The organism is Paraburkholderia flava (assembly GCF_004359985.1).
Lineage (GTDB): Bacteria > Pseudomonadota > Gammaproteobacteria > Burkholderiales > Burkholderiaceae > Paraburkholderia > Paraburkholderia flava.
The window spans coordinates 1094113-1209455 of the sequence record NZ_SMRO01000001.1 but is presented as its reverse complement, the minus strand read 5'-3'; the positions used below and the strand labels follow the sequence as shown (position 1 = coordinate 1209455).

Below are 115343 nucleotides of genomic sequence, written 5' to 3'. Positions count from 1 at the left end.
TCGCGACGCATCAACAGCAGACCGAACACGATCGTCACCGCCGCCGCGATCAACACCACATGAGCCGGCGCCTGCTGCGCCGCTTCGCCGAGCGCGAAGATCAGCGCGGCGAAGGTGATCACGTTGAGGATCGCGGCGACGCGATCGAACTGATGCGCGCCGCGCTTCGTGTGCGGCAGCGCGGGCCATGCAAACGCGAGCGCGATCACACCGAGCGGCACGTTCACCGCGAACAGCCACGGCCACGTTCCGAGCGACAGGATCAGCGATGCGATCGTCGGTCCGATCGCGAACGACACGCCGACGATCAGCGCATTCATCCCGAGCCCGCGTCCAAGCCGATGCGGCGGATAGAGGAAGCGGATCAGCGCGGTGTTGACGCTCATCAGCGCGCTCGCGCCGAGGCCTTGCAACACGCGCGCGGCGGTGAGCAGCGGCAGCGTGTCCGCGAGCGAGCACGCGAGCGACGCAAGCGTGAACAGCGCGATACCGGTGATGTAAATCCGCCGATGCCCGACGATGTCGCCGAGCGCCGCGAGCGGCAGCAGCGTCGCGACCATCGCGAGTTGATACGCGTTGATGATCCACACCGATGCGGCCGGTGCCGCATGCAGATCGGTGGCGATCGCGGGCAGCGCGGTGTTCGCGATCGCGGTGTCGAGTGTCGCGAGCGCGACGGCGAGCATGATCGCGCCCATCGCGCGACGATTGCTCGCGGACATCGGTTCGTCGATGGGGCGAAGGGCGCCGGGAGAGGTCGGGTCGGACAAGGTGGGGCTCGTCGGGTTGCGTGTCGGTCACGCGGCGTGCCGCCCGCTTTCGGACGGCTGACAGTCGCGACTCACCGCGTGGCGAGTGCGTCGATTGTTGCAGACGCGGAAGAATCCTGCAGCCGGACCCGCAATGCAACGCGGGTCTGTGGAGTGGCTTGTCTATTGAATCGCAACTAACGGTCCGCCCCGCCCGGCGTCTCAAAACGGGTTGCGCCTGCTGCACCGCTTACCGTTAGCGCGAGAAGACCCCGTCAGCAGAGAAGGTCGCCGAGCGTCCCACATGACGAGCCGCGTGTGTGCACGAGCGAACGCGATCTGCCTGATAAAAATCGCACGCCGCCTGGCGTAGCAATTGCTCAACTTCAACTACACGTCGCAAGCAGGATCGACAGTTTGCGAATGTGCGCCTTGAACGCGTCCGCTGTTTCGCGGTCATGACCTGTACCGAGGTGCGGCGCTTCGGCGAGTTCGACCTGATCCTGAAATTCGTCGGAGATGCGGCGGCGCGTCTCGGGCGGCAACGCGCGGACGATCGATACCATCAGCAATTCCTGGGCGTGCATCATTCCGAGCATGGATTGTGCGTTCATATCGATCTCCGTCGGCGCAATGAAACGGCGCATCGTGCAGTTTCGTCACCGTGCTCTCACATACTAGTGCACGCACACGCAGATGGAACGATGCACCGAAGGCGCGCGTCTGATTCGAATCCGGTTCGCGATCGCACGGGTTCGCAGCAGGACTGTGCGGTACAGTCGTTGCTTCACGCTACGCGATCCGGATGTGCGGAACACCGCGAACCACCGCGCCGCAAAATGTCCTAACCTGCTTATTTGTCCGCGATCATCGGTAGCACGATGCATCGCCCAACCCGGAGGCTTCGATGACAACGGTGGACCTGGAATTCGACCAGCTCAACAGTACCGTCGACGCGCTACGGCGCTCCATTTCCAACCGCATGATGTACGGCGTCGGCAAGGACGCGGTGACCGCGCATCCGCACGACTGGATGCATGCGGCCGCGCTCGCGGTGCGCGACCGGCTCGTCGCGCGCTGGATGAAAACCACGCGACTGCAATACGAGCAGGACGTGAAGCGCGTGTACTACCTGTCGATGGAATTTCTGATCGGCCGCACCTTCACGAATGCGCTGCTCGCGCTCGGCATTCACGATCAGATGAAGGAAGCGCTCGCGAGCCTCGGCGTCGACATGGACATGCTGACCGAACTCGAGCCCGATGCCGCGCTCGGCAATGGCGGCCTCGGCCGGCTGGCCGCATGCTTTCTCGATTCGATGGCGACGCTCGGCATTCCGGGCTTCGGCTACGGCATCCGCTACGAGTACGGGATGTTCCGTCAGCAGATCGTCGACGGCGAACAGGTCGAGACGCCGGACTACTGGCTGCGCACCGGCAATGCGTGGGAATTTCCGCGACCCGAGGTCCAGTATCTCGTGCACTTCGGCGGACGCACCGTGCAACGCGATGACCACGTCGAGTGGATCGACACCGAGCACGTCAACGCGATGGCCTACGACACCGTGATCCCCGGCTTCGCGACGGACGCGACGAACACGCTGCGCCTGTGGTCCGCGCGCGCGACCGAAGAACTCGATCTGACCGCGTTCAACCAGGGCGACTATCGCCGCGCGGTCGACGCGAAGAATATGTCCGAGAACGTCTCGCGGCTGCTGTATCCCGACGACTCGACACCGGCCGGCCGCGAACTGCGGCTGCGCCAGGAATACTTCTTCGTCTCCGCGACGATGCAGGATCTGATCCGCCGCTACATGCGCACGCACAGCACGTTCGGCCGCTTCTCGGAGAAAGTGGCCGTGCATCTGAACGACACGCACCCGGTGCTCGCGATTCCCGAACTGATGCGCTTGCTCGTCGACGTGCATCGTGTGCCGTGGGACACCGCGTGGAAATCGATCGAGCAGATGTTCTCGTACACGAACCACACGCTGATGCCCGAGGCGCTCGAAACGTGGGACGTCGAGACGCTCGCGCGACTGCTGCCGCGGCATCTCGAGATCATCTTCGAGATCAATGCTCAATTTCTGAAGCGCGTGAGCGAGCATTCGGGCCACGACACCGACATGATTCGCCGCATCTCGCTGATCGACGAATACGGGCAACGACGCGTGCGGATGGCGCACCTCGCGATCGTCGCGAGCCAGAAGGTGAACGGCGTGTCGAAGCTGCATTCGCAGCTGATGACGCGCGACATCTTCGCCGACTTCGCGCGCATGTTCCCCGAGCGCTTCACCAACGTGACGAACGGCATCACGCCGCGACGCTGGTTGTCGCAGGCGAGCCGGCCGCTGTCCACGCTGATCGACGAACGCATCGGCACGCACTGGCGCCGCGATCTGTTCGAACTGTCGAAGCTGCGCGAATTCGCCGACGATCCTACGTTCGCCGACGCATTCCGCGAAGCGAAGCGGCAGAACAAGCTGCGTCTCACGCAACACCTCGCGCAGCATCTGAAAGTGAATGTCGATCCGAACGCGCTGTTCGATCTACAGGTCAAGCGCATTCACGAGTACAAGCGGCAATTGCTGAACGTGCTGCACGTGATCGTCCGCTACAACCAGATCCGCGCGAACCCCGAGCGTGACTGGGTGCCGCGCGTCGTGATGTTCGCGGGCAAGGCCGCGTCCGCGTACCGGATGGCGAAGACGATCATCCGGTTGATCGGCGACGTCGGCAAGACGGTGAACGACGATCCGCTCGTCGGCGACCGGTTGAAGGTCGTGTTCGTGCCGAACTACGGCGTGAGCGTCGCCGAGCTGATCATTCCGGCGGCTGACCTGTCGGAACAGATCTCGACGGCGGGCACCGAAGCGTCGGGCACCGGCAACATGAAGCTCGCGCTGAACGGCGCGCTGACGATCGGCACGCTCGACGGCGCGAACATCGAGATCTGCGATGCGGTGGGCCGCGAGAACATGTTCATCTTCGGCCACACCGCCGACGAAGTGGACGAACTGCGCGCCGCCGGCTACAGGCCGCGTCAGTTATACGAAGAGAACCCCGAACTGCGCGTCGCGCTCGACCAGATCCGCACAGGTGTCTTTTCTCCGGACGATCCGTTGAGGTTCGCGGACATTTTCCATACGCTCGTCGACTGGGGCGATCACTACATGGTGCTCGCCGATTTCGCGGCGTTCGCGAAAGCGCAGGAGGAAGTCGATGCGCGCTTTCGCGATACGGCCGCGTGGACGCGTAGCGCGATCGCGAACGTTGCCGGGATGGGGCAGTTTTCGTCGGATCGCACGATCGGCGAGTACGCGAGCGGCATCTGGCATGTGAAGCCGCTCGATATCGGCTGAGTTTGTTTGCCGTTGTGCTGTTTTTTTAGCTGGTGCGGGCAACGGGGCGGCGGATGGCGCTGGCTGCTGCGCGGCCTAGCGTCGCGTTGCCGAGTGTGCGGGTGAGGGCGGCGATGACATCGTCGAGCGAGCGGCCGGTGACTTCGATGCGGAAGGTCGTGTATTCGTGGCGCTTGTCGATGGTGACGATGTAGAGGCGCAGGTCATCGCCGAGCGCGGTGTGGAGCGCGTGCCGCGCTTCTGAGGATGAGGTACCGGGGATGGTGACGTCGAGCGTCACGAACGAAACGGTAGCGGGCTGCGGTCGCGGCTTGTACTGGATACGCGGCAGCGCGGTTTCTCTCGCAAGAAGGACAGATTGAAGCATCTTGGTGGCGCCGGCACGGGGGGGTGACGGTGCGTTGTTGAGGTGGATTTACTTTAGTCTTCGAGAGGTTAACGGGGGGTTAAAGGTGGGGGTGGGGGTGTTAAGGCGGTGTTAACGGAGAGTCCTCTGCGGTGCGATGGCGTGTCCACGTCGTGTTCTGGATGGATTGGTTGGTGCTGGGTTGGTCGGGAGGCAGTGATTTTTTCGAGAATGCGTTGGACCGCTATCGGAGAGGAAGGGACACATCGACGATGTCGCCTACATGGTCGACCATCGGCGCTTGTTGGCGCGTCGGCCCCATCTTTAACGGACTCTGAAAAACAGAACAGCATGGAAGCTACGCATTCGATAAGAACAGCCAGACCGGAAGACGCAGCGAGTATCGCGGTACTTGGCGCACATGTGTGGGTGCATACCTATGCAGCGGCGGGCGTGTCCGACGTTGTCGCGCAATATGTCCTGATGACATTTACGCGAGAGAGGATCTTGGCTCTAGTGAACGATCCGGGCATCCTTCTATTGGTCGCCGAGGTAGAAGGAAACCTTGCCGGGTATATTGCCATGCGCTTTGGCTCATACCACGCGGACCTTCCCATCGAGATTGAAACGCTCTACATTCAAGACTCTTTTTCCGGTCGTGGAATCGGATCGGCACTGCTAACTCACGCCAGAAGCATTGCTGAGGAAAGAACTGGAAATCGTTCAATCTGGCTCACCGTTAATTCGCAAAACGAAAAAGCAATCTCTTTCTATCATTCACGTGGGATGAGGCAAGAAGGAGTAGCGTACTTTGAGCTTGACGGTATCAAACACGAGAACAGGGTGATGGTCGCGAGGGATTGACGCGTGTCTTGTAGGTGCTAAACGAGGTTGAATATCGTTAAATAGATGGCCAGCAACTCACGATGAAATGCACGCAAGGATGCAGATGCACAGGCGAAAGAGGTTGACCTTTTGGGGCGCTGATGAAAACGATGACAGTTTGCCGCGCGCCGTCATGGATGGTCGGAAGACAGTCACGGCCGATACCGCCGCAGAGTATTACAAACCGTACGGCGAATACGGGGACGGCAGCTATGCACCGGGTGACATCATCGAGGCCTACGATCTAAAGCAAAGGCTTCGCTGCATCATCAAAGCGACCAAAGTGTATACGATCGAATTCGGCAACATTCCAGAGGAGGTCTGGCTTGGTGAAACATTTTCCAGTGCCGAGGAATTCCGGGAGGTCCATATTCGGTGCATGCCACACGAAGACCTGCACGACCATTTTGAGCTAGTGACTCTGCATTTTGAATTGATAGAGGTTGTAGCGTGTAAAGTCCCTGACTGATACCGAGAAAGCAACGCCATAAAGCTAGTCGGTGCTTCCAAATGACGCCGTGGGTTCCGGCTTCTGAGCGTCCGTTTTCCGTGTCTTTGAAGGTCCGTAGAGGGTCGTGAACGGACGCTCGTCGATCCAATCGGAGCAGCAGCAAGTACGGGTTGCCGCGAGATCCCGACGACACACGTTCTTTGATCGTTCGCCAGGTAACGACAGTCCACAACCAGTACATGCGAGAATCGGCACCTCGAATCAGTGGATCGCATCGTCCCGCTCGACGCACTTCTTCCGTTCCCCATCCCATGCCCCGCCCCCCAACCTCCCGCACCTACGCCATGCCCGAGCGTAGCGACCACCTCGACTTCTACATCCGCGACCAAACCGCCCGCTCGCCGATCACCGAATCGCACAAGCACGACTACTTCCAGATCCAGATCAACCTCGGCGGCGACACGCACCAGGAAATCGGCGACACGGTGCGTCCATTTCCGCACAAGGCGATCGCGTTCGTGCTGCCGCATCGTGTGCATCGCATTCCGCATCCGGCGCAGTCGCGCTTTCTGGTGCTCAACTTCTCGCTGGACTTCCTGCTCGGACGCCGCCCATCCGGCGACACAAGCAAAGCATCGATAGCAGAGACAGCAAACGAGCCGATGCTCGCGCCATTCCTGCTCCAGGAGCAGATGGACTTCCTGCTGAACGACGCACAGATCGCCGAAGTCGAGACCCTCGCGCAGCGAATGATCGAACTCGACCAGCACCGCCAGTTCGGCGACACGGTACTGCTACGAGGTTACCTGCTGCAACTGATCGGGATGATCTGCCGCAGCCATCGCGAAGCCATCGAGGCGCAGTCCGCAACCGGCGCATTACGCGTAGCACGACCCGATTCAGCGTTCGCGCGCGTGTCCGATCATCTGCGCGCGACGCTGTCCGATCCGGCGCTGTCGGGTGCGTCGATTGCGGCGCACATGTCGCTGCCCGCGCGCTACGTCGCCGATCTTGTGAAGCGCGAGACCGGCAAGACAGTCGTGCAGTGGATCACGCAGACCCGCATCGACACCGCAAAGAAACTGCTCGACGAACCGGGCCGGCAGATCAAGGACATCGCGTTCCAGGTCGGCTACCGCGACGAAACCTATTTCACGCGACGCTTCCGCCAGGTGACCGGACAGTCGCCATCTGAGTATCGAGTCGCAACAGCGACAATAAAAACAGCCACGACAAAGACAGCCACGACAAAGACAGCCACGACAAAGACAGCCCGCAAATCCCGCGTTGCCCGCTGAGGAAGCAACGGCGACAGCAACGAACCCCGCGCGCCCAGCCGTACACGCAAAATAGTCCAGGCGCTCACGCCATTCTGTCCAGGCCGACCACCCACGCGAGCGATATCGTCCAGCTCTGTCGATCACACACTTCGCATGGAGTCCCGCATGGTTCAGTTCGCTATTCCCGCGCCCGCCGTCACGTCCGTCGCCATCGCCGGATCGGACGAGCGTTTCCCGGTTCGCCGGGTGTTCTGCGTCGGCCGCAATTACGCGGATCACGCGCTCGAGATGGGCGGCAATCCCGACCGCGAGCCGCCGTTCTTTTTCCAGAAGCCGACCGATGCAGTGGTGCCCGCCGCCGGCACGATTCCGTACCCGCCGCTGACGCGCGATCTGCATCACGAGATCGAGATGGTCATCGCGATCGGCAAGGAAGGTACGAACGTCGCAGCTGGCGACGCGCTCGATCTGGTGTGGGGTTACGGTCTGGGCGTCGATCTGACGCGTCGCGACCTGCAGGGCGAGGCGAAGAAAACGGGTCGTCCGTGGGATTGGGGCAAGGGCTTCGATGCGTCCGCGCCGGTGACGCCGCTGCATCCGGTATCGGCCGTCGGACATCTCGGCGCGGGCCGGATCTGGCTGTCGGTGAACGGCACGCTGCGTCAGCAGGGCGATTTGAATCAACTGATCTGGCCGGTCGCGGACATCATCCGCTACGTGTCGGAGTCGGTGACGCTGAAGCCGGGCGATCTGATTTTCAGCGGCACGCCCGCCGGCGTCGCCGCGCTGCAACCGGGCGATACGGTGCAGGGCGGCCTCGAAGGCATCGGCGAATTTGAGTTCAAGATCGGCGCTGCGGCTAACACGTAGCGCGCGATGCACTGCGCGCCGCCGCTAACCGCGGCGGCGCGCGTCAATCCTGTGTGACAGGTGCCGGCGACTGCGCCGCGCGCACGGCCTGCTCGACGCGTTCGACGAAGGCAAGCTCAAGACTCGACAGCGCTTCCCGCTCGCTGTCGCCGCTTTCGATCATCAACCGGTGCGTGACGTCCTGAGTCGTCCACGCAAGGTAGCCGACAACAATCAGCATCACGCCGCACACCAATCCCGCACCCGAACCCAGCACCCCGCCGACGATCGCCCCGACGAGTCCCACGCCCGAGATGACGAAGGGCACGACCTTGTTCTTCTGGATGGTGACGACGCGCACCGCGCGAATCTCGCGCAGCGGGAACACCTGGCCGGCGGCGGACAGCGCATTGCGCGTAACCGACACGCCTCGCTCGTTGAACGGAATTTCCATTGCTTCGCAGACTGGCTGTGTGAGTGTGTAAAGGCCGCAGGGTAACAGATGCGGCCCTTACGCCGGAAGCGGCGGGCCGCCGCACACATTTGCACAGTCCCACGCGCGAAGCACACGAATCGATCACCCCAAAAGAAAAACGCCCCGAAGGGCGTTTTTCCACTCCCACAGCAAGCCCCCCACAAACGGAAAGCCCACCGTAGCGAGTAGCAATACTTAGAACTTGTGGCGGATACCGATACGCGCAGCAACCTGGTTGTCCGCGCCCGGGCCCGACGTACCGAAGTACGACGACGGGCTCGAACCGATCTGCGCTTGCAGATCGACACCAGCGTTGCGGCCCGACGCGCCTTGATAGATACCAAGGACGTAGACGTCGGTACGCTTGCTCAGCGCGTAGTCGACGCTTGCATCGACCTGGTTGAAGTGGCCGCTGTTCGCACCCGACAGGCGCATGTACGTGTAGCCGAGGCCACCCGTCAGTGCCGGCGTGACTGCGTACTTGACGCCTGCTTCATACGCGTTGAACGTCGTCGCGCCGCCCGTGATCGGGGCAAAGCGCGTGTTCGTCCACAGGGCCCACAGCGTGGCCGGTCCGAACAGGTAGCGGCCGCCGAGGCCGAACGTGCGCAGATCGCGGATCGTTGCGCCAGTATTGACGTTCGACACCGTAGCCGAGAACGACGGAGCAGCCAGGCCCGGGAAGCGGATGTCGGTGTACGCAGCGCCAACGCCGATCGGGCCGTTCGCGTAGTTCACGCCGAAGCTGTAAGCGCGCGACGAACCCGTCGTCGTGCCAACCGTCGGCGAGCCTGCGAATGCGCCAGCCTGGTTCGAGAAGCCGTACAACGCGCCGAACGTCAGGCCCGAGAAGTTCGCGCTCGTGAACTTGACAGCGTTGTTGATACGGCTCGACGTCAACTGGTCGACGTCGTTGATGTGGTACGCGTAGTTACCCGCGACGGTGTTGCCGCCGGTCGAGTAGTTCGAGCCGAGGAAGTCGGTCGAGAACGAGTACTGACGACCGAACGTGAACGAGCCGACGCCGTCCTTCGCCAGACCGACGTATGCCTGGCGGCCGAACATCGCGCCACCCTGGCCAGCCGTGCCGTTGCCGATGTTGAAGCCGTTTTCGAGCACGAAGACAGCCTTCAGGCCGCCACCGAGATCTTCGGTGCCGCGGATGCCCCAGCGGCTACCTTGGGCGACGCCGTCGTCGAACTTGACGAGCTTGTCGTGCGTGTTGCCGCTCTTTGCGTTGTTCACATAGCTGATACCGGCATCGATGAGGCCGTACAGCGTGACGCTGCTTTGTGCGTGTGCGGTTCCCGCGATGGTTGCGAGTAGGGCGGTGGTCAAAACTTTCTTGTTCAAGGCACTCTCCGTTAGAAAAGAAGCAATCGCTAAGCCGCGCTCTAGGGCTTGGTCTTACGATTGGCCGCAAATGTAAGGGATAAGGAGCGAAAGGAATGTGACAGGAAGGTTATTCTCACTAGTTGTCGCGCGGGCGCGACAGGGGCTGGCGCAAAGGCACGGGCTGTTGCACGCGCGCGCCGCATATGCTGCGCAGGCCGCGCCCCATATGGGTATCAGAAACGATTGGTTATCGCGCCACCCGACGCATGCGACGATGCGCGTCCATTCCTGACCGCATCGACGGAGATCCGCATGCAACGTAGAAACCTCCTTGCTGCATTGACGGCATTAACGGCATTGACCGCCGTCGCGGCATTCGCCGTTTCGCCCGCGCGTGCCGACGACACCACGCTGAAGATCGGCACGATGAGCGGGCCGGACGCGCAGATCTGGTCGGTCGTGACGAAGGTCGCAGCGCGCGAAGGGCTCAACGTGAAGGTGATCGAGTTCAACGATTACGTGCAGCCGAACGCCGCACTCGATGCCGGCGATCTCGACGCAAACGGTTTTCAGCATCAGCCGTTTCTCGATAGCCAGATCAGGCAGCGCGGCTACAAGATCGTCAACGTCGGGCTGACCTATACGTCGCCGATGGGCTTCTACTCGAAGAAGTACCATTCGCTCAAGGACTTGCCGGAAGGCGCGAAGGTGGGCATCCAGAACGATCCGTCGAACGGCAATCGCGCGTTGTTGCTGTTGCAGAAGTACGGCGTGATCAAGCTGAAGGCGGGGGTGGGCACGAACGGCGTCAACGCGACGCCGCTCGACGTCGCATCGAATCCGAAGAAGATCAAGCTGGTCGAACTGGACGCCGCGCAGTTGCCGCGCGCGCTCGACGATCTCGACGCCGCGTCGATCAACACCGACTACGCAGTGAAGGCCGGCCTGCAACCGACCCACGACGCGATCGCCATCGAAGATCTGAAGGGCCCGTATGCGAACCTGATCGCGGTGCGCGCGGTCGATCGCGACAAGCCGTGGGTGAAGAAACTCGTCGCGGCGTACGAGTCGGATGAGGTGCGCAAGTACATCAACACGCAGTTCAACGGCGCGATCGTGCCGGCGTTCTGATCGTTAGAGCAAAAAAAGCCGCGCTGAGATTTCGCGCGGCTTTTCTTCATTTCAACGCAGATCTACTGCGACAGCAGCGACCCCGTCCGGAACGCCTTCTCACCCGCAATCCGCGCGACTTCCATACCCGCCGTCGCGAAACGCGTGATATGCCGCGCGTACATCACACCGGCCACGGTGCTTTTCAGCGTGGTGACGGTATCGGTCAGCGGATCGACGATGTCGGCGATCGGCGTACCCGCCTCGACATGGCGACCGACTTCCGCGCGAAATACCAGCACACCGCTCGACGGCGCGACGATCGGCTCGGTGCCTGCAAGCGGCGTCGCCGGGAATTCGAGCGGCGGCTGCGGCGCGGCCGTGCCGTCGATCACACCGCGATGCGTCAGGTACTCGATGATCGCCTGCGCGTCGTGCTCGGCCAGCGGGTACGACACGTCGTGCTGGCTGCGCAGTTCGATCGTCACGGAGATCGAGCCGTTCGGAATCGGGAAGCGGCTGCCGAAGCGCTCGCGCAGATCCGACCAGCAGAAGCTGTGAATCTCGTCGAACGGATTGCCGACCGAATTCAACGCAAGCAGCGATGCCTTCGCTTCGAGGTAGCGCGACAGCGGCTCGACCTCGGGCCACAGTTCGGGATTCGTGTAGACATGCATCGCCGCGTCCCAGTCGCAATGCAGATCGAGCACGACGTCCGCATCGTACGACAGGCGCTGCAACGCGAGGCGTTGCGATTCGATTTCGGTGACGGGCTTCTGCTCGTCGAGCGCTTCGCGCATCGCGGCGCGGATCGCTTTGCGGTTCGCGTCGATGTCGCCGGTCAAACGTCCTTCGATCACCGGCTGCACGAGCGCCGACAGATCGTAGAAGTTGCGGTTGAAGTTCTGCGCGGTATTCGATTCGAAGCGGCCCGTCAGATGGCCGAGAAAGTGCTGATTCAGACCGATCGGATTCGAGACCGGCACGATGATCACTTCGCCGCGCAGTTTGCCTGCTGCTTCAAGCGCAGCGAGCTTGCGACGCAGTGCCCACGACACCAGCATGCCCGGCAGTTCGTCCGCATGCAGCGACGACTGGATATAGATCTTCTGGCCGCCGCCGGGGCCGTAGTGGAAACTCGTCAGTTGGCGTGCGGTGCCGAGCGTCGGGGAAATCAGCGGATGGTGGTGGGTTTGCATGGTATCGGGTGAGTTGCGCGGCGCCTGAACGACGGGCCGCGAATCAGCAGTGAAATAGCGGTAAACAAGCGAGAGGCGCAGGGCATTGAAGCCACGCTGCCGGAAACATAACGGGTCGATCTTAGCCGATCCTTCAAGGCTTCGTATGCAGCAGCACGTCAAAAACACAGCCCAAAACAAAACGGGCCCCGCGTGTGGCGGAGCCCGTGATTCGTGCCTGCGCGGCGCGGGAGACCGCTGCCGCGCGAAGGCTTCAACTGCTTTTAGCCGCCGTACACGTCGAAGTCGAAGTACTTCTTCTCGATCTTCTTGTACGTGCCGTCCTTGATCATGCCGGCGATCGCCTTGTCGATGCCCGCCTTCAGATCCGTGTCTTCCTTGCGCATGCCGACGCCTGCGCCTTCGCCGAGCGTCTTCGGATCGTCGAGATCCTTGCCGACGAAGTCAAAGCCGGCGCCGCGCGGGGTCTTCAGGAAGCCGATTTCGGCTTGCACCGCATCCTGCAGCGTCGCGTCGAGACGACCCGACAGCAAGTCGGCATACACCTGATCCTGGTTCTGATACGGGACGACCTTCGCGCCCTTCGGTTCCCAGTACGCCTTCGCGTAGGTTTCCTGGATCGTGCCCTGTTCGACGCCAACCGACTTGCCCTTCAGCGAATCGGCGGTCGGCAGGATGCCCGAGCCCTTCTTCGCGACGAGGCGCGTCGGCGTGTTGAACAGCTTCGACGAGAAGGCGATCTGTTCGGCGCGTTGCGGCGTCATCGACATCGACGACAGCACGCCGTCGAACTTCTTCGCCTTCAGCGCGGGGATCATGCCGTCGAAGTCGTTCTCGACCCACACGCACTTCGCCTTCATGCGCTTGCAGATTTCATTGCCGAGGTCGATATCGAAGCCCACGAGTTTGCCGTCGGAACCCTTCGATTCGAACGGCGGGTAGCTGGCGTCGACGCCGAAACGGATGGTGGTCCAGTCTTTTGCGTGCGCACCGATCGAGACGGTGGCGAGCAGGGCAACCGTCAAAGCTGCTAGCAGTTTTTTCACTGTTTTTACTCCTCGAGTGGTTCGTGTAGTCGCGCCGGCGGTTGTGCCGCCCCGCGACATGGCCCGGCATATTAGCCGGACCTGATCTAGGTTGCTAGCCGACGGCCAGCAACGCGCGCCAAAGCTTACCAGTTCAAAAAGATCCCGGAGTCAGTGAAACACCGGATGGCCGAGGAGAAGCGCTTCTAAACCGCATGGTGCGGCGCAGCGATTGGGCATCGCGTAAGGGCGTCGTAACCCATGCGGGTTACGACGTTGAGGGCGTGCAAAGACCCGCGTCAGACGATCCGCAACCCCGCGCGGTACGTCGCGCGCGGCACCGGCAATGCGTCGAGCATCGTGACGCGCACGAAGTCCGCACGCAGCCCCGGCTCGATCGCGCCGCGATCGTGCAGGCCCGCGCTGCGAGCCGGTTCGGCGGACACCGTTGCGATCCCCTGCGGCAGCGTCCAGCCGGCCTTGTCGACGAGTTCGAACGCGGCGGTGAGCAGGCTCGACGGCACGTAGTCCGACGACAGGATGTCGAGCAGGCCGGCCTCCGCGAGCTCGAGTGCGGACACGTTGCCCGAATGCGAACCGCCACGCACGATGTTCGGCGCACCCATCACGGTCGACAGGCCGTGCGCGTGTGCCGCTTCGGCGGCGATGCGGGTGGTCGGGAATTCGGCGAGCACGATGCCTTCGGCGGCGGCCTGCTCGACGTGCTCGATCAGCGTGTCGTCATGGCTTGCGACCGGCACGCCGAGCGTTGCGCAACGCGCGACGATCTCGCGACGATGTGCATCGGCAAAGCGCTGCTGTTCGCTTTCGAGTTCGGTGAGCATCAGGCTCGCCTGCTCGTCGGTCCACTTGCCGTGACGTTCCTGGAAGCGGCGCCATTGCTCGCGGTCGTGCCACTGACGCTGCCCCGGCGTGTGATCCATCACCGACGCGAGTCGCAGCAGCGGATGACCGCACAGCGAATCGAACACTTCGACGACGTCGGCGGTCGCGATCTCGCAGCGCAGATGCAGGAAGTGTTCGGCACGCAGCAACCCGCGCGCGGAGAAACGTTCGAGTGCTTCCGCGCATTTCGTCTGGATCTCGCGGCCGCGAATGCCGACCGTCGCGCGCGTACCGATCGCGAGCGCGTCGAACACGGTCGTGATGCCGGCCGCCGCGACCTGCGCGTCGTGGATCACGAACGCGGCGTCGGTGTTCCAGAACACGCCGGGCCGGGGTGCGAGATGCTTCTCGAGGTTGTCGGTATGCAACTCGATCAGGCCGGGCAGCAGATAGTCGCCGTCCCAGTCCTCGGCGTCGCGTGCGGACGTGTTGCCGCGTTCGACGTCGCGGATCACGCCGTCCTCGATGCGCACCGCGCCGGTGAAAACTTCGTCTCGCGTCACGACGCGAGCGTTTTTGATCAACATCGACAGGCTCCGTAATCAGGCAAACTCAGCAGGCAAACTCAGCAGGCAAATTCAGCAGTCAGATTCAATGCAGCACGACGTCGCGTTGCGGCGGCGCGAGTTCGAAGCGTCGCGTCGCGACCTGCGCACGCGTGTCCTCGTCGTGGAAGATGCCGACGATCGCCGCGCCGCGTTCGCGTGCATCGACGATCAACCCGGCCACGATAGCGCGGTTTTCGGCGTCGAGCGAGGCGGTTGGTTCGTCGAGCAGCAGCAGCGGGTGGCCGGCGATCAATCCACGCGCGATGTTCACGCGCTGCTGTTCGCCGCCGGAAAACGTCGCCGGCGCCAGCGACCATAAGCGGCGCGGGATGTTCAGCCGCGCGAGCAGCGCTTCTGCGCGCGCGTCGGCTTCGTCCTGCGCGACGCCGCGCGAAACCAGCGGCTCGGCGACGAGCGCGAGCGTCGTCACGCGCGGAATCACGCGCAGGAACTGGCTCACGTAACCGACTACCGAGCGGCGCAGATGCAGCACGTCGTGCGGTTGCGCGGACGTGATCGCGATATGTTGCGCGGTCTGTGTGTCATCGCGGATCGCGATCGAGCCGCGACTCGCCAGATAGTTGCCGTACAGGCAGCGCAGCAGCGTGCTCTTGCCCGCGCCTGACGGGCCGACCAGCACGACGCATTCGCCGCGCGCGACGTCGAGCGACACGCCGGAGAGCGCGTCGATCCGCACGCCGCCCTGGCCGTGCAGCGTGAACGTCTTCGCGACGTCGACCGCGCGCAGCATCAGCGCGGCGTTGTCGGCAAAAGCGCGCGCATGGTTGCGCAATTCGATGGATGACATGGCTTTATTCCTGGCTCAACACGTTTCGTTCGCGGCGCATCAGACCGGCAGGACCGACGACACCAGCGTTTGCGTATACGGATGCTGCGGATCGTCGAGTACCTGGTCGGTGAGACCGGCCTCGACTACTTCGCCGCCCTGCATCACCATCAGCCGATGCGCGAGCAGCCGCGCGACGCCGATATCGTGCGTGACGATCAGCACCGACAGATGCAGCGTTGCAGTCAGCGTGCGCAGCAGATCGAGCAGACGCGCCTGCACCGAGACGTCGAGCCCGGCGGTGGGTTCGTCCATGAAGACGAGCCGCGGACCGGTGACCAGATTGCGCGCGATCTGCAGACGCTGCTGCATGCCGCCAGAAAACGCGGCGGGCAGTTCGTCGATGCGCGTGGCGTCGAGTTCGACGCGCTGCATCCACTGCGTCGCCGTATCGCGGATGCGGCCGTAGTGACGCGCACCGACCGCCATCAACGGCTCGCCGATATTCGCGCCCGCCGATACACCGGTGCGCAATCCGTCGCGCGGATTCTGCTGCACGAAGCCCCACTCGGTGCGCATCAGCAGACGACGGCGCGGTTCGGACAGCGCGAACAGATCGATGTCGTCGCCATGCGCGGCGGTGTAGTGCAGCGTGCCTGCATCGACCGGCGTGCGCAGTGCGAGCGTGTTCAGCAACGTCGTCTTGCCCGAACCCGATTCGCCGACGATGCACAGCACCTCGCCGGGGTACAGGTCGAAGCTGACGTTCGCGCATGCAGTGCGGTTGCCGTAGCGTTTGGTGATGCCGCGGGCACTCAGCAGCGGGGTCATGCGTCGGCTCCTTCGTTTTGCACGTTATCCGTTTCTTCGCGACGTTCACGGCAGTAGTCGCTATCCGAGCAGACGAACATCCTGCTGCCTGCGTCGTCGACGATCATCTCGTCGAGAAAGCTTTCCTTCGATCCGCACAGCGCACAAGCGTGGTGCCAGTGCTGCACTTCGAACGGATGGTCGTCGAAGTCGAGGCTGCGCACCGGCGTGTACGGCGGAATCGCGTGAATGCGCCGTTCGCGGCCCGCGCCGAACAGTTGCAGCGCAGGGTTCATGTGCATCTTCGGGTTGTCGAATTTCGGAATCGGCGACGGCGACGCGAGGTAGCGGCCGTTGACGATCACCGGGTAATCGTAGGTCGTCGCGATGCTGCCGTGATGCACGATGTCTTCGTAGAGCTTCACGCTGATGAGCCCGTAATCGGCGAGCGCATGCAGCTTGCGGCACTCGGAGACGCGCGGTTCCAGCCGATACAGCGGCTCGGGCATCGGCACCTGATAGACGAGAATCTGCTGCTCGGTGAGCGGCATCTCGGGGATGCGGTGACGCGTCTGGATGATCGTCGCTTCTGCGGTGCGCTGTGTTGTCGCGACACCGGTCGTGCGCGCGAAAAAGCGGCGAATGTTCACCGCGTTGGTGGTTTCGTCGGAGCCCTGATCGATGACCTTCAGCGTGTCGTTGCGACCGATGATCGCGGACGTCACCTGAATGCCGCCGGTGCCCCAGCCGAACGGCAGCGGCATTTCACGCGACGCGAACGGCACCTGATAGCCCGGCACCGCGACCGCTTTCAACAACGCGCGACGCAGCATGCGCTTGGTCTGTTCGTCGAGGTATGCGAAGTTGTAGCCCTCGGCGGAGCGGTCGTGTGAGCTGGTTGACGCCGCCGTGTGCGTATCGACGCTCGTTGGGGAGAGGTTGATCGTGCTCATGCGGCTTGTTCCTCGTCGAGCGGGTCGTTGCTGTCCGTGCTGGCCGACTGCGCAGCATGCTTCGCGCGCAGGCGACGCACCAGTTCGAGTTCGGACTGGAAGTCGACGTAGTGCGGCAACTTCAGATGCTGAACGAAGCCCGATGCCTCGACGTTATCGCTGTGCGACAACATGAACTCGACGCTCTGCGTCGGCGATGCGATCGTTTCGCCGAGTTCTTCGGCGCGTAACGCGCGATCCACCAAAGCCATTGCCATCGCCTTGCGTTCCGAATGGCCGAACGCGAGGCCGTAGCCCTGCGTGAACGTCGGCGGTACCTCGGTGCTGCCGGCGAACTGGTTGATCATCTGGCATTCGGTGATGTCGATGTCGCCGATCTCGACCGCCTCGCCGAGTTCGTCTAGTTCCATTTCGACCGCGACGGTACCGAAGCGGATTTCGCCTGCGAACGGATGCGAATGCGCGTAGCCGCGCTGCGTCGCGTAACCCATCGCGAGCAGGAAGCCTTCGTCGCCGCGTGCGAGATTCTGCAGTCGCGTCGCGCGGCTCGCGGGAAATGCGAGCGGTTCGCGTGAGAGATCGCCGGGTTCCGCTGCGTCGGGCGTGGGCGCTTCCTGTTCAATCAGTCCTTCGCGATCGAGCAATGCGACGACGCGGGGCATCGTTTCTTGCGGTGCGTGCGGCGTTTGTGTTGGGCTTGTGTTGGGTGCTTCGTCAGATACATCGCTTTCCGCGAGCAACGCGAAATCGAGCAGACGCTGCGTGTAATCGTAAGTCGCGCCGAGCAGTTGACCGCCGGGCAGATCCTTGAAGGTCGCCGAGATGCGCCGCTCGATGTGCATCCGCTCCGATTCGAGCGCACACGTATAGCCAAAACGCGGCAACGTCGTGCGATAGGCGCGCAGCAGAAAGATCGCTTCGACGAGATCGCCGGCGGCCTGCTTGATCGCGAGCGCGGCGAGATCTTCGTCGTACACCGACCCTTCGGTCATCACGCGCGCGACCGCGAGGCGCAACTGTTCGCGAATCTGCGCGACGCTCAGTTCGGCGAGCTGCGTATCGCCGCGGCGTTCCTTGTCGAGCAAACGCCACGATGCTTCGATCGCGCGTTCGCCTCCTTTGACGGCTACGTACATCAGTTCGTCTCCACACGGGTCGTGCGCGGCAGACCGACCACAGCGTCGCCACACACCAGATAGCAATCGATACCGCACGGAAAGAGCGGCGCGAGCGCAGCGCGCTCTTCCCAGAAATGCGCGGGCAGACCGAGCGGTGCAATCGTCTGCGTCGTCTTGATGCCGGGGCCGCTCAGCACGACGGGCGTGCCACCGGTAAGCGCTTCGACGCGCACCAGCAGCGTCACCGCATGCTCCGGTTCTTCCGGTTCTCCGAGCGGAAAGCTCGCGAGCGCGGGCAAGGTCTGTGCATCATGCACATACGCGAACGACGCTTCATGCGGCTCGTCGACGATCGGTGCACCCGTATGAAAACGCAACGCGGATGCGAGCGCGGTGTCCGGCTGCGCGAGCCACACGGGCGTCGTGTAGTCACACAGCGCGAGCAGCGCGGCGAACGCAGCGAGATCGGCGCGCGCGCGATGCGTGCCCGATGCGCGCGCGGCCGGCAGCACGTTCTCGATCGTGCCGACCGTGCCCGGACGCGACAGCACATCGAGCAGCGTGCGAAACACCGCCTGTGTGTCGTGCACTGGATCGACGAAGCCGGGTGTCAGCGTGGAGAGCGCGATCTGCGCATCGTTCTGCGCGTCGTTTTGCATGAAGGTCATCAGTCGCCCCGAACCATCGTGAAGAATTCGACGCGCGTGGACGCGACGTCGTCGTGTCGTGCGGCACGCGCGGCGGCGATCTGCGCGGCGAGCGGTTCGACCAGTTGCGTGTGCAGTCGCGCGTGATGCTCGGGCAGTTGCAGCAGCGCGTCGGCGAGTGCGGCCAGTTCGGCACGGCGGCGATCGCGGCCCAGATGGCACGCAACACCGACCGGCGCATGGTCTTGTGGTTCGCGCAGCCGCAACGTGGCGCGCGTGACCGTCGCCTCACCGAGATTGAACGGATCGCCGCTGCCGCCGACCCGGCCGCGCACCATCGCGAGCCCGATTTCCGGCGGACGCAGCCAGTCGAACTCCGGTGCCGCGATGTCGCCGAGCGCGCGTTGCAGCGCCGCTTCGAGATCGGCGCGTGGCGTGCGGGCAAACACGGCCATCCAGGCACGCCGTTCAGCAGAAGAGGGAGGAGACGCGGAAGAGGAGAGGCTCATCGAAGATTCCTGTCGAATCAGAAACTGCGCGGTGATGGTGCGTTGACGTTGCGGTGGGTGTCGAAAAAGCCCAGTCATTTGACCATCTATTCATCTAAACGTCTAGACGTTTTCGGATAAAATGCCGACGTGTGCCTCGTATGTGTCGTTTCATCATTTCATCACGGCGCGCGCACTACAATGCGTTCAACGATATTGGAACCGAAGGGAATGACAACACCATGACATCGAACGACGGCGCAACCCCTGGCACGACGGTCGAACGAGGCGGCGGCGTAGCCGTGTGGCGGCAGATCGAACAGATCCTCGCAGCGGAGATCGCAGCCAGCGGATTCGGCGAAGACGGCCGGCTGCCGAGCGAAGGGGAACTCGCCAAACGTTTCGACGTAAACCGGCACACCGTGCGTCGCGCGATGCTCGGACTCGCGGCACTCGGGCTCGTCAGTGTCGAGCAGGGACGCGGCACGTTCGTGCAGCCCGGCGCGATCGATTACACGATCGGACGCCGTACGCGCTTCACCGAGAACCTGCGTCAGCAGCATCACGCGGCGGCCGGGATGATGCTGTCGTCGTCGCGCGTGAAGGCGGAGCCGGGCGTCGCGAAGGCGCTCGGGTTGCGCGCGGGCGCGCCGGTATTTCGCATCGAGACGCTGCACGAATCGGACGGCGTGCCGCTCACGTATGCACGCAACTGGTACCCGGCTGCGCGCTTTGCGAATCTGCCGGAAGTGCTCGAACGTACCGGCGGCATCACGAAGGCGATGGCCGAACTCGGCGTCGCGGATTATCTGCGCAAGTGGAGTCGCATCGGTAGCGTGCTGCCCGACGCGGAAGTTGCGCGCCGTCTGAACATCAACCGTCAGCAGCCGGTGTTGTGGGTCGAGAACGTCGACGTCGATCTCGAAGGCACGCCGATCAAATACGGTTTCACGCATTTTGCCGCGGACCGCGTGCAGTTGATGGTGGAACACGACGTATGAGCGTAGTCGAAACGGATTGGCCCGCGACTGCGCGTTTTGCGCTGTACTACGCGCCGCCGGCTGCGTCTGCATGGTGGCACGCAGGTAGCGAATGGCTCGGTCGCGATGCGGAGCGTGACGACGTTTGTACCGCGCCGCAGCCTGAAGGTCTCGCACGTCCGCTCGCGGAACTGACGCATGCACCGCGTCGCTACGGCTGGCATGGCACGCTGGTCGCACCGTTCCGTCTCGCCGACGGCGTGACGCAGCACGACGTGCTTGGGGTTGCGCAACGCTGGGCACGCAGCCGCGATGCGTTCGCGCTGCCGGTCGATGCAGCGCAGCTCGGCAAGTTCATTGCACTGCGACCCGCGACATCGGAAGGCGAGGCGTCGATGCGCGAACTCGCGTCGAGTGCGTTGCAGGCGGTATCCGCGCTGCGTGCTGCGCCTTCTGCCGCCGATCTCGCGCGACGCCTCGAAGCGCCGCTCACGGATCGGCAACGCGCGTTGCTCATCGAATGGGGCTACCCATACGTGTTCGATGAATTCCGTTTTCACATGACGCTGTCGAATTCGCTCGACGATGCACACGAGCGCGACGTGCTGCTCGCGTGGTGGCATGCTCGCGTGCCGACGCTCGGGGCGCTGCCGATAAGTTACGCCGCGCTGTTCGTCGAACCCGAGCCCGGTGCGTCGTTCGTGTTGTGGCAACGGCTGGCGTTCGCCGCAGCGGACATGGAACACTGATCGATGAAAGGTCGTCTGATTTACGTCATGGGGCCGTCCGGCGCGGGCAAGGATGCGCTGCTCGGTTTCGCGCGCGAACGTCTCGCCGACGATGCGGTGCTGTTCGCGCATCGATACATCACGCGGCCGGTGGGCAGCGGAGAAAATCACATCGCGTTGTCGGTGGCCGAGTTCGACGTGCGTGCGTCGCTCGGGCTCTTTGCAATCGAATGGTCGAGTCACGCGCTGCGTTACGGGATCGGCATCGAACTCGATGCGTGGCTCGCGCGGGGTTGTGCGGTTGTCGTCAATGGGTCGCGGCAGCATCTGCCGCATGTGCTGGCTCGCTATCCGGATACCGAGGTCGTGCATGTGACTGCGGCGGCAGCGGTTCTCGCAGTACGGCTCGGCGCGCGCGGGCGCGAGACAGCCGATGAAATCGCCGCGCGTCTCGCGCGCGAAGCGCCGTTCGCATTGCCCGACGGCGTGCGGCTGACGACGATCGATAACTCCGGCACGCTCGAAGCGGCTGGGGATGTGTTTGTCGACACGCTGCGTGGGGCGCTGGAAAACGCGGCGCAGTGAGGTTCGTTGCAGCAAGCGGTAACGTGGGCCTTCAATTCGTAGCGCAGACTCCTCCCGCGCCGCAGTCTGCGGACGCGTCAGAACTACATCGGCAAATGGCTGGGCTCCCCGCCGGGGCGAAGAAACCATCGCGAAAGAAAGCCCGCGTGGGAACGCCGCATTTATTTTGAATAAAATGGCGTAAATACAGGGGCTCGACGATCGCTAGCCCATTGATGGCAATGACCCAGTCGAGCCCATCCATCGCCCCATCACCCGGAGTTCCCATGAGCGAAGCACCCGTCGCAGGTTCCTCATCCCATGCCGCAACACTGACCGCCGTCGCCGATCTGGAAAGCGCAACCGGCAGCCTGCGCGAAATCCGCCACCACATCCATCGGCATCCGGAACTCGCCTACGAGGAAGTCGCGACCGCGACGCTCGTCGCGGAGCGGCTCGAGCAATGGGGCTGGCAGGTCACGCGCGGCGTGGGCCGCACGGGTGTCGTCGGCACATTGAAGGCGGGCGACGGCACGCGCAGCATCGGTATCCGCGCGGACATGGACGCGCTGCCGATCATCGAGCAGACCGCTCTGCCGTACGCGAGCGAGACGCACGGCAAGATGCACGCATGCGGCCACGACGGCCACACGACGATGCTGCTGGGCGCCGCGCAGCACCTCGCCGCGACGCGTCGTTTTTCCGGCACTGTCCATCTGTATTTCCAGCCGGCCGAAGAAAGCGGCGTCGACAGCGGCGCGAAAAAGATGATCGACGACGGCCTGTTCGAACGCTTTCCGTGCGACGCGGTGTTCGGCCTGCACAATCATCCGGGCGCGGAGCCGGGCACGCTGCTGTTCCACAAGGGACCGTTTATGGCGGCGGGGGACAAGGCGGTGATTACCGTCGAGGGCGTCGGCGGGCATGCCGCGCGTCCGCATCTGACGGTGGACCCGGTCGTGATCGCCGCGAGCATCGTGATGGCGCTGCAGACCATCGTCGCGCGCAACATCGACCCGTCGCAGCCAGCGGTCGTGACGGTCGGCTCGATGCATGCGGGCACCGCGAACAACGTGATCGCGAGCACCGCGAAGCTCGAACTGAGCGTGCGCTCGTTCAGCCCCGAAGTACGCGCGCTGCTGAAGCAGCGCATCACCGAACTCGCGCAGAGCCAGGCTGCGAGCTACGGCGGCAAGGCGACGGTCGACTATATCGACGGCTATCCGGTGGTCGTGAATTCGGATGAAGAGACGCAGTTCGCGATCGACGTCGCACGCGAACTGGTCGGCGACGACCGCGTCGTCGCGCAGACCGACATGCTGATGGGCAGCGAGGACTTCGCGTTCATGCTGCAGCAGCGGCCCGGCACGTTCCTGCGGATCGGCAACGGCGTCGGCGAGGACGGCTGCATGGTGCACAACCCGCACTACGACTTCAACGATTTCAATCTGCCGATCGGTGCGGCGTTCTGGGCACGGCTCGTCGAGCGCTGGCTCGGCCGCTGAACTGCGCGGAGTAAGCCAGGTAAACAAAAACGGCGGCACGCGTAACGCGTCCGCCGCTTTGTTTTCAGCATTGCTGCAATCGATCCGCTACCGGTAGGTGGTACGAACCGTGCCGGCGAGGATCAGAATCCGCCTCCGATGCCGCCAGGACCGATCGTGAGATTACCCATGGTCGCTCCGATGCCGCCGGGACCGACCGTGTAGTTAACCCCGCCTCCCTGTTGTGCCGGTGCCGACGTGCAGGTATTTTTTCCCATCGGCGACAAACACGGATCGGGTCTCCCGCCGCCGAACGAACTGGCGATCGCATTATTCCTGGCTATTTCCTTTGCTGCGAACTTTTGCGTGGCCTTATTTCTCGCTTCCATAATGGAATTCATTTTCTTCGACCAGACGCGTGCCTTTGCCTTGTCGTGAGCAGCTAGAATCTGCTGACCTTCCGGAATCATCTTTCCTATTTCAAGATCGTATCGAATCACTTCGGGCGGCATCTGCTTCGCACGCACCGACGCGCGGTCCTGTTCGACGACCTTGTCCCAGTCGGCAGTAGAAAGCGAATTGTCCGATCCTGCTGCGGCGGTGCTCCGGTTCTGCACCGGAGCGATTCCGGCTGCGCCCTGGTTTTGCGGGGGAACCATGCACCCAGCCAGAACCGTTGTGACGAAAAGCGCCGAGATACATTGACTCGTTATGGCTCTCATAGTGTCTCCCCAAGAGATTGTGCCGTTTGTCCAGACCGTGGATCCGGATTTATAAGTTAAACGGCGATAGTCATCATGCTTTCGATTTAATCGCTGCCAGTGTCGCGAAGTATGCCCCACTCGCGCAATACGGAGTACTCAATCCTGGGGAATATTCAACGGCGGAAACCGGGTGGTTTCCCGCTCGGGCCACGCAGGCCCCGAGGGTCGTCGACCGACCTCGAAATGAGTAGCCCAGGGGCCGCGTGCAATAATGCGCACGCTCGCGGTAACCCATGGCGCTGCCCTTTGGGCATCTACCTATGTCCCGCCTGCTCTCCGCGGCGATTGCGCCGCCCAGACCTCGAAACCTGATCTGGAGACTGAGATCCTCCGTCACGCGACGCATCGCTTCAATCCGGCGCGTCAGCACAACGGCGTGTTTCTGCACCTCGCTTTAAAGGTCGTTCGCTGTCCGCGAACCTTGGCACTCCCACATGGCGCAGTCGGCCATTGCACGCAGGAACAACGGTGGAACAACTCGGTCATGCTCTTCTTGTCATACTGCTGCGCACGTTCTCGGTTCTTCCCTATCCGCTGGTCGCGAGGTTCGGCAGCGTTCTCGGCGTAGCGCTGTACGCGTTTCCGAGCCGTCGAAAGCACGTGGTGCTGGTGAATCTGCGGCTGTGTTTTCCGGACAAGACCGCGCGCGAACACGACGACCTCGCGAGGGCGCATTTCCGGCAGGTTGTCCGCAGCTATCTCGAACGGGGCATTCAATGGTTCGGTAGCGAGAAGACGATCAGGAACATCGTCGAGATCGACAGCAAGCTCGATCTCGACGACACGAATGCGCCGCCGACGATCTTCATGGGGTTTCACTTCGTCGGCATCGAGGTTGGATGCATGCTGTACTCGACGCAACTGCCGGTCGCCGCGCTGTACACACGGATGTCGAACACGCGGATGTGCGACCTTGCCAAACAGCAGCGCGGCAGATTCGGCGCGGAGATGATCGAACGCTCGACGAGCGCCAGAAAAATCGTCGGCATACTGCGTTCCGGCAAACCCGTGATGCTCGCCGCGGACATGGATCACGGCGTCGAGAATTCGGTTTTTGTGCCGTTCTTCGGCGTGGAGACCTGCACGCTGACCTCCGTCTCACGACTCGCAAGACTGGGCCGTGCGCGCGTCGTGCCGTTCGTGACGGAAGTGCTGCCGGATTTCAAAGGGTACAAACTGACGATCTTCGAGCCGCTCGACGGCTTCCCGTCCGCAAGCGATACGGACGACGCGTCGAGAATGAACGCGTTTCTCGAGACCCAGATCCTGCGCTTTCCCGAACAGTATTACTGGGTGCATCGGCGGTTCAAACATCGGCCGCCCGGCGTGCCGGGCGTGTATTGACCGCCGCGCTCAACTCCGCCGCGCCACCATTTCCGAAACCGTCTGCGCTGCATTCTGCAGCGGTTCGAGAAACGTCTTCACCATCTGCTTCGCCGAATTGCGCTGCGCGTTGCCGCTGATGTTCATCGCGGCGATCACGCGGCCCTGGCGGTTGCGGATCGGCGCCGATAGCGAGATCAATCCCACCTCCAGTTCCTGATCGACGATCGCCCAACCCTGGCGACGCACGAGTGCGATGGCTTTCTTCAGCTCGTCGCGATCGGTGATCGTGCGCTGCGTGTGCGCGTAGAGCGGGGCGAGGCCGAGGGTCGCGTCGAGCGCGTCGTCGTCGAGTGCGGCGAGCAGCACGCGGCCCATCGACGTGCAGTACGCGGGCAGCCGGCTGCCGATCGACAGATTGATTGTCATGATCTTGTGCGTCGGCACGCGCAGCACGTAGACGATCTCGCTGCGGTCGAGCACCGCGGCCGAACAGCTCTCGTGCACCTGCGCGGACAGATCTTCCATCACCGGTTCGGCGAGATTCCAGAACGGCATCGACGTCAGGTACGCGAAGCCGAGATCGAGAATTCTCGGTGTCAGGCGAAACAGACGGCCTTCGGCTTCGACGTAGCCGAGCGTCTGCAGCGTTAGCAGGATGCGGCGTGCGCCGGCGCGCGTGAGGCCGGTTGCGGCGGCGACGTCGGTGAGCGTCTGCTCGGGGCGCTCCGCGTTGAACGCGCGGATCACCCCGAGGCCGCGCGCGAACGACTGCACATAGGAGTCGCCGGGTTTTTCCGGGACGGGCTCGGCGGAAGACGACGGCAGGACTTTGCTCATGGGCCTGTAGGAATGAGGGCGCTTGCGGGCGGCGCGTCGGCGAGATTCCGGCTGAATCCACACCGATGGCCACAGCACGGCAGAAAGCCGTGACGATAGCTCAAGCGTTGTCTTTCGCCAACCTCCAAGGTTTTTGCCGGAGCGCTAGGGTTTTCATGGATGCCTGCGCGATTGTCGCGAGTTCGGCGCAATCGGCTTTACGGTGACCACTTCATTTGCGGACAATACGGCGATGTCGATTGCATTTCGATCGACACGCCGAATACACCAATGCACGACCCCACGTTTCATAGGAGCAGTCGCCATGCCTCGCTTCGCAGCGAATCTCTCGATGATGTACACCGAGCACGGTTTCCTCGACCGGTTCGGCGCGGCCGCGCAGGACGGCTTCAAGGCCGCCGAGTTTCTGTTTCCGTACGATTTCCCCGCCGCCGAACTGAAGGCCCGGCTCGATGCGCATGGCCTCACGCAGGCGCTGTTCAATGCGCCGCCCGGCGACTGGGCGAACGGTGAACGCGGCATCGCGTCGCTGCCGGGACGCGAGGACGAGTTCCGCCGCAGCGTCGACACCGCGCTTGAGTACGCGCGTGCGCTCGGCAACCGCAAGCTGCACGTGATGGCGGGTTTGATCGGCGCGGACCAGTCGCGCGAACGTCATCGCGAGGTCTATCTGCGCAATCTCGCGCATGCCGCCGAGGCCGCACTCGCCGACGGCATCACGGTCGTCATCGAGCCGATCAACACGCGCGACATCCCGGGCTTCTTCCTGAACCGCCAGGACGACGCGCAGGCGATCTGCGCGGAAGTCGGCGCGGCGAACCTGAAGGTGCAGTTCGACTGCTATCACTGCCAGATCGTCGAGGGCGATCTCGCGGTGAAGCTCAAGCGCGACATGGCCGGCATCGGCCACATCCAGATAGCAGGCGTACCCGAGCGGCACGAACCGGACCTCGGCGAACTGAACTACCCGTACCTGTTCGATCTGATCGATGCGCTCGGCTACGACGGCTACATCGGCTGCGAGTACCGGCCGCGCGCGGGCACATCGGCGGGACTCGGCTGGCTCAAACCGTACCTGCGCAATGCAGGCTGATCGGGTCGATCGAAGCAAAGGACGAACATCATCATGAAAGTACTGATTACCGGCGGCGCCGGTTTTCTCGGTCAGCGTCTCGCGCGCGAACTGCTGGCGCGCGGCGCGTTGAAGGACGCCGACGGCGTGATGCGGCCGCTGTCCGAACTCGTGCTGCTCGACGTCGCGCAGCCAGTCGGTTTCGATGACCGCCGCGTGCGCACGCAGGTCGGCGATATCGAGGACGCGTGCGTGCTGGCGAAAGCAATCGACGGCGATACCGCGGCGATCTTTCATCTGGCCGCGATCGTCAGCGGCCAGGCGGAAGCGGACTTCGATCTCGGGATGCGGATCAACCTCGACGCGTCGCGTCTGCTGCTGGAGGCTTGCCGGCAGCGCGGGAACCGGCCGCGTGTCGTGTTCACGAGTTCGGTGGCGGTGTACGGCGGCGATCTGCCCGACGTCGTGCAAAACGATACGGCGCTGAACCCGCAGTCGTCGTACGGCACGCAGAAGGCAATCGCCGAGCTGCTGCTGAACGACTACTCGCGACGCGGTTTCATCGACGGCCGCGTGCTGCGTCTGCCGACCATCAGCGTGCGGCCGGGCAAGCCGAATGCGGCGGCTTCGTCGTTCGCGAGCGGGATCATCCGCGAGCCGCTGAACGGCGAAGCGGCGGTGTGTCCGGTCGCGGGCAGCACGCGGCTGTGGCTGCTGTCGCCGCGCAAGGCGATCGACAGTCTGATCGCGGGGCTCGAGATCGATGCCGCCGCACTGGGCAATCAGCGTGTGCTGAATCTGCCGGGCATTTCGGTGAGCGTCGACGAGATGGTCGCGGCGCTACGCGACGTAGCCGGCGACGAGGTCGTGAAGCGGATCGTGTGGCAGCCGGATGCGCGTGTCGAGAAGATCGTCGGCAGCTGGCCGGGGCAGTGGGACACGTCGCGTGCGGAAGGGCTCGGACTGTCCAGCGATCGCTCGTTTGCCGATGTGATTCGCGGTTATATCGAGGACGAGCGGATCGAGGTTCGTTGACGCGGCGTTGTGCTCCCGTAGCCCGGCTTGACACGCTTTCCGGCACAGGCCTATCATCGGCTTCGAGTGTTCGATATACGATTTATTGTTCATATATCGAACAATGGATTTTATACCGAAGCGCAGGAAGCCCCGCTTCCCACGCACCCGGCATTCTCCGGAGACATGTAATGACCGAAGCTTTCCTGTGCGACGCCGTTCGCACGCCGATTGGCCGCTATGCGGGCGCGTTGTCGTCGGTTCGCGCGGACGATCTCGGCGCGGTGCCGTTGAAGGCGCTGATCGAGCGCAACAAGGAAGTCGACTGGAACGCAATCGACGACGTGATCTACGGCTGCGCAAACCAGGCCGGCGAAGACAACCGCAATGTCGCGCGGATGTCGCTGCTGCTCGCGGGCTTGCCGCAGGGCGTGCCCGGTTCGACGGTGAACCGGCTGTGCGGCTCGGGCATGGACGCGATCGGGATCGCGGCGCGCGCACTCAAGTCGGGCGAAGCGGGGTTGATGCTCGCGGGCGGTGTCGAAAGCATGAGCCGCGCGCCGTTCGTGATGGGCAAGGCGACCAGCGCGTTCTCGCGCCAGGCCGACATCTTCGATACGACGATCGGCTGGCGTTTCGTCAATCCGCTGATGAAGCAGATGTACGGCGTCGACTCGATGCCGGAAACCGGCGAGAACGTCGCGCAGGAATACGGCGTGAGCCGCGCCGATCAGGATGCGTTCGCGTTACGCAGCCAGCAGAAGGCCGCACGTGCGCAGCGCGACGGCACGCTCGCGCAGGAGATCGTCGCGGTGACGATCGCGCAGAAGAAGGGCGATCCGCTTGTCGTGTCGCAGGACGAGCATCCGCGCGAAACGAGCCTCGAAGCGCTCGCGAAACTGAAGGGCGTCGTGCGGCCGGACGGCACGGTGACGGCCGGCAATGCATCGGGCGTGAACGACGGCGCTGCGGCCTTGCTGCTCGCGAACGAAGAGAACGCGAAGCGCTTCGGCCTGACGCCGCGTGCACGCGTGCTCGGCATCGCGACCGCGGGTGTCGCGCCGCGCGTGATGGGCATCGGCCCGGCACCTGCCACGCAGAAACTGCTCGCGCGTCTGAACATGACCATCGACCAGTTCGACGTGATCGAACTGAACGAAGCGTTCGCATCGCAAGGGCTCGCGGTGTTGCGCCAGCTCGGCGTCGCCGACGACGATCCGCGCGTGAATCCGAACGGCGGCGCAATCGCGCTCGGCCATCCGCTCGGAATGAGCGGTGCGCGACTGGTCACCACGGCGATGTATCAACTGCAGCGCACGAATGGCCGCTTCGCGCTGTGCACGATGTGCATCGGCGTCGGGCAGGGCATTGCGCTGGCGATCGAACGGGTGTGATTTTCAGCACGCGTGAAGACGCGTGCGTGAAGTCGTCTCGCGCGGCGTGAACCAGCCGCGCGAGACTTTGTAATGCACATCGAATCCAGCTTTCGCCGCCGACGTCGCACACCGGTCGCAAGCCACTAGCGCGAAACTGGCGCGGCGATCTCGGTGTTCATCCGCAACAACCGGCTAAGCCAGCGCCTTATCGGATGACTCGACATCCGCAGCTTGCTGCGCACCGAAACGCGTGTCGCACCGTCGCCGTCCGTGCTCATCCAGACGCGCTCGCCGCGGGTCAATTGCAACTCCGCGCCGGGCGTGAGCCAGTGGTCGTAAGGGCTTTGCGCGCGCGTCAGCCAGATGCGCGCATCGTGCACGTGCATCCGTGCATCGCACGCGACACGCCACGAATGCGTCGCACCGGGCGACAGCATGAAATGCACGACCACCTCCGGCAACCGTTCGGGGTGCCAGTCATACGATTCATACTCGGGGTACTGTGGACTCGCCTCTTCCATCATGCTCTCCGTCGATAAAGCCGTCTGACGGAGGCGCCTTTTCCATTTTCACGACTGGTAAAAAGCAAAAGGCCCCATCCGTTTCCGGCGGGGCCTTTGGGATCTGTTCTTACGCTGACTGCTAACGCATACGCATTCCCCAATGCCCGCCACAGGTGGCATGCATTGTTCGATTGAACGCGTGGGCGCAGGAGGATGGGTAGGTCAGCATGGAAGCGAGTGTGGCGGGATGACGCTACGTTGTCAATACGAAAACGCCGCCCCGTCGCATCACTTGTTGCGCGACAACGCGCCTGCGTTGTTGTCGCCGCCGAACAGCTGCGTCAGGTAGTTCTTGTTGTTGTTCATCGTCGTCATCAGGTTGTTCAGCGCCGTGAACTGCGCGTTGTACTGCTTCGTGAGCGTGGTCGAGTATGTCTGCAGTTGTGCCGACTGTTCCTTCAACGACGCCAGATCCGAGTTGAGTGCCTGGGTACGCGTATCGATCAGACCGCTCTTCTGCACGTAGGTCGTCGCGAAGCGATTCAGCGATGCGCCGATCCCGTTGCTCGTGTTGAACAGCGCGGCGACCGCGCCGGGCGTTGCCGACATCGCCGTCTGCAGCTTCGTGCTGTCGAGCTTCAGCGTGCCGTCGTGTTGCAGGTCGATGCCGATCGACGTCAGGCTATGCGTCTTGCCGCCCGACGACACGCCCCGGCTCAGGATGTCCGCGAGACCGTTGGTCACGTCGCGCAGCATCGCGTCGCCGAGCAGCGGCGCGGCCTGCGATCCCGCTGCCGCGTTCGGATCGTAGGACGACAGCGAGTGGGCGGTCGTTACGTACGCGTTGTACGCGGTCACGAAGTTGCCGATCGCGGTGCTGCCCGCGGTGTCGTCGACGGCGACCGTCAAGGTCTGCTTCGTGTTTGCGGCGGCCGTGGTGAGGTTGATCGTCACGCCCGGCAGCGCATCCGTAATCGTGTTGCTCGCGCTCTTCACTGGACTACCGTCGATCGTGAACTGCGCGTCCTGCGCCCTGGTTACTTCGCGGAAGCCCGACGAGTCGAGCCGCGTATCGAGTCCGCCGCTTGCCTTCAGCGAGACGACGTTCGCCTCGCCCGTTTCCTTCGATGTCACGACGAGATGCTGCCCGTCGGCCCCATTGACGACGCTCGCCGTCACGCCGGGGTTGTCCGACGCGCTGTTGATCGCGGCGGCGATCGCCGTGACCGAATTGTTCGATGCCCCGACGTTGACCGCGAACGACTTGCTGCCGACACCGACCGTCAGCGTGCCGGTGCCGAACGTCGTGTTGGCGGCGAAGCCGTTCGACGACAGCTTGTGCGCGGTCGCGACAGTAGTGATGTCGAGTTCGTAGTTGCCGGTGGTGGCGCCTTTGCTCGTGGTGGCCGTGACGCCTTTACCGCTCGCCGTCGCGGCGAAGTGCGCCAGCGCGGTGCCGTCGGCGAGGCCCGCGACGGCGGTCTGCAGCGCCGACAGCGCGGACTTCAGCTTGCCGATCGCGGACACCTGGCTGTTGTCGAGGTTCTGCTTGTTCGTGATTTGCGTGGTGCGACCCACGGTCTTCGAGGTGACGAGCGCCTGGACCAGCTTGTCGACGTCGAGCGACGAGTTGGTCGAACCGCTGATGATCGATTGCGCGGCCTGCGCGAGCAGGCTGGCGGTGTCGGTAGTACTCGGGGTGGTGGCCATGCAGCGCTCCGTTCGTGTCGGGACAGGAGGTGACGAGTGAGAGTTGAGGGCGAAGCAACCCGGCCCTCTTTTAAGGTTTACGACGGCCTTTCATGAAACTTTACGTAAACGATGAAAAAATTTCGTAAGGCTGCAAAGCATTGACGGCGCTCCACGCTTCATGCTGGGAGCGCCGTCAAATAAAGCCGGGCGGTCAGCCCTCGATGCTGTTGCGGATCTGCGCGGCGAGTTCTTCGCGCAGTGCATTGCGCTTGCGCCGCAGCGCGTTGCCGCCGTCGGCGTCGCTCGCCTGCCGGACCGGCGCGAGCACGAACCAGCCGTTCCAGTGCGCGACGGCGCCGCACTCGCGCGACAGCTCGTCGTAGTTCGCGGCGACCTTGCGACGCCGCAGGCAGTAGCGCCAGCTCCCATAGATATGCGCGCGCTTCGACACGATGAACGTGCCGCCCGTCCCGAGGCCGGACGCGACGCACTGCGCGAGGAACACGACGAAGACCTTCGGACGTAGCCCATACCAGCGCTTCGTCAGCGCGCGAAACAGTTCGCGGCCGTTGATCGATTTGTCCGGACCCTGAACCGAGCCGACGCACAACCGCGGCCGCCGCACCTTGCCGCCGAGATACGCGAGGCTGAACGTGCACGACACGACGCGTCGTGCGCTCGCGTCGCGGATGCAGAGCGTCCAGTCGCCTTCCTTCTGGAACTGGTCGAGCGATTCGAGCGTGATCTGCCAGCGTTCGGCGCCGACCGCGAACTGCGCGATCGGCGCATAGCCGTCGCGGGCGATCTGATGCGCAAGATGCGGCGCGCGCTGCAGCGTGAGCATCTGGTGATCGAGACTTGCGGCGATCCGCTCGCGAGAACTGAAGCCGCCGTGCAGAAACGGACGGTGCGGCCGTTCGATCGCCACCGGATGACGCCGCACGATCTCGCGCAGCGGCGAGCGCGAACAGCCGCGCAACCAGATGGTGGTGGCGCGCCACCAGACGATCGAGCGGAACCACAGCCGCATGCGGCGCAGCCGGTGAAACAGCGTGTCTCCCGGATACACCATATGACCGGCGCGTCGGATCATCGAAAAAGACAGGCTGAAATCGGTCAGCCACGCGGCGAGCCACGGCAGGCGCGCGGCAAGCTTGTCGACGAAAAGGGGCATCACGCGTCGTTCTCCCGGTGTTTCAATGGGCTGGATGCTAGCGACGCGGGTTATCCGAGGCTGTCGAATTGAGCGCAGAATTGTCGGGTTTTGTGGAGCGGGGGAGCCTGTTGGTTAACTGCGGGCTAACTGCTGTGCGGCGTCTTGTCCCGGGGCATGTCCATCGCAGCCCGAACCGTCGGCGATCCGCGCCGACCTGCCACCCGGTATCATGGCAACCGCGCCGCGCCTGTCGGCATGCCACGAACCCAGCCAGCCTTGAACGATTCATCCATGTCCTTCCGGATCCTGCTCGTCGAAGACGACAACCGCCTCTCCGCGCTCGTGGCCGGCTATCTCGGCAAGCACGGCTATGAGGTCGACGTCGTGCTGCACGGCAACGACGCGGTGCCGGCGATCCTGAAGCGCCGCCCCGATCTCGTGATTCTCGATGTGAACCTGCCGGGCAAGGACGGCTTCCAGATCTGCCGCGAAGCGCGCGAGCAGTACGACGGCGTGATCATCATGGTGACCGCGCGCGACGAGCAGTTCGACGAACTGCTGGGCCTCGAATTCGGCGCCGACGATTACGTGCACAAGCCCGTCGAGCCGCGCATCCTGCTCGCGCGGATCAAGGCGCAGCTGCGTCGCGTGGCCGCGCGCGGGACCGAGCCGGGCAACCAGCCGGACAGCCTCACGTTCGGCAAGTTCGTGATCAATCGCGCGAGCCGGTCGGTGACGTTGCCGGACGGCAGCGCGCCTGATCTGACGTCGGCGGAATTCGATCTGTTATGGGTGCTCGTGCGCAACGCCGGCGAAGTGGTGAGCCGCGACGACCTGATGCGCGCGCTGCGCGGGGTCGAGTTCGACGGTCTCGACCGCACGATCGACGGCGGCGTTTCGAAGCTGCGCCGCAAACTGCACGACGACGCGAGCAACCCGCAGCGCATCAAGACGATCCGCGGCAAGGGTTATCAGTTCAGCAAGATCGCGTGGGAGTGACGGGAAGTAAGCGGAAGTAACGGGAACGGTCTTCGCGAAGCGCCTCGCGCGTTTCCCGAAGCACCATTAGTGTTCTCCTGAGAGCCTCGTGCGCTCCCCCGCAGCCCCCTCGGTTTCCTTTCCAGCTGAAATCCACCGTAACGCGCGCTCGACAAAACTCTACAGACGGCGCCGCAAATCGACAGTCGCGCGCGCACGTCTTCTCTACCATCCGGGCTTCACTGCTACATGTGCCCGCGTCATGTCCGTCTGTTCTCTTCCTGCTGCCCGTCACGCCGTCCTGATGATTCATGGGCTCGGCGGGACACGTCACGACTTCGGTTCGCTCGACAAGAAGCTCGAGGAGAGCGGCTGCGATGTCTATCTTCCGTCGCTGCCTGGGCACGGCTCGTCGCCGGACAAGCTGAACGACGTGAGCCTCGCCGACTACATGCAGCTGTTGAGCAAGACCTATCGCGAACTGTCGGAGCGTTATGCGCGGGTCGACGTCGCCGGGATCTCGATGGGCGCGTTGCTCGCGCTGATGCTGTGTGCGCGCGAACGCGTGACGCGCGGCCGGCTGATCCTGCTGTCGCCGCCGCTGTTCCTCGACGGCTGGAACGGTTCCAGGCTGCAGCCGCTGCGTTATCTGCTGTACTGCGTGCCGGGCCTGCGTCATCTGATCCGCGTGCCGGAAGGTGAACCGTTCGGCATCAAGAACGCGCGCATCCGCAATCTGATCCGTCGGCATCTGCAGAAGGGCAGCGGCGTGCACTATCCGTACGTGCCGCTCGCGGCGATCGCCGAGGTCGACCGGATGCGCTTCGCCGTGAAGCGCGCGCTGCATCGGATCGCGTGCCGCACGCTGGTCGTGCATTCGGAGGAGGACGAAGTGACGAGCATCCGCTCGGCCGAGTTTCTCTGCAAACACCTCGGCTCGCGCGACGTGACCTTCGTACGCCTCACCGACAGCTATCACATGATCACGCTCGACAACGAACGCGACACCGTGGCCGCCCGCACGCTCGATTTCGTTGCACGCGGCGATGTGCTAACGTGAGCCGCGCGAGCGGCCGCGACATGGATCAGCACACGCTGCAAGCCGCGTCGCTCGCCGATCCTTCGTCCGTGACCATGAACACCGCTGCCGCGCGCAAGCTCTCCGTCTACCGTTATTGCAAATGGCGTCTGCTGCGCTTCAGGCGCTCGTGGACCGACACGCGCGCGGATCGCGTGCCGAGCTGGTCGCGGCTTTACGTGCGGGTCTACGTGCGTCTGCTGACGCTCGCGCTGCTGGTCGCCGCGATTCCATTGCTGGGTCTTGCCGTCGCACTGGGTCCGCACACCGTGTGGCAGGCGTTGCGCACGCTGCCGGGCGGACTGCCGCTCGTCGCGCTGGTGACGCTCGGCGCACCGGCGCTCGCTGGGTACGGCTGGATGCGGCCGGTCTGGCTCGATCTCGTGATCATCCGCGAACGCGCAATCGACTTCACCGGCGGCCGCTTCAACACGCGTGCGAAAGAGTCGCACAGCGTGATCATCGGGCCGCTCGCTCGGACGCTCAACGCACTCGCGATGCGGATGGAACGGTTGATCGCCGCGCAGCGCGAACTGACCAACGGCATCTCGCACGAACTGCGCACGCCGCTCGCCCGCGTGCGCTTCGCGCTGGAAATCCTGCGCGAACCGGCATCGGCCGCCGAATATCACAGTGCACTTGCCAGCATCGATCAGGACGTGACCGAACTCGACGAGCTGATCGACATGAGCCTCACGTACGCGCGGCTCGAATACAGCTCGCTGCAATCGAATCTCGAACCGACCGTGCTGGCCGCATGGTTCGACGGTCAGGTCAACGATGCGACGCTGCTCTATACGAGCCGCGAAATCGTGCCGACAGTCGATGTCGACCACGAACTCCGCGTGACGATGGACAAGCGGCTGATGTCGTACGCGATGCGCAACCTGCTGCGCAACGCGAGCAAGTACGCACGCGAACGGATCGTCGTCGGCCTGGCGCTGCGGCACGGCAACGTCGAGATCTTCGTCGAGGACGACGGCGCCGGCATCCCGCCCGACGAGCGCGAGCGCATCTTCGATGCATTCGTGCGGCTCGACCGGCATACCGGCGGCTACGGCCTCGGTCTCGCGATCACGCGTCAGGTGCTGCATGCCCACAAGGGGCGCATCGCAGTGACTGACCCGCAGATGCTCGGCGGCGCGCGCTTCGAAATGAGTTGGCCCGCCGGGCTGGCGCGCGCGGCGCAGGGCAACGGCGACGCTCAGTAGGTGTGGCCCAGCTGGAAGTAGAAGTTATAGCGGCCGCCCGGCGCGAGTGCGATACCGAGATAGAGTGGCCCGAACGAACTCGTCAGGCTGGTGAAGAACGTCACGCTGCGCTTGAGCGGGCCCTTGCCGTTATCGAACACGCTGTTGTTCCAGACGTTCCCCGCTTCGACGCTGACACCCGCGAACAGTGCGTGAAAGATCGACGCATTGAAGGCGGTGAGCTGATTCATATAGGTCATCTGCCCGTAGATCATCGTGTTGCCGGCGAGCTGGTCTGCGCCGTACGCGGACAGATGCTGGAAGCCGCCCAGCGTGAAGTCGAACGGGTTGACCGGGTTCGCGCCGCCGAAATCGTTGCCTGCCTCGACGCTTGCGTTGACGCTGTGCCGGCCGAAGCTCGCCGCAACCAGCGCTTTGCCGTAGACCTCCGTATAGCGCGAGTTGCCGTCCGCCAGCCCGTCATTGTTTCCGCCGGACAGCGCCCGTTCGACGCGAAGGTCGGCAAAGTACCCCTTCCGGGGAAAGAGTGGATCGTCGAGCTGATCGATGACGAGCTGCGCATGCGCATTAACCTGCCGTCCGTAGTACGGCGAGAACGCCGTCCCCGGGATGATGTTGCCCTGATCGTCGGTGTTGGGAAAGTTGTAGACGGCCGACCCGGAACCGTGCGCGTATTCGACGCCGATCCGGAAGTCGCCGAGCGTCGACAGCGGGAGGCCCAGGTCGAGGCCGGCACGCTCTATCTGCTGGTGATACTGGGTGAATTTGAAGTTGGTGTCGGGGTCGTAGATATTGACGTACCGACGTTCCAGGCCCACATAAGGCGCGATGTAGTACCCGAACTGGTCCGACAGCGGTTGCCGCAACTCCCCGTGCATATTGATCAGATCGCTGCCAAGTGTCGAGTCGAAGCGCGCCTCGAGCCCCGAACCGGTGAGCCATGGCCGCCGGTAGCCGATGTGCATCCGGAAGCCGCCTTCATCAGTGGAACTGCTCGACAGCCCGAGGCCGAACAGCAGGAAATTCGGTCCCCACGATTTCTCTTTCGCGTCGATGACGAGCGTGTGCGAGTCGCCGTCGTTGATCAACTGCTGCGTGACGCTCTCGAAGTCGCCGGCCGTGGTCAGCGACAGCAGATCCTTGTTCAGCGCCTTCGGATCGTAGACGTCGCCGGGATGCGTATGCAGCGTGTCGCGAATGCGCTTCTCCGGTACGCGCCCCGGTGCCGAGATATCGATGCTGGTGATGCGGATCGGCGCGGACTCGTGTGCCGAGTGGGCCACGCGATACGCGGCGTACTGTTCCGGCGACAACGCCAGATGTTTCAACGCCGGCAGCGCGGCGCGCGCGGCGGCCTCGCCGGCGGCGATCGCCTGCTTCGCGTTCGCGAAATCGGTGAAGCTGAGCGCGCCGAGCTGCGGCTCGATCAACACGTCCTGCGGTCCGAGCTGCTTGCGCTGCAGCGCGACGTTCTGGTGGATCAGGATGCCGATCATCTGCTGCGCGACGTCGGCGGGCGACGCGAGCGCGTCGAGCGGACGCAGCGGCGAACCGATGTCCACCGCGATCACGACGTTCGCGCCCATGTCGTGCGCGGTTTCGATCGGCAGATTGCTGACGAGACCGCCGTCGACGAGCGTGCGGCCGTTCACGTCGGCCGGTGCGAACAGACCGGGCAGCGCCATGCTCGCGCGGATCGCGAGCGGCAGCGAACCCTGCTCGAGGGTGACCTGCTGGCCCGTACGCAGATCGGTTGCGATCGCGCGATACGGGATCGGCAACTGGTCGAACGACTGGTTCGTGGGGACCGCTGCGGTCCAGTCCTGCAGCAGCGCCTGCAGCCGGTTGCCCTGCACCAGGCCGGCGGGCAGCCGGAAGCCGTTCTTGCCGAAGCCGAACGACAGGCTGTTCACATACAGCCGCTCGTCTTCGCGGCGCGACTGCGGCAGGTCCGAGCGGGCGGTGACGTCGAACGCGATGTCGGCGAGATTGACCGACGCCAGGCGGTCCTGCATTTCCTTCGCGGTCATGCCGCTCGCGTACAGCCCGCCGACGACCGCGCCCATGCTGGTCGCCGCGATGCAGTCGACCGGAATGCGGTTTTCCTCAAGGACTTTGAGCACGCCGAGATGCGCGTAGCCGCGCGCGCCGCCGCCGGACAGCACAAGGCCGACCGAAGGGCGGCGCGGGTCGCCGCCGGTGGTGCCGCAGGCGTGGTCGGGGGTGGGGCTGGTTGTGGCTGCGGTGGCGTTGCCCGGGGCAGGGGCGGTCGCAGCAGTGGTGTTGGTTGTCGCAGCGTTGCTGGCGGCGGGCGTGGCCGCTGCCGCGTCAGCCGAAAAGAAGCCATTGCCGGCCGCGAGAAACATCGCGACAACGGTCAACTGGAAAGCCCGCCGCGCGCGCATAACGGCAAGCGAAGTCAAGCCCATCCCCGTCGCGCGATCGAGCGACACCCCTGTCGAGACCTGCATGGCCGCGTGCGCCGACGGTCGAATCATTTTTGTGATACCGGAAAAAATACGAAAGATTACATGGTTTTTTCTCCGGGAATAAGCGTCGTCGCGTAGGGCGCGTGGCCTTGCGACATGACGCACGATGCGTCTGCTTCGGCGGTAGCGGTACCGGTCAACGCGCCAGCAAGGTCGGTGCGCAGCAGATGACGAGCGGCGGTCATCGCGGACACAGTCGCTGCGACACACAACCCTTAGCACCCCCGCGCATATTCTTGTGCCGATTTATTGTTGGCGACCGCACACGTGCATGCGGAAAATCGTCAGGCTATGCTCAAACGACACGAACGCGTGACGTCAGCGCGTCCCATCACCGGTTCTCCCTGTCCGGATCGCCCCCATGAAGCCATTTTCTTTTAGCGTTTGCACACGCACTGCGCGCCGCCTCGCGCTGACCGGTCTGTTCGCCGCGTGCTCGATAGGCGCCTTCGTCGCGACCTCAGCGCCGGCGAGCGCCGCACCCGGCAAGACGCTCGTGTTCTGCAGCGAAGGCAGCCCCGCCGGTTTCGATCCGGGCCAGCACACGACCAGCACCGATTTCGACGCAAGCACCTACACCGTCTATAACGAACTCGTGCAGTTCCATCGCGGCACGCTCGATCTCGAACCGATGCTCGCCACGAGTTGGGACACATCCGCCGATCAGCGAACCTACACGTTCCATCTGCGGCACGGCGTGAAATTCCAGACCACCGCGTGGTTCCATCCGACGCGCGATTTCGACGCCGACGACGTGCTGTTCACGTTCAACCGGATGCTCGATCCCGAGATGCCGTTCCGCAAGGCGTACCCGGTCAGCTTTCCGTACTTCAGCGATCTGGGCTTCGATCGCAACATCGAGCGGATCGAGAAGGTCGACGATTACACGGTGCGCTTCCATCTGAAGTCGCCCGACGTGGTGTTCGTGCGCAACCTCGCGATGAGCTTCGCGTCGATCCTGTCGGCCGAATACGCGGCGCAGCTGAGTGCCGCGCATCGCGAGGCGGACATCAACCAGTTGCCGGTCGGCACCGGGCCGTTCGTGTTCCGCTCGTATCAGAAGGACGCGCTGATCCGCTTCGACGGGAATCCCAACTACTGGCGTCCCGCCGACGTGAAGCTCGCGCATCTGGTCTTCGCGATCACGCCCGATCCGGCCGCGCGGATCCAGAAGCTCGCGAACGGCGAATGCCAGGTGTCGGCGTTTCCGCGACCGGCCGACGTCGTGACCGTCGAGCACAATCCGTCGCTGAAGCTCGTGTCGGGCGTCGGTTTCAACGTGGGCTTTGTCGCATACAACACGCAGCATGCGCCGCTCGATCACGTCGACGTGCGGCGCGCGCTCGACATGGCGATCGACAAACCCGCGATCATCCGCGCGGTCTACGCAGGCAAGGCGACGATCGCGACCAACCCGATGCCGCCGATGCAATGGTCGTACAACGCGAAGCTGAAGGACGCGCCGTACGATCCCGCGAAGGCAAAAGCGCTGCTCGCGCAGGCAGGTTTTCCGAACGGCTTCGACCTTACGCTGTGGGCGATGCCCGTGCAGCGTCCGTACAACCCGAACGCGCAGCTGATGGCTCAATTGATCCAGCAGGACTGGGCGAAGATCGGCGTGCGCGCGAAGATCGTCAGCTACGAGTGGGGCGAATACAACCGCCGCGCAAAAGCGAACGGCGAGCACGACGCGATCCTGTACGGCTGGTCCGGCGACAACGGCGACCCGGACAACTGGCTCGGCACGCTGCTCGGCTGCGATGCGGTGCACGGCAGCAACATGTCGAAGTGGTGCGATCCGACGTTCGATGCACTGATCGTCAAGGCTCGCTCCGAGCCGGACACGGCCGCGCGCACTGCGCTATACGAACAGGCGCAGGTCGTGTTCAAGCAGAAGGTGCCGTACACGCCGATCGCGCACTCGATCACGTCGCTGCCGGTATCGAAGCGCGTGAATGACATGCTGCTGTCGCCGCTCGGCAGTCATCGGTTCGATGGGGTGTCGGTGGATTAAACCTGCGGCGCTCGCATCGAGTTAATTAGCGGCGGGCGCGGAGACGGTCGGCAGCGGAGCGGTAGCCGGAGAAGCGGGCGCGGCTACCGGTTGAAGCGGCACGACGGTACTCGTGAACTCGTAGGTCTGCATCGCGAGTGCGTCGAGTTTTTCCGGCGCGACGCGATCGTGCAGCGTTTGCCGCGCGATGTCGAGAATCGTCGGGTCGGTCTTCGCCGTGAGATCGGTCACGACCTCGACTTTCGCCCAGTCGACGGCCGACATGCCGGGCACCTGGACCAGATAGGCGATGCCTCCCGACGTGCCGATCGGCAGCACGTTGCCGGATTGCTGCTTCACGACATAGCCCTTGGTCGCGTAGAACGTGTCGCCGCCGCGTTGCCGTAGACGCACCTCCGGCGGGTCCATGAGAATCCGCTGGCTGCCGATGTTCTTCTGGTTGCACGCGACGCGTACCGAGTTTGGCGTCAGTTCGTTCGCGGTGCAGTCGACGACCGCGACCGGACGCAGATCGTTGAGGAACTTCGAGATGTCGATGTTGGCTTTCGTCTGGTCCATCTGCAGACGGGCCTGATCGATGCCTTGTTGCACGCGGGTCACCATGTTGTATCCGGTGACTGCGATTGCGGCGGTGATGATGAGATTGAGTCCCGCGATTATCGCGGTGATTTTTTCGTTGCCGGTCATTGCGCTATTCCGTGTAAAGATCAACACGGTTTATCGGCAATGACCGGTGCGCCTTGAGTGTGCGCGATGCAATTACCCGCTTTGCATCACGGGGTGCTGTCCGCTTAAATCCCGCCCATGCACAGATACTTGATCACGACGTAATCGTCGATCCCATACTGCGACCCTTCGCGCCCGAGCCCCGACTGCTTGACGCCGCCGAACGGCGCGACCTCGTTCGAGATCAGTCCGGTGTTGATGCCGACCATCCCGTACTCGAGCGCTTCAGCGACGCGCCACACGCGGCCGATATCGCGACTGTAGAAGTACGCGGCGAGTCCGAATTCGGTGTCGTTCGCGAGCTTGACCACTTCGTCGTCGGACGAGAAGCGGAACAGCGGTGCGAGCGGCCCGAAGGTTTCGTCGCGCGAGACTTTCATCGCGGGCGTGACGTCGGCGAGGATCGTCGGTTCAAAGAAGCCGTGGCCGAGCGCATGACGATGACCGCCCGACACGACGCGCGCGCCTTTCGCGAGCGCGTCTTCGATGTGCGCTTCGACCTTCAGCACGGCGGCTTCGTTGATCAGCGGCCCCTGCGTGACGCCTGCGTCCGTGCCGCGTCCGACCTTCAACTGTCCGACGGCCGCGCTCAGTTTCTCCGCAAACGCGTCGTACACCTTGTCGTGTACGTAGAAGCGGTTCGTGCACACGCAGGTCTGTCCGCTGTTGCGATACTTCGACGCGATTGCGCCTGCTACCGCCGCATCGAGATCGGCATCGTCGAACACGATGAACGGTGCGTTGCCGCCGAGTTCGAGCGAGACCTTCTTCACGGTCGGCGCGCATTGCTCCATCAACAGACGACCCACCGGCGTCGAGCCGGTGAACGACAGCTTGCGCACGGTCGGGTTGCCGGTCATTTCCGCGCCGATTGCGCGCGGATCGCCGGTCACCACGCTGAACACGCCGGGCGGCACGCCCGCGCGCTCGGCGAGCACCGCGAGCGCGAGCGCCGAGAACGGCGTCGCTTCAGCGGGCTTCACGACGATCGGGCAACCAGCCGCGAGCGCGGGTCCGACCTTGCGCGTGATCATCGCCGCCGGAAAATTCCACGGCGTGATCGCCGCGCATACGCCGATCGGCTCTTTCGTCACGACGATGCGACGATCGTTCGCGGGCGTCGGAATCGTGTCGCCGTTCACGCGCTTCGCTTCCTCGCCGAACCATTCGAAGAACGATGCCGCGTACTGAATCTCGCCCTTCGCTTCGGCGAGCGGCTTGCCTTGTTCGATCGTCAGCAGCAGCGCGAGATCGTCTGCGTGCTGCAGCATCAGATCGGACCACGTGCGCAGAATCTTGCCGCGTTCCTTCGCGGTCTTCGCGCGCCACGCGGGCCATGCGGCGTTCGCCGCTTCGATCGCGCGACGGGTTTCCTGCTGGCCCATCTTCGGCACGCTGCCGACGATCTCGCCGGTCGCGGGGTTGTTCACGTCGAAGGTTTTTTCGTCGTCGGACGCAACCCACTGGCCGGCCACGTAGGCCTTCTGTCTGAAGAGGGAGGCGTCGTTGAGTGTCGGTGCGGTCATGGTCGTCTCGCGGATTCGGTGCAAGAGAAAGGATAGAGGCGGCGGCGCGAAGCCGCGCCGCCGCTAGCGAAGCGTTGAAGAAGCGCTGGAAAGCGCAGAGCGTTACGCAGCTGCCGCGATGCTTTCCTTCAGCACTTCGTCGAGGATCGACAGCGCTTCGTCGAACACGGCGTCCTGGATCGTCAGCGGGAACAGGAAGCGCACCACATTCGAATAGACACCGCACACGAGCAGCAGCAGTCCGCGTTCGAGCGCGCGCGTCTGCACACGCTTCGTGAATTCCGCGTCCGGCTCGTGCGAGCCCGGCTTGCAGAACTCGACTGCGACCATCGCGCCCGGACCGCGCACTTCGGCGATCTGCGGAACGTCGCGCTGCAACGCGGTGAGCTTCGCCTTCACGCGGTCGCCGAGTTTGACAGCGCGTTCGCACAGCTGCTCTTCGTCGATGATGTCGAGCACCGCGTGCGCGGCCGCCACTGCGAGCGGGTTGCCCGCATACGTGCCGCCGAGGCCGCCGGGCGCGGCCGCATCCATGATCTCCGCGCGGCCGACCACGCCGGACAGCGGCATGCCGCCCGCGAGGCTCTTCGCGATCGTCATCAGATCGGGCACGACGTCGTAGTGATGCATCGCGAACAGCTTGCCGGTGCGTGCGAAGCCGGTCTGCACTTCATCGGCGATCAGCAGGATGCCGTGCTCGTTGCACAGCTTGCGCAGCGCGCGGACGAATTCGACCGGCGCCTGATAGAAACCGCCTTCGCCTTGCACCGGTTCGAAGATGATCGCGGCGACACGCTTCGGATCGATGTCGGCCTTGAACATGAATTCGATCGCCTTCAGCGAGTCTTCGACGGACACGCCGTGCAGCGCATTCGGGAACGGTGCATGGAACACGTCCGACGGGAACGGACCGAAGCCGAGCTTGTACGGCGCGACCTTGCCGGTCAGCGCCATGCCCATCATCGTGCGGCCGTGGAAGCCGCCGGTGAACGCGATCACGCCCGGACGGCCGGTGGCCGCGCGCGCGATCTTGATCGCGTTCTCGACCGCTTCGGCGCCGGTCGTGAAGAACGCGGTTTTCTTCGGATGATCACCGGGCGCGCGACGGTTGATCTTCTCCGCGAGTTCGACGTACGACGCGTACGGCACGATCTGATACGCGGTGTGCGTGAAGTGATCGAGCTGCTCGCGGATCGCGGCGACGATCTTCGGATGACGATGGCCCGTGTTGTTCACCGCGATGCCGGCGGCGAAGTCGATATAACGGCGGCCCTCGACGTCCCACAGCTCCGAGTTCTCGGCGCGCTCCGCGTAAAAATCGCACATCACGCCGACGCCGCGCGGGGTGGCGGCGTCCTTGCGGCTCTTCAGTTCGGCATTCTTCACGTCGATCTCCTTCGTTTTCGGTGGGTCTCAGGTAGTCGCATCCGGTCGGATGGCGCGGCCGGGCAGCGAAGTGCCGCGAGACCGTATGCCGCGACTATAATCAAATTTGGCTCTTATCTTTAGAGCCATTTCAATAAAAACGTAGGAGCCAATTCATGCGTGCGAGCGTTCTGTCCGACTGGCTGGCGCAGCGCCTCGACCGGGGCAGCGGCCAGCCGGTCTACCGGCAACTGCACCGACTGCTGCAGCAGGCGATTCTGTCGCGCGAACTGCCGGCCGGCAGCCGCGTGCCGTCGTCGCGGCTGCTCGCGGCCGAACTCGGCATCGCGCGCAATACGGTGACGCAGGTGTTCGAGCAACTGGTGCTCGAAGGCTATGTGACGTCGGCGACGGGGCGCGGTACGTTCGTCGCCGAAAGCGCACCGGACGATGTGATCGGCCTGGACGTCGCCCCTTCGCCGGAGCAGACGGCCGCGCCTTCGGAAGCCGACGCGCCGCGCACGCTGTCCGAACGCGGCGCCCGGCTGATCGCGGGAGCGGGTGTGTCGAGACGCCAGGGCGGCGCGTTCATGCCGGGCGTACCGGACGTGTCGCGGTTTCCGGCGCGTGTGTGGAGCCGGCTGAATGCGAAGTACTGGCGCACGCCGCGTCCCGATCTGCTGACCTACGCGCCTGGCGGCGGGCTGTCGCTGCTGCGTCACGTGCTCGCCGATTACCTGCATACGTCGCGCTCGGTGCGCTGCACGCCGGAGCAGATCGTGATCACGACGGGCATTCATCAATCGATCGATCTTGCGGTGCGGCTGCTGTCCGATCCCGGCGACGTGATCTGGACCGAGGATCCGTGCTACTGGGGCGTGCGCAGCGTGCTGCACGTGTCGGGGCTACAGTCGCGGCCGATCCCCGTCGACGACGAAGGCATCGCGCCATCGCCCGCCGATCTCGCGCAGCCGCCGAAGCTGATGCTCGTCACGCCGTCGCATCAATATCCGCTCGGGATGGTGATGAGCCTCGCGCGGCGGCGGATGCTGCTCGAGTACGCGCGGCAGAATCAATGCTGGATCATCGAGGACGACTACGACAGCGAGTTTCGCTACGGTAGCCGGCCGCTCGCGTCGCTGCAGGGGCTCGACACAGCGGGACAGGTGATCTACGTCGGCAGCTTTGGGAAGACGCTGTTTCCGGGGTTGCGGGTCGGTTATCTGGTCGTGCCCGAAGCGCTCGCCGAGAGCTTCGCGACCGCGAGCGCGGAGCTGTATCGCGAGGGGCAGTTGTTGCAGCAGGCGGTGCTCGCCGAGTTCATCGCGGAGGGGCATTTCACGTCGCATATTCGCAGGATGCGCACGCTGTACGGGCAGCGTCGGCAGACGTTGCTCGATGCCGCCGCGCAACGTTACGGCGATGCGTTCGCGGCGGTGGGCGGCGATGCGGGACTGCATCTGGTGATGCGTTTGCCCGACGGCACCGACGATCGCGCGGCGGCTGCGGCGGCACTCGAACGCAATATTGTCGTGCGGGCGTTGTCCGGGTATTACGCGCAGCCGGCGAGTGCGCCGTTGGGGTTGCTGCTCGGCTATGCGTGCGTGCCTGATGATGAGATCGCGCCGGCGTTCAATACGCTTGCGGATGCGCTCGATGCAACCGTTGGGCCGCTGGAGAAAATTGCACTGTCGGTGTGACGTTGCGCAAGGGGCGCGTTCATAGCCTGCCGATCTGCAACCATCGTACCGACGGATGATCGCCGGGAACCGCCTCCGGAAGAACCGGATGCGCGAGTCTCAGCCCGCGCGCCGAATTGGCAAACCATACAGCGGCATCGCGCGTTATGCGATTGCCGACGACGTACGCGCGAAACCCCGGAATGTTTCCCCAGTGAAAGAAACATTCCTGCGCGGGCTCCAACCCCCAGCCCAATCCCCATGCCACGTCGAGGTCGGGCGCGTTCGTTCCGGTCAGGTCTTCCGGGTCGCCTTCACGCACATGTACCGCTGGCGCGAAGCATCGCGTATGCATCCGGTTCGTGAGTCCTTGCGCATTCAGCACGGACTGAACGAAGCGCAGATAGTCCGACGCGGTCGTCAGTAGCGACCACGATGCCTGCGCTGTTTCGACGCGACGCTTCGGCACCGGCTCACCCTCCCATTCATGGCCCTGGGCATGATTCGCCGCGAAGCGTTCCTGCCATTTGAGGCTCGAATGCCGCATGCCCAGCGGTTCGAAAACGCGTTTGCGGGCCAACGCTTCGAGGGAACAACCGGTGACCGTCTGCATCGCACGCTGCAACCAGCCGAACGCGCTGCTGCCATAACTGAAGCGCTCGCCTGGCGCGAAGTAAGTTTTCAACGGCGCGTCTTGCCGGACGATGTTGGGCAATCCGCTTGTGTGCGTCAGGACGTGCAGTGCGGTGATCTCGCGCGCTCTGACGTCGTCGGGAACGTACTCGCCGCAAATGTCGACGAGCGGTTGATCCAGGTCGAGCAGTCCTTCATCGACGAGTTGCAATGCGATGAACGACACCAGCGGCTTCGTGAGCGATGCTGCTTCGAATACGGTCTGTGCGTCGACCGGCGAGCGATCGTGAGTGCCGCGAATACCGAAGTAATGTTCCGTTGCCGGTTCGCCGGCTCGAAGCGTCGCCAGCGAAATGCCGGGGATTGCGCCCGTAGCGGTCAGGTTGTCGAGTAACGCTTCCAGGTCGGTCATCGGCAAGTCACTCCGCACTCGCAAACAACCAGTCCAGAAACACCTTCAACTCCCGATCCTGCGGCGCATCGCGATACAGACAATGAAACGGCGGCCCTTCAAGCTGCACGTCGGGAAACAGCTGAACGAGACGCTTCTGTTCGATATCGTCGGCGACGATCGCCTGCGGTGCGAGCCCGATGCCGAGTCCGCTGATCGCGGCCTGCACGAGCAGAAAAAACTGGTCGAAGTAGCGGCCGCCGAGCGTTTCGCCGGTCGGCACGCCTGCGCACAGAAACCAGTACTGCCACGCTTCGACAATGCCCGTGTAGTGCAGCAGTTTTGCGCTGCGCAGATCGGCGGGCTCGCGTAGTCGCGCGAGATCGGGCAGCCGTGGCGAGCACACTGCGATCGCGCGGTTTGGAATCAGCGGGCGCGACATGTAACCATAACGACGTAAATTCGGTTCGTAGCGGCGCACGACTGCATCGTTCGATTCATCGATGTGATCGATGCCCAGTTCCGCCGACACGACGACCTGCACGTCGATATCCGCATGCAGCGCCTGAAACGACGCGAGCCGCGGAATCAGCCAGCCGTGCGCGAACGATGCCGACGTGTTGATGCGGATCACGCGGGTCGATGTTTCGTCCGTCATCTGCATCGTGGCTTCGGTCAGCCGTCCGAGACAGCTCGCGACGTCGACGAGATAGTGCCGCGCGCGTGGGGTCATCTGCAGCGAGCGGCCGTTGCGCTCGAACAGTTTCTGTCCGAGGTAATCCTCGAGCACGCGGATCTGCTGCGTGATCGCGCTGTGCGTGACGCACAGTTCGTCGGCGGCTTTCGACAGACTTTGCAACCGTCCGGCGGCTTCGAAACTGCGCAGGGCATTCAGGGGCGGCAGGCGGCGCATCGACGGCTCTCATTTCCAAGAATTGCTTGTACTTCTAGCAGAAACTTTCAATTTTAGAAAGCGTGGACGCCCCGTACGATAAGGCTCTCTTCCGGATACCGGCGATTTCATGCGAGATTTACTGCGAGGTTCGATGTGATGCGCGCGGGTTTTTCGGCTGGGTTTTTACGGGGCGCGGTGGCGCTGGCGACAGCAGGCGCATTGGCCTGCGTCGCAGGGTGCGCGAACGATCAGGACTCGAACGAGCGGGTCACCGGATCCGGCGGCAAGATGGTCCGCTACAGCTCGCGGCAGGTCACCGTCGATCTCACGCCGGCCGAGCGCAGCGTGCTGGAGCAGGTGCGCGAGCGCGGCTTCGCCGGTGCGACGCCTGCGAGTGCGCTGCAGGCGGTGGCAGCCGCGTTGAAGGCGAGCGGCTACGCGCCAGTGACGACCGACACGTCCGCGGCCATCGTCGAAGGCGGTCGCAGCGAGGTGTTGATCGCGAAGTGGCGGGAAGTGCTGCGCGGCGTGCTGAAATCGAAGGTCGGCATGTTGCCTGCGAAGCCCGATCATCAGTACACGACGGCACTCGTCAGCGTACGCGTCGATGGACGAGGCGGCGCGACGGTGCGCGCGCGGTTCGACAACACGGTGTGGGACAGCAACGGCGACTCGCAGTCGAAGACGATCGTCGCGCCGTCCGCTTACGAAGACTTCTTCAAACTGGTGAGCCGGGCACTCGCCGGCGAACATCTCGCGGACAGCGCGGCACCGGCGAGCGATAGCGGTGCCGACACGCCGACGCCGCACTGAACCGCCTGCATCGTCGGCCGCGGACTCCGTTCAGATCACCCGCTCCCGCATCCGCGCAGATATCAGATCGATCGCCGTCACAACGACGATCACCATGATCATCACTGCCGCCGTCTGCGCGTAGTTGAACGAGCGGATCGCTTCGTACAGCACGACGCCGATCCCGCCCGCGCCGACCATGCCGACCACCATCGCCGAGCGCACGTTCGATTCGAAGCGGTACAGCACGTACGAAATCCACAGCGGCAGCACTTGCGGCAAGACGCCGTAGACGATCTCGTCGAGTCCGGTCGCGCCGGTCGCACGCACACCCTCGGCGGGACGCGGATCGATTGCTTCGACGGCTTCGGCAAACAGTTTCGCGAGGACGCCGGTGGTGTGCACCCACAACGCGAGCACGCCGGCGAACGGGCCGAGTCCGACCGCGACGATGAACAGCATCGCGAACACCATCTCGTTGATCGCGCGGCATGCGTCCATCATGCGACGCACCGGCTGCACGACCCACTGCGGCGCCATGTTGCGCGCCGACAGCAGACCGCACGGAATCGCGCAGACGACTGCGAGCACGGTGCCCCACAACGCAACGGCCAGCGTGATCAGCAGTTCGTGCACATAGACACGCCACTCGGCGAAGTCGGGCGGGAAGAAGTCCTTCGCGAACTGCCCCATGTTGCCGGAGTCGGACAGCAGATCGAGCGGGCGCATATCTGCGCCGCGCCACGACAGACCCAGCAGCGCGATCGCGACGATCCAGCCCACGAGCGACAACCAACTGCGCTTGCCGGTTGCTGCTGCACCGTTCGTGGCAGATGAAGCGGCGTTGCCCGTTACGCGGGACGCGTCGAGATCGGCGGCGTTCATTGCTTTGCGGCGGTGTCGAGTGCGGCAAGCTTCGCGTCGAGTGCGGCCGTCTGCGTCTTGCGCTCGTCATCCGACAGATGCGTGTCGGCTTCGATCTTCTGCTTCTGCTGGAACAGCGCGACCTGGCGGATCGGCAGCAACTGCGCATCGCTCGATGCCGCGAAGCCGCTGTAGCCGGTGATGTTCGCCATGATCTGCTTTTCACGCGGATCGGTCTTTGCGTAGTTCAGGAAGAACGTACGCAGCTTGTCCTTCGTCGCTTGCGGCAAATCCTTGCGCCACACGAGCGGATCGGACGGGATCAGCGGCGACTTCCACAGCACGCGCACCTGCGCGAACTTGTCCGGATGCAGCTTTTGCAGCGTCGCGAGCATTTCGGTGTTGTTCGTCGCGATGTCGATCTTGTTGTTTACGACGGCCAGCAGATTCGCTTCGTGGCTCGACGGCAGCACCGTCTTGAACGACGTGTTCACCGGCGTATGGTGTTGCGCGAACAGGTAGTAGCCGGGAATCAGCGTGCCCGACGTCGAGTTCGGATCGCCGAAACCGAGCGTCACGTCCTTCGTGTTGCGGAACACGTCGTCGAGTGTCTTGAAGCGGCTGTTCACGTTCGTGATCAGCAGCGAGTAGTAGCCGGCATCGCCGTTCGCATACTGCATCTTCGCGAACACTTCGCCGTTCGAACGATCGACGGCTTCCATCGCCGACGCATTGCCGAAGTAACCGATCTGAACCTTGTTGAAGCGCATGCCTTCGATGATCCCCGAATAGTCGGTGGCGAAGAATGCCTTCACGTTCAGGCCGGTCTGCTTGTTCATGTCGTCGATCAGCGGCTGCCAGCGTTGCTTGAGCACTGCCGACGAATCGGTCGAGATGATGCCGAAGTTCAGATCTTCGGCGTGAGCGGCGACGCACGCGAATGCGACGACGCCTGCGATCAGGGTGCGGAGGAATTTCATCGAGCGGAAGTCCTGTGGTGATGCGGATAAGAAAGCGTGAGCGGTGAGCGTTCAGACCGAATGCGCGAACGCATACGGTGAGGGTGTGGTGTGCGACGGTGCGTCTTGAGAGGGAGGCGTTGCCGGAATGCTGCCGACGACGTCGCTCGCTTCGCCCGTGGTGGCCGTGCTTCCTTCGAGCAGTTCACGAGCGGCACTGCCGTACAGCTCGCGCAGCAGCGCAGGCGTCAGCGCGGCGGACGGTCCGTCGTACACGACCTTGCCCTGCCGCAGCGCAACGGTGCGCGCGCAGTACTGCATCGCGATGTCCACCTGATGCAGCGAAACCAGTACGGTCAATTGATGGTTCGTATTGAGCGCGCGCAGCATGTCCATCACGCGGCGCGACGACTCGGGATCGAGCGATGCAATCGGTTCGTCGGCGAGGATGATGCGTGCGCGCTGCACGAGTGCGCGTGCCAGCGCCGCACGCTGTTGCTGACCGCCCGACAGGTTCGCCGCGCGTTCGGCCGCGTGTCCATCGATGCCGACTTCGGCGAGCGCGGTCATCGCGAGTTCGCGTTCGCCGCGCGGAAAAATCCCGGTGATACGACGCCAGAACGGCAGCCGCGCGAGCGCGCCGATCAGCACGTTGGTCTGCACCGTCAGCCGGTTCACGAGATTGAACTGCTGGAACACGAAGCTGATATCGCGGCGAATGCTACGCACCTCGCGCACGAGACGGCCATCCTGTTGAATAGGCCGACCGAGAATCTCGATGCGCGACGGCTGCGGGTCCGCGACGGTGAAGCCGGCGATATGCCGCAGCAGCGTCGATTTTCCGGAACCCGATGCGCCGATCAGCGCGACCATTTCGCCGGGCTCGACGCGCAGATCGATTTCGTCGAGTGCTTTGCGGCCGTTGTTGAACGTCTTCGACAGACGCTCGATGCGGATTGCTTCCATGACGTACCTCTCCATCGCGCCAGGACGATCCGTTGGCGTTGCGGCACATTCTAGGAAGCGACTATGACCGTTGAGTGAAGGCATCGCGACGTCTAGACGACTATATCTTTAAACGCGTCATGCGAATGTCACTGTGACGCTCGCGTGACAGCGTCTCCCATGACATGTCATGTATTGTTCGTCGCGTAGGGGCTATATTGCGCATATCAGCATGAGCCGTCCCCAAAAACCTCGTACTTCGCATACGACACAGGCATGCAGGCGCTCAGTTTTCTTCCCGACAGTTTTGCGGAGTACGAAGATCTGAAGTCGATACTCGACGACGGCAGCGCGATCTTCGAAATCGAAACGGCGTGCGAAACGAAGGTGCATGGACGGACCTTCGCAGTGCACACGGCGAGCATCGGTTCGACCGATCCGCAGGCGCCCGCGATCGGTTTTTTCGGCGGCATTCACGGGCTGGAACGGATCGGCTCGCAACTCGTGCTCGATTACATGCGTGCGCTGCTCGCGCGACTCGAATGGGACGAACTGCTGGTACGCCAGCTGCAATCCGTTCGTCTGATCTTCATGCCGATCGTCAATCCGGGCGGCATGTGGGCCGCGACCCGCGCGAATCCGAACGGCGTCGACCTGATGCGCAATGCGCCGCAGGATGCCGATGCGCGTGTGCCGCTGCTCGCGGGCGGTCAACGGCTCGGTGCGTGGTTGCCGTGGTATCGCGGGCCGCGCGGTGCGCCGATGGAATGCGAAGCCGCCGCGCTGCTCGACGTGGTCAAACACGATCTCGCGTCGCGGCCGCTGAGTCTCGCGATCGATTGCCATTCGGGTTACGGCTGGAGCGACAGTATCTGGTTTCCGTATGCGCGCACGCGCCGCGCGATGTCACATCTGCCGGAAATGTTCGCGCTGAAGACGATGTTCGAGCGCGCGCATCCACATCACGGCTATATGTTCGAGCCGCAAAGCCATCAATACCTGCTGCATGGCGATCTATGGGACTGTGCGTACGATCGCGCGCCCGCACAAAACGTATTCCTGCCGATGACGCTCGAGCTCGGTTCGTGGGTGTGGATCAAGAAGAACCCCCGGCAGCTTTTTTCGCGTCAGGGCATGTTCAATCCGTTGAAGGCGCATCGCACCGCGCGCGTGCTGCGGCGTCACGCGAACCTGCTCGACTTCCTGACGCGCGCCGCGTTCGCGTGGCAACGCTGGTTGCCGGAAGGGCCGCGCCGGCAGCAATTGCAGCAGCGCGCGATCGAGCATTGGTATCGCAAGGCCGGTACATGAGCACGTGGATTCTGCTGCGCGGTCTTACTCGTGAAGTGCGGCACTGGGGGCCGCTGCCCGCGTTACTGCGCGACACCGCGGGCGTCGGTGAGGTACTGCGTATCGATCTGCCCGGCAACGGCGTGTTCGCGCAACTGCGCTCGCCTGCGGATGTCGCGAGGACTGTCGGCTTCGTGCGTCTCGCCGCGTTGCAAAGCGGTGCGCCCGGACCGTACCGGCTGTTCGCGATGTCGCTCGGCGGGATGGTCGCGACTGCATGGGCGCAGCAGTATCCGCGCGAGATCGAACGGCTCGTGTTGATCAATACGAGCATGCGGCCGTTCAGTCGTGTCACAGAGCGTCTGCGTCCGCGTGCGTGGCCGACATTGCTGCACGTCGCGCTGCAGTGGCGCAATGCGCCTGCAGCGGAAGAAGCGATTCATCGGCTGACATGCAATCGCCACGATACGTGGGCACGCGATCTCGCCGAGTGGATCGCGATCCGCGAACACGCACCCGTTTCGCGGATCAATGCGTTGAGTCAGCTGTGGGCAGCCGCGCGCTTCAGTGCATCGGCAACGCCGCCGGGCTGTCCGACGCTGGTGTTGTCGTCGGATGCGGATCAGCTCGTGAACCCCGTGTGTTCCGCGAAGCTCGCAACGGCGTGGGACGCACCGCACATTCGTCATCCCTGGGCGGGACACGATCTGCCGCACGACGACGCCGAATGGGTTGTGCGCGCGGTGACGTCGTGGCTGAAGCAATCTGCCGGCGCATTGCCGGTGAACAGGCTCGAATAAAAACAACGCAATTATCGTGCGCGAATTAACAATTGCATTGACTTGAGTCTGCTATATTTGTATTAAATTGTTTCGTCTGATTCCTGGTTTAGGGTAATTGGCGGAATGCGAATTTGATGAAATCGTTTTAAATGCTCCGACAATAATCAATGATATGAATTACGCAATTCGTGAAGTCGGGATTGAGGAAATTTTGACCTTGTGGGTAGATAGATCGTAAAAGATACGTTTTTCAACACTCCATAAAACATGGTGAAAGCTGGCAGCCCTATGCCATAGGCCCGCGCCGGTAAGGTTTTGAAAGAAGCAGCAGGTGCGCGGCACCCAGCAATGACATTAAGCGGGCCAGAAGCGATGCCGGAATGAAGCAAAACAGAAACACTTTATATTCATGCGAATTTACTAGAAAAATAGAACGTAAATCCATGAATTAAAATAATTGTATATCTGAAATAATCGTCTGAAATTCGCATAACGCGTATTTAGTGCGTTTCAAACAAGAAACATAAATGCGTATTCAGATGCATTAAATGGGAAAGCCTCCCGCCCACATTCCGCAGACCCTTTCCCTTTCAGTGGATTACACGCATGGCACCTTCTATGCGTCGTGGTGCCGCGGATTGGCGCAGTCGGCCAAGCCGTCCCACCACATCAGGAGGAAACCATGCGAAAGACTTTAATGGCGTCCGCTGCGGCCGTTGCCCTCGGCCTCAGCGGCTACGCGATGGCAAATCCATGCAGCGATAACTCGGACGCGTCCTGTACCCAGAAGTCCACCACCGGCGCGAACACCCTCAGCAATGCAGCGACATCCACCCAGACCAGCACCACCGGCGCCAACGCCAATGAAATCACTTCCGGTGCACAGGTCTATCAAGACTCCTTCAACAACACCAAGGTCGTTGCGCTCAGCAAGCTGGATGGCTACGTGAGCAACGTCAGCGTCTATGGCATCGGCAACCAGGCGGGCAACTGGGGCAATGCGAACGGCGGCAAGGGTGGTAAGGGCGGCGCGGGTTATGGCGGCGCAGGTTCCGGCGGCAATGGTGGCAAAGGCGGCAACGGCGGTGCGGGCGGCAGCGGTGGCGACGCGACCAACGGCAGCGCGTCGGCGGGCTACGCGAGTAACGGTGGTGCGACGGCCGGCGACGGCACCGGCGGCGCAGGCGGACGCGGCGCAGCTGGCGGCACCGCGCACGCGGGCGGCACGCAGGGCGGCACGGGCCACGGCAGTGGCGGCACCGGAGGCGGCACGGGCGGCAGTGCGCTCGCCGGCAGCGGCGCAGCTGGGGGCAGCGGCGGCGGTCTGGCAGCGGGCCTCGGCGGCGGCAGCGGCACGTCGGGTGACGGCAGATCGCGTACCGGCGGTGGCGGCGGCACGGCCACGGCGAGCACGGGCGCAGGCACCGGCACCGGAACCGGCTCAGGCACCGCGACCGGCACCGGTGGCGCAGGCTCGGCAGGCACGGCGACGGCGTCGGGCGGCGCAGGCTCGGGAACGGGCGGCGCGGGTTCCGGCACGGGCGGTGCAGGCGGTGCGGCAACCAGCATGGCCGGCGCAGGCGGTGCGGGCGGCGCAGGCGGCACCGGCACCGGCGGTCAGGCGACCAACGGCAGCTCGTCGACGATGGCGAGCAACGGCAGCGCGACCGCAGGCAACGGAGCAGTCGGTGCGGCGGGTGCGGCCGGCGGCACGGGTGGCGTAGGTACCGGCGGCGTCGGCAACGGCGCAACGGGCGGTGCGGGTGGCGCAGGCGGAGCCAATGCGGTCGATGCCGGCACGTTCAACATGTCCAACAGCATGGCGAGCGTCGGGCAATCGGCGGCGGGCATCATGGTCGCGAACCAGAACAGCGGTCTTGCGTCGATGGTGCAGCAGGCGGTCACCGTGCAGGCGAATCTGACCGTGGGACATTAAACCGTTCGGCCAAACCATCAGCGGTATCGGCAGAAGGCGGTGCGTCGCGAGGCTGTGTGCCTGCGATGCACTGCCCACCACCGGATAGCAGACCCGCTCTCGCACGAGGCGAGACGAATCGCAGGGTAGCACCCGTTGCGAGCCATCGGCTCGGGCGGGCAAGGAGACAATCATGCAAGCGTTCACGCGTGCAGTGCGGTGGCCGGGGTGGCTGGGTTGCGTGGTTCCGGTCGCGATAGGATGGGTCGCGCTTACGGTCGACGTCTGTGCGACCGAGGTGTCTGCGTCGCCATCGTCGGCGTCTCCTGCACCGGTTGCGGACGTCGTGCCTTCGACGCCGCCTGTCACCGACGCAGCGGCTACGACGCCCGACGCACGCGCGCCGGCCGGGTCGATTACACAGCAGCAGAGCGCACCACCAACATCATCCGACTCCAGCTTCGGCGTCGCGATGACCGCCGAGCAACTGGACCAGCATCGCGGCGGCGATCAGACGATCAGCAACATGACGCTCACCGGCGCCGTGTCGGACAACAGCGCGAAGAACGTATCGACGGGTTCGAACGCGATCACGCAGGGCTCGTTCGCGAATTCGAGCGGCCTGCCGACGGTGATCCAGAACTCCGGCGCGAACGTGCTGATCCAGAACGCGACGATCCTCAACGTCCGCTTCGGGAACTGAGCGATGAATCCGCGTGCGGTACTGCTGGTGTTTTCAGCGCTTACGTGCGGGCTGCTCGCAGGCGTCGTGCGCGCCGATCAGATCGACGTCGTCGATGCGGCGGGCGCGGGCTACACGATGCACGTGACGAGTCTGAAGGAAGCGCGCTTCAAGCGGACCATCAAGCAGCAATACGATTTCAGTTGCGGGTCGGCGGCGCTGGCGACGTTGCTGACTTACCAGTACAACTATCCGGTCAGCGAGCAGACCGCGTTCGCGCAGATGTACGAGCACGGCGATCAGGCGAAGATCCGTCAGCAGGGTTTCTCGCTGCTTGACATCCGGCGCTTTCTCGACGAACACGGTTTCGTCGCGGACGGTTACGAGCTGCCGCTGCAAAAACTCGCGGAGACGAACACGCCCGCGATCGTGCTGATCACCGAGCATGGTTATCACCACTTCGTCGTCGTCAAGGGACTGCGCAACGGGCGTGTGCTCATCGGCGATCCGGCGACCGGCACGCGGCCGATTCCGCTATCGAGTTTCGAGGAGAAGTGGGAGGACCACGTCTTCTTCGTGATTCACAACAAACCCGGGCAGGCGCTGTTCAACGATCCACGCGACTGGCGCGTTGCGCCCGCCGCGCCGCTGTACACGGGCATCAGTCGCGACAGTCTTTATAACGTCACGATACCGAAGCTCGGTCCGGGCGATTTTTGATCGAGTTTTGATTTCTGGAAGTTTCGGGAACGGCCATGAAAACCGCAATGCGAACGCTGGCCTGTGTTGCTGCCGCGATGTGCGGCGCGACGGTGTCGCTCGTCACGGGCGCGGCTGGGAATGATGCGCCGGATGTGGCGACGGGTGAGGTTGTCGCGATGCATGATGTACCGGGCGCGCAGGACTTGGCGACCGCTGCGAGCGGTGATGCTCGCAACGTCGAGCGTTCGGCGAGAGAGCTGCCGCCGGCGATGACGGCAGTACCCAGCGAGGCGGAGTCACGCGTCGAGCAGCCACAAGTCGCACACACTCCCGACGACCCCCGCTGGCCCTCCCGCACCACCACCATCGCGCTCAGCGAAGACCGTCTCGATGCGATGCGCGGCGGTTTCGACATGCCGTCGGGACTCAAGGTGTCGTTCGGCATTTCGCGTGTCGCGTATGTGAACGGCAACCTCGTCACGACGACCAGCGTGAACATCCCCGACGTCAGCGCGATCACCGCACAGCAGGCACAGGCATTGATCGCTGCGAACGCGGGCGCACTGGTTCAGGTCGGACACGGCAACGTCGTGCAGGCGGGTGCGTTACCCGCACTGACAGGCTCGGTGTTGCAGAACTCGCTGAGCAACCAGCAGATCCAGGCGATGACGACGATCGACACGTCGGTGAATTCGCTGTCGCTGTTCAAGGGGATGAACGTGATGTCGACGCTGACGGGCGCGCTTGCGAGCGCGGTGCATCCGCATTAGCTGCGCAGGCCGAACTAGCTGCGACGTAGCCACGCACGTCGCAGCGTCGGAAGAACATCAGAACGAAATCGGCACCCGCACCGTCAACGTCAGATCCGGCGTATCGCGTGTAAGCCCCGCGCCGATCGTGAAGTTGAGCGTGGTCTTGGGCGACAGCCGGTACGAGTAACCGAGCAGCAGCGTCCCGAGAATCACGCGCACCGAGCCGGGTACGGTCTCGCCGTTCTGTTTGGTCGGCAGCACGATGCTCTGGTCGTAACCGAGACTGACCGATGCTTTCTCGTTGAGCGCGAGTCCCATGCCGACATTGAACCCCCAGATGTCGCCAGGCTGCACGCGGCCGACGAAGTCCTTTTCTCCATCGAGAATCGTCAGGCTCAGATTGCTGCGCGCGAAGCTGTGCAGATAGCTGACATTACCGAAGAACACGACCGGGTCGCTCGGAAACAGCCATGTGAGACCCGGCTGCACCGCATAGAAACCGGAGCCGGTCGGTTGTTCGAGCGGCAGACCGGTGCCCGTCGTATTGCCGATGCAGCGCGTTACGCAATCGGTGACGACATCGAACGGACTCTTGCCGGTCGCCGTTTTGAAACGCAACCAGCCGATGTAATAGAACTTGTCGGGGCCGCCTTCGTTCAGTTGATAACGCAGCGTCATCTCGACGTCGCCGATGCCGCGGCCGTTGCTGCTGAACACATTGTCCTGCGCCGTGCCTGTGAAAATTTCGCGGCTCACGGTATCGTTGGTCGAATAGACGTACGGCACGCGCACTTCCACTTCCATCCGGTTCGTGATCCCGTAACGCAGCGCGACGCCGCCGGTGAGCGTCGTCGTCTTGACCTCGCGCACGTCGACGAGCCCGATCAACAATGCAGGGATCACGGTATAGCCGACCAGCGCAACACGATCCGTCGACGAATAGCTGAACTGGAACGACGGCTCCAGCACGAACTTGTTGCGCGGCGTGAGCACGCCGGGCTGATCGAAGATCGGCGCGACCTGAGGCGGAGCCGTGTCGGGTACCGGCGCCTGGCCGACGGGCTGCGATGGTTGCGCGGACTGCTGCGCATTCTGCGCGACGGCAGGCGCTGGGGCTTGCGTCTGTGTACTGCCATTCGCAGCAGCAGGGGCGTTGCCTGACGGCTCGCCTTCACCGGCACCCCGCATCGTCGCGAGCGTGCCGCTGTCCAGCACACGACTCAAGCGCGCAAGGCCCGCTTCCTGATCGGCGAGCCTGCGTTTCAGCGCGTCGAGTTCCTGCACACGCCGGTCGAGTTCCTGACGCAACGTCGCGACGTTTTCCTGCGGAGTCTGATCTTCGAGCGACTGCGCGAACGCTTCCGCGTTGAGCAGCAGCACCGCGGTATAGCCCAATGTTCGAACGCAGCGAAATGGCACGCGCTTCATGGGGTTCTCCATGACGAGGCCTGCAGGTCCACCCCGGTACGAAAATGCCCGCGACAATACGCGGACACGGATGCCTGGCCTGAGCGGTTGATCGTGAGACGTGCCGTGTACCGGCGGGATCGATGGGTGCCTGGCCTGGCGTTGCGAACCATCGTCGCGGAGTGGCATTGACGGCATCGAATGCCCGCATCGCGCGGTCGTGTTTCGCTGGATGTGTCGCTACGAAGATCGGAATGTCGAACGTCGCGTCGAGGTGTGCAAAACAGTCTCGAAGCGACGTTCAAAGACTATCGCGGCATATAAGGGCCGCCAAGCAGGCGAACGGTCGGCTGTGATCGCTGCATAACAGAACACAGCATGTTTTCAGGCATCTTTCGCCGCGCGACGCTTCGGCATGTCGCACGGTGCGCAACGGGTCCGCTATGTGCATCCGCACATCGCTTTTCCGCGAGCCGGGCGCATAATGCCCATCCAGACGATGCAATCCGATGCAATCGATAGTCGCCCGCTGTGGAGGACGTCATGCAAGCGAAAAACGAAGAGGCCGTCGCTCATCTGTTCAACGACATCGTCGAGTTCGCGCGCGGCCGCTTGCCCGAGCCCGCGTTCGAAGTCGTCGAGCCTTTCCTGCGGCATTACTACGATTTCGTCGATGCCGACGATCTGCACAGTCGCGCGATCGCCGATCTGTACGGCGCCGCGATGGCGCACTGGCAGACCGCGCAGCGTTTCACGCCCGGCGCCGAGCGCCTGCGCGTGTACAACCCGATTCTCGAACAGCACGGTTGGCATTCCGATCACACGGTGATCGAGATCGTCAACGACGACATGCCGTTTCTCGTCGACTCGGTCTCGATGGCGGTGAACGGTCTTGGGCTCGCGCTGCATTCGGTCGTGCATCCGGTGTTCCGGATCTGGCGCAACGCCGACGGCACGATTGCGCGGGCTGCGCAGGGCGGCGAGGAAGCCGGCGACACGCAGTCGCATCTGACGTCGTTCATACATTTCGAAGTGGATCGCTGCGGCGACGCGGCACGCCTGAAGGCGTTGACCGACGGCATCGCGCGCGTGCTCGGCGACGTTCGCGCGGGCGTCGAGGACTGGCCGAAAATCGTCGATATCGCGCGCGCGACGATCAAGGAGATGAAGGCCCGCGAAACCGGTGCAGAAGGTGCCGAAGCGCGCGCGTTCGTCGAATGGATGGTCGCCGATCACTTCACGTTCCTCGGTCAGCGCGACTACGAACTCGTCGCGCACGGCGACGGACTCGGTCTACGCGGTGTGCCGGGCTCGGGCCTGGGCATCCTGCGCGAAGCGCTGCGCGAGCCCGGCGCCGCCGAAATCACACCGCTGCCGCCGGCCGCCGCCGAAATCATTCGCGGCGCATCGCCGATCTTCCTGACCAAGGCGAACTCGCGCGCGACCGTGCACCGTCCGGGCTACCTCGATTACGTCGGCGTGAAGCTCACGGATAAGGACGGCAACGTGCGCGGCGAGCGGCGTTTTATCGGCCTGTACACGTCGACGGTGTACATGGTGTCGAGCGCGGAGATTCCGATCGTGCGGCGCAAGTGCGCGAACATCGTGAAGCGTGCGGGTTTTCTGCCGAAGGGGCATCTCGGCAAATCGCTCGTGACGGTGCTCGAAACCTGGCCGCGCGACGAGCTGTTCCAGGCCGACGAAGACGAACTCTACGACGTCGCGCTCGGCGTGCTGCGGTTGCAGGAGCATCAGCGCACGCGCATCTTCGTGCGACGCGATCGCTTCGACCGTTACGTGTCGTGCCTCGTGTTTGTCGCGCGCGACAAGTACAACACCGATCTCCGTCGACGCATCGCCACGCTGCTTACCGACACGTTCAACGGCGCAACCGTCGAGTTCACGCCGCTGCTTTCCGAGTCGACGCTCGCGCGGATTCATTTCGTCGTGCATGCGCAGTCGGGCACGATGCCCGAGGTCGACACGCGCGAACTCGAAACACGGCTCGTGCAGGTCACCCGCCGCTGGCAGGACGATCTTGCCGATGCGCTGCTCGATGCGTCCGGCGAAGAGCAGGGCAACCGGCTGCTGCAACGCTACGCCGATTCGTTTCCTGCCGGCTATCGCGACGATTATCCGGCGCGCACGGCGGTGCGCGACATCGAACTGATCGAACGCGTGCAGGACAGCGAACGGCTCGCGATGAATCTATACCGGCCGATCGAATCGGGACCGCGTGCGTTTCGCTTCAAGGTGTATCGCACGGGGCAACCCATTGCGTTGTCGCGCAGCCTGCCGATGCTCGAGCATCTCGGCGTGCGCGTCGATGAAGAGCGGCCGTATCTGATCGAAGCGCCTGGTGCGAAGCCCGCATGGATTCACGACTTTGGACTCGAACTCGCCGACGATGCGGAGTTCGACATCGAGCGCGTGAAAGATCTGTTCGAGAATGCATTCGAGCAGGTGTGGACCGGCGAGATCGAGAACGACGACTTCAACCGGCTGGTGCTGCGCGCGCATCTCGGCGCACGCGAAGTGACGATTCTGCGCGCGTATGCGAAGTACCTGCGGCAAGTGGGCTCGACGTTCAGCGACGCGTACATCGAGCGCGCGCTGACCGGCAATCCTGCGATTGCGCGTGGCTTCGTCGATCTGTTCGTCGCACGCTTCGATCCGGCTAATGCGGATGCGCCCGACAAGCGCGACGCCCACACTGCGCAGCTGCAGAAGGGCATCGAAAGCGCGCTCGACAAGGTGCCGAATCTCGACGAAGACCGCATCCTGCGGCAATTCCTCGGCGTCATTGGCGCGACGCAGCGCACGAATTACTACCAGCGCGACAGCGAAGGAAAGCCGAAACCGTATCTGTCGTTCAAGTTCGATCCGTCGAAAGTGCCCGGTTTACCCGAGCCGAAACCGATGTTCGAGATCTGGGTGTATTCGCCGCGTGTCGAGGGCGTGCATCTGCGCGGCGGACGCGTTGCGCGCGGTGGCCTGAGATGGTCGGACCGGCGCGAGGATTTCCGCACGGAAGTGCTCGGGCTGATGAAAGCGCAGATGGTGAAGAATGTCGTGATCGTGCCGGTCGGATCGAAGGGCGGTTTCGTCGTGAAGAACCCGCCGCCGCCCGGCGATCGCGAAGCGTGGATGCGCGAAGGGATAGCGTGCTATCAGACGTTCCTGCGCGGCCTGCTCGATCTGACTGACAATCGCGTGGCCGGCGCGATCGTGCCGCCCACGGACGTCGTGCGTCTCGATCCTGACGACCCGTACCTCGTCGTTGCCGCCGACAAGGGCACCGCGACGTTCTCCGACTACGCGAACGCGATCTCGCAGCACTACGGCTTCTGGCTCGACGATGCATTCGCGTCGGGCGGTTCGGTCGGCTACGACCACAAGAAGATGGCGATCACCGCGCGCGGTGCGTGGGAATCGGTGAAGCGGCACTTCCGCGAGATGGGCGTCGATACGCAGACCACCGACTTCACGGTGGTCGGCATCGGCGATATGTCGGGCGATGTGTTCGGCAACGGCATGCTGCTGTCGCCGCACATTCGACTGGTCGCGGCATTCGATCATCGCCACATTTTCCTCGACCCAAATCCCGATGCGGCCGCGAGCTTCGCCGAACGCAGCCGTTTGTTTGCACTCGAGCGTTCGAGCTGGGCCGACTACGACCCCGCGCTGATTTCAGCGGGCGGCGGCGTATTTCCGCGCAGCGCGAAGACGATCCCCGTGTCTCCTGCGATGCAGGCAGTGCTCGGCATCGGCGCAGCCGCGCTCGCGCCGAGCGATCTGATCCGCGCGTTGCTGCTCGCGCCGGTGGATCTGTTGTACAACGGCGGCATCGGCACCTACGTGAAGGCGACGCGCGAGACGCATGCGCAGGTCGGCGACCGTAGCAGCGACGCGGTACGTGTGAACGGCGCGGAACTGCGCTGCAAGGTGGTCGCGGAGGGCGGCAATCTCGGTCTGACGCAACTGGGGCGCATCGAGTACGCGCAGCACGGGGGCCGTCTCAACACCGATGCGATCGATAATTCCGCGGGCGTCGACTGTTCGGATCACGAGGTCAACATCAAGATCCTGCTCGGCCTCGTCGTGGCCGACGGCGAGATGACGTCGAAGCAACGCAATGCACTGCTCGCCGAAATGACCGACGAAGTGGGCCTGCTCGTGCTGCAGGACAACTACTACCAGACCCAGGCGCTGTCGATTGCCGGGCGTTACAGCGTCGAACTGCTCGATTCGGAAGCGCGGTTGATGCGCATGCTCGAACGTGCGGGGCGGCTGAATCGCGCGATCGAATTTCTGCCCGCCGACGACGAACTCGCCGAACGTCAGGCTGCGAAGGTCGGCCTGACGACGCCGGAGCGCGCGGTGCTGCTCGCGTACAGCAAGATGTGGCTGTACGACGCGCTGCTCGAAACGGATTTGCCGGAAGATCCGCTTGTCGATGGCATGGTGGTCGATTATTTTCCGCAGCCGTTGCGGCAGCGTTTCGCGGAGCCGATGCGACGTCATCCGCTGCGTCGCGAGATTCTCGCGACGTTTCTGACGAACGGGCTCGTCAATCGAGTGGGCTGCGCGTTCGTGCATCGGTTGATGGAAGAGACCGATGCACAGCCGGGCGATATCGTGCGCGCGTGTCTGATGGCGCGCGACGTGTTCGATCTCGACCGCGTGTGGACCGACATCGATGCGCTCGATAACCGCGTCCCCGACGACGTGCAGGCACGGATGTTTGTCGAAGTTGCGCGCCTGCTCGAACGTTCGGCGCTGTGGTTCCTGCGTCAGTTGATGTCGGGCGCGGTGCGCGACGGCGGCGTGACGGATCTGCTCGAACGGTGTCGCGATGCGGCGCAACGGCTCGCGCCCCAATGGCCTGCGCTGTTGCCACATGACGATCTCGATGCGCTGTCCGCGCGGCAATGCGAGCTCGTCGATGCGGGTGTGGACAGCGAACTTGCGGTGCGGGTTGCGAGTGGGGAGAACTCGGCGGCGCTGCTCGATATCGCCGAAGTGGCGGCCTCGAGCGGACGCGATCTCGAACTCGTCGCGGGCGTGTACTTCGCGCTCGGTACGCGGTTGAACTATGGCTGGATCAGTGAACGTGCTGCCGCGCTGCCTACGCCTACGCATTGGGACTTGCTCGCGCGCGCGACGGCGTTGTCGGAGCTCGCGCGGCTCAAACGCGCATTGACTGCAAGCGCGCTCGCGCAGGACGAACATGCGACCACACCGGACGCGCTCGTCGACGGATGGTGTGTTCATCGCACAACCGCCCTCGAACGCTACGAGCGGCTGCTCGCGGATCTTCGCGCGTCGGGTGGCGCGAGCCTGTCGATGCTGCTGGTCGTCGTGCGCGACATGGCGGTACTGGAGCGGACTTAACAACGTAGATGGACGTACGGGCGGTTGTGATACAAAGGCATTTCTCTCTACGACCGCCCGCACCGCCCGACGATGACAGAAGAATCGCCGAAAGCCATTTTCTACGCGCTCGCCGCCAACTTCGGCATTGCGGTCTGCAAGTTCGCAGCCGCAGCGTTCACCGGTTCCGGCTCGATGTTCGCCGAAGCGATCCACTCCACCGCCGATTGCGGCAACCAGTTGCTGTTGCTATTCGGTCTGCGGCAGGCGCGCCGTCCCGCGACCGTGCTGCATCCGCTCGGCGCGGGCCGCGCGATCTATTTCTACTCGCTGCTCGTCGCGCTGCTGCTGTTCTTTGTCGGCGGTGCGTTCTCGGTGTACGAGGGCGTGCATCGCCTCGTCGCACACGAGCCGCTGTCGCATGCGTTCGTCGCGCTGATCGTGCTGGGTGTGTCGGTCGTGCTTGAAACGTTCTCGCTGATGGGCGCGGTCCGCGAGATCCGCAAGGTGCACCCGGACAAGTCGATGTGGCGATGGTTTCGCGAAACGCGCGAGTCCGATCTGCTCGTCGTCGCAGGCGAGGATATTGCCGCGCTTTTTGGCCTCGCGATCGCGTTCGTCGCTGTGCTCGCGACGATGGTGACCGGCAATCCGATGTACGACGCTCTCGGTTCGGTCGGCGTTGGCGTGCTGCTGATGGTGATCGCGTGGCTCGTCGCGCGCGAGGTGAAGTCGATGCTGATCGGCGAATCGGCGAGCCCGGAAGTGCGACGCGCGATCGAAGCGCATCTGCGTGCACGTAGCGAAATTCGCAGCATCATGAATCTGATCACGCTGCAATGGGGCAAGCACGTGGTGGTCGCGGTGCAGGCCGAGATGATCGACTACGCAAGCGGACGCGCGATGGTCGATGCGATCAATATCGTCGAGGCGGATTTGCAGGCGGCGTTTCCGCAGGTTAAGTGGGTGTTTTTTGAGCCGGATGTGCCGCGTGTGGGTGCGGCTAATGTAGGAGATTGATGGACTGAGTTGTCGCGGAGTGATGGCGCTCTTTATGCAAACGACCCGCTTTGGCGGGTCGTTTGCGTTGGGGGATGGCGTTGATTGCCGGATGATTTGTGCCGTCTAGTGGCCAAGCACCGCACTGAGGCCAAGTTCGTCAGCCACGCTCTTTAAGCGTTTGTCACGCGTCCAGATGGTGACCCCAGGTTGCAGAAACGCAGAGGCTAATAGTGAGGTGTCCACATATCCGATCCCCCGATTGAACAAGCGCTGTCGTTCGATCAGATAAAACGTCTCTTCCGGTGTCGCCACTGGCGCGCTCGGTAGATCCAGTAGCGCACCAAGCACGAGCGCACGTTTGCGCAAACTCCCGAGTGAAATCTCTCCGATTACGTACGGGTGGGTCAGCACACGTTCCTCGGCAAGCAGGCCAACCAGTATGTGATCAGAAGCATTGATGTGATCGATCCAGACCGACGTGTCAACGAGGATCATTTAACGCCCTGCCGGCGACGCGGTGCTCCCTTGATGCCCGGCTGGCTTCCCCCAAGGCTGGCGAGTCGCTTTGCAGCCTCACGCTGGATCAGGGCCTTCAGTGCTTCACGCACGAGTGCCGATTTTTCTTCCACGCCCGTATAGGCTTGAGCCTTGGCGATCAAATCATCATCGAGTGCAATGGTAGTGCGCACGGAAACCCCCTTTCTGGTTGACACAAATTATAGCATCGATTGATGCTGTTTATCGTGCATGATACTTGATCGTGATATCCACCATTTTCGGCTGGTTACGAGGCAATTTGTGCACCGGAGGGGAAGTATTTTGAACGGCATGCCGAAAAAGCTTCCTCTGAAAAACAGACGAGACCCCGTAGCACGTCCGTGCCGAGGCCAGGAAACAGGACGCAACAGCGCCCCGATTACGTGACGCTTATTTAAACCCCGTCACCGCATGCGGCACATACAATTTCTCAAGCTTCGCGATTTCATCGGCGGTAAGTGCAAGCGATAGCGCGCTCACAGAATCGGGTGGATGGGTTGAGGTGTGCGGAGTAGTGACTTTGTGCAAACGGCTCGCTTTAGCGGGCCGTTTGCGTGTGTGGAATGTCTATTATCGAGTGGTTTGCAATCACTTGTGAATCTTTGCAAACAATTGACGAGGTGAATGGCTTAAGACCCTACGATGTCGTTTTCACAACGGAGAGGCTAGCGATGATGCGGCGTTATCTCAGTGTGGACGATCAGCCTGAAACTGGAGGCGTCATTGAGCCGTATTCCGGAGCACCAATCAGTTTTAGCGGACGCTCGCCAGTGAAGATCGGCGCGCGTTGTTATTGCAACGCCTGCGAGATGACCGGTGTGATCGCGAAAGCTGGAGGACCGCGACGACATATCCATGTCAACACTGAACTCGCGCTCGACGGCGATATCCTGCTCTGCGCATGTCCAAGGCCACCGCGCATGATTGCTGGATCAATCGCGACGGCATGGTTTGAGGACATGGGCACGAGGCAAGGGAAATGCGGCGACGCAGTCATGGTCAGCGCAATGGGCCTGCCACCGCTGTTCGATGAGCGCGTCAAGGTAGTCGGAGCAGGTGTATCGGTGGGCTATCCGTACTTCATCCAGATGGCGGACGGACGAACCACTGGCGGGCACCTGGACGAGGCCGGAGCCTTGCCGCGTATCTTCACGGAGTGCGCCGCCGATTATCATGTGTACTGGGGCGACGAAGCCCTTGCGATGCGCGGTGGGAAGTGACGATGCCGAACAGGAAAACGGTCGTCAGAACGAACCTCACCCCTGGCTCGATCAAGGAAGTGCATCTCCGAGCCGTTTCGTTTGCTGAGCTTTGGGCTGCGTATCCTGACAAGGAGGATCCTTTTGTTGATCCTCATACTGGCAAGGTGCCTCCGTATGCTGACAATCAATGCGCGATTCGATTGAGTCTCACGCTACATAACGTCGGTGTTGAAATGCAGTCATATCGCGGTGCAGGCCAGATACGCATTGACGGGAAAAGAACCGCACTTCGCGCCCGCGAGATGGCGGGCTGGCTCGGGCTTCACCCGCTAGCGGGACTGACGACACCCATTGACGTCACCGGTGCAGACTGGCAAGAGAAGGTCAAAGGGCGAACGGGGATCATATTCTTCTCGGGTTACTGGGCACGCGATACGGACTCGAAAGGCACGACGACCGGCGATCACATCGACCTCTGGAACAAGGACACGCTGACGTCACCAGGAGTCGAAGGTTGGCTGACTTCGTTCGCGCGTTTTCGCATCGGAGCATTGTCCCTCTGGTACTCCGATCTCGGCAAATCCAGCCAGATCCTCTTCTGGGAAATCAAATGAAACGCACCGCAGTATCGCTTCTCTTCCTGATCGCGGGCGTCCTGATTTCCCTGGAGTTTCTCGTCATGGGAAGTCGCCTGAAGGACCGGCTTTCGTGGCCTCTCGTTTCGACTCGCTGGCACGGGTGCTGGGACACGGAACACTGTGCAGTATCCTGGGTGGGCTATGCCGCCATCGTGGTTTTTCTTGTCGGCCCGGCGGTGTCATGGGCGATCGTCGGTTTCGTACAGGCGCGCAAATACTCGCTCCGGCGGGTGGCGATGTCAGTGGTGGCGCTAATGGCCGCTACCACTGTTTTCTATTTGGGATTTTATGCCGCGGTCTGGCCGTGAGACCTAACGGTCGGCTGCTTCGAACCGGATGACTCGACAACGCGAGCGGCTGAACGAGTGGCAGAGACGTAGCGTCAGCCTCGGCTGAGATTGACGCTGCGTGTGGTGCAATTCAGGAGCGCGATCCGTGCTCAATGCAACAGCGCTCCCGATCAAGTGACGCTTACTTGAACCCCGTCACCGCATGCGGCACATACAACTCTTCGAGCTTCGCGATTTCATCGGCGGTCAGTGCAAGGGATAACGCACCCACCGCATCGTCCAGATGCTGCGGCTTCGTCGCCCCGACGATCGGCGCGCTGACCGGCTTTTTCTGCAGCACCCACGCGAGCGCGACCTGCGCGCGCGGCACACCGCGCGCAGCCGCAACCTCACCGACCCGCTCGACGACACGACGATCCGCATCCGCCGTCTGCTTGTACAGCGTGCGACCGAATTCGTCGGTGTCCGAGCGCGCGCTCGTCGTGTCCCAGTCGCGCGTCAGGCGACCACGCGCGAGCGGGCTCCACGGAATCACACCGATGCCTTCGCTTTCGCACAGCGGCAGCATTTCGCGTTCTTCCTCGCGATAGAGCAGGTTCACGTAGTTCTGCATCGTGACGAAGCGGGTCCAGCCGTTTCGCTCAGCGACGTGCAGCGCTTTCGAGAACTGCCACGCAAACATCGACGATGCGCCGATGTAACGTGCCTTACCCGCCTTCACGACGTCGTGCAGCGCTTCCATCGTTTCTTCGATCGGCGTGCTGTAGTCCCAGCGATGAATCTGATAGAGGTCGACGTAGTCAGTGCCGAGGCGTCGCAAGCTGTTGTCGATTTCCGCGAAGATCGCCTTGCGCGACAGACCGGCACCATTCGGGCCCGGCGACATCCGGTTGAAGACTTTGGTGGCGAGCACGATTTCGTCGCGACGTGCCATGTCTTTCAGCGCACGCCCGACGATTTCCTCGCTCGTGCCGGCCGAGTAAGTGTTGGCGGTGTCGAAGAAGTTGATGCCGTGATCGAGTGCCTGCCTGATGAACGGGCGCGCCTGCTGTTCGTCGAGCGACCACGCATGCGTGCCGCGATCGGGCGCACCGTAGCTCATGCAGCCGAGACACAGGCGCGAAACATCGAGGCCCGTGCGGCCGAGTTTGACGTAGTCCATGGGTACTGCTCCTGTCTAAAGCGTTCTGGGGACAAAGCGATGAATTCGTTTGCAGCAGCCTCTGTGCGGGAATCGACGAGCCGATCTGCATAGACCGCCGACGCAGATTCGATGATGACGCAGAATGCGTTCCCGCGTGAGATTGTGCGCAAGGGGTCACGGCGATTCGTAGTGGCCCGATTGCCACGTGGAAAATGGAGCGACTACACCTATACTTGTACCGCTTCACTTCTCGTCTGCGGTCAGCAGTGTCGAGGCGCGTGCCGGCGTCCTGCTGCACCCGCAACACAGCCAGTCAGTTCCTCCAACGCGACATAAAACAAAGGAAGGCCCATTATGCTGACTCGTACTTTCAGTGTTGTTCCTGCGTTGCTGCTGGCCGCTTGCGCGGCCAGTTCGCCGCTCGCCGCGAATGCCGGCGATGGCGATGCGTTTGCTCAGGACGGCCAGTCGCACGGTCGTCATGTCAAGGTGATGATCATTTCGATGTTCGCCCCGGAAGGGCAGGTGTGGCTCGACCATCTCGGACCGTGGGAGAAGATTAGCGTCGCGGGACTGTCGCCTGATTACCCGACGATCAGCTGCAACAAGCAGGACGTCTGCGTGATGACGACCGGCATGGGTCACGCCAATGCAGCGACGTCGACGATGGCGCTCGCGTTCTCGCCACGTTTCGATCTGCGGCATACGTACTTCATGGTGGCCGGCATTGCGGGTATCGATCCGCAGCAAGGCACGATCGGTTCGGCCGCGTGGGCGAAGTGGCTCGTCGATTTCGGCATTCAGTGGGAACTCGATGGTCGCGAGATTCCGCCGGGCTGGACCACCGGCTACCTCGGCATCAACACGACGAGCCCGACGCAGAAACCGCCGCTCGACTATCGCACCGAAGTATTCCAGCTGAACACGAAGCTCGCCGATGCGGCATTTGCGCTGTCGCGTAGCGTGACGCTCGAAGACAACGCGCAGGCGCAGGCCGCGCGCGCGAAGTTTTCGTATGCGCCCGCGAACCAGTCGCCGAAGGTGATTCAGTGCGACACGCTGGCTGGCGATACATGGTGGTCGGGTACGGATATCGGCCAGCGCGCACGCGACTGGACCAAGCTCCTGACCGACGGCCAGGGTGTGTATTGCACGACGCAGCAGGAAGACAACGCGACGTATGAAGCGCTGAAACGCGCGGCAAGCATCAATCGTGTCGACCTGAACCGCGTTGCGGTGTTGCGTTCGGGGTCCGACTTCGACCGGCCGTACGACGGCCAGACGAGTGCGGACAATCTGCTGAACTACGCGGCGCAGGGTGGCTTCTCGATCGCGGTGGACAACCTGTTCCGTGCGGGCAATCCGCTCGTGCAGGACATCGTGACGCACTGGAGTGAATGGCGCGACGGCGTGCCGCGCCGTTGATCTTGCTATGCCACCGATGCTTTCTTTAGCGACGCGCTTTAGTGGGCTCTATACGGCTTCCACACGGGTGCATCGGTGGACCAATCGTCGAGTTCGGACGGATTCATGACAGGCTCCTTGTGAGAGATGCGTGTCCGGTTATCGGATGGAGGCCGGACACGCGGGTTTGTTTCCGGGTTGCTTATTGATCGTTGACCGGTTGCTTCTGGTCGCGTGCGATGCGGGTCGTTTCTTCGTCGTTCGACTGGGTCGCTAGACGTTCGGCCTGCGTGCGAGCGATGAGACTCTTGTCCGGATAGCTGTTGCGGCTGAGCGTGGGCAGTGAGCCGTCGCGATAGGCTTGCACGAGTTCAGCGCGGACTTCGGCGCGCGTTTTACCGGGCTGCGTGTTGGTGGCGGGCGTGTGGGCCCACGAATAATCGTTGTAGGTGCCTGCGCGACCGATGCCGCCACCGCCTTGTGCGAAGGCACCGGTGCTCGCGAGCATCGAGAGAAGCAGACCGGCGATGAGAGGGCGTTTCATGATTCACTCCTGTTATTCGATTGCAGTGCCGAGGGGATCGGCGTAGCGACAGGGTGAAATTTAGAGGTTGTAGCGCTTTTGATAAATCGCTGAATCGCGAAATGAATTGTTGGGGAGATGGAACAATCGATTTTGATTTTCCCCTGTTCTTTATGGGGTTTTTAGGTTTTTTTGTTCGCCGCAGGCGTTGGTTTTTTTGCGTGTGATTTTCTATTTTTCCGCTGGGCGGTGCTGATTTGCGCCTCGCGGCGCGGGCGTTACCACTTATCTTTTGCCTTGGCCGGCGGCTGCGATTTTGCGCCTCGCGGCGCAGGCGTTGCCCCTGTGCGGGGCGGCACCTACTTTCTTTGCCGCGGCAAAGAAAGTAGGCAAAGAAAGCCGCTCGACACGTTACCTTGTCTTTTCCGCGTGCTGCCTCGGTGGCACTCGCCTAAGTGGGCACCACGTTCACACTGCGTAGTGGTCCGAGACGAGATCCGTCTTCGCGGCGTTCGCCTTCGTGACAAGGCAGTCATTCGTTCCGGCGGGCTTCGCCGCCGATGGGCATAACCCATCGGTTAGTACGGTCTTGTTTCTGCGCTTCTCTTCCGGATGGTTTCCCAAGCAAACCGATCCGCGCGCACACCAGTGCGCCGCGGGATGTGCGGGTGCTTTGTCACTTCGGTTTGCGGCGAGGGGGATGGTCTCGTCTCGGACCACCAGACGGTGTGAACGTGGTGTCCAGTTAGGCGAGTGCCACTGGGGCCACACACGGAAAGGAGAAGCTTCGTGTCGGCGGCTTTCTTTTGCCTACTTTTCTTTGCCGCGGCAAAGAAAAGTAGGTGCTGCCCCGCACAGGGGCAACGCCTGCGCCGCGAGGCGCCAAATCGCAGCCGCCAGCAAGGCAAAAACAAAAAACAAACAGAAAAAAACCTACGCTACCCACTCCGTCATAACCGGCGTATCAAGCGAAGGCGCAGACTCCCGCTCCTCAAACGTCTTCATCGTACACATCTTCTCAAGACTAGCCCGCCCACTCAACAACGGACACCGATCAAACAGCTCAGCAATCCAGTCCACAAACACCCGCACCTTCGACGACAGATGCTTGCTATGCGGATAAACCGCCGAAATAGGCATCGGCAACGGCTTCAAGTGCGGCAGCACCTCAACCAGCTTCCCCGACTGCAACTGCGGCAACACCATGAACCGCGCCGGCTGAATCAACCCAAAAGCCTCGATTCCACACGTGACGTAGGCATCCGCGTCGTTCACCGACACGATCCCCTTCATCTTCACCTCGATTTCCTTGCCGTCGACAAGGAACGCCCAGTCGAGCACGCGACCGGTCCGACTCGAAAAATAATTGACGGCCTTGTGCTGATCCAGATCCTCGAGCGTCTGCGGCATGCCAAAGCGTTCGAGGTATTCCGGTGCCGCGCACGTCACGCCTTCGAACAAACCAATGCGCCGCGCGACCAGCGACGAATCCTGCAACGCGCCGACCCGCACCACGCAGTCGACCCCTTCCTGCAATAGATCCACAGGACGATCGGTCAACCCAAGCTGCAGATCGATATCCGGGTAGCGCGTATGGAATTCGCACAACGACGGAATCACGATCAGCTTGCCGATCGAGCCCGGCATGTCGATGCGCAACTTGCCGTGCGGCTTCTTGTTGCCGCTCTGGAAACTTGCTTCGGTTTCCTCGACGTCCGCGAGAATCCGCACGCAGCGTTCATAGTACGCAGCGCCGTCGGGCGTCAACGACAGACGCCGCGTCGTGCGATGCATCAGCCGCACGCCGAGAAACGCCTCGAGATTCTGAATGATGGTCGTGACGGAAGCCCGCGGCATGTCGAGCGTTTCCGCTGCACGCGTGAAGCTGTTGGTGTCGACGACCCGGGTGAACACTTGCATGGCCTGAAGCCGGTCCATTGCAAACCTCCAAAAGGGCGGGTGCATCTGCAGAGGAATCGGTTGAACCGACAAGCCGATTGATTGTTCAGGCGCACCGAATTGTGTTGCCGGATTATAGGCATTTATTTGGGAGTCTGCCGGACCCACAATTCGCACCATCGCCTTTTTGTGCGCATTGCGCCGTTCGACATGGATGCAACCAAATCACTGTCTGCCTTTGTTCCGCCGGCCTCCTGGGTCTCGGAAGCCACGTCGTCGCTGGAGCTGAGCGACGTGCAGATCGAAGGCTACGCCCAGCAGATCAAACTGCGGCTCTATCGGCCGGCCGGCAAGTCCGGTCTGCCGGTGCTGCTGTACTTTCACGGCGGCGGCTTCGTGCGCGGTTCGCTCGACGACGCCGACGCCGCCGCCCGTTATTTAGCAGAACACTTACCCACTCTCGTAGTGTCGGTAGGCTATTCGCTCGCGCCGCGTTTCCCGTTTCCCGCCGCGCCCGAAGACGCGCACCGCGCCGCGCTGTGGATCCAGACCCACGCCCGCGCGTTCGGCGGCAACACGAAGCACATGGCCGTCGCGGGTCACGATGCGGGCGGTCAGCTCGCGAACTGTCTCGCGTTCATTGCCCGCGACCGCGGCGACGTGCGCATCGACGCGCAGGCGCTGTTCGGTCCGATGCTCGACCCGAGCCTCACGCGTCTCGGCGACGAGCGCCGCATTTCATCCGACATCACCGCAAGCGAATGCGCGGCGTGCTATCGCGCGTATTTGCCGCAGGCGTCGCATCGGATGCATCCGTATGCTGCGCCACTCGAATCGGTGCGTCTCGCCGGTCTGCCCGCGACGCTGATCGTCACCGCGCAGAACGACGTGCTGCACGTCGAAGCGGAGAAGTACGCAAGCAACCTGATCGACGCAGGCGTGCTGACCCAGGTGGTCCGCTGCCCGAGCGTGTCGCACGCCGAGATCGGCAGCCACCCGGGCGCGCTGCAGGAAGCCGTGCGCTTCTTCCAGTGCCGCTTTGCCGCTCGCGCTGCGGGCGCTGTCGGTAACGCTGCGGCGAGCGCGATTGCCAACGCGTCTGCCAAATAACCCATCAAAACAAGCCATTTCGTTATCCACACAGAAACCTGGAGCCACCATGTCCATTCTTCCGTTCACCCGCTCCCGCATCGCGATCGCCGCGGTTGCCGTACTCGTCGTCGCCGGGCTCGGCACGCTGGGTGCGATCCGCGTCGATGCGCGCGCGCCTGCGCAAGCCGCGCCGATGGCGCCCGAGGTCGACGTAGCAACCGTCGTGCAGAAGACGATCACCGACTGGCAGAGCTATTCCGGCCGTCTCGAAGCCATCGACCGCGTCGATGTGCGTCCGCTGGTGTCGGGCACGATCGTGTCGGTGAATTTCAAGGACGGCGCGCTCGTGAAGAAGGGCGACACGCTGTTCGTCATCGATCCGCGTCCGTATCAGGCGGAAGTCGATCGCACGGCGGCGCAGGTAGCCGCCGCGCAGGCCCGCAGCGGCTACGCGCAAACCGACTGGGAACGCGCGCAGCGTCTGCTGACCGACAACGCGATCGCGAAGCGCGATTACGACGAGAAGCAGAACGCGTCGCGTGAAGCGAATGCGAATCTGAAGGCCGCCGAGGCCGCGCTCGAAACCGCGCGCATCAATCTCGGCTATACGCGGATCGTCGCGCCGGTCGCCGGTCGTGTGTCGCGTGCGGAAATCACGCTGGGCAACGTCGTGTCGGCAGGCGCGAGCGCTGCGCCGTTGACCACGCTTGTGTCCGTGTCGCCGATCTACGCATCGTTCGATGCCGACGAGCAGACGTACCTCCGGTACATCAGCCAGGTGAAGAACGGCAAGGTACCGGTCGATCTCGGTCTCGCGGACGAAACCGGCTATTCGCGCAGCGGCACGATCGATTCGGTCGACAACCGTCTCGACACGACGTCGGGCACGATCCGCATCCGCGCGCGTTTCGACAACGCGGACGGCGTGCTGGTGCCGGGTCTGTATGCCCGCGTGAAGGTCGGCGGCAGTGCGCCGCATCCGGCGCTGATGATCGACGACGCGGCAGTCGGTACGGACCAGGACAAGAAGTTCGTGCTGGCCGTCGACAAGAGCGATCACGTGTCGTACCGCGAGGTGCAACTGGGCGCGCAGCAGGATGGCCTGCGGGTCATCAAGAGCGGTTTGCAGCCGGGCGATCGCATCGTCGTGAACGGCACACAGCGTGTGCGTCCCGGCGATCAGGTCCGCGCGCACATGGTGCCGATGACCGCCGACGTGGACCCGAACGCAACACCGGTTGCGCAGTCGCAACCCGCGTCGCCCACCACCCCCGCGAAGCCGGAGAAGAATTCGTGAATCGCGACCGTCGTCTGAACCGTGCGGGCCACGAGTCCGCAGCGTTCGATCGATACGCGTAAGCGCTCCAACATCCAGAGCCTCAAATGAACATATCGAAATTTTTTATCGACCGGCCCATCTTTGCGGGCGTGATGTCGGTGCTGATCCTGCTGGGCGGCGTGATCTCGCTGTTCCAGCTGCCGATTTCCGAGTACCCGGAAGTCGTGCCGCCGTCGGTGGTGGTGCACGCGCAGTATCCGGGCGCGAATCCGAAGGTGATCGCGGAAGCGGTCGCGTCGCCGCTCGAAGAGCAGATCAACGGTGTCGAGAACATGCTGTACATGCAGTCGCAGGCGAACAGCGACGGCAATCTCACGCTCACCGTGACGTTCAAGCTCGGCACCAACCCCGATCTCGCGACGCAGCTCGTACAGAACCGCGTGAATCAGGCGTTGCCGCGTCTGCCTGAAGACGTGCAGCGGCTCGGCGTGACGACGATCAAAAGCTCGCCGACGCTGACGATGGTGGTCCACCTGATCTCGCCGAACAACCGTTACGACATGACGTACCTGCGCAACTATGCGCTGCTGAACGTCAAGGACCGGCTCGAACGGATCAAGGGTGTCGGCGAAGTGCAGCTGTGGGGTTCGGGCGATTACTCGATGCGCGTGTGGCTCGATCCGCAGAAGGTCGCGCAGCGTAACCTCACCGCGACCGATGTCGTGAACGCGATTCGCGAGCAAAACATTCAGGTGGCTGCGGGCACGATCGGTTCGTCGCCGTCGGTGCCGGGCACGCCGTTGCAGCTGTCGGTGAATGCGCGCGGCCGTCTGCAGACTACCGGCGAATTCGGCGACATCATCGTGAAGACCGCACCCGATGGCGCCGTCACGTATCTGCGCGATCTCGGACGCGTTGAGCTTGCCGCGTCGGAATACGGGCTGCGTTCGCTGCTCGACAACAAGTCGGCGGTCGCGCTCGCGATCAACCAGTCGCCAGGTGCGAATTCGCTGCAGATTTCCGACGAAGTCCGTTCGCAGATGAAGGAACTCGCGCAGGATTTCCCGGCGGGCGTCGAATACAAGATCGTCTATGACCCGACGCAGTTCGTGCGTTCGAGTATCGAGGCGGTCGTGCATACGCTGCTCGAAGCGATCGCGCTGGTCGTGATCGTGGTGATCGTGTTCCTGCAAACCTGGCGCGCGTCTATCATTCCGTTGATCGCGGTGCCGGTGTCGATCATCGGGACGTTCTCGCTGCTGCTCGCGTTCGGTTTCTCGATCAATGCGTTGTCGCTGTTCGGGATGGTGCTGGCAATCGGGATCGTCGTCGACGATGCGATCGTGGTCGTCGAGAACGTCGAGCGGAACATCGAAAGCGGGCTCAGTGCGCGCGATGCGACGTATAAGGCGATGCAGGAAGTGAGTGGGCCGATCATCGCGATCGCGCTGACGCTGGTCGCCGTGTTCGTGCCGCTCGCATTCATGACGGGCCTGACCGGTCAGTTCTACAAGCAGTTCGCGATGACCATCGCGATCTCGACGGTGATCTCGGCGTTCAACTCGTTGACGCTGTCGCCGGCGCTCGCGTCGATCCTGCTGCGTGGTCACGATGCGAAACCGGACGTGCTGACGCGCGTGATGAACCGTCTGCTGGGCGGCTTCTTCGCACGCTTCAACAAGGTGTTCAAGCGCGGCTCGACTGCGTACGGCCGCGGCGTGAACGGTGTGTTGAAGCGCAAGGGCGCGATGCTGGCCGTCTATGCGGTGCTGCTCGGCGCGACCGTGCTGATCACGCACATCGTGCCCGGCGGCTTCGTGCCGGCGCAGGACAAGGAATACCTGATCGCGTTCGCGCAGTTGCCGAACGGTGCGTCGCTCGATCGCACGGAGAAGGTGATCCGCGACATGAGCTCGATTGCGTTGAAGCAGCCGGGCGTCGAAAGCGCGGTCGCGTTCCCGGGGCTGTCGGTGAACGGCTTCACGAACAGTTCCAGCGCGGGCATCGTGTTCGTGACGCTCAAGCCGTTCGATCAGCGTCATGGCAAGGCATTGTCGGCGGGTGCAATCGCCGGTGCGCTGAACCAGAAGTACGGCTCGATCAAGGACTCGTTCGTCGCGGTGTTCCCGCCGCCGCCGGTGCTGGGCCTCGGTACGCTCGGCGGGTTCAAGCTGCAGCTGGAGGATCACGGCGCGGTCGGCTATGCGCAACTGGCCGACGCGACCCAGGCGTTCATCAAGAAGGCCTCGACCACGCCTGAACTCGGGCCGACGTTCTCGAGCTATCAGATCAACGTGCCGCAGCTGAACGTCGATCTCGACCGCGTGAAGGCGAAGCAGCTTGGCGTGCCGGTGACCGACGTGTTCAACACGATGCAGATCTACCTCGGCTCGCTGTACGTGAATGACTTCAACCGCTTTGGTCGTGTGTATCAGGTGCGGGTGCAGGCCGACGCGCCGTTCCGTCAACGCGCGGACGACATCCTGCAACTGAAGACGCGTAACGCCGCCGGCGATATGGTGCCGCTGTCGTCGCTCGTCACCGTGACGCCGACCTACGGGCCGGAAATGGTGGTGCGCTACAACGGCTACACCGCAGCCGACATCAACAGCGGTCCCGCGCCCGGCTTCTCGACGAACCAGGCGCAGGCAGCGGCGGAACGTGTCGCGGCCGAAGTCCTGCCGCGTGGTGTGAAGCTCGAATGGACCGACCTGACGTACCAGCAGATGCTGGCGGGTAACGCGGGCATGTGGGTGTTCCCGATCAGCGTGCTGCTCGTGTTCCTCGTGCTGGCCGCGCTGTACGAAAGCCTGACGTTGCCGCTCGCGGTGATCCTGATCGTGCCGATGAGTCTGCTGTCCGCGCTGACCGGTGTGTGGTTGACGCAGGGCGACAACAACATCTTCACGCAGATCGGCTTGATGGTGCTGGTGGGGCTTGCATCGAAGAACGCGATCCTGATCGTCGAGTTCGCTCGCGAACTGGAGCATGACGGACACTCGCCGCTGTCGGCGGCGATCGAAGCGAGCCGTATGCGGCTGCGCCCGATCCTGATGACGTCGATCGCTTTCATCATGGGTGTCGTTCCGCTCGTGCTGTCGAGCGGTGCGGGTTCGGAAATGCGTCACGCGATGGGTATCGCGGTGTTCTTCGGCATGCTCGGCGTGACGCTGTTCGGCCTGATGCTGACACCGGTGTTCTATGTGGTACTGCGGACGCTTGCCGGCGGCAAGATCCATGTGGCGCAGAAGGATTCGCCGCATCAGGCACTGCCGACGTCGAACGCTTGAGTGGAGTGGATAAAAAAATGAATCGATATCAATCTTTGCGCGGCTGGGGCCGGGCGGCGGCCAGCGGACTGTTGCTGATGCTGCTCGTCGCGTGCTCGGTCGAGCCGACCTACAAGCGCCCCGATGCGCCGACGCCGACGGCGTTCAAGGAAGCGCCGGTCATTGACGCGAAGGACGCAGGCACATGGAAGCCCGCACAACCGGCCGACGCAGAACATCGCGGCGAATGGTGGGCCGTGTTCAACGATCCGGTGCTGAACGATCTGGAAAAGCAGGCTGCGTCTGCGAATCAGGATCTGAAGGCTGCCGCTGCGCGTGTGCAACAGGCGCGTGCGTTGACGCAGGCTGCGCGGTCGTCGTGGTTCCCGTCGCTCGATGCGGGCTTCGGCCCGACGCGCGAAACGGCGTCGTCGGCATCGCAGTTCCTGCCGCAGAGCGCCGGTTCGTCGACCACGACGCTGTGGCGCGCACAGGGCACCGTGTCGTACGAAGCGGATCTGTTCGGTCGCGTGAGTTCGAACGTGAATGCGGCGCGTGCCGACGCGCAGCAGAGCGAAGCGCTGTTCCGTTCGGTGCAGCTCGCGCTGCAGGCGGACGTCGCGCAGAACTACTTCCAGTTGCGCGAGTTCGACACGGATCAAGACCTGTATCGTCGTACCGTGTCGCTGCGTGAAGACTCGCTGAAACTGATCGAACGACGTTTCAAGGAAGGCGACATCAGCGAACTCGACGTCGCGCAGGCACGCAACGAACTCGCGTCGGCACGCGCCGATGCGGTCGGTGTTGCACGTCAACGCGCTGCGTCCGAACACAGCCTCGCGATCCTGCTCGGCAAGGCACCGGCGGACTTCTCGTTCCCCGAGACGCCGCTCGTACCGGTGATCGCGCGCGTGCCGGCCGGTCTGCCGTCCGCGCTGCTCGAACGTCGTCCGGACATCTCGGCTGCCGAACGTGCGATGGCTGCGGCGAATGCGCGCGTCGGTCTCGCGAAGTCGGCGTTCTTCCCGAAGCTCGACATCACCGGTGCGTTTGGCTACGAGTCGGCGACGCTCGGCGATCTGTTCATGTGGTCGAGCCGCACGTTCCTGCTCGGGCCGCTCGCCGGTACCGCGCTGACGCTGCCGATTTTCGACGGCGGACGTCGTCGTGCAGGGCTCGACAATGCCCGCGCGAAGTATGACGAAGACGTCGCGCAGTATCGTCAGCAGGTGCTCGTTGCGTTCCGCGAAGTCGAGGATAACCTTGCTGATCTTCGCCTGCTCGACGATCAGATTCGCGAGCAGAACGCTGCCGTGAGTGCGTCGCAGCGCGCCGCGCATCTGTCGGGCACGCAGTATCAGGAAGGACAGGTCAGCTATCTGAATGTGATCGACAGCGAACGCTCGGTGCTGGTCACGCAGTTGCAGGCTAGCCATCTGGCTGGGACGCAGGCGGTGTCGACGGTTAACCTGATTCGCGCGCTCGGCGGTGGCTGGGACGGTATGCAGCCTGTCGCCGACGTCGCGCAAGGTACCAACGGCAACGCGACGCAGCAGGTCGCGAAGCAGTGATGCGGTCTTAACGAAGGCTCCACGCGGGTTCCGTATAGGTTCCCGATGTTGACAGTGGCGTAACCGGGTTTCCGGTTACGCCACTTTTTTTTGCCCGCGATTTTGCTCGCGGTTTCGTCTGCAACCCATATCGTGTTTCGCGATTTCCTTTCGCCAATCCGTTCGTAGACCGGGTTTCGGCACGGCTCTATTATTCCCCGGCGGTGCGCGCGGCGCTCGACCGCGCGTGCGGCATTTTCCACGCGACGGAGCCCCGCGATGACGAAGAAGCAGATCCTGCTGAACGCGTTCAACATGAACGCCGTCGGCCACATCAATCACGGCCTGTGGACGCATCCGCGCGACCGCTCCGCGCATTACACGGATCTCGACTACTGGACCGATCTCGCGCGCACGCTCGAACGTGGTTTGTTCGACGGGATTTTTCTGGCGGATATCGTCGGCGTGTACGACGTGTATCAGGGCGGTCCCGACACGCCGCTGCGCGAATCGGTGCAGATTCCGATCAACGATCCGTCGCTGATCGTGCCCGCGATGGCTGCGGTGACGAAGCATCTCGGCTTCGGCGTGACCGCGAATCTGACCTACGAGCCGCCGTATCTGTTCGCACGACGCATGTCGACGCTCGATCATCTGACCAGAGGACGTGTCGGCTGGAATATCGTGACCGGCTATCTGGACAGCGCCGCGCGCGGCATGGGGCTCACGCAGCAGATCGCTCACGACGACCGCTACGACCGCGCTGACGATTACATGGACGTGGTCTACAAGCTGTGGGAGCAGAGCTGGGAAGACGATGCCGTGCTGCGCGATCGCGCGTCGCGGGTGTTCGCGGACCCGGCGAAAGTGCATCGCGTGCAGCACGATGGTCCGTACTACTCGGTCGACGCGATTCATCTGAGCGAGCCGTCGCCGCAGCGCACGCCGGTGCTGTACCAGGCCGGGTCGTCGCAGCGCGGGATGGATTTCGCCGCGCGTCACGCGGAATGCGTGTTCGTCGGCGGGCAGAACAAGCCGCTGACGCGCTCGATCGTCGACGATATCCGGGCGCGCGCGGTGCGCTTCGGCCGCGCGCCGGATGACATCAAGATCTTTGCCGGTATCACGGTGGTGGTCGGCGAGACGGAACGGGCCGCGCAGGAAAAGTTCGACGAGTATCGACGTTACGCGAGTGCGGAAGGCGGCATCGCGCATTTCTCCAGTTCGACGGGCATCGATTTCTCGCAGTACGAGCTCGACGAACCGATTTCGTATGTGAAGACCGAGTCGATGCAATCGGCGGTCGAGGCGATTTCGAAGAAGAGCACGACCGGCGTGTGGACCAAGCGCAAGGTGCTCGAACAGATGACGCTCGGCGGTCGCGCGAAACCGGTGGTCGGCTCGCCGCAGCAGATCGCCGACGAACTGGTGTCGTGGATCGACGAGACGGGTATCGACGGATTCAATCTGACGCGTACCGTGATGCCGGAATCGTTCGTCGATTTCGTCGATCTTGTTGTGCCCGAGTTGCAGAATCGCGGCGTCTACAAGACCGATTATGCTAATTACGCCGAGGCGCCGACGCTGCGTGAAAAGCTGTTCGGTGCGGGGCGTGCACGACTGCCTGAAGTGCATGCGGGTGCGCAGCATCGGCGGCGCGTGCAGGCGCCGGCCGAAGCGTAAGGGCGTGACGAGGCTCGCGCTTATACTGGTGACGGCGATCCGCGAGCCATTCCACACGATGTGCACGACACATCGACACAGAAATTTTCCGGAAGAGACATCGACATGAAGCAGGCATTCGCCGACTTGCGATCCGCACAGACGTGGCAGCGCACGGAGGCCGCATGAACGATCCACGCAGTCCCGCGTTGAGTCCGGATCTCGCCGGCCTGCTCGCCGCGTTGCGCGAAACCGCTGCGCAGCGCGATCGCGACGGCGGCCACGCCGCGCAGGAAAAACAATGGATCGCCGACGCCGGTCTGCTGACACTCGCCGTGCCGCGCGAATTCGGCGGCGCGGGCGCACGCTGGACCGACATCTATCGGACGATTCGCGCGCTCGCTACGGTCGATAGCGCGCTTGCGCATCTGGTCGGGTTCCAGTGTCTGCAGATAGTGAGCGTCGACGTGTGGGGCAACGACGTGCAGCGCGAACGTTATCTGCGCGGCACGGTGGACGCGCGCTGGTGGTGGGGCAACGCAGTCAATCCGCTCGACTCACGACTCGTCGCAACGGCAACGGCGGACGGCGGCTATAGCGTGACCGGCGTGAAGGGCTTCTGCTCCGGTACACGCGGCTCGTCGATGATGACCGTGTCCGCACACGATCCCGCGACCCGCAAACCGGCCGTCGCAGTCGTGCCGACCACGCGCGAAGGCATCACCGTGCACGACGACTGGGACCCGATCGGTCAGCGGCAAACCGACAGTGGCAGCGTGTCATTCGAGAACGTGCGGATCGACGCGCATGAGGTGCTGCATCGCTCGGAAGTGACGCCGACGCCGCGCGCGACGTTGCGCACGCTCGTGTCGCAACTGGTGCTGACCAATCTGTTCACCGGAATCGCGCAGGGCGCGCTCGACGAAGCGCGTCGCTACGTGACGCAGCATGGGCGTCCGTGGATCGCATCGGGTGTCGAGAAGGCCACCGACGATCCATACATGCTTCAACGCTTCGGCGAAATGCGCTTGCGCGCTGTCAGCGCCGAAGCGCTCGCCGACCGCGCAGCGCAAGCACTCGACGATGCGTGGAACGAAGGAACAAATCTGACCGCCGATGCACGCGCGCACGTCGCGCTCGCCGTATCGGAAGCGAAGATCGTCGCGCATCGCGCGGCGCTCGAGGTCAGCGAAAACCTGTTCGACGCATGCGGCGCACGCGCGACCGGCGCGTCGCTCGCGCTCGACCGATTCTGGCGCAACGCGCGCGTGCACACGCTGCACGACCCGCTCGACTATCGGCTCCGCGACCTCGGACGCTACGCGCTCAACGGGACATTGCCGGAAGTTTCTCTGTACACTTGAGCCCGTTCGCCGCCCCCGCTGCTACTGTCGACGCGGCCTCGCGGCGCCTGTCACCGCGAGGAACCCGGCTTGCTGTTCAAACTTCCGACCACCGCCACCGCACCGTTTTGTCCATCCGAAGTTCAAGGCTCGGTCGCCGTCTCAACGAGCGCACCGTTCTGGAAAAAAATCCTCCAGTTTGCGGGGCCTGGTCTGCTGGTCTCCATCGGCTATATGGACCCGGGCAACTGGGCGACCGATATCGAAGCCGGCTCGCGCTACGGCTATAGCCTGCTGTTCGTCGTCGTGCTGTCGAGCCTCGCGGCGATGGTGCTGCAGTGCCTGAGCATGCGTCTCGGCATCGTCACCGGACAAGACCTCGCGCAGCTATCGCGCGCCCGCTATTCGCCGATGGTTGCGCGCGGGCAGTGGCTGCTCGCGGAGATATCGATCATCGCGTGCGATCTCGCCGAAGTGCTCGGCGGGGCGCTCGCATTTCATCTGCTGTTCAAGTGTTCGCTGACGGTCGGCGTGCTGTTGACCGCATTCGACACGCTGATCGTGCTCGGCCTGAAGGGCAAGAATTTTCGGGACCTCGAAGCGATCATGCTGGGGCTGATCGTGACGATCGGCGTCGGCTACATCATCGAACTCGCGCTGGTGCAGCCGCACTGGCCGTCGGTGATGCAGGGGCTGGTGCCGTCGTGGCAGGCGGTCAGCGGACGCGAGCCGCTGTATCTGGCGATCGGCATCCTCGGCGCGACCGTGATGCCGCACAACCTGTATCTGCATTCGTCGATCGTGCAGACTCGCGCGGTGAAGCGCGACCGGCCGGGCATCGCGTCGGCGATCGGGTTGTCGCGCATCGATACGATCGCGTCTCTCGTGCTCGCGCTGCTGATCAACGCAGCGATCCTGATCCTCGCCGGCGCCGCGTTTCATGCGACCGGCCACAACCAGGTCACCGAGATCGAAGACGCGTACAAGCTGCTCGCGCCGATCGTCGGCACCGGTTTCGCCGCGGTGCTGTTCGCGATCACGCTGCTCGCGTCGGGGCAAAGCTCGACGTTCACCGGCACGGTCGCCGGGCAGGTGATCATGGAAGGCTTTCTGAAAATGAAGATTCCGTGCTGGCAGCGGCGCTTCATCACGCGCGCGCTGGCGCTGATCCCCGCGCTGATCGGCGTGTCGATGCTCGGCAACGGTGCGGTCGGCAAGCTGCTCGTCGCGAGCCAGGTGGTGCTGAGTCTGCAACTGCCGTTCGCGTTGTATCCGCTGATCCGGATGACCGACGACCGCACGCTGATGGGACCGTTCGCGAACCGCCTGCCGACACGGATTCTCGCGTGGCTGCTGTTCGCGGCGATCACGGCGGCGAATGTGTGGCTCGCAGTGCAGACGTTCGGCTGGATCGGCTGAGCGCGGATGCGTCGGGCGGCGCACCTGCGATTGAAGAACAACAAAAGCGAAACCACAAAAAAACAAGCCGTGTCACATGGCCCGTGACACGGCTTCATGAGGCTTGTTACCCGCCGCTGAGCGAAAACGGCTTCTTGCGAGCCGCTCTACTTCACCCCCTGTTCAGGCCGCTTCTGCAATCGTCGGCACTTCCTGTTTCGCGGCGGCGGCCGCCTTCTTCGTCTTCCCCGCGCGTGACGGCGGCTGACATGCGCCGCACACGACGTTCTGCTGCAAATCATGCCGGTGCGCGACGAACTTGCCGCTGCAACGGCAGCAAGGCGTCAGCTGCAGGATGTCGGCGTCGAAGAAACGCACGAGCGTCCATGCCCGGGTCAAATCCAGCACCGGCTCGGTCTCGCTGTGCCGGCAGTGTTCGAGATACAGCCTGTAGCCCTTGGTCAGTGCGTCCAGATGCGAGCAACGCGCTTCGTTTTTCAGGAACAGGTAAGTGTTGTAGAACAGCGAAGCATGAATGTTCGCGAGCCACGTCATGTACCAGTCCGCGGAGAACGGCAACATGCCCTTCGGCGGCGATACGCCCTTGACCTCGCGATACAGGCGGATCATGCGGTCGCGCGACAGCGTGAGTTCGCTTTCCAGCACCTGCATGCGCGCGCCCAGTTCGATCAGCGCAATCGCGCGGAACACTTCCTGAGCGTCTTCGGTCAAGCTGCGCTTGAGCGTCGCAGTCATCGTTGCAGCTCCTCGTCAGGCGAACTGCTCAGCAGGCTGGCCTGCTAGCAGGATAGCCGCGTGAGTAGGCGATACTTCCGCATGCTTCGTGGTCTGCGTCAGCGCCGACAACATCGCGTGGTCGCTGAAGCGGAAAAAACATAAAAGCTGGTCGGAGGCGGCCAGTTTGACGATCTGTGCGAGCGACAGACCGGCAAGCAAATCAGCCAGCTCCGACGACAGTCCCAGCCGGAACATCCCGACAGGCTTGTCCTCGCGCAACATGCGCTGCGCGAGCATGATGTACGACAAATTGATTTCGCGGATTGACTCCAGCGTCTCGCTGCTACGGTCCATTTTTGCTGTTTCCGAAGCCCCGAATTACCAGTCGGCATTTCCTGCCGTTATCACTTTTTAACCCCCCGCCGACGACCTTGCCGTCTGACGTTCGGCCCTTCTCTTTGATACAAGAAGTGACCACTTGATACAAGACGTTACAAATCGTAACACCTTGGAGCGAATTGTATGAAGGGGATTTCAAGAAATCAATCCCTTCTCAAAAAAATATCCGCAAAAACCACACTGAATTTCGGTAAGACTTTCATATGCGCGTAACGATAATTCGCCAAGCCTCCGTGGCTGTTGGCGAAGCGGCGCAAATCAGGCTAAACCCTTGCTGTACGCGCCTTGACGGAGAGGGGGCGGCGCCAGGGGAGAGATTTCCCGTATTAGCCGTAATGGGCCAGTCTGTCGGGAATTTGAAAAGAAGAATTCAAACGGCGCGGTAAAAACTTCGTAATGCCGGGCGCTTATTGGGGTCACCCGGGATGCCGCACAATGGTGCGGCCCCCTGTTACAAACAGCGGGAGTTTGTAACGACTAGCAGCCGGTCCGCTGGACGCGTTCGACCTCGAGACCGAACGCCGGACGCAAACGTGTGCCGACCACGTTGCCCGCGAACGCGGCGACGAGCCACAGCCAGCCGTGCAGACTGCCCGACACGATGCCGCTGAAATACGCACCGATGTTGCAGCCGTACGCGAGTCGCGCGCCATAGCCGAGCAGCAGCCCGCCGACGACAGCCGCGACGAGCGAACGCAACGGCACCCGCCATACCGGTGCATAGCGGCCGGCGAGCGCCGCCGCTGTCATCGCGCCGATCACGATGCCGATGTCCATCACGGTCGTCACGTCGTGCGAGACCGGGGCGGCGAGCGAGCCGGCATTCGCCTGCGTTGCCCAGTACGGCCAGTCCGCGACGCCGACGCCGAGTGTCGACAGCGCCTTCGCTCCCCACAGCGCGAACGCCGACGTGATGCCCCATGGTCGGCCGGACAACGCGAGCGTCGCGAAGTTGAGCAGCACGAGCGCGATCGCACCAACGAACAGCGGCCACGGACCGTGCAGCCACGGCGACGCGTGACGCGGCCGCAGCGGTTCGTCGACGAGCCGGCCGTGACGGCGCCGTTCGATCGCGACGGTCAGCGCGGCGATCGCCGCGAACACGACGAGATTCAATGCGATCGCGGGACCGGCGCCGAGTGTCTTCACGAGCGACAGCGGTTTGAGCGCGGGCAGAGCGGTCCAGAACGGCATCTGCGCGGTCGCGACCACCGAGCCGACGACGAACGCGACGAGCGTCACGATCATCCGCGTGCTGCCTCCGCCCACTGTATAGAGCGTGCCCGACGCGCAGCCGCCGCCGAGCTGCATGCCGATGCCGAACATGAACGCGCCGACGATCACCGACGTACCCGCCGGCGCGACCAGCCCAACGACGGGCCGCCCAAACAGCGAGCCGGCGGATAGCGCAGGAAAGAACAGCAGCACGCCGCTCGCGAGCATCAGCATCTGCGCGCGCAGGCCGGCGCCGCGACCGTCCGCGATGAACACGCGCCACGCGGACGTGAAGCCGAACGCCGCGTGATACAGCGACATGCCGAGCAGCGCGCCGACCACATATAGCGCGGCCTGCCGGCCGCTGACCGTCTGTGCGAGATAGAACGCGCCGAGCGCAATCAGCGCGAGCGCGACGGCGAGCGGCGTGGGGTTGATGTCGAAGCGGCGGGGCGCACGGGGCAGGGAGGATGCGAGATCGGACATGATTTGAGGTGGGTGCTGGCGGACCGGCGATAGCGCGCGCCATGGCTGGCGTGGCGGCCCACGGGTCCGGCAATCGATGATGAATGGCGATCGAAAACCTTAGCACGAATCCACGGGATGAGCCGGGCGCTCCCCGCGTCGTCGGCACCTGTCTTCGATACCGGAAACCATTGCGGGCGGCGCCGTCACCTATCCGGGTGGATAGGTGCGAATGGCGTGGTTGCCTGCCACCTCAAGTCGCCAATGCTCTTATCATCCCGGGAGCGCTTCTGGCTGCGGTCGCAAGGCTGCGGGCCGTTTATCGGGCAACGCCGACGCGGCGCGCAGAAGCAGTGCATATCGACAGGTACCTTATATGGGGATGACGAATGGAGTTGGGCAAGAAGTCGACGTATGAATCGCTGTATAACCCGGATCGACTGTTCGCGATTCCGCGCGAGATCAAGAGAAACGAGCTTGGAATCACCGACGCATTGCCGTTCTTCGGCGTCGACGTCTGGAACCACTACGAGGTGTCCTGGCTGAACCGGCGCGGCTTGCCGCAGGTCGCGATCGCCGTATTGCACATCCCGTGCGAATCGCCGAACCTGATCGAATCGAAGTCGATGAAGCTGTACTTCAACACGCTGAACAACACGCGCTTCGACAGCGTGGACGCGGTGCGCGAAACCGTGACGGCGGATCTGTCGAAGTGCGCGGGTGCGCCCGTCGTTGCGAGCCTGCAGATCGTGGACGGCGCGGCCGTTGCAGGAATGAAGGCGCTCGACGGCGAGTCGCTCGACCACCAGGACATCGCAATCGAAGACTTCGAGGTCAAGCCCGACGTGCTCAAGACAGTCGGTGGGCGGGTCTCGGAAACGGTCTACTCGAACCTGCTGAAATCGAACTGTCTCGTCACCGGCCAGCCGGATTGGGGCACCGTTTCGATCTCGTATGAAGGAGACAGAATCGACCGGGAAGGCTTGCTCCGGTACATCGTTTCGTTCCGCAACCACGAGGAGTTTCACGAGCAGTGCGTGGAGCGCATCTTCCTCGACATCTCGCGACAATGCGCGCCGGAAAAACTGTCGGTCTGCGCGCGGTACACGCGGCGCGGGGGCATCGACATCAATCCCATCCGAACCTCGGAGCGCATCGAGGCAGCGACGAACGATCGCCTCGTCAGACAATGATGCCGCCGGCCGGAGAACCGAACATGCAGAAACCGACGCATCAGATCGAGGCCGTCATCGAGCCCACCGAGGCTCAGAAGAAGGTGATCGTGCGGGTCAAGGTCAGCGAGTCGGGCGTCACGTTCAAGATGCCCGCGGATGATCTCTATCACCGGCACTGGCTCGAGAAATTCTCGCCTGAGGACATCGCGCACATCGCGTTCCTGAACGCGGCGATGTACACCGACGGCCTCGTGCCGATCGAATATTTTCCGAAGAAGAAACAGCAGCTCACGCGCTCCGTGCTGATGCTTGCGATGCTGTTCGTCGCGTTCATCGTCATCTCCAACGTGACGGGATTCCGCGTCATCCAGCTCCATCTGGGCTGGCTGCCCGGTGGTCTCGGCGACGCCGTCACGTTCCCGGCCGCGTTGGTCGTGTTCCCGATGACGTACATCTTCAGCACGCTCGTCACCGAGGTCTACGGATATCGCACCAGCCGTCTCGTGATCTGGGGAGGCATGACGGTCAACTTCGCGCTGGTGATCGGGATGTGGGCGGTCTCGCTGCTTCCGGTCGCGCCCGAATGGGGCGCGCAGAACCAGGCGGCGATTGCCGGCTACGACATCCTCGTGGGCAATTTTTCGCGGACCTTCCTGGCGTCGACGGTCGCGTACTTCTGCGGCGAATTTATCAACACGACGCTGCTCGCCAAACTGAAGATCGCGAGCGCAGGGAAGTATCTGTGGGGACGTGTGCTGTTCAGCACGGGCTTTGCGATCACCGTGGATAGCGCGATCTTCTGCACGCTACTGTTCTACGGCGTGCTGCCGATGCATGCGATCGTGCCGATGATTCTTTTCCAGATCACGGTGAAGGCCATCTACGAACTCGCGCTGCTGCCCGTGACGACCCACGTCTCCAGCTGGTTGAAGAAGATCGACAAGATCGACTACTACGACTTCAACACCAACTTCAATCCGTTCGCGTTCAAGGACTGACGCCTTCCTGCATCCGCGATTCCGTGACGACGCCGAGCACCCGCACGGCGTCGTCGAGCGATACGGCAGCCGGGTCGCTGGCATGATCGATACGCTTGAGATAGATCGCACTGCCGTCCTTCGTGAACCGGCGGACCACCGCATCGCGTGCGTTGAACGACACGACGCCGACCTGGCCGTCGCGATACTGCGATGCAGGTTCGACGATGATCAATGAACCGGCGCGGAAGCGCGGCTCCATCGACGGCGTGGTTCGTACCGCAAACGTGCCGGCTGCCGGCGCGGTGTCGACGGTCAACGAATGCAACGGGCGGTCCGTCTTCAGTGCGCCGTCCGCGAACGGCACGATCTGCTCCCAGTCGAGGATAGGAATCGGATACGCACGTTCGCTACCGGTGATGTAGCCAACGGTCGAATCCAGTGCGCCCGCAATCGCCGACAGCGAGCTGAGACGCGGGTCGGCTGTTTCTCCGGACAGAATCCGGCTGAGCGTGCCCGGCGACATGCCGGTCGTGCGCGCAAGTTCGGCATCGATGATGTTTCTCGACTGCATCAGCTTCCTGATGCGTTGAACCATGAGCCCGGCGCGCTCTTTATTTGTCATTGTTTGCCTGATCCCATTTCCGTCACGGTCCTCGACATCCTGTCGAGATAGTTTGCCAAAATTCTCTTGCAAATATTCAATCACCGTTGAATACTTTCAATGGCCATTGCGATGCTGGCCGGTCATGCATTTCGTACCGGCGAGTAATTCGAATGGTGTGGTTCGATAGGCCCGCGTGATATCCGTAGTCGTGCGCAGTTGTGTCATCGCACCGATGGCCCGACAGAACGTTCTGTTCGATAAACGCGGGAGAAAACATCGACCTCGGCCTTGCGATCCATTTGAGGTGCAGTGGCAGCGAGATTCGCCGCGCTGTCTCGTCGAAGGCTGGACAGGGCAGATTGGGCAAGTAGAACCGAGGGCGATGGACGTCTTTCATACGATCACATTTGACACTACGCACGCACGATCGGCTAGTGACAAAAACGCGTAGTCACCGTTTTGCGGCAGGCAATGCTAGCGGAAAATCCGGGCGGCAAGAAGTACAGGGGCGAGGAGACTGAAGCGATCGCGACGGATGCGCCGACATCCGCACGGTCTTGACTGAGGTAGATCTTGAGAGAGGCCATCTATGGCTGCCTGCTTAAAGCATCAGCCATCAACGAGAACCCACCCCCCCGACGCAGGAGCGTTGCCCGTCGAAGAGGGCGCTCATGGCGTTCGCGTTGCGCCCGTAGCGGATTCCTCGCGAGTGGTTTTCGCGAGTAGTCCCATACCCGGTCAAGGCACCCACGCGCAGCGAACCGTCGCCGTTCATCTTGTGCGGCGCGATACCCATCGGTTTTCTACGTCCGCACTTCATCGTCTGGATTCCGCGTGGTCGAGCGATCGCATGTCGGACCATATGCGCCAGCGCGCGACGCGGCATGACGTCATCGCGGAACATCCGGCTTCTCGCGCACCGCAATCTCCACTCGCCAATCGATCCGACCACGACCGCCGATTCCCGTGGTGGCAACGCGCGGACGGCATTGCGTGGGCCATTCTGTTCGCGTCGATCTTTGCGTGCGGCTGCCTGCTGTTCTACGTCCTCTATGAAAGTATCGCGCACAGTCCCGGCGGACCGCCCACGACGCAGACGCCGGGGCGCGCCAACAACCGCGTCGACGGCATTTGAACGATGGCCTCGCGATGACGACGCACGACAGAGGCAGCAGGTCACGCAACGCCCAGAAGATGGAATGCGCGGCGATGGCCGAGGTCGTCGACCTCACTCCGCGCTGGAGCACGTTGATGCCGATACTGATCTCGACGATCGAGCACGGAACACAGTCCGGGAAAAACAAGGCGCTGTACCGGCTGTGCGAACTCGGCAACGACGTCGATTCGGCGCATGCGGTTCATCTGCGGATGCGAGCCGCGCTCGAGCAACTGATGGCGGCGTGGCCGCATACGACAGACACGCTCACCGCCGAGGAACGCGCGGCATTGAACGAAGCCACTGAGGTACTGGCGATCACGGCGCCCGATGTCGTGCCCGTGCGCCGCACGTAAATGAAGCGGCGACGTCCCGCTACGCCGTGGATAAAACCCGCTACTGCGCGTCGTGAAAAATCACCCCGAGCGTATGCCGCTGCCCCGAGCGCAGCCGGCTCACGCCGTGCCGCAAATTCACGCGATACGACCCGCGCGTACCCTGCACCGGCCGATGATGCACCGCGAAAATCACCGCATCGCCCTGATTCAGCGGCACGACTTCCACGCGCGACTGCATGCGCGGACGCTGCTCCGTAATCGCGAATTCGCCGCCGGTGAAATCGTCGCCGGGCGCCGACAGCAGGATCGCGACCTGCAGCGGAAACACGTGCTCGCCGTAGAGATCCTGATGCAGGCAGTTGTAGTCGTCGGTGCCGTATTGCAGGATCAGCGGCGTCGCGCGGCGCTGGCCCGCTGCGTGGCAGCGTCGCAGAAACGCGGCGTGCGTAGCGGGGTAGCGCACATCGATTCCCATCGTGTCGTTCCAGCGATTCGCGACCGGCGCGAGATGCGGATAAAACGTCTCGCGCAACGCGCCGATCGCGTCGGGCAGCGGATAGTCGAAGTACCGGTATTCGCCGCGTCCGAAGCCGTGCCGCGCCATCACGACACGGCTGCGAAACAGCGCGTCTTGCGGATACAGCGCGGCGAGTGCGCGGCATTCGCGCGGCGTCAGCAATCCGGGGAGCTGTGCGCAGCCGTGCTGGTCGAGATCGCCGTCGATGTGCGACCAGTCGAGTGCGTCGACGCGTCGGCTGATCGATTCCATCGGTGCGATCGACGGCCGCTCCACCGATGTCTTGCCGCGTCCGTCTGCGTCGAGTTCATCGGGCTCGGACTCAAGGCCGGGCAGTGTGTCCTGCAGAGTGTGATGACGCATCGCGGGTGGGCTCCGTACATTGACGATCCCAGTGTACGGAACCCTGCACGCCACGACGCCCCAAGTCTTGCTATCTAATTCGCCGAGCGGCAGCCGGACTACAGAAAGTACGCCATCAGATCCGCGTCGTAGAACGTATCGCCGACCCGCAGCCCTTCGCGTTCGCGCCCATACGCGACAAAACCCAGCGATTCGTACAGCCCGCGCGCCGCGACGTTCGTGCTCGTGACCACCAGTTGCACCTGCCGCAGCCCGTCGATGCGCCTGGCGCGCTCGAGCAACGCTTCGACCAGCGCGCGTCCGACGCCGCGCCCCGCCGCTTCCGACGCGACATACATCCCGACCGCCGATGCCTTGTGCCGCTCCCGTTCGCTCTGCGAGCGGATCAGCGCGAGCGTGCCGACGAGTGGGCCTTCGCTCGGCGTGCCGTCGCTCCCGGTCAGCGCCGCTCCGAGAATGAACCGGCCTTCATCCGCCATCGTGCCTTCGAGCGTCGCACGATATTGCTCCGGCCCGCTCGCGACCGTTTCCGCATGGCTCCTGCCGAATGCCTCGGGATGCTCGGCGAGACCGCGCAGCCGCAACTGGAAGTAAGCGTCGAGATCGGCGATGCCGAGTTGCCGGACGATGATGTCGCTTTTTGCCACGGGGGCGCTCCTCGCAGGTCGGTTGCTTGCATGGTAGCGCGGCGATCCGGGCGCACGCGTTCACACGTTGCCAACCGCCGTGAACACTGCAACCGCTCAGCGATTCGCGCCGACCGCCTGCAACGCCTGAGCCGTTTGCGCATCGGCGGGAAAGAACGCTTCGATCGCAAGTTCCGACAGCGTCACGTCGACCGGCGTACCGAACACGGTCGTCGTGCTGAAGAACGACAGCGTGCCGAGCGCGGTGCGGATCCGCAGCGGCACGACGATCTGTTCGACGCCCGATGCATCGGCGGGATCGAACGGTTCCGCGTCGGGCGGCGCGGGGTACGCGGCCAGTTCGTCGCGTAGCGCGACGAGTGTCGCGTCGCCGCTGACGTCGATCTGCCGCTGCAGCCGCGCGAGCAGATGCGCGCGCCACGCATGCCAGTTAACGATCGCCGGCGCGATGCCCTGCGGATGCAGCGACAGTCGCAGCGCATTCACCGGCGCTTCGAGCAGCGCGGGACTCGCGCTCGCGATCAGCAGCCCAAGCGCGCCGTTGGTCGACACGATGTTCCAGTGCCGGTCCACCGCAAGCGCGGGATACGGCTCGTGTCCCTTCAACACCTGCTCGACCGCTTCACGTGCGATCGCGAGCTGCGGATCGTTCAACGGACGTTCGCGAAACAGCGGCGCGTAACCCGCCGCGACGAGCAGCGTATTGCGTGCGCGCAGCGGCACGTCGAGCCGCTCGGCGAGATGCATCACCATCTCGCGGCTCGGCAGCGAGCGTCCCGATTCGACGAAGCTCAGATGCCGCGTCGAGATGTCCGCTTCGGCCGCGAGCAGCAACTGACTCATCCGGCGACGCTGCCGCCATTCACGCAGCAGATCGCCGACGGTGCGACTCACGGAGCCGACGGAGGAGGAAGACGAAAAGGAGAGTGTGTTCATGGTCCCGATGATAGCCAAAGGGCGCTGCGATTCCATTACCTCTCACGTAATCGACTGGCGGCCGCGCGTCGCCGAATCTTCAGTCCGGGCGCAGCGAAAACCTCGCCGCCCCACTTACCACCCTGAACCAAGGAGCCCGCCATGACTATGACCATGAACACGCACACCGACCTGATCGACCGCTACTTCGACGCATGGAACGAAACCGATAACACCCGCCGCCGTGAGTTGATCGCGAAGACGTGGGCGCCCGACGCGTCGTATGTCGACCCGATGCTCGCAGGCGATGGCCACGACGGCATCGACGCGATGATCCGCGCGGTCCACGAGCGCTTTCCCGGCCACACGTTCGAGCGCACCACCGACGTCGACGGCTACGCAAACCGGCTGCGTTTCTCGTGGACGCTGGCGACGCCGTCGGGCGAGCCGTTCGTCAAGGGCTCGGACTTCGGCACCGTCGACGCGCACGGCCGCCTGCAAACCGTCGTCGGTTTTCTCGACGAAGCACCGTCGTCGTCGTGACACACGCCTGCATTCGATAAAGGAGAACGCCATGCCCGTGCCCGCCCCCAGCCGGCCCGTTGTGACGTCACAACCGACATCACAGATAACGTCACAGCCGGCATCACAACGCGTCACCGCAACACTGGACACCGCAAGCAGTGCGATCGCCGGTTTCGCGTTGTTCGCTGGCCCTCGCGTATTCGGCTTCGTCGTCGGGCTGGCGTGGCGCGAGCCGGTGCTGGGCGGGGCGGCGCTCGTGCTGCTGGCGGCGATCGGCTGGCTGCGGTGGCGCTGTGCGGATTCCACAGGGCGCTGTAAGAACACCCCCAGGGAAAACGACCATGCCCATCCCCATGGAAATGATCGTAACGGAGCTTGTGACGATCCTATCAATCGATGTAGCATACATGGCAATAACCCATCATCGTTTGATGTGCGCCGCACGAAAAACACGGATGTCTCATGTTTGAAGCTCCCTCGCTGTCCTCGTCGGTTGTCGCGCTGCATCGCGGTTCCGCCCTGCATCCGCTGCGCAATCCCGGCATGCCGTTCGACGCCGGCTGGCTCGACGGTCTGCGCGTCAACCAGTCCGCCGTCGAGCGCCGTACCGCGACGCTCGGCACGCGGCGCACCGTCAAGAAGGACGCCCAGGCAGCGTGGCTGCTGAAGGCGATCACCTGCATCGATCTCACCACGCTGAGCGGCGACGACACCGAAGGCCGCGTGCGTCGCCTGTGCGCGAAAGCGCGCCAGCCCGTGCGCGCCGATCTGCTCGACGCGCTCGGCATCGCGCCGCATGCAATCACGACAGGCGCGGTGTGCGTTTATCACCGCTTCGTCGGCGCGGCCGTCGATGCGCTCGCGGGCAGCGGCATTCCCGTGGCCGCCGTGTCGACCGGTTTTCCGGCCGGGCTGATCCCGCATCCGCTGAAGCTGAAGGAAATCGAGGCGTCGGTAGCCGACGGCGCAGCCGAGATCGACATCGTCGTCACGCGCGAACACGTGCTCACCGGCAACTGGCAGGCGCTCTACGACGAAGTGCGCGAGTTCCGCGCCGCATGCGGCGACGCGCATCTGAAAGCGATTCTCGCCACCGGCGATATCCGCACGCTGTCGAATGTCGCGCGCGCGTCGATGGTCTGCATGATGGCCGGCGCCGATTTCATCAAGACGTCGACCGGCAAGGAAGGCGTGAACGCGACGCTCGACGTATCGCTCGTGATGGTGCGGATGATCCGCGAATATCACGAACGCACCGGCGTACTGATCGGCTTCAAGCCGGCGGGCGGCGTGTCGAACGCGAAGACCGTACTGAACTACCAGATCCTGATGAAGGAAGAACTCGGCCGCGAATGGCTCGAACCGGCGCTGTTCCGGATCGGCGCGTCGAGCCTGCTCGCCGACATCGAACGCCAGCTCGAGCATTACGCGAGCGGCCGCTATTCCGCCTTCAACCGTCACCCTGTTGCCTGACCACACCGATCCCATGAGCGTAGCCGAGTACTTTTCTTCGATGGACTACGGTCCCGCGCCCGAGGACGATCAACCCGCGCGCGCGTGGCTCGCGCAGCACGAGTGGACGTTCGGACATTTCATCGGCGGCGCGTGGCGTGCACCCGCGGCCGGCGAGCGTTTCGAATCGCATGCGCCCGCCAGCGGCGAACTGCTCGCGCATGTCGCGCAGGGCGATAGCGCTGACGTCGATGCTGCGGTTGCGGCCGCGCGCGCCGCGCAGCCTGCATGGCAGGCGCTCGGCGGCGCGGGACGCGCACGTCATCTGTATGCGCTTGCGCGGATGGTGCAGCGGCACAGTCGTCTCTTCGCGGTACTCGAAGCGCTCGACAACGGCAAGCCGATTCGCGAAACGCGCGACATCGACGTGCCGCTGGTCGCGCGGCATTTTCTGTATCACGCAGGCTGGGCGCAACTGCAGGACAGCGAGTTCGAAGGCTGGGCGCCGCTTGGTGTGATCGGCCAGATCGTGCCGTGGAATTTTCCGCTGCTGATGCTCGCGTGGAAGATCGCGCCCGCGATCGCCACCGGCAACTGCGTGGTGCTGAAGCCCGCCGAATACACGCCGCTCACCGCATTGCTGTTCGCCGAACTCGCGCAGCGCGCGGGGCTGCCGGCGGGCGTGCTGAACGTCGTGACCGGCGACGGCCGCACGGGCGCGCTGCTGGTCGATCATCCGCATGTCGACAAGATCGCGTTCACCGGTTCGACCGAAGTGGGGCGCTTGATCCGCTCGCGCACCGCGGGCTCGGGTAAATCGCTGACGCTCGAACTGGGCGGCAAGTCGCCGTTCATCGTGTTTGATGATGCGGATCTCGACGGCGCAGTGGAAGGCGTCGTTGACGCGATCTGGTTCAACCAGGGACAAGTGTGCTGCGCAGGTTCGCGGCTGCTGGTGCAGGAAGGCGTCGAAGCGCGCTTCATCGAAAAACTGAAGCGCCGGATGCAGACGCTGCGCGTCGGTTCATCTCTGGATAAAAGCATCGACCTCGGTGCGATCGTCGATCCGGTGCAGCTCGAACGGATTCGCGGTCTCGTCGAAACCGGACGACGCGAAGGCTGCGCGGTCTGGCAGGCATCGGAAACCGGTCTGCCGCACAACGGCTGCTTCTATCCGCCGACGCTCGTCACCGGCGTCGCGCCCGCGTCGACGCTCGCGCAGGAAGAGATCTTCGGCCCGGTGCTCGTCACAATGAGTTTCCGCACACCCGACGAAGCAATCGCGCTCGCGAACAACACGCGCTACGGTCTCGCGGCGAGCGTGTGGAGCGAGACGATCGGCCGCGCGCTCGATGTCGCGCCGCGCCTCGCATGTGGCGTGGTGTGGGTCAACGCGACGAATCTGTTCGACGCGGCTGCCGGCTTCGGCGGTTATCGCGAGTCGGGTTACGGCCGCGAAGGCGGACGCGAAGGGCTCTACGAATATCTGCAGCCGCGCGCGTGGCTCGATCTCGCGATGCGCAAGCCGGTGCGCGGCGTCGCCGTGCGCGAAGCGGTCGAGGCGTTCGGCTCCGACGACGCTGCTCCGTTCGCTGGTGTCGATCGCACCGCGAAGCTCTTTATCGGCGGCAAGCAGGTGCGTCCGGACAGCGGCTACGTGCTGCCCGTGTACGCAGCCGACGGCTCGCTCGCGGGCGAAGTCGGCGACGGCAACCGCAAGGACATCCGCAACGCGGTCGCCGCGGCGCGCGGCGCGCAGAAGTGGTCCGATGCGACCGGTCACAACCGCTCGCAGGTGCTGTACTACCTCGCCGAAAATCTCGCGGTGCGTGCGGCCGAATTCGCGCGGCAACTGGTCGTGCGCACCGGCGTCGATGAAGCGGCGGCGCGCGCGGAAGTCGATGCATCGATCGCGCGTCTGTTCACTTACGGTGCGTGGGCCGACAAGTTCGACGGCGCGGTGCATACGCCGCCGCTGCGCGGCGTCGCGCTCGCGATGCATGAACCGCTCGGCGTGATCGGCATCGCGTGTCCGGATGAGGCGCCGCTGCTGTCGTTCGTGTCGCTCGTCGCGCCGGCGCTTGCACTCGGCAATCGTGTGGTCGTACTGCCCAGCACGACGTGTCCGCTGACGGCCACCGACTTCTACCAGGTCGCCGAAACCTCCGACGTGCCAGCCGGCGCATTGAACATCGTCACAGGCGATCGCGGCGCACTGCTCGCGACGCTCGCGAAACACGATGACGTCGACGCGCTGTGGTGCTTCGGCAGCGAAGAGCAGTCGGCGCTCGTCGAACGCGAATCGATCGGCAACCTGAAACGCACGTTCGTCGATTACGGCAAGCAGTTCGACTGGTTCGACCGATCGAGTGAAGGCCCGCTGTGGCTGCGCGAGGCTATGCAAGTGAAAAATATCTGGATACCGTACGGAGACTGAGCGTCCCGCGAGATCCGCAGGACCACAGGCACGCACACCATACGGAGGAGATAACGTGCTGAAGAATCTGGACCCGCTGTTGAATGCCGATGTGCTGCACGCGCTGCGCGCGATGGGCCACGGCGATGAACTCGTCATCTGCGACGCGAATTTTCCCGCCGATTCCGTCGCGCGCGCGACGGTGCTCGGCAAGCCGCTGCGACTCGACGGCGTCGATGCGGCGCGCGCGATTCGCGCGGTGCTGTCGGTGATGCCGCTCGATACATTCGTCGAGCATCCGGCGCTGCGGATGGAAGTCGTCGGCGAGCCGAACACGATTCCGGCCGTGCAGCGCGAAGCGCAAGCCGAAGTCGATGCCGCCGAAGGACGCAGCGTACCGTTCGCATCGATCGAACGTTTCGCGTTCTATGAGCGTGCAAAACACGCGTACTGCGTGATCGCGACCGGCGAGGAGCGCGGTTACGGCTGCTTCGTATTCTCGAAGGGCGTGCTGCTCGCGCCCGATGCGCCAGCGGGGAAAGCGTCATGAACGCGCAGCTGGAACGCCGGGGCCGCGTCGTCATTCTCGGCATCTACGTGACGGACCTGACGTTTCGCGCGGAGCGCATGCCGCTGATCGGCGAAACGATCGCCGGGTCGGCGTTCAAGATGGGGCCGGGCGGCAAGGGCTCGAACCAGGCGGTCGCGGCGGCGCGAGCCGGTGCCGACGTCGTGTTCTGCACGCGCCTCGGCAACGACGCGTTCGGCGAGATCGCGCGCAAAACGTGGGACGCGGAAGGCATCACGGCGCGCGCGTCGACGGTGGAAGGCGTGTCGACCGGCGCCGCGCACATTTTTGTCGACGACACCACCGGCATGAACGCGATCATCGTCGCGTCCGGCGCGGCGGGCACGATGAACGCGGGCGACGTCGATGCGATCGAAGCCGACATCGCGAGTTCCAGCGTGTTCGTCACGCAACTTGAGCAGCCGCTCGAAGCGGCGCGTCGCGGACTCGAAGTCGCGCGACGTCACGGTGTCACGACGGTGTTCAATCCGGCGCCCGCGATGCCGCTGCCCGACGACATCTATCCGTTGTGCGACTACCTGACGCCGAACGAAACCGAAGCGGCGGCGCTGACGGGCCTGCCGGTCGAATCCGCCGACGATGCGCGCCGCGCTGCCGACGTATTGCTGAAGAAGGGCGTCGGTGCAGTCATCGTCACGCTCGGCGAAGCGGGTGCGCTGCTGCATTCGGCGCAGCAGTCGGTGTTGATCCCGTCGTTCCGATGCGGTCGTGTGGTTGAAACCGCAGGAGCCGGCGACGGCTTCACCGGCGGTTTTGCCGCGGCGCTTGCACGCGGCGTGGATCCGGTCGACGCGATGCGATTCGGCTGTGCGCTTGCCGGTATTTCAGTGACGCGCGCGGGCACCGCGCCGTCGATGCCGACGCTCGACGAGATCAACCGGGTGCTGAAAGAAGCGAGCTAGTTGGGCCACGCGCTGTCGTCCCGCTAGCAGTTACGCTGTACACGCAGTCTGAAGGAGCTGGCCGTCATCATGAAGTTCTCGCCCGCCGCCGGAAAGGTCTTCGCCGACCGGCAACTGAATTTTCTGCTAATCGTCAACGCGCTTGTCGTGCTGGTCGCGACGTGGCTGTCGAGCGGCCAGTTCGTCGGGATCGACAACCTGCAGTCGATGGGTGGGCAGCTACCCGAACTCGGTCTGCTCGCGCTCGGCATCATGCTGTCGATGATCTCCGGCAACGGCGGCATCGATCTGTCCGGTGTCGGGCTCGCGAACCTGTCCGGGATGGTCGCCGCGCTGATCGTTCCGCACTTCGTCAGCGGCGACGATTCGCCGGTGCTGTACACGTCGTTGTTCTGCGTGCTCGTCGTCGCGATGGGATTGATCGGCGGATTGCTGAACGGCGTCGTGATCGCATGGCTGCGGCTCACGCCGATTCTCTGCACGCTCGGCACGCAGCTGCTGTTCACCGGCTTCGCGGTGGTACTGAGCAACGGTGCGTCGGTACACGTCGATTATGTCGATCCGCTGTCGGCCATCGGCAACGGCACGGTGTTTCAGGTGCCGATCTCGTTCGTGATTTTCGTCGCGGCGATTCTCGTTCTCGGCTGGCTGCTCAAACGCAGCCCGTTCGGCCTGCGTCTCTATCTGATGGGCACGAATCCGAAAGCCGCGTTCTACGCCGGCATTCCGCGCGCGCGGATGCTGATCCTCACGTACACGATGTGCGGCGTGCTCGCATCGCTCGCGGGGCTGATCAGCACGTCGCATACGTCGAGCGCGAAATGGGACTACGGCAATTCGTATCTGCTGATCGCGATCCTGATTGCGGTGATGGGCGGCGTCAATCCGGCGGGCGGCTATGGACGCATCGTCTGCGTGTTCTTCGCCGCGACCGTGCTGCAGTTTCTGTCGAGTCTGTTCAACCTGCTGGGCGTGTCGCAGTTCTTCGGCGACTGCACGTGGGGTTTTCTGCTGCTGCTGTCGCTTGCGTTCGCGGGCGGCGAGCGGGTGCGCGCGATCTTCGGCTTCGCGCGGCGCTAGCAGCCGCGCCGGCGACAGACATATTTGTCGGCGGCGGACGTCACACCCTGATGTCCGCCGCGACCCAAAGAGGGCGGCGTAACCCCGCCGCCCTGCAAGACCGTAATTCCGTTTTTCGACATTCGATCCAACAATAAAGGAGACATCGCATGAAACTGACTCGACTGGCTGCCGCAGTGACGGCGGGCGCCCTCGCTGCGGGCGTGATCGTCGCGGCGCAAGCGGCGACCAACGAGACCATCGTGACCGTCGTCAAGGTGACCGGCATCAGCTGGTTCAACCGGATGGACGACGGCGTGAAGGAATTCGCGAAAGAAACGCCGGGCGTCACCGCGTACCAGACCGGACCGGGCCGCGCCGATGCCGCACAGCAACTGAAAATCATCGAGGATCTGATCGCGAAGAAGGTCAGCGCGATCGCCGTCGTGCCGTACGATCCGCCGACGCTCGAACCCGCGCTGAAGAAGGCGATGGATCGCGGCATCAAGGTCGTCACGCATGAAGCAGACAACGAGAAGAACACGATGGTCGACATCGAGGCCTTCGACAACACCGCGTACGGTGCGGGCCTGAACGAGCGGCTCGCGTCGTGCATGCACAACGAAGGCAAGTGGGCCGTGCTGGTCGGCTCGCTCGGCAGCCGCTCGCAGGTGCAGTGGGCAGACGGCGGTATCAACAACGCGAAGGCGAAGTATCCGAAGATGGATCTCGTCGAGCCGAAGCTCGAGACCAACAACGACGGCGAGCGCGCGTATGAAGTCGCGAAGGAAGTGCTGCGCAAGCATCCGGATCTGAAGGGCTTCCAGGGCTCGTCGTCGCTCGACATCATCGGGATCGGCCGCGCGGTCGAAGAGGCGGGTCTGCAAGGCAAGATCTGCGTGTACGGCACCGGCCTGCCGATGGAAGCGGGCAAGTTCCTCGAAAGCGGCGCAGTGAACGGCATCGCGTTCTGGGATCCGAAGCTCGCCGGCCTCGCGATGAACAAGATCGCGAAGATGCTGCTCGACGGTAAGACCGTCGAGAACGGTGCGGACCTCGGCATTCCCGGCTACAACAAGGTCACGGTCGCGAAGGGCCCGGGCAAGGGCATCATCGTGCGCGGCCAGGGCTGGGTGAACGTCGACAAGTCGAACTACAAGCAGTACCCGTTCTGATCCCGTGTCACGGCGCGCCGGCCATTGCGGCCGGTGCGCCCTCAAGCTGCGATGTGTCATGACGAATCAACAGGCAACATCCACGCCGTTCCTGCAGGTGGCCGGCGTCCATAAACGGTTCACGGGCGTGCATGCGTTGCGCGGCGTGAGCCTGTCGTTCGAACGCGGGCAGATCTATCACCTGCTCGGCGAGAACGGCTGCGGCAAGAGCACGCTGATCAAGATCATCTCTGGTGCGCAGCCGCCCGACGAAGGCGAACTCGTGATCGAGGGCGTGCGCCACGCGAAGCTGACCGCGCTCGAAGCGCTCGCGGCCGGTATCGAAACGGTGTATCAAGACCTGTCGCTGCTGCCGAACATGAGCGTCGCTGAAAACGTCGCGCTGACGGCGGAGCTGGCGGAACACGGCGGCCGGCTCACGCGGACCTTCGACCGTCGCGCGCTCGCGCGAACGGCGGCACGCGCACTGCAGGCCGTCGGCCTGCCGGGCGACGCCGCATTCCTCGGCACGCTGGTCGAACAACTGCCGCTCGCGACGCGGCAACTGGTCGCGATCGCTCGCGCGATCGCGAGCGAGGCGCGCTTCGTCATCATGGACGAACCGACCACGTCGCTGACGCAAAAGGAAGTCGACAACCTGATCGCCGTGCTCGCGAATCTGCGCGCGCAGGGCGTGACCGTGCTGTTCGTGAGTCACAAGCTCGACGAGTGCTATGCGATCGGCGGCGAAGTGATCGTGCTGCGCGACGGACAGAAAATGGCGCAAGGCCCGATCGCCGATTTCACGAAAGCACAGATCAGCGAGCTGATGACCGGCCGCCATCTGTCGACCGAACGCTATCGCGACGGTGGCCTTGGCCAGGACGTCGTGCTCGACGTGCGCGGCCTCACGCGCGAGGGGCAGTTCGACGACGTGTCGTTTGCGCTGCATCGCGGAGAGATTCTCGGCGTGACCGGCCTGCTCGATTCGGGCCGCAACGAACTGGCGCGCGCGCTCGCCGGCGTGGCACCGGCGCAAGCGGGGACCGTCACGCTCGAAGGCCGGCCGATCCGCTTGCGCACGCCATCCGATGCGCGCCGTCAACGCATCGGCTACGTGCCCGAAGACCGCCTGAACGAAGGGCTCTTTCTCGACAAGCCGATCCGCGACAACGTGATCACCGCGCTGATCTCGGATTTGCGCGACCGCTTCGGCCAGATCGACCGCAAGCGTGCGCAGGCGCTCGCCGAGCGCACCGTGAACGAATTGCAGATTGCGACGCCGGGCGTCGACAAACCGGTGCAGTCGCTGTCGGGCGGCAACCAGCAGCGCGTGCTGATCGGCCGCTGGCTCGCGATCGACCCGCACGTGCTGATCCTGCATGGACCGACGGTCGGCGTGGACGTCGGATCGAAGGACATCATCTACCGGATCATGCAGCAGCTGTCGCAGCGCGGCATCGGCATCATCCTGATCAGCGACGATTTGCCGGAGCTGCTGCAGAACAGCGACCGCATCCTGCTGATGAAGAAAGGGCGTATCGCGGACGAGTACCGCGCCGACCAGCTCGACGAAGCGGCGCTGTATCGGGCGCTGCTGTCGGACGCCGCATAATCGAGGACGTAATCCAGCATGAATTCGCGTATCGACCCGACCCTGAGCAGCCCCACCGTCATCGAAGTTGCGCCACGGGTAAAGCCACCGAGCCTGGGGGCACGACTCGCGCGCAACCCGGAGTGGTTCACGGCGGCGTTGATCGTCGTGATGTGCGTGATCGTCGGCGCGATCAATCCGCGCTTCTTCCAGTTCGCGACGCTGTTCGACCTGCTGCATTCGGCGACGACGATGTCGCTGTTCGCGCTCGGCACGCTCGTCGTGCTGGCATCGGGCGGTATCGACGTGTCGTTCACGGCGATCGGCGCACTGACGATGTACTCGATTACCAAGGCCGTGTTCGCGTGGTGGCCCGACGCGCCGTTCGCGCTGATCCTGTTGCTCGGTGCGCTTGGCGGCGTGTTGCTTGGCGTGCTGAATGGTTTGCTGGTGCATCGGCTGAAGGCACCTTCGCTGATCGTGACGATCGGCACGCAGTATCTGTATCGCGGGATATTGCTGACCTTTGTCGGCACGACGTTCTTCATGAACATTCCGCACAGCATGGATCACTTCGGTCGCATGCCGCTGTTTTTTTATCACACGGCCGATGGGTTGCGTGCTGTGTTGCCAGTGTCGGTGGTGGCGCTGGTGCTGGCGGCGCTGGTGACGTGGTGGCTGTTGAATCGCACGATGATGGGGCGCGGCGTTTACGCGATGGGCGGCAGTCTCGCGATTGCCGAGCGGCTGGGTTACAACCTGCGGGCGATTCATCTGTTCGTATTTGGGTATACGGGGATGCTCGCTGGCATCGCTGGGATTCTGCACGTGTCGAATAATCGGCTGGCTAATCCGTTCGATCTGGTTGGGTCGGAGCTTGATGTGATTGCTGCGGTGATTTTGGGCGGTGCCCGGATTACGGGTGGGACGGGGACTGTTGCGGGGACTTTGCTGGGTGTCGTGCTTGTGACGTTGATTAATAGCGTGCTGATTCTTGTTGGGGTGCCTAGTACCTGGCAGAAGGTTATTGTTGGGGCGTTTATTTTGGTGGCTGGGACGTTGTTTGCGTTGCAGCGGAAGTGATTTCTGACTTTTTTCTCTCTCTCGCTGGTTGACGGTGCCCTCGCCGTTTGCTGGCGATTTTTTTGTTTTCCGTTGTTGTTTGATGTTGTCTGTTGTTTTGCCCTGGCAGGCGGCTGCGTTTTAGCGCCTTGCGGCGCAGGCATTGTGCTTTATCTTTTGCTCTTGCAGGCGGCTACGATTTTGCACCTCGCGGTGCGGGCGTTGCCCCTGTGCGGGGCGGCACCTACTTTCTTTGCCGCGGCAAAGAAAGTAGGCAAAAGAAAGCCGCCGAAACGTTACCAGATCTTTTCCGTGTGCTGCCTCGGTGGCACTCGCCTAAGTAGGCACCACGTTCACATTGCGTAGTGGTCCGAGACGAGACTGGCCCTCGCGCCGCAAACCGAAGTGACAAGGCAGTCATCCGTTCCGGCGGGCTTCGCCGCCGAGGGGCATAACCCTCGGTCAATCTCGAGCAGCGTCTCTGCTTAATCGCGCGACGCACTTCAACGTCGTGGCTGGTTTGTACCGCGTACCCGTTCTTCCCGATGGCTTCCCAAGCAAACCGGTCCGCGCGCACACAAGTGCGCTGCGGGGTGGGCGGGCGCCTTGTCACTCCGGTTTGCGATCCGGGAGACGATCTCGTCTCGGACCACCAGGCAGAGCGAGCGTGGTGCCCACTTAGGCGAGTGCCACTGGCGCATCACGCGGAAAGGACCAGGTAACGTGTCGAGCGGCTTTCTTTGCCTACTTTCTTTGCCGCGGCAAAGAAAGTAGGTGCCGCCCCGCACAGGGGCAACGCGCGCGCCGCGAGGCGCTAAATCGTAGCCACCTGCACAGGCAAACAAAAAGCAAATAACATCGCACGCCGCAAGCAGAAAAATCACACCCACCTGCAAGACCAAAACACAAAGCGATTACGAGACGCTAGGCTCAACCTTCCCGGCGGAAGCCACTTCCCCATGATCAGACCGAACCGCCCCAAGCAAAACAAAAACCAGCACAGCAGCAGCCAAAGTCAAAATAATAGCCACCCATAGCAACTTCTTGAACGCAAGATCATAAGCCAACAACAAATGCGCATGATCGAACCCAGAGAGAATAGAACCTGCTTTATCGAGTGTTCCAGCAGCAAGCTGCGCCGCGCCGGAAGCCAGCACATCCGGGCTTAATTCAGGCCTGATATCCCCCAGCGTCTGCTGCGCAAAAAACGCCAGCAACGACCCCACGATAGCCATCGCCGTACTATCGATCGACACACGAAGAGCACCAAAAATACCGACAGCCATCCCGGCCTTCTCGCTAGGCACGACACTAACCGCGAGGTTATCCATCAACCCCCACGGAATCGCAGCACCGAGCCCGATCAGCAGCAAATCCACGCGCATGAGAAACCCGTGATTCCCGAGCGGTACCTGTGTAAGCAGAGAAAGCCCGACAACCGAAATCAGCATCCCCAGCCCCGACAGAATGCCAACCGGAATAAACCGCGTGAGCATCGCCGAAAGAAACGGGACAACCAGCAACGGTGCCGAAAAATACAGCATCAATATCCCGGCATCCAGAGCACTCAATCCTTCAATTCCGATGAAACGCAGCGGCAGAACAATCAACAGCGCAATGTATGAATACGCGGTCGCGAGCGGCAGCAACTGCGCACCCACGAAGCGCGGATAGCGGAACAGGCTGAGATCGAGCATTGGATTCTTGACCTTCATCTCGACCGCGACAAACAGGCCCAGCGTCAAAGCGCTCGCGACAAACAGTCCAAGTACCAGCACGCTAGTCCAGCCGGCCACCGGTGCTTCGATCACGCCGAAGGTGAAGAGCGTCAACGCGACCGTAAAGATGCCGGCACCGAGCCAGTCGAGACCATGCGCCGAAGGATTCTTGCTATCCGTCATGCAGAAAATGCACAGCACCAGCGCAATAAAGCTGATCAGCGCACTGCTGAGAAAGACCGCATGCCAGTTGAAAAGAGCAATCAGAATGCCGGCCAGCGTCGGGCCGAACGCGAGGCCCGCGCCAAACGCGATACCGATCAGGCTGAACACTCTGACGCGCGCCGCGCCTTCATATTCCTGAGCCAGCATCGACACGCCGCCCGCATACGCGCAGGCAGCCGCAAGGCCGTGCGGAACGCGAAGGAAGTCCAGCCACAACACGCTGGGTGCAAACGGCATCACGAGCGACACGATAGTCATCACCAGCATGCCGACGAAGAAGACCTTCTTGCGGCCATAGTGATCGGCGAGCGCGCCCGCCACCATTAACGTGCTGCCGCACGCGAGCATGAACGCATTGGTGATCCACGAGAGCGCGACCGTGCCGCCCGCGAGATCGCGACTGATAAAGGTTTGCGCAGCGGGCCCCGCCGACAGACTCAAAGGCAGGCTGATACAGGCCAGGATAACCGCGATGAGAACAAGGGCTTTGGAGCGACTGGCCCTGAGCGCTGTGGGGGACGTATTCGTCGATTGCTGGTGCATTGGAGATTCCCTGAAGTTCGTGCAACCGGGTACGACGCAACGGGCGTGTCCCGGTTTTCTGTCAGGGTCAATCCTATGGACTTCGGCTGCATGGATAAAGCAAGGCAGCGCGAATTCATCTGTCGGGGAATTCGAATAATGAAGAAAGGGATGCTCGAGCAGATATGCCGGGCATGCACTGCGGTGTCACGCGAGTACGCGATGTACGCGAACGACGAGCGGCGCCTGGATTGACCGCAGAAGCGACGATCGAGCCACCCGGGAATTGTCGAAGGTCGCGAAAATTTTCATGTGGGACTGGTCTCTTTTCATATCGCGTTCGTCTTTAGCAGCAGACCGTGCGATCCGGTGCGGCCCGCTAATGGGCGCTGCCGGAGCATCGACGAACGCCGGTTATCACATGGCTCACGAGCCGCTCGCAGTGACGCGCGCGGTCGAGAGGCTCAGGTACTCGAGAGAAAAGGGGATGTGGAATGATCAGCGTGCTGGTTCGTTGTGCCCGTTACGGGTGCGTAGGAGGGCTACTTGTTTCGTTGCTGGCGGGGTGCGGCGGCGACAACAAGATCGCAGGCAGTGCGGTTTCGAATCAGTCGCCGGGCAATCCCCAGCAGCCCGCTGCGGGTACGCCAGCACCGGCCAGTTCCCCTGCGGCGCTCGCCGATCAGGCTTACGCCGACCCTGTCGCTTACTCCGGTAATGCCGGCGACTCGATACCGGCGGCCCAGGCCGTCGAAGCCGCCGCGGTCACGCATCATCAGATCGCGTTGCCCAGCGGCCCGCTTGGCTATACGGCGACCGCCGGTCATCTCGTCGCGACCGATCCGACGACCGGCAACAAGGCGACGATTTTCTACACAGCCTACACGCGCGACGGTGTGCCCCCAGGTTCGCGTCCCGTCACGTTCACCTACAACGGCGGACCAGGAGCCTCTTCGATCTTCCTGCACATGGCGGCGTGGTCGCCTGTACGGATCGTGACAAACGCTCCGGCCGTGCGCGATCCCAATACGCTGCCGACCACCTTGCCGATGATCAGTAGCACGGACAGCCTGCTCGACACGACGGATCTGGTGTACATCGATCCGCCGGGAACCGGATTTTCGGAGGCGATCTCGCCGGCTACCAATAGCAGCTTCTGGGGTGCGGATCCGGATGGACGCATACTCGAAGGTTTCGTACAGCGTTACCTGTCGGTCAACAAGCGGCAACAATCGCCTCTGTATCTCTACGGTGAATCGTATGGAACACCGCGCACCGACATTCTGGTCAACCTGCTGGAGGAAAACGGAACGCCTGTGACGGGCATCGTTCTGCAATCGGCCTGTCTCGACTACAACGCCGACTATTCGCTGAATGCCGACGCTTACTTCTTGCCCAGCTTTGCTGCGGTGGGCGCGTATTTTGGGCTCGTCCCTCCCGTTCCATCGCTCGCAGCCTATGTGACCAACGTCCAGAGTTATGCCGGCAACACGCTTGTTCCGCTTGTGCAGAATCCGCAATACACCGCCTACGATGCAACGACGGTCGCGCAGCTGGCCCAGTACACCGGCATCGCGGCAGGTGTCTGGGAAAATCCCTATGGGTTTTCGTCCAGCCTGCTGTCTGCTCTCCGCGTCCCCGGCGTATTCAATGATCCTGCCAGTCTGAAAGCCTTCGGAGTCTCGCCAGCTGATGTCGTTACCTATCAAACGAGGCACTTTCTTGTTAACGCGTCGGGCTCGTTCACCTCGATTAACGGCCTTAGCACGGGTCAGAAATATGCAAAGAACTTTCTCCCCGACCAGTTGATCGGTCGTTACGATGGCCGCGTGAAGGTTCCCGCAAACAGTGCGTGGGCGAAAGCCGACGGCGATCCATCCGACGAGATGACGAGCACGTTTGGCCCGCAGGGAACCGCCTATCTTGCGAGCACCCTCAAGTACACCAACGCACAGACCACCTATATCCAGCTTAGCAATTCGGTCATCGGTGCATGGAACTGGTCGCATGACGGCGGCGCGAACACGTTCGGCGTACTGGACACCGTGCCCGATCTGCAAAGTGCACTGCTGCTCAATCCGACGCTCAAGGTGCTGGTGATGAACGGCTATCACGATCTGGCCACCCCTCTTTTTGCAACGGAGACCTCGCTGGCCCGACTCGGGTCCCAGCCGAACCTCACCACGACGTTCTATGACGGTGGCCACATGATTTACCTCAATGAAGCCTCGCGTGCGCCGATGAAGACGGACCTGGTGAATTTCTACCAGACACCAGGCGTACTGACGGCAGTGCCTGCCGTACCGGGTAGCGCAGTGGCAGCATCCCCGGCTCAGGGTGCCTATCTGCTTTCGGCACAACGTTGACCGGCGGATCGCCGCGCGGACAACAGACTGTTTATCGAAGGAGCAAGACAACATGGTGATGCAAGGTACAAACGGTATGACGCGATTCGTTCTGCTGGCGATGATGCTGGCAAGCGGGCTGACAGTAGTCGGCAAGACGGCGCAGGCTCAGGTCTCCAATCCTGCGCCGACTCCGCAGCTTCACCTGTCGGATATCGATCCGCCGATTCCGCAGCCGGGTTTTCAGCTCCAGGCGCCATTGCATCGTGCATCCGGTGCCGAGTTGCGCAATCAGGCGCTCGACAATCTTCGCAAGAAGTTCGAAGTGGCGGATACGTCGGGCACGGGAGCCATCACGGCTGCGCAGGCCAGCCAGCACAACCTGAATTTCGTCGCGAAGCATTTTGCGCAGATCGATACCGGGAAGCGCGGGGTGGTGACGTTCGACGATGTCAGGCGCTATCTGCAGCGGTAGTTCGTCGAGCGAAATAGATCGTGTCCACGATTCATCGTGGACACGACAGTCGCCGGGGCTTCGCCCCATCGATTCAAAAATCGTAGCTGCTGCTCAGATAGAAGAGGCGTCCCGCTTGCAGCTCTACGTTCCCCAACGCGTAATCGCCGTACAGTCGGCGATTGAAGACGTTCTTTACGCTCAACGTGGCCGTCCAGCGTCGAGCGCGGTAATAGACGCTGGCGTCGGTACGGGCTTGACCTGGTACCGGATGCATGGCTGCCTGACTGTCGCTCGCGCTATAACGGCTGCGCGCCCATATGCCGACACCCGTCCCCCATCCGTGTAGCGGTTCGCCCTGGAAATCGTAGGTCGTCCATAAGCTTGCCGCATGGGTCGGCAACTGCCCCCATTCGTTGCCCGGAGATTGCAGGTTGCTGTAGGTATAGCTCGCAATGACATTCCAGCCCGGCAACAGGCGTCCGGTCATATCGAATTCAACTCCGCGATAAGCGAAGTTCGGCGAGATGACGTAAAAGCCCGGATGAGCCACATCGATCTGCGCGGAATCCGCTTGCCGGCTTCGGAACAGTGCTGCTGTTGCGGTAAGCCGGTCGTCCAGCAACGCGAGTTTCACGCCGGCTTCGACGGAGTGGCCCACTCTCGGTGGCGATGCGTGTCCATCGAACGTGAGAAATGCGTACTGCGGCTGGAAGCTGTGCGTCGCGTTCGCGTAGACGGTAACCGCATCGGTTAGCCGATACGCGATGCCGATGCCCGGCGACCAGTTTCCCGCGCTGTTCGATGAAGAACCGGTTAGCGCGTGAGTCGTCCAGATGCGGCTGTGCGTCAGGTTAAGCAACACGCGTACGGGACCCCATGCAATCTGATCCTGCACGTAGAGCACGGTCTGGGTGTCCGTCTCGGCGGGCATCTCCGTGATGCCCTGCAGCGCGATGGGCGGCAGCTGCGGCGACGGAAGCGCAGCGCTTTCAGTGAACCCGGTTCCACGGGTCTGTGCGTACCGGTCCGACGACCACGCGAAGCCTGCCAATAACGTTTGTCTGACCGGGCCCGTGTTGACCTTCATCTGCAGATTGTTGTCGAGGCTGATCTGATTTTGCTGAACATGATTGGTCTGCGCGATGAAGTGCCCGACTGACGGAGTATCGGAGAGTTGCGTGAGCTCATAGGCCTTGAAATCCTGTCTTGTCGCGTCGTACCGGGCCTTGCTGTGGAACGTCAGCGAACCGGCGAGTTTGCGCGTGTAGTCGTAGTACAGCGACGTGCTGTTCGACATGAAGCCGTCGTCGGGACGGCCTAGCGGCGACGAAGACTGTAGCGGTCCTCCCGGGAGAAGCAACGAAGTCGGCGCGACAGGGACGCGGCTCGTGTGCTGCTCGAACCCGACGACGAGGCGCGTGCGCGCATCCTGCCAGCCGATCGACGGCGCGACGTAGAAGTCGCGTTGACCGTCGTAGCCCATGAAATCTCGATCGGCACGTTCGGCGGAAATCACGAAACGGTATGTCAGATTTCGATTGTCCAGAATCGGGCCGGCCAGATCGAGCGAACCTAGCCAGTCGCCATATGATCCGGTTTGCACGGTGAACCGATGAACCGGATCGGCCTGCGGGCTTTTCGTCACCACGTTGACGATGCCGCCCGGATCCATGCTGCCGGCGAGTATCGAATCGGCACCCTTGAGCACTTCCACGCGCGACAACGCGACTGCCGGTAACGAGAGAGGAATATCGCTCTGGGTGACCGCGATCGGCAGACCGTTGATCAGCACCGGCGCCATAAATCCGCGGATGTATGGTGTGCCGTGCGTCGTGTAGGTTTGCGTGCGCTCGATCGTGACGCTGCTGACGTTACGCAATGCATCCGGGACGGATTGGTCCTGCTGGCTTTCCAGTGTCTTTGCGGTGAGGATTTCGATCGATTGAGGAATGTCCGCGACGGGTGTGTCCGTTCGTGTGACGAGCGATGACGATTGAGCGGCAAACCCCAGATCCTCGGTTGCCGATTGAGCGGTCACCGCGATCATCGGTAGAACCGTGGTGGCCTCTGTAGCTGCGGTAGCGAGGGGCGGTGGTGCGACTGGCTGCGCGGTCGATCGCTCGATGACGTACGTGCTCTCGTTGCGTTTTTGCGCAGTGAGTCCTGTGCCTTGCAAAAGACGATCGATCGCTTGAGAGAGCGTCAGCGTGCCCGACAACGCGGGCGCATCATGATTCGCCGTGAGCGCGGCCGGCGCGAGGATATTGACGTTGCCGTCGCGCGCGAGTTGCGAAAGAGAGAGCGCGAGCGATTGAGCCGGCAGCTCGACGGTCGTCTGCGCATGTGCCGCGATACCTGGCAGCATCGCCAGCATGCAGCGCACAAGCAGCTTCGTCGTCCTGCTGGCTGTCATTCGCGGTCTCATCGATGCGTGGCGCGAGTGATCGCGTGCGGCTTGGGGTTGACGGGCAGCATGCTGCTTCATCGGCGATCCGCATCCGGATCGCACGCGTCAAAGGCTTTTGTTCGTGGTCAGGTTCTAGCGGCGCGATGCGACGACGGCGGTGCCGTCCGGCTTCATCGTGACCGTGACGGGCGCGACGGACGGCAGCGTCTTGAGCAACTGGTCCGGATCGGCAATCGAGAATCCACCGGTCACGCGAAACGTGCCTGCGCGTTTGTCGGCGAGTACGATCGGCTGCTTCCGGTAGCGTTGCAATTCATCGATCACGTCGCTGATGGAGGTCGCGTCGAAATCGAGGCGTCGCTTTGTCCAGTCGAGCATCGCGGTCACGGCCCCGGATCCGGTGACCGGCACGACAGTGGTTCCGTTCATGCGCAATGCTTCGTGCGCGGTCAAAAGCGTGGGTGGCGTGTTGGCGGACGATGTCACCGACACCTGTCCTTCGAGTACCGCCACGCTTACGCCGTTAGCGGCACCATTGACACCGTCGGCACCATCGAGCAGCCGGACACTGAACTGCGTACCGACATCGCGAATCTCGGCCGTACCCGCATACACGTGAAAAGGGCGCAGCGCGCTGTGCTTGACCGAGAAGAGCGCTTCACCCCGCTCAAGCGTCAGTTCCCGCGAGCGCAACCGGTTGACGAAGCGAATTGCCGTATTCGTGTTGAGCAGCACGTGGCTTCCGTCTTCGAGATCTAGAGACGCTTGCTGTCCGATCGAAGAAGACATGTCCTGCCGCGATTGCACAGGATTGATGACCCATACGGCTGTGATAGCCATCGCGCAGCACGCGAGTGCGACGCCCGGCCAGAGTCCGGACAGGCGAACGGCACGCGCAGATTGGCTCGGCGCAGGCGTGCGATTGTCGAGCTGCCGCGGATAGCGGCTGCGTAAAGCAGCAAGGTTGCTGTCCACCGCGCGATTGGCGGTTTCAAGTTCGGCGATATAAGCGAGCCGTTCCGGGATCTGTGCGGTCCACGTATCGATAGCCGCGAGCGCGGCTTTCTTTTGCTGTGCATCGCCGAACTGCGCGGAGGAAAACAGATCGTCGGCGTGATCGCGCTCGGACTGGTTCAACGACATGGGCGCGGCGATCCGGGAAGCAATGCACGCGCGACACAGTGCCTATCGAAGCACGACGCGACACTCGCGCATCGCCTGCACCAGATACTTGCGGATGACCGTGGGGCTGATGCCCATTTCGTTGGCTGCTTCTTCATAAGTCATGTGATGCAGTTTGCAGAGAACGAAGGCTTCGCGGCAACGGGGCGGCAGCGCATCGATGATCGCGCATAGTTCGTTGACCGTCTGGCGACCCGCAAGCGAACGCTCCGGCGTAAGTTCGGAGTAGGCGAGCCGGTCGAGATCGTCTTCGGTATCGTCGACTGACCGCCAGGACACACGGGACACGCGGCGGCCTCCGTCGATCTGCAGATTACGTGCGATGCCGAACAGCAGGCCACGGGGCGAGTGTACCTCATGGCTTTGCGCATAACGCAGCGCCCGTTCGAACGATGACTGCGCGACGTCGGCAGCGTTATCGGTATCGAGTTCGCGCGTCAGCACGCGCTTCAACTCGTAATAGCCGCTGACCAGTTCATCGAAAAGCCCCTTAGCCAAGGTAACTCCGAGCGAGTGCAATAAACCGCAGATTGAGATGCGAATATTCAGATGCGAATTTCATGTGACTAGCACACGGAGGTGACATCAAATCAATGAGGCCGATTTTTACGCGGTAAGAATTTTGGTGTCAAGGAACGCTGCCGCAAGCAGGAGCGGGTCGCCTGTAAGGCGTGATTTTTCGTTTATTCCGCGTATCTGTGTGTTTTTTTGTCTCAATGATGACCAGGGTTGCTAAACATATTTATGTCGAGGCGGGAAATGTTTAGCGATTTCGTGTAAGACCAGATTCAGCAGTAGAGGCAATTGCCAGATCACTGTCTAAAGACGACGTTGTTGAGGAACGTTGAATATTGCCGAGGCACCCGGCGTTCGATTGATCGATATGGACGTGCCGATGCCATCGATAGAACGCTTTGTCCTATCGATGGCATCGGCAGTGCTTAGACTACAGGCGTACGTTACGACCCTGCGAATGCCGGTCCGTTTTTGTGCCTGAGGTAGCGTTCGAGGTCATCGAAGCTGATATACCCACCACCTGAGCGATCGATTTCGCCGAAGTGGTCCGCGACGTAACCGAGACCCGCCTGCTTCGCTCCCGCCTGCGACAGAAGATGTGTCGACGGATCGGCTGCCGCGTCGAAGCGGCGCTTCATGTTGGCGATTACCTGATCCCTCAACGTTTGCCCCTGCGGTTCTGGAACGGCTGTACCGGCTGGGTCGGGCGGCGGCGTGACAAGCCTGTCTCCAACCTTGAGCATGCGTACCGGCGCCTGTCCGTCGGTCGCAGTCGAAACACCGTATTGAGTTGCCTGGACCAGAGAGGCCGCCATCAGCCCCGTCACGATCAGCATCGTTTTTGCACAAAGAAATTTCATCGTTGCCTCATTTCAATCGAAGTGATCCGGATCGATGCGCTCTTTAGCGCGCGGCGACAGTTGCCGTCGATGCAGTGCCAAAGAAACTGTCGATGGCCTGCTTCATCGGCTGCCGTGAGTCCTTGGTCAGGTAGATCATGTGGCCGCCCGGAAATGCCTTGATGGGTACGGTCGAAGCCAGACCGGCGCCGCCCAGATCGAGCTCGCTTTGATGGAGCGGACAGGCGAGATCGTGATAACCGTGGAACACCACCACCTTCAGCTTTGGATCGAGCGTCAGTGCGTCGGTCAGATCGGGGAGTGAGGTGGGGTGATTGGACTTGTCTGTTCCGTGCTTCCAGTTCCACA

The 115343-nt window shown here is 63.0% G+C and carries 102 protein-coding genes (2 of these 102 only partly in view); 54 read left to right on the top strand and 48 right to left on the bottom strand.

The genetic code is table 11. The annotated features are described in order from the left end of the window. Positions 1 to 722, bottom strand: partial view of an MFS transporter gene (locus E1748_RS05305; protein ID WP_133646083.1) — the 5' portion only. 691 nt of this gene lie to the left of the window's left edge; the window shows 722 of its 1413 coding nt (coding positions 1-722); the start codon lies at positions 720 to 722; the stop codon falls past the left edge of the window. A 413-nt stretch (positions 723 to 1135) separates the two neighbouring features. Further along, the gene (locus E1748_RS05300) at positions 1136 to 1363 is read right to left on the bottom strand and encodes a hypothetical protein (protein WP_133646082.1); all 228 of its coding nucleotides are present in this window, start codon (positions 1361 to 1363) and stop codon (positions 1136 to 1138) included. A gap of 293 nt (positions 1364 to 1656) precedes the next feature. On the opposite strand from E1748_RS05300, the gene E1748_RS05295 reads away from it, so the two are divergent. Then, positions 1657 to 4110 (top strand): glycogen/starch/alpha-glucan phosphorylase, encoded by a 2454-nt coding sequence (locus E1748_RS05295; RefSeq protein WP_133646081.1) that lies wholly within the window; start codon positions 1657 to 1659, stop codon positions 4108 to 4110. A gap of 25 nt (positions 4111 to 4135) precedes the next feature. Here E1748_RS05295 and E1748_RS05290 read toward each other — a convergent pair whose 3' ends face one another. Continuing rightward, positions 4136 to 4477: a hypothetical protein gene (locus tag E1748_RS05290; protein WP_133646080.1), complete on the bottom strand. Its 342-nt coding sequence runs from the start codon at positions 4475 to 4477 to the stop codon at positions 4136 to 4138. 330 nt (positions 4478 to 4807) lie between these two features. On the opposite strand from E1748_RS05290, the gene E1748_RS05285 reads away from it, so the two are divergent. The 4 genes from E1748_RS05285 to E1748_RS05270 all read left to right on the top strand — a co-directional run bounded on the left by E1748_RS05285 (position 4808) and on the right by E1748_RS05270 (position 7942). Continuing rightward, on the top strand, positions 4808 to 5320 hold the full coding sequence (locus E1748_RS05285) for a GNAT family N-acetyltransferase (RefSeq protein WP_166653506.1): 513 nt from the start codon (positions 4808 to 4810) through the stop codon (positions 5318 to 5320). A 103-nt stretch (positions 5321 to 5423) separates the two neighbouring features. Continuing rightward, complete coding sequence (locus E1748_RS05280) at positions 5424 to 5810, top strand: ASCH domain-containing protein (RefSeq protein ID WP_240766332.1); 387 nt, start codon at positions 5424 to 5426, stop codon at positions 5808 to 5810. 326 nt (positions 5811 to 6136) lie between these two features. Next, positions 6137 to 7090 (top strand): helix-turn-helix transcriptional regulator, encoded by a 954-nt coding sequence (locus E1748_RS05275; RefSeq protein ID WP_240766330.1) that lies wholly within the window; start codon positions 6137 to 6139, stop codon positions 7088 to 7090. Between the two features lie 147 nt (positions 7091 to 7237). After that, positions 7238 to 7942, top strand: coding sequence for a fumarylacetoacetate hydrolase family protein (locus E1748_RS05270; protein WP_133646077.1), 705 nt, complete (start codon positions 7238 to 7240; stop codon positions 7940 to 7942). Positions 7943 to 7985: 43 nt separating this feature from the next. On the opposite strand, the gene E1748_RS05265 is transcribed toward E1748_RS05270, so the two are convergent. Then, on the bottom strand, positions 7986 to 8375 hold the full coding sequence (locus E1748_RS05265; protein ID WP_133646076.1) for a DUF6232 family protein: 390 nt from the start codon (positions 8373 to 8375) through the stop codon (positions 7986 to 7988). Between the two features lie 216 nt (positions 8376 to 8591). Beyond that, the gene (locus tag E1748_RS05260) at positions 8592 to 9749 is read right to left on the bottom strand and encodes a porin (protein ID WP_133646075.1); all 1158 of its coding nucleotides are present in this window, start codon (positions 9747 to 9749) and stop codon (positions 8592 to 8594) included. 294 nt (positions 9750 to 10043) lie between these two features. On the opposite strand from E1748_RS05260, the gene E1748_RS05255 reads away from it, so the two are divergent. Then, entirely contained in the window at positions 10044 to 10862 is an 819-nt protein-coding gene (locus tag E1748_RS05255) for a MetQ/NlpA family ABC transporter substrate-binding protein (protein ID WP_133646074.1), read from the top strand. A 62-nt stretch (positions 10863 to 10924) separates the two neighbouring features. Here E1748_RS05255 and E1748_RS05250 read toward each other — a convergent pair whose 3' ends face one another. From E1748_RS05250 to phnG, 9 genes are all read right to left on the bottom strand, one after another. After that, a complete protein-coding gene (locus E1748_RS05250) occupies positions 10925 to 12040 on the bottom strand; it encodes a succinylglutamate desuccinylase/aspartoacylase family protein (RefSeq protein ID WP_133646073.1) in 1116 nt (371 codons plus the stop codon). A gap of 263 nt (positions 12041 to 12303) precedes the next feature. Beyond that, positions 12304 to 13086, bottom strand: a complete 783-nt coding sequence (locus E1748_RS05245) for an ABC transporter substrate-binding protein (protein WP_133646072.1) — start codon at positions 13084 to 13086, stop codon at positions 12304 to 12306. A 278-nt stretch (positions 13087 to 13364) separates the two neighbouring features. Beyond that, positions 13365 to 14498 (bottom strand): alpha-D-ribose 1-methylphosphonate 5-triphosphate diphosphatase, encoded by a 1134-nt coding sequence (locus E1748_RS05240; protein WP_133646071.1) that lies wholly within the window; start codon positions 14496 to 14498, stop codon positions 13365 to 13367. Positions 14499 to 14562: 64 nt separating this feature from the next. After that, positions 14563 to 15327 (bottom strand): phosphonate C-P lyase system protein PhnL, encoded by a 765-nt coding sequence (phnL, locus tag E1748_RS05235; RefSeq protein ID WP_133646070.1) that lies wholly within the window; start codon positions 15325 to 15327, stop codon positions 14563 to 14565. Between the two features lie 39 nt (positions 15328 to 15366). Next, the gene (gene phnK, locus E1748_RS05230; RefSeq protein ID WP_133646069.1) at positions 15367 to 16137 is read right to left on the bottom strand and encodes a phosphonate C-P lyase system protein PhnK; all 771 of its coding nucleotides are present in this window, start codon (positions 16135 to 16137) and stop codon (positions 15367 to 15369) included. Continuing rightward, positions 16134 to 17069, bottom strand: a complete 936-nt coding sequence (locus tag E1748_RS05225) for an alpha-D-ribose 1-methylphosphonate 5-phosphate C-P-lyase PhnJ (RefSeq protein WP_133646068.1) — start codon at positions 17067 to 17069, stop codon at positions 16134 to 16136. Before E1748_RS05225 ends, phnK begins: the two co-directional genes overlap by 4 nt. Continuing rightward, positions 17066 to 18205 carry a carbon-phosphorus lyase complex subunit gene (locus E1748_RS05220; RefSeq protein WP_133646067.1) on the bottom strand — a complete coding sequence of 380 codons (1140 nt, stop codon included), beginning with the start codon at positions 18203 to 18205 and terminating at the stop codon, positions 17066 to 17068. Before E1748_RS05220 ends, E1748_RS05225 begins: the two co-directional genes overlap by 4 nt. Continuing rightward, positions 18205 to 18846 carry a phosphonate C-P lyase system protein PhnH gene (gene phnH / locus E1748_RS05215; RefSeq protein WP_133647240.1) on the bottom strand — a complete coding sequence of 214 codons (642 nt, stop codon included), beginning with the start codon at positions 18844 to 18846 and terminating at the stop codon, positions 18205 to 18207. Before phnH ends, E1748_RS05220 begins: the two co-directional genes overlap by 1 nt. 8 nt (positions 18847 to 18854) lie before the next feature. Then, complete coding sequence (gene phnG / locus E1748_RS05210; protein WP_133646066.1) at positions 18855 to 19343, bottom strand: phosphonate C-P lyase system protein PhnG; 489 nt, start codon at positions 19341 to 19343, stop codon at positions 18855 to 18857. A 221-nt stretch (positions 19344 to 19564) separates the two neighbouring features. On the opposite strand from phnG, the gene phnF reads away from it, so the two are divergent. The 4 genes from phnF to E1748_RS05190 all read left to right on the top strand — a co-directional run bounded on the left by phnF (position 19565) and on the right by E1748_RS05190 (position 23099). Further along, positions 19565 to 20323 (top strand): phosphonate metabolism transcriptional regulator PhnF, encoded by a 759-nt coding sequence (gene phnF / locus E1748_RS05205; RefSeq protein WP_133646065.1) that lies wholly within the window; start codon positions 19565 to 19567, stop codon positions 20321 to 20323. Then, positions 20320 to 21051, top strand: a complete 732-nt coding sequence (locus tag E1748_RS05200; protein ID WP_133646064.1) for a DUF1045 domain-containing protein — start codon at positions 20320 to 20322, stop codon at positions 21049 to 21051. The genes phnF and E1748_RS05200 overlap by 4 nt, the downstream gene beginning before the upstream one ends. A gap of 3 nt (positions 21052 to 21054) precedes the next feature. Next, on the top strand, positions 21055 to 21615 hold the full coding sequence (phnN, locus tag E1748_RS05195) for a phosphonate metabolism protein/1,5-bisphosphokinase (PRPP-forming) PhnN (RefSeq protein WP_133646063.1): 561 nt from the start codon (positions 21055 to 21057) through the stop codon (positions 21613 to 21615). Between the two features lie 266 nt (positions 21616 to 21881). Beyond that, a complete protein-coding gene (locus tag E1748_RS05190) occupies positions 21882 to 23099 on the top strand; it encodes a M20 aminoacylase family protein (RefSeq protein WP_133646062.1) in 1218 nt (405 codons plus the stop codon). Positions 23100 to 23221: 122 nt separating this feature from the next. Here E1748_RS05190 and E1748_RS05185 read toward each other — a convergent pair whose 3' ends face one another. Further along, positions 23222 to 23737, bottom strand: a complete 516-nt coding sequence (locus E1748_RS05185) for a hypothetical protein (protein ID WP_133646061.1) — start codon at positions 23735 to 23737, stop codon at positions 23222 to 23224. A gap of 573 nt (positions 23738 to 24310) precedes the next feature. Here E1748_RS05185 and E1748_RS05180 point away from each other — a divergent pair. Continuing rightward, positions 24311 to 25186, top strand: a complete 876-nt coding sequence (locus E1748_RS05180) for a lipid A biosynthesis lauroyl acyltransferase (RefSeq protein ID WP_133646060.1) — start codon at positions 24311 to 24313, stop codon at positions 25184 to 25186. Positions 25187 to 25195: 9 nt separating this feature from the next. On the opposite strand, the gene E1748_RS05175 is transcribed toward E1748_RS05180, so the two are convergent. After that, entirely contained in the window at positions 25196 to 26005 is an 810-nt protein-coding gene (locus E1748_RS05175) for an IclR family transcriptional regulator (RefSeq protein WP_133646059.1), read from the bottom strand. 304 nt (positions 26006 to 26309) lie between these two features. On the opposite strand from E1748_RS05175, the gene otnI reads away from it, so the two are divergent. The 3 genes from otnI (at position 26310) to pcaF (ending at position 29485) form a co-directional block, all read left to right on the top strand. Continuing rightward, positions 26310 to 27098 carry a 2-oxo-tetronate isomerase gene (gene otnI, locus E1748_RS05170; RefSeq protein WP_133646058.1) on the top strand — a complete coding sequence of 263 codons (789 nt, stop codon included), beginning with the start codon at positions 26310 to 26312 and terminating at the stop codon, positions 27096 to 27098. A 33-nt stretch (positions 27099 to 27131) separates the two neighbouring features. After that, entirely contained in the window at positions 27132 to 28112 is a 981-nt protein-coding gene (gene denD, locus E1748_RS05165) for a D-erythronate dehydrogenase (protein WP_133646057.1), read from the top strand. A 170-nt stretch (positions 28113 to 28282) separates the two neighbouring features. Next, positions 28283 to 29485 (top strand): 3-oxoadipyl-CoA thiolase, encoded by a 1203-nt coding sequence (pcaF, locus tag E1748_RS05160; RefSeq protein ID WP_133646056.1) that lies wholly within the window; start codon positions 28283 to 28285, stop codon positions 29483 to 29485. 125 nt (positions 29486 to 29610) lie between these two features. Here pcaF and E1748_RS05155 read toward each other — a convergent pair whose 3' ends face one another. The 3 genes from E1748_RS05155 to E1748_RS05145 all read right to left on the bottom strand — a co-directional run bounded on the left by E1748_RS05155 (position 29611) and on the right by E1748_RS05145 (position 32836). After that, positions 29611 to 29991: a DUF2917 domain-containing protein gene (locus tag E1748_RS05155; protein ID WP_240766329.1), complete on the bottom strand. Its 381-nt coding sequence runs from the start codon at positions 29989 to 29991 to the stop codon at positions 29611 to 29613. A 267-nt stretch (positions 29992 to 30258) separates the two neighbouring features. Next, positions 30259 to 31680, bottom strand: coding sequence for a flagellar filament capping protein FliD (gene fliD, locus E1748_RS05150; RefSeq protein WP_133646055.1), 1422 nt, complete (start codon positions 31678 to 31680; stop codon positions 30259 to 30261). A gap of 193 nt (positions 31681 to 31873) precedes the next feature. Beyond that, positions 31874 to 32836 carry a DUF535 family protein gene (locus E1748_RS05145; RefSeq protein ID WP_240766501.1) on the bottom strand — a complete coding sequence of 321 codons (963 nt, stop codon included), beginning with the start codon at positions 32834 to 32836 and terminating at the stop codon, positions 31874 to 31876. 273 nt (positions 32837 to 33109) lie between these two features. On the opposite strand from E1748_RS05145, the gene E1748_RS05140 reads away from it, so the two are divergent. The 3 genes from E1748_RS05140 to E1748_RS05130 all read left to right on the top strand — a co-directional run bounded on the left by E1748_RS05140 (position 33110) and on the right by E1748_RS05130 (position 36085). Continuing rightward, complete coding sequence (locus E1748_RS05140) at positions 33110 to 33817, top strand: response regulator (RefSeq protein ID WP_133646053.1); 708 nt, start codon at positions 33110 to 33112, stop codon at positions 33815 to 33817. A 241-nt stretch (positions 33818 to 34058) separates the two neighbouring features. Beyond that, positions 34059 to 34856: an alpha/beta hydrolase gene (locus E1748_RS05135; RefSeq protein ID WP_133646052.1), complete on the top strand. Its 798-nt coding sequence runs from the start codon at positions 34059 to 34061 to the stop codon at positions 34854 to 34856. 74 nt (positions 34857 to 34930) lie between these two features. Beyond that, complete coding sequence (locus E1748_RS05130; RefSeq protein ID WP_133647238.1) at positions 34931 to 36085, top strand: ATP-binding protein; 1155 nt, start codon at positions 34931 to 34933, stop codon at positions 36083 to 36085. On the opposite strand, the gene E1748_RS05125 is transcribed toward E1748_RS05130, so the two are convergent. Continuing rightward, complete coding sequence (locus tag E1748_RS05125; protein WP_240766499.1) at positions 36079 to 38451, bottom strand: patatin-like phospholipase family protein; 2373 nt, start codon at positions 38449 to 38451, stop codon at positions 36079 to 36081. The genes E1748_RS05130 and E1748_RS05125 overlap by 7 nt on opposite strands. 161 nt (positions 38452 to 38612) lie before the next feature. Then, positions 38613 to 38759: a hypothetical protein gene (locus tag E1748_RS31420; protein WP_166653505.1), complete on the bottom strand. Its 147-nt coding sequence runs from the start codon at positions 38757 to 38759 to the stop codon at positions 38613 to 38615. A gap of 176 nt (positions 38760 to 38935) precedes the next feature. Between E1748_RS31420 and E1748_RS05120 the strand changes: the two genes are divergently transcribed. Then, positions 38936 to 40588, top strand: a complete 1653-nt coding sequence (locus E1748_RS05120; RefSeq protein WP_133646051.1) for an ABC transporter substrate-binding protein — start codon at positions 38936 to 38938, stop codon at positions 40586 to 40588. Between the two features lie 21 nt (positions 40589 to 40609). Here the strand turns inward: E1748_RS05120 and E1748_RS05115 are convergent, their stop codons facing one another. From E1748_RS05115 to E1748_RS05105, 3 genes are all read right to left on the bottom strand, one after another. Further along, positions 40610 to 41275, bottom strand: coding sequence for a hypothetical protein (locus E1748_RS05115; RefSeq protein ID WP_133646050.1), 666 nt, complete (start codon positions 41273 to 41275; stop codon positions 40610 to 40612). A gap of 104 nt (positions 41276 to 41379) precedes the next feature. Beyond that, on the bottom strand, positions 41380 to 42840 hold the full coding sequence (gene gabD / locus E1748_RS05110; protein WP_133646049.1) for an NADP-dependent succinate-semialdehyde dehydrogenase: 1461 nt from the start codon (positions 42838 to 42840) through the stop codon (positions 41380 to 41382). Between the two features lie 102 nt (positions 42841 to 42942). Continuing rightward, the gene (locus E1748_RS05105) at positions 42943 to 44226 is read right to left on the bottom strand and encodes a 4-aminobutyrate--2-oxoglutarate transaminase (RefSeq protein WP_133646048.1); all 1284 of its coding nucleotides are present in this window, start codon (positions 44224 to 44226) and stop codon (positions 42943 to 42945) included. A 155-nt stretch (positions 44227 to 44381) separates the two neighbouring features. Between E1748_RS05105 and pdxR the strand changes: the two genes are divergently transcribed. After that, complete coding sequence (pdxR, locus tag E1748_RS05100; protein WP_133646047.1) at positions 44382 to 45905, top strand: MocR-like pyridoxine biosynthesis transcription factor PdxR; 1524 nt, start codon at positions 44382 to 44384, stop codon at positions 45903 to 45905. Positions 45906 to 45924: 19 nt separating this feature from the next. Here pdxR and E1748_RS05095 read toward each other — a convergent pair whose 3' ends face one another. Then, complete coding sequence (locus E1748_RS05095; protein WP_133646046.1) at positions 45925 to 46929, bottom strand: serine hydrolase domain-containing protein; 1005 nt, start codon at positions 46927 to 46929, stop codon at positions 45925 to 45927. Between the two features lie 7 nt (positions 46930 to 46936). Beyond that, on the bottom strand, positions 46937 to 47821 hold the full coding sequence (locus E1748_RS05090; protein ID WP_133646045.1) for a LysR substrate-binding domain-containing protein: 885 nt from the start codon (positions 47819 to 47821) through the stop codon (positions 46937 to 46939). A gap of 201 nt (positions 47822 to 48022) precedes the next feature. Here E1748_RS05090 and E1748_RS05085 point away from each other — a divergent pair, with 201 nt between their 5' ends. After that, a complete protein-coding gene (locus E1748_RS05085) occupies positions 48023 to 48616 on the top strand; it encodes a hypothetical protein (protein ID WP_205965193.1) in 594 nt (197 codons plus the stop codon). 30 nt (positions 48617 to 48646) lie between these two features. On the opposite strand, the gene phnE is transcribed toward E1748_RS05085, so the two are convergent. From phnE to phnC, 3 genes are read right to left on the bottom strand one after another with little or no spacing between them, the layout of a single operon-like run. Then, positions 48647 to 49480, bottom strand: a complete 834-nt coding sequence (phnE, locus tag E1748_RS05080) for a phosphonate ABC transporter, permease protein PhnE (RefSeq protein ID WP_133646044.1) — start codon at positions 49478 to 49480, stop codon at positions 48647 to 48649. Then, positions 49477 to 50439 (bottom strand): phosphonate ABC transporter substrate-binding protein, encoded by a 963-nt coding sequence (gene phnD / locus E1748_RS05075; protein ID WP_133646043.1) that lies wholly within the window; start codon positions 50437 to 50439, stop codon positions 49477 to 49479. The genes phnE and phnD overlap by 4 nt, the downstream gene beginning before the upstream one ends. A 51-nt stretch (positions 50440 to 50490) precedes the next feature. Further along, entirely contained in the window at positions 50491 to 51384 is an 894-nt protein-coding gene (gene phnC, locus E1748_RS05070; protein ID WP_133646042.1) for a phosphonate ABC transporter ATP-binding protein, read from the bottom strand. Positions 51385 to 51639: 255 nt separating this feature from the next. Between phnC and E1748_RS05065 the strand changes: the two genes are divergently transcribed. The 6 genes from E1748_RS05065 to E1748_RS05040 all read left to right on the top strand — a co-directional run bounded on the left by E1748_RS05065 (position 51640) and on the right by E1748_RS05040 (position 57504). Then, on the top strand, positions 51640 to 52674 hold the full coding sequence (locus E1748_RS05065) for a M14 family zinc carboxypeptidase (RefSeq protein ID WP_133646041.1): 1035 nt from the start codon (positions 51640 to 51642) through the stop codon (positions 52672 to 52674). After that, positions 52671 to 53453: an alpha/beta fold hydrolase gene (locus E1748_RS05060; protein ID WP_133646040.1), complete on the top strand. Its 783-nt coding sequence runs from the start codon at positions 52671 to 52673 to the stop codon at positions 53451 to 53453. The genes E1748_RS05065 and E1748_RS05060 overlap by 4 nt, the downstream gene beginning before the upstream one ends. Positions 53454 to 54117: 664 nt before the next feature. Next, positions 54118 to 55371 carry a hypothetical protein gene (locus E1748_RS05055; protein ID WP_133646039.1) on the top strand — a complete coding sequence of 418 codons (1254 nt, stop codon included), beginning with the start codon at positions 54118 to 54120 and terminating at the stop codon, positions 55369 to 55371. A gap of 172 nt (positions 55372 to 55543) precedes the next feature. Then, positions 55544 to 56053 carry a hypothetical protein gene (locus E1748_RS05050; RefSeq protein WP_240766327.1) on the top strand — a complete coding sequence of 170 codons (510 nt, stop codon included), beginning with the start codon at positions 55544 to 55546 and terminating at the stop codon, positions 56051 to 56053. Between the two features lie 3 nt (positions 56054 to 56056). Next, positions 56057 to 56752: a C39 family peptidase gene (locus E1748_RS05045; protein WP_133646038.1), complete on the top strand. Its 696-nt coding sequence runs from the start codon at positions 56057 to 56059 to the stop codon at positions 56750 to 56752. Positions 56753 to 56787: 35 nt separating this feature from the next. Beyond that, positions 56788 to 57504 carry a hypothetical protein gene (locus tag E1748_RS05040; RefSeq protein WP_133646037.1) on the top strand — a complete coding sequence of 239 codons (717 nt, stop codon included), beginning with the start codon at positions 56788 to 56790 and terminating at the stop codon, positions 57502 to 57504. 57 nt (positions 57505 to 57561) lie between these two features. Here the strand turns inward: E1748_RS05040 and E1748_RS05035 are convergent, their stop codons facing one another. Further along, entirely contained in the window at positions 57562 to 58914 is a 1353-nt protein-coding gene (locus tag E1748_RS05035) for a coiled-coil domain-containing protein (protein ID WP_133646036.1), read from the bottom strand. Positions 58915 to 59436: 522 nt separating this feature from the next. Between E1748_RS05035 and E1748_RS05030 the strand changes: the two genes are divergently transcribed. Beyond that, a complete protein-coding gene (locus E1748_RS05030) occupies positions 59437 to 64287 on the top strand; it encodes an NAD-glutamate dehydrogenase (protein ID WP_133646035.1) in 4851 nt (1616 codons plus the stop codon). A 72-nt stretch (positions 64288 to 64359) separates the two neighbouring features. Further along, positions 64360 to 65286 carry a cation diffusion facilitator family transporter gene (locus tag E1748_RS05025; RefSeq protein ID WP_133646034.1) on the top strand — a complete coding sequence of 309 codons (927 nt, stop codon included), beginning with the start codon at positions 64360 to 64362 and terminating at the stop codon, positions 65284 to 65286. A gap of 105 nt (positions 65287 to 65391) precedes the next feature. Here the strand turns inward: E1748_RS05025 and E1748_RS05020 are convergent, their stop codons facing one another. Next, positions 65392 to 65763 carry a type II toxin-antitoxin system VapC family toxin gene (locus E1748_RS05020; RefSeq protein WP_133646033.1) on the bottom strand — a complete coding sequence of 124 codons (372 nt, stop codon included), beginning with the start codon at positions 65761 to 65763 and terminating at the stop codon, positions 65392 to 65394. After that, positions 65760 to 65957: a type II toxin-antitoxin system VapB family antitoxin gene (locus tag E1748_RS05015; protein ID WP_133646032.1), complete on the bottom strand. Its 198-nt coding sequence runs from the start codon at positions 65955 to 65957 to the stop codon at positions 65760 to 65762. Before E1748_RS05015 ends, E1748_RS05020 begins: the two co-directional genes overlap by 4 nt. A gap of 411 nt (positions 65958 to 66368) precedes the next feature. On the opposite strand from E1748_RS05015, the gene E1748_RS05010 reads away from it, so the two are divergent. The 3 genes from E1748_RS05010 to E1748_RS05000 are packed head-to-tail and all read left to right on the top strand — an operon-like array spanning position 66369 to position 67953. Then, positions 66369 to 67025 carry a PAAR domain-containing protein gene (locus tag E1748_RS05010; RefSeq protein WP_133646031.1) on the top strand — a complete coding sequence of 219 codons (657 nt, stop codon included), beginning with the start codon at positions 66369 to 66371 and terminating at the stop codon, positions 67023 to 67025. Positions 67026 to 67027: 2 nt separating this feature from the next. Continuing rightward, positions 67028 to 67621 carry a type VI secretion system amidase effector protein Tae4 gene (locus tag E1748_RS05005; protein WP_133646030.1) on the top strand — a complete coding sequence of 198 codons (594 nt, stop codon included), beginning with the start codon at positions 67028 to 67030 and terminating at the stop codon, positions 67619 to 67621. Beyond that, a complete protein-coding gene (locus E1748_RS05000) occupies positions 67618 to 67953 on the top strand; it encodes a hypothetical protein (protein WP_133646029.1) in 336 nt (111 codons plus the stop codon). Before E1748_RS05005 ends, E1748_RS05000 begins: the two co-directional genes overlap by 4 nt. 163 nt (positions 67954 to 68116) lie before the next feature. On the opposite strand, the gene E1748_RS04995 is transcribed toward E1748_RS05000, so the two are convergent. Next, positions 68117 to 69097, bottom strand: a complete 981-nt coding sequence (locus E1748_RS04995) for an aldo/keto reductase (protein WP_133646028.1) — start codon at positions 69095 to 69097, stop codon at positions 68117 to 68119. Between the two features lie 336 nt (positions 69098 to 69433). Between E1748_RS04995 and E1748_RS04990 the strand changes: the two genes are divergently transcribed. Next, positions 69434 to 70504: a purine-nucleoside phosphorylase gene (locus E1748_RS04990; RefSeq protein WP_133646027.1), complete on the top strand. Its 1071-nt coding sequence runs from the start codon at positions 69434 to 69436 to the stop codon at positions 70502 to 70504. A gap of 181 nt (positions 70505 to 70685) precedes the next feature. On the opposite strand, the gene E1748_RS04985 is transcribed toward E1748_RS04990, so the two are convergent. Then, entirely contained in the window at positions 70686 to 71027 is a 342-nt protein-coding gene (locus E1748_RS04985; protein ID WP_133646026.1) for a DUF4148 domain-containing protein, read from the bottom strand. A gap of 912 nt (positions 71028 to 71939) precedes the next feature. Continuing rightward, positions 71940 to 72944 carry a LysR family transcriptional regulator gene (locus E1748_RS04980; RefSeq protein WP_133646025.1) on the bottom strand — a complete coding sequence of 335 codons (1005 nt, stop codon included), beginning with the start codon at positions 72942 to 72944 and terminating at the stop codon, positions 71940 to 71942. Between the two features lie 171 nt (positions 72945 to 73115). Here E1748_RS04980 and E1748_RS04975 point away from each other — a divergent pair, with 171 nt between their 5' ends. The 7 genes from E1748_RS04975 (at position 73116) to E1748_RS04945 (ending at position 84519) form a co-directional block, all read left to right on the top strand. Further along, positions 73116 to 74015: an alpha/beta hydrolase gene (locus tag E1748_RS04975; RefSeq protein WP_133646024.1), complete on the top strand. Its 900-nt coding sequence runs from the start codon at positions 73116 to 73118 to the stop codon at positions 74013 to 74015. Between the two features lie 49 nt (positions 74016 to 74064). After that, positions 74065 to 75294 (top strand): efflux RND transporter periplasmic adaptor subunit, encoded by a 1230-nt coding sequence (locus tag E1748_RS04970; RefSeq protein WP_133646023.1) that lies wholly within the window; start codon positions 74065 to 74067, stop codon positions 75292 to 75294. Positions 75295 to 75380: 86 nt separating this feature from the next. Next, complete coding sequence (locus tag E1748_RS04965) at positions 75381 to 78566, top strand: efflux RND transporter permease subunit (protein ID WP_133646022.1); 3186 nt, start codon at positions 75381 to 75383, stop codon at positions 78564 to 78566. 17 nt (positions 78567 to 78583) lie between these two features. After that, positions 78584 to 80116, top strand: coding sequence for an efflux transporter outer membrane subunit (locus E1748_RS04960; RefSeq protein WP_133646021.1), 1533 nt, complete (start codon positions 78584 to 78586; stop codon positions 80114 to 80116). A gap of 258 nt (positions 80117 to 80374) precedes the next feature. Continuing rightward, positions 80375 to 81778: an LLM class flavin-dependent oxidoreductase gene (locus E1748_RS04955; protein ID WP_133646020.1), complete on the top strand. Its 1404-nt coding sequence runs from the start codon at positions 80375 to 80377 to the stop codon at positions 81776 to 81778. A 164-nt stretch (positions 81779 to 81942) separates the two neighbouring features. Beyond that, the gene (locus tag E1748_RS04950; RefSeq protein WP_133646019.1) at positions 81943 to 83121 is read left to right on the top strand and encodes an acyl-CoA dehydrogenase family protein; all 1179 of its coding nucleotides are present in this window, start codon (positions 81943 to 81945) and stop codon (positions 83119 to 83121) included. A 69-nt stretch (positions 83122 to 83190) separates the two neighbouring features. Further along, complete coding sequence (locus tag E1748_RS04945; protein WP_133646018.1) at positions 83191 to 84519, top strand: Nramp family divalent metal transporter; 1329 nt, start codon at positions 83191 to 83193, stop codon at positions 84517 to 84519. 162 nt (positions 84520 to 84681) lie between these two features. Here the strand turns inward: E1748_RS04945 and flhC are convergent, their stop codons facing one another. From flhC to E1748_RS04930, 3 genes are all read right to left on the bottom strand, one after another. After that, positions 84682 to 85254 (bottom strand): flagellar transcriptional regulator FlhC, encoded by a 573-nt coding sequence (flhC, locus tag E1748_RS04940; protein WP_133646017.1) that lies wholly within the window; start codon positions 85252 to 85254, stop codon positions 84682 to 84684. A gap of 15 nt (positions 85255 to 85269) precedes the next feature. Beyond that, on the bottom strand, positions 85270 to 85590 hold the full coding sequence (gene flhD, locus E1748_RS04935) for a flagellar transcriptional regulator FlhD (RefSeq protein WP_133646016.1): 321 nt from the start codon (positions 85588 to 85590) through the stop codon (positions 85270 to 85272). 522 nt (positions 85591 to 86112) lie between these two features. Further along, positions 86113 to 87336: a YeeE/YedE family protein gene (locus E1748_RS04930; RefSeq protein WP_133646015.1), complete on the bottom strand. Its 1224-nt coding sequence runs from the start codon at positions 87334 to 87336 to the stop codon at positions 86113 to 86115. A 368-nt stretch (positions 87337 to 87704) separates the two neighbouring features. Between E1748_RS04930 and queF the strand changes: the two genes are divergently transcribed. After that, on the top strand, positions 87705 to 88508 hold the full coding sequence (queF, locus tag E1748_RS04925; RefSeq protein ID WP_133646014.1) for an NADPH-dependent 7-cyano-7-deazaguanine reductase QueF: 804 nt from the start codon (positions 87705 to 87707) through the stop codon (positions 88506 to 88508). Positions 88509 to 88531: 23 nt separating this feature from the next. Further along, a complete protein-coding gene (locus tag E1748_RS04920; RefSeq protein WP_240766325.1) occupies positions 88532 to 89488 on the top strand; it encodes a queuosine precursor transporter in 957 nt (318 codons plus the stop codon). Here E1748_RS04920 and E1748_RS04915 read toward each other — a convergent pair. Continuing rightward, complete coding sequence (locus tag E1748_RS04915; protein ID WP_276324021.1) at positions 89478 to 90065, bottom strand: S24 family peptidase; 588 nt, start codon at positions 90063 to 90065, stop codon at positions 89478 to 89480. The genes E1748_RS04920 and E1748_RS04915 overlap by 11 nt on opposite strands. An 859-nt stretch (positions 90066 to 90924) precedes the next feature. On the opposite strand from E1748_RS04915, the gene E1748_RS04910 reads away from it, so the two are divergent. Together E1748_RS04910 and E1748_RS04905 are read left to right on the top strand one after the other, a co-directional pair. Further along, complete coding sequence (locus E1748_RS04910) at positions 90925 to 91209, top strand: hypothetical protein (RefSeq protein ID WP_133646012.1); 285 nt, start codon at positions 90925 to 90927, stop codon at positions 91207 to 91209. 74 nt (positions 91210 to 91283) lie between these two features. Continuing rightward, positions 91284 to 91586, top strand: coding sequence for a hypothetical protein (locus tag E1748_RS04905; protein ID WP_133646011.1), 303 nt, complete (start codon positions 91284 to 91286; stop codon positions 91584 to 91586). A 40-nt stretch (positions 91587 to 91626) separates the two neighbouring features. Here E1748_RS04905 and E1748_RS04900 read toward each other — a convergent pair whose 3' ends face one another. The 3 genes from E1748_RS04900 to E1748_RS04890 all read right to left on the bottom strand — a co-directional run bounded on the left by E1748_RS04900 (position 91627) and on the right by E1748_RS04890 (position 94031). Next, positions 91627 to 92337, bottom strand: coding sequence for a 2OG-Fe(II) oxygenase (locus E1748_RS04900; RefSeq protein WP_133647234.1), 711 nt, complete (start codon positions 92335 to 92337; stop codon positions 91627 to 91629). Positions 92338 to 92546: 209 nt separating this feature from the next. After that, on the bottom strand, positions 92547 to 93095 hold the full coding sequence (locus E1748_RS04895; protein WP_133646010.1) for a GNAT family N-acetyltransferase: 549 nt from the start codon (positions 93093 to 93095) through the stop codon (positions 92547 to 92549). 96 nt (positions 93096 to 93191) lie between these two features. After that, positions 93192 to 94031 carry a helix-turn-helix domain-containing protein gene (locus tag E1748_RS04890; protein WP_240766321.1) on the bottom strand — a complete coding sequence of 280 codons (840 nt, stop codon included), beginning with the start codon at positions 94029 to 94031 and terminating at the stop codon, positions 93192 to 93194. Positions 94032 to 94184: 153 nt separating this feature from the next. Between E1748_RS04890 and E1748_RS04885 the strand changes: the two genes are divergently transcribed. From E1748_RS04885 to E1748_RS04840, 9 genes are all read left to right on the top strand, one after another. Next, a complete protein-coding gene (locus tag E1748_RS04885; RefSeq protein ID WP_133647233.1) occupies positions 94185 to 94553 on the top strand; it encodes a nuclear transport factor 2 family protein in 369 nt (122 codons plus the stop codon). Positions 94554 to 94997: 444 nt separating this feature from the next. After that, positions 94998 to 96008 (top strand): deoxyribose-phosphate aldolase, encoded by a 1011-nt coding sequence (gene deoC, locus E1748_RS04875; protein ID WP_133646008.1) that lies wholly within the window; start codon positions 94998 to 95000, stop codon positions 96006 to 96008. A gap of 13 nt (positions 96009 to 96021) precedes the next feature. Beyond that, complete coding sequence (locus tag E1748_RS04870) at positions 96022 to 98424, top strand: aldehyde dehydrogenase family protein (protein ID WP_133646007.1); 2403 nt, start codon at positions 96022 to 96024, stop codon at positions 98422 to 98424. 55 nt (positions 98425 to 98479) lie between these two features. Continuing rightward, positions 98480 to 98953, top strand: a complete 474-nt coding sequence (locus E1748_RS04865; protein WP_133646006.1) for an RbsD/FucU family protein — start codon at positions 98480 to 98482, stop codon at positions 98951 to 98953. Beyond that, a complete protein-coding gene (rbsK, locus tag E1748_RS04860; protein ID WP_133646005.1) occupies positions 98950 to 99894 on the top strand; it encodes a ribokinase in 945 nt (314 codons plus the stop codon). The genes E1748_RS04865 and rbsK overlap by 4 nt, the downstream gene beginning before the upstream one ends. A 69-nt stretch (positions 99895 to 99963) precedes the next feature. Then, positions 99964 to 100974: an ABC transporter permease gene (locus E1748_RS04855; RefSeq protein WP_133646004.1), complete on the top strand. Its 1011-nt coding sequence runs from the start codon at positions 99964 to 99966 to the stop codon at positions 100972 to 100974. A 149-nt stretch (positions 100975 to 101123) separates the two neighbouring features. Then, complete coding sequence (locus E1748_RS04850) at positions 101124 to 102128, top strand: autoinducer 2 ABC transporter substrate-binding protein (protein ID WP_133646003.1); 1005 nt, start codon at positions 101124 to 101126, stop codon at positions 102126 to 102128. Between the two features lie 58 nt (positions 102129 to 102186). Continuing rightward, positions 102187 to 103722, top strand: a complete 1536-nt coding sequence (locus E1748_RS04845; protein ID WP_133646002.1) for a sugar ABC transporter ATP-binding protein — start codon at positions 102187 to 102189, stop codon at positions 103720 to 103722. Positions 103723 to 103740: 18 nt separating this feature from the next. Then, positions 103741 to 104784, top strand: coding sequence for an ABC transporter permease (locus E1748_RS04840; RefSeq protein WP_133646001.1), 1044 nt, complete (start codon positions 103741 to 103743; stop codon positions 104782 to 104784). 893 nt (positions 104785 to 105677) lie between these two features. On the opposite strand, the gene E1748_RS04835 is transcribed toward E1748_RS04840, so the two are convergent. Then, the gene (locus E1748_RS04835; protein WP_133646000.1) at positions 105678 to 107249 is read right to left on the bottom strand and encodes an MFS transporter; all 1572 of its coding nucleotides are present in this window, start codon (positions 107247 to 107249) and stop codon (positions 105678 to 105680) included. Between the two features lie 473 nt (positions 107250 to 107722). On the opposite strand from E1748_RS04835, the gene E1748_RS04830 reads away from it, so the two are divergent. Further along, positions 107723 to 109594, top strand: coding sequence for a S10 family serine carboxypeptidase-like protein (locus E1748_RS04830; RefSeq protein WP_133645999.1), 1872 nt, complete (start codon positions 107723 to 107725; stop codon positions 109592 to 109594). Positions 109595 to 109670: 76 nt separating this feature from the next. Beyond that, complete coding sequence (locus E1748_RS04825) at positions 109671 to 110048, top strand: EF-hand domain-containing protein (RefSeq protein ID WP_133645998.1); 378 nt, start codon at positions 109671 to 109673, stop codon at positions 110046 to 110048. Positions 110049 to 110121: 73 nt separating this feature from the next. On the opposite strand, the gene E1748_RS04820 is transcribed toward E1748_RS04825, so the two are convergent. The 5 genes from E1748_RS04820 to E1748_RS04800 all read right to left on the bottom strand — a co-directional run. Further along, on the bottom strand, positions 110122 to 112443 hold the full coding sequence (locus E1748_RS04820) for a TonB-dependent siderophore receptor (RefSeq protein WP_166653504.1): 2322 nt from the start codon (positions 112441 to 112443) through the stop codon (positions 110122 to 110124). 126 nt (positions 112444 to 112569) lie between these two features. Beyond that, positions 112570 to 113580, bottom strand: a complete 1011-nt coding sequence (locus E1748_RS04815) for a FecR family protein (RefSeq protein ID WP_133645996.1) — start codon at positions 113578 to 113580, stop codon at positions 112570 to 112572. 42 nt (positions 113581 to 113622) lie between these two features. After that, entirely contained in the window at positions 113623 to 114117 is a 495-nt protein-coding gene (locus E1748_RS04810; protein WP_133645995.1) for an RNA polymerase sigma factor, read from the bottom strand. A gap of 461 nt (positions 114118 to 114578) precedes the next feature. Then, positions 114579 to 114971, bottom strand: a complete 393-nt coding sequence (locus tag E1748_RS04805) for a hypothetical protein (RefSeq protein ID WP_133645994.1) — start codon at positions 114969 to 114971, stop codon at positions 114579 to 114581. Between the two features lie 67 nt (positions 114972 to 115038). Next, a protein-coding gene (locus E1748_RS04800) for a S10 family serine carboxypeptidase-like protein (RefSeq protein ID WP_166653503.1) crosses the window boundary here: on the bottom strand, positions 115039 to 115343 show its 3' portion. The gene runs 1393 nt beyond the window's last position; the window shows 305 of its 1698 coding nt (coding positions 1394-1698); its start codon lies beyond the right edge, outside the window — the gene reads right to left on this strand; it ends in the stop codon at positions 115039 to 115041.

What these genes read in the sequence shown, in the direction of transcription:
- E1748_RS05300 (WP_133646082.1), bottom strand. Translation starts at nt 1,363, where the DNA reads ATGAACGCACAATCCATGCTCGGAATGATGCACGCCCAGGAATTGCTG.
- E1748_RS05295 (WP_133646081.1), top strand. Translation starts at nt 1,657, where the DNA reads ATGACAACGGTGGACCTGGAATTCGACCAGCTCAACAGTACCGTCGAC.
- E1748_RS05290 (WP_133646080.1), bottom strand. Translation starts at nt 4,477, where the DNA reads ATGCTTCAATCTGTCCTTCTTGCGAGAGAAACCGCGCTGCCGCGTATC.
- E1748_RS05285 (WP_166653506.1), top strand. Translation starts at nt 4,808, where the DNA reads ATGGAAGCTACGCATTCGATAAGAACAGCCAGACCGGAAGACGCAGCG.
- E1748_RS05275 (WP_240766330.1), top strand. Translation starts at nt 6,137, where the DNA reads ATGCCCGAGCGTAGCGACCACCTCGACTTCTACATCCGCGACCAAACC.
- E1748_RS05270 (WP_133646077.1), top strand. Translation starts at nt 7,238, where the DNA reads ATGGTTCAGTTCGCTATTCCCGCGCCCGCCGTCACGTCCGTCGCCATC.
- E1748_RS05265 (WP_133646076.1), bottom strand. Translation starts at nt 8,375, where the DNA reads ATGGAAATTCCGTTCAACGAGCGAGGCGTGTCGGTTACGCGCAATGCG.
- E1748_RS05255 (WP_133646074.1), top strand. Translation starts at nt 10,044, where the DNA reads ATGCAACGTAGAAACCTCCTTGCTGCATTGACGGCATTAACGGCATTG.
- E1748_RS05250 (WP_133646073.1), bottom strand. Translation starts at nt 12,040, where the DNA reads ATGCAAACCCACCACCATCCGCTGATTTCCCCGACGCTCGGCACCGCA.
- E1748_RS05240 (WP_133646071.1), bottom strand. Translation starts at nt 14,498, where the DNA reads ATGTTGATCAAAAACGCTCGCGTCGTGACGCGAGACGAAGTTTTCACC.
- phnL (WP_133646070.1), bottom strand. Translation starts at nt 15,327, where the DNA reads ATGTCATCCATCGAATTGCGCAACCATGCGCGCGCTTTTGCCGACAAC.
- phnK (WP_133646069.1), bottom strand. Translation starts at nt 16,137, where the DNA reads ATGACCCCGCTGCTGAGTGCCCGCGGCATCACCAAACGCTACGGCAAC.
- E1748_RS05225 (WP_133646068.1), bottom strand. Translation starts at nt 17,069, where the DNA reads ATGAGCACGATCAACCTCTCCCCAACGAGCGTCGATACGCACACGGCG.
- E1748_RS05220 (WP_133646067.1), bottom strand. Translation starts at nt 18,205, where the DNA reads ATGTACGTAGCCGTCAAAGGAGGCGAACGCGCGATCGAAGCATCGTGG.
- phnH (WP_133647240.1), bottom strand. Translation starts at nt 18,846, where the DNA reads ATGCAAAACGACGCGCAGAACGATGCGCAGATCGCGCTCTCCACGCTG.
- phnG (WP_133646066.1), bottom strand. Translation starts at nt 19,343, where the DNA reads ATGAGCCTCTCCTCTTCCGCGTCTCCTCCCTCTTCTGCTGAACGGCGT.
- phnF (WP_133646065.1), top strand. Translation starts at nt 19,565, where the DNA reads ATGACATCGAACGACGGCGCAACCCCTGGCACGACGGTCGAACGAGGC.
- E1748_RS05200 (WP_133646064.1), top strand. Translation starts at nt 20,320, where the DNA reads ATGAGCGTAGTCGAAACGGATTGGCCCGCGACTGCGCGTTTTGCGCTG.
- phnN (WP_133646063.1), top strand. Translation starts at nt 21,055, where the DNA reads ATGAAAGGTCGTCTGATTTACGTCATGGGGCCGTCCGGCGCGGGCAAG.
- E1748_RS05190 (WP_133646062.1), top strand. Translation starts at nt 21,882, where the DNA reads ATGAGCGAAGCACCCGTCGCAGGTTCCTCATCCCATGCCGCAACACTG.
- E1748_RS05185 (WP_133646061.1), bottom strand. Translation starts at nt 23,737, where the DNA reads ATGGTTCCCCCGCAAAACCAGGGCGCAGCCGGAATCGCTCCGGTGCAG.
- E1748_RS05175 (WP_133646059.1), bottom strand. Translation starts at nt 26,005, where the DNA reads ATGAGCAAAGTCCTGCCGTCGTCTTCCGCCGAGCCCGTCCCGGAAAAA.
- otnI (WP_133646058.1), top strand. Translation starts at nt 26,310, where the DNA reads ATGCCTCGCTTCGCAGCGAATCTCTCGATGATGTACACCGAGCACGGT.
- denD (WP_133646057.1), top strand. Translation starts at nt 27,132, where the DNA reads ATGAAAGTACTGATTACCGGCGGCGCCGGTTTTCTCGGTCAGCGTCTC.
- pcaF (WP_133646056.1), top strand. Translation starts at nt 28,283, where the DNA reads ATGACCGAAGCTTTCCTGTGCGACGCCGTTCGCACGCCGATTGGCCGC.
- E1748_RS05155 (WP_240766329.1), bottom strand. Translation starts at nt 29,991, where the DNA reads ATGATGGAAGAGGCGAGTCCACAGTACCCCGAGTATGAATCGTATGAC.
- fliD (WP_133646055.1), bottom strand. Translation starts at nt 31,680, where the DNA reads ATGGCCACCACCCCGAGTACTACCGACACCGCCAGCCTGCTCGCGCAG.
- E1748_RS05145 (WP_240766501.1), bottom strand. Translation starts at nt 32,836, where the DNA reads ATGCCCCTTTTCGTCGACAAGCTTGCCGCGCGCCTGCCGTGGCTCGCC.
- E1748_RS05140 (WP_133646053.1), top strand. Translation starts at nt 33,110, where the DNA reads ATGTCCTTCCGGATCCTGCTCGTCGAAGACGACAACCGCCTCTCCGCG.
- E1748_RS05135 (WP_133646052.1), top strand. Translation starts at nt 34,059, where the DNA reads ATGTCCGTCTGTTCTCTTCCTGCTGCCCGTCACGCCGTCCTGATGATT.
- E1748_RS05130 (WP_133647238.1), top strand. Translation starts at nt 34,931, where the DNA reads ATGAACACCGCTGCCGCGCGCAAGCTCTCCGTCTACCGTTATTGCAAA.
- E1748_RS05125 (WP_240766499.1), bottom strand. Translation starts at nt 38,451, where the DNA reads ATGTTTCTCGCGGCCGGCAATGGCTTCTTTTCGGCTGACGCGGCAGCG.
- E1748_RS31420 (WP_166653505.1), bottom strand. Translation starts at nt 38,759, where the DNA reads ATGACCGCCGCTCGTCATCTGCTGCGCACCGACCTTGCTGGCGCGTTG.
- E1748_RS05120 (WP_133646051.1), top strand. Translation starts at nt 38,936, where the DNA reads ATGAAGCCATTTTCTTTTAGCGTTTGCACACGCACTGCGCGCCGCCTC.
- E1748_RS05115 (WP_133646050.1), bottom strand. Translation starts at nt 41,275, where the DNA reads ATGACCGGCAACGAAAAAATCACCGCGATAATCGCGGGACTCAATCTC.
- gabD (WP_133646049.1), bottom strand. Translation starts at nt 42,840, where the DNA reads ATGACCGCACCGACACTCAACGACGCCTCCCTCTTCAGACAGAAGGCC.
- pdxR (WP_133646047.1), top strand. Translation starts at nt 44,382, where the DNA reads ATGCGTGCGAGCGTTCTGTCCGACTGGCTGGCGCAGCGCCTCGACCGG.
- E1748_RS05095 (WP_133646046.1), bottom strand. Translation starts at nt 46,929, where the DNA reads ATGACCGACCTGGAAGCGTTACTCGACAACCTGACCGCTACGGGCGCA.
- E1748_RS05090 (WP_133646045.1), bottom strand. Translation starts at nt 47,821, where the DNA reads ATGCGCCGCCTGCCGCCCCTGAATGCCCTGCGCAGTTTCGAAGCCGCC.
- phnE (WP_133646044.1), bottom strand. Translation starts at nt 49,480, where the DNA reads ATGAACGCCGCCGATCTCGACGCGTCCCGCGTAACGGGCAACGCCGCT.
- phnD (WP_133646043.1), bottom strand. Translation starts at nt 50,439, where the DNA reads ATGAAATTCCTCCGCACCCTGATCGCAGGCGTCGTCGCATTCGCGTGC.
- phnC (WP_133646042.1), bottom strand. Translation starts at nt 51,384, where the DNA reads ATGGAAGCAATCCGCATCGAGCGTCTGTCGAAGACGTTCAACAACGGC.
- E1748_RS05065 (WP_133646041.1), top strand. Translation starts at nt 51,640, where the DNA reads ATGCAGGCGCTCAGTTTTCTTCCCGACAGTTTTGCGGAGTACGAAGAT.
- E1748_RS05060 (WP_133646040.1), top strand. Translation starts at nt 52,671, where the DNA reads ATGAGCACGTGGATTCTGCTGCGCGGTCTTACTCGTGAAGTGCGGCAC.
- E1748_RS05055 (WP_133646039.1), top strand. Translation starts at nt 54,118, where the DNA reads ATGCGAAAGACTTTAATGGCGTCCGCTGCGGCCGTTGCCCTCGGCCTC.
- E1748_RS05050 (WP_240766327.1), top strand. Translation starts at nt 55,544, where the DNA reads ATGCAAGCGTTCACGCGTGCAGTGCGGTGGCCGGGGTGGCTGGGTTGC.
- E1748_RS05045 (WP_133646038.1), top strand. Translation starts at nt 56,057, where the DNA reads ATGAATCCGCGTGCGGTACTGCTGGTGTTTTCAGCGCTTACGTGCGGG.
- E1748_RS05040 (WP_133646037.1), top strand. Translation starts at nt 56,788, where the DNA reads ATGAAAACCGCAATGCGAACGCTGGCCTGTGTTGCTGCCGCGATGTGC.
- E1748_RS05035 (WP_133646036.1), bottom strand. Translation starts at nt 58,914, where the DNA reads ATGAAGCGCGTGCCATTTCGCTGCGTTCGAACATTGGGCTATACCGCG.
- E1748_RS05030 (WP_133646035.1), top strand. Translation starts at nt 59,437, where the DNA reads ATGCAAGCGAAAAACGAAGAGGCCGTCGCTCATCTGTTCAACGACATC.
- E1748_RS05025 (WP_133646034.1), top strand. Translation starts at nt 64,360, where the DNA reads ATGACAGAAGAATCGCCGAAAGCCATTTTCTACGCGCTCGCCGCCAAC.
- E1748_RS05020 (WP_133646033.1), bottom strand. Translation starts at nt 65,763, where the DNA reads ATGATCCTCGTTGACACGTCGGTCTGGATCGATCACATCAATGCTTCT.
- E1748_RS05010 (WP_133646031.1), top strand. Translation starts at nt 66,369, where the DNA reads ATGTCTATTATCGAGTGGTTTGCAATCACTTGTGAATCTTTGCAAACA.
- E1748_RS05005 (WP_133646030.1), top strand. Translation starts at nt 67,028, where the DNA reads ATGCCGAACAGGAAAACGGTCGTCAGAACGAACCTCACCCCTGGCTCG.
- E1748_RS05000 (WP_133646029.1), top strand. Translation starts at nt 67,618, where the DNA reads ATGAAACGCACCGCAGTATCGCTTCTCTTCCTGATCGCGGGCGTCCTG.
- E1748_RS04995 (WP_133646028.1), bottom strand. Translation starts at nt 69,097, where the DNA reads ATGGACTACGTCAAACTCGGCCGCACGGGCCTCGATGTTTCGCGCCTG.
- E1748_RS04990 (WP_133646027.1), top strand. Translation starts at nt 69,434, where the DNA reads ATGCTGACTCGTACTTTCAGTGTTGTTCCTGCGTTGCTGCTGGCCGCT.
- E1748_RS04985 (WP_133646026.1), bottom strand. Translation starts at nt 71,027, where the DNA reads ATGAAACGCCCTCTCATCGCCGGTCTGCTTCTCTCGATGCTCGCGAGC.
- E1748_RS04980 (WP_133646025.1), bottom strand. Translation starts at nt 72,944, where the DNA reads ATGGACCGGCTTCAGGCCATGCAAGTGTTCACCCGGGTCGTCGACACC.
- E1748_RS04975 (WP_133646024.1), top strand. Translation starts at nt 73,116, where the DNA reads ATGGATGCAACCAAATCACTGTCTGCCTTTGTTCCGCCGGCCTCCTGG.
- E1748_RS04970 (WP_133646023.1), top strand. Translation starts at nt 74,065, where the DNA reads ATGTCCATTCTTCCGTTCACCCGCTCCCGCATCGCGATCGCCGCGGTT.
- E1748_RS04965 (WP_133646022.1), top strand. Translation starts at nt 75,381, where the DNA reads ATGAACATATCGAAATTTTTTATCGACCGGCCCATCTTTGCGGGCGTG.
- E1748_RS04960 (WP_133646021.1), top strand. Translation starts at nt 78,584, where the DNA reads ATGAATCGATATCAATCTTTGCGCGGCTGGGGCCGGGCGGCGGCCAGC.
- E1748_RS04955 (WP_133646020.1), top strand. Translation starts at nt 80,375, where the DNA reads ATGACGAAGAAGCAGATCCTGCTGAACGCGTTCAACATGAACGCCGTC.
- E1748_RS04950 (WP_133646019.1), top strand. Translation starts at nt 81,943, where the DNA reads ATGAACGATCCACGCAGTCCCGCGTTGAGTCCGGATCTCGCCGGCCTG.
- flhC (WP_133646017.1), bottom strand. Translation starts at nt 85,254, where the DNA reads ATGACTGCGACGCTCAAGCGCAGCTTGACCGAAGACGCTCAGGAAGTG.
- flhD (WP_133646016.1), bottom strand. Translation starts at nt 85,590, where the DNA reads ATGGACCGTAGCAGCGAGACGCTGGAGTCAATCCGCGAAATCAATTTG.
- E1748_RS04930 (WP_133646015.1), bottom strand. Translation starts at nt 87,336, where the DNA reads ATGTCCGATCTCGCATCCTCCCTGCCCCGTGCGCCCCGCCGCTTCGAC.
- queF (WP_133646014.1), top strand. Translation starts at nt 87,705, where the DNA reads ATGGAGTTGGGCAAGAAGTCGACGTATGAATCGCTGTATAACCCGGAT.
- E1748_RS04920 (WP_240766325.1), top strand. Translation starts at nt 88,532, where the DNA reads ATGCAGAAACCGACGCATCAGATCGAGGCCGTCATCGAGCCCACCGAG.
- E1748_RS04915 (WP_276324021.1), bottom strand. Translation starts at nt 90,065, where the DNA reads ATGGTTCAACGCATCAGGAAGCTGATGCAGTCGAGAAACATCATCGAT.
- E1748_RS04910 (WP_133646012.1), top strand. Translation starts at nt 90,925, where the DNA reads ATGTCGGACCATATGCGCCAGCGCGCGACGCGGCATGACGTCATCGCG.
- E1748_RS04905 (WP_133646011.1), top strand. Translation starts at nt 91,284, where the DNA reads ATGGCCGAGGTCGTCGACCTCACTCCGCGCTGGAGCACGTTGATGCCG.
- E1748_RS04900 (WP_133647234.1), bottom strand. Translation starts at nt 92,337, where the DNA reads ATGGAATCGATCAGCCGACGCGTCGACGCACTCGACTGGTCGCACATC.
- E1748_RS04890 (WP_240766321.1), bottom strand. Translation starts at nt 94,031, where the DNA reads ATGAACACACTCTCCTTTTCGTCTTCCTCCTCCGTCGGCTCCGTGAGT.
- E1748_RS04885 (WP_133647233.1), top strand. Translation starts at nt 94,185, where the DNA reads ATGAACACGCACACCGACCTGATCGACCGCTACTTCGACGCATGGAAC.
- deoC (WP_133646008.1), top strand. Translation starts at nt 94,998, where the DNA reads ATGTTTGAAGCTCCCTCGCTGTCCTCGTCGGTTGTCGCGCTGCATCGC.
- E1748_RS04870 (WP_133646007.1), top strand. Translation starts at nt 96,022, where the DNA reads ATGAGCGTAGCCGAGTACTTTTCTTCGATGGACTACGGTCCCGCGCCC.
- rbsK (WP_133646005.1), top strand. Translation starts at nt 98,950, where the DNA reads ATGAACGCGCAGCTGGAACGCCGGGGCCGCGTCGTCATTCTCGGCATC.
- E1748_RS04855 (WP_133646004.1), top strand. Translation starts at nt 99,964, where the DNA reads ATGAAGTTCTCGCCCGCCGCCGGAAAGGTCTTCGCCGACCGGCAACTG.
- E1748_RS04850 (WP_133646003.1), top strand. Translation starts at nt 101,124, where the DNA reads ATGAAACTGACTCGACTGGCTGCCGCAGTGACGGCGGGCGCCCTCGCT.
- E1748_RS04845 (WP_133646002.1), top strand. Translation starts at nt 102,187, where the DNA reads ATGACGAATCAACAGGCAACATCCACGCCGTTCCTGCAGGTGGCCGGC.
- E1748_RS04840 (WP_133646001.1), top strand. Translation starts at nt 103,741, where the DNA reads ATGAATTCGCGTATCGACCCGACCCTGAGCAGCCCCACCGTCATCGAA.
- E1748_RS04835 (WP_133646000.1), bottom strand. Translation starts at nt 107,249, where the DNA reads ATGCACCAGCAATCGACGAATACGTCCCCCACAGCGCTCAGGGCCAGT.
- E1748_RS04830 (WP_133645999.1), top strand. Translation starts at nt 107,723, where the DNA reads ATGATCAGCGTGCTGGTTCGTTGTGCCCGTTACGGGTGCGTAGGAGGG.
- E1748_RS04825 (WP_133645998.1), top strand. Translation starts at nt 109,671, where the DNA reads ATGACGCGATTCGTTCTGCTGGCGATGATGCTGGCAAGCGGGCTGACA.
- E1748_RS04820 (WP_166653504.1), bottom strand. Translation starts at nt 112,443, where the DNA reads ATGACAGCCAGCAGGACGACGAAGCTGCTTGTGCGCTGCATGCTGGCG.
- E1748_RS04815 (WP_133645996.1), bottom strand. Translation starts at nt 113,580, where the DNA reads ATGTCGTTGAACCAGTCCGAGCGCGATCACGCCGACGATCTGTTTTCC.
- E1748_RS04805 (WP_133645994.1), bottom strand. Translation starts at nt 114,971, where the DNA reads ATGCTGATCGTGACGGGGCTGATGGCGGCCTCTCTGGTCCAGGCAACT.